The organism is Bacteroides sp. 90-K9/2 (assembly GCF_047310725.1).
Lineage (GTDB): Bacteria > Bacteroidota > Bacteroidia > Bacteroidales > Bacteroidaceae > Bacteroides > Bacteroides vicugnae.
The window spans coordinates 1-115,343 of sequence record NZ_JBCGVL010000011.1; the positions used below are offsets into that span (position 1 = coordinate 1).

66 protein-coding genes and 1 pseudogene (1 of these 67 running past the window's edge) are annotated in these 115,343 nt (G+C 43.5%); 35 read left to right on the forward strand and 32 right to left on the reverse strand.

What is annotated here, in order from left to right; translation table 11 throughout:
- Positions 1-1,481 (forward strand): annotated as a pseudogene (locus AAHJ11_RS19285) (hypothetical protein); the annotation flags it as partial.
- Between the two features lie 283 nt (positions 1,482-1,764).
- On the opposite strand, the gene AAHJ11_RS19290 reads toward AAHJ11_RS19285, so the two are convergent.
- The 4 genes from AAHJ11_RS19290 to AAHJ11_RS19305 all read right to left on the reverse strand — a co-directional run bounded on the left by AAHJ11_RS19290 (position 1,765) and on the right by AAHJ11_RS19305 (position 6,032).
- Positions 1,765-2,262 (reverse strand): GDYXXLXY domain-containing protein, encoded by a 498-nt coding sequence (locus AAHJ11_RS19290; protein ID WP_195650266.1) that lies wholly within the window; start codon positions 2,260-2,262, stop codon positions 1,765-1,767.
- On the reverse strand, positions 2,249-3,223 hold the full coding sequence (locus tag AAHJ11_RS19295) for a DUF4401 domain-containing protein (protein WP_217723083.1): 975 nt from the start codon (positions 3,221-3,223) through the stop codon (positions 2,249-2,251). Before AAHJ11_RS19295 ends, AAHJ11_RS19290 begins: the two co-directional genes overlap by 14 nt.
- Positions 3,207-4,124: a DUF2157 domain-containing protein gene (locus tag AAHJ11_RS19300; protein ID WP_217723081.1), complete on the reverse strand. Its 918-nt coding sequence runs from the start codon at positions 4,122-4,124 to the stop codon at positions 3,207-3,209. Before AAHJ11_RS19300 ends, AAHJ11_RS19295 begins: the two co-directional genes overlap by 17 nt.
- Positions 4,125-4,292: 168 nt before the next feature.
- Positions 4,293-6,032, reverse strand: a complete 1,740-nt coding sequence (locus AAHJ11_RS19305; RefSeq protein WP_217723079.1) for a thiamine pyrophosphate-dependent enzyme — start codon at positions 6,030-6,032, stop codon at positions 4,293-4,295.
- A 236-nt stretch (positions 6,033-6,268) separates the two neighbouring features.
- On the opposite strand from AAHJ11_RS19305, the gene AAHJ11_RS19310 reads away from it, so the two are divergent.
- From AAHJ11_RS19310 to AAHJ11_RS19335, 6 genes are all read left to right on the forward strand, one after another.
- A complete protein-coding gene (locus AAHJ11_RS19310; RefSeq protein ID WP_004301053.1) occupies positions 6,269-6,487 on the forward strand; it encodes a winged helix-turn-helix domain-containing protein in 219 nt (72 codons plus the stop codon).
- Positions 6,488-6,658: 171 nt separating this feature from the next.
- On the forward strand, positions 6,659-7,672 hold the full coding sequence (locus tag AAHJ11_RS19315; protein ID WP_148364624.1) for a threonine aldolase family protein: 1,014 nt from the start codon (positions 6,659-6,661) through the stop codon (positions 7,670-7,672).
- 89 nt (positions 7,673-7,761) lie between these two features.
- On the forward strand, positions 7,762-8,961 hold the full coding sequence (locus AAHJ11_RS19320; protein ID WP_217723077.1) for a BamA/TamA family outer membrane protein: 1,200 nt from the start codon (positions 7,762-7,764) through the stop codon (positions 8,959-8,961).
- A complete protein-coding gene (locus AAHJ11_RS19325) occupies positions 8,948-10,651 on the forward strand; it encodes a phosphoethanolamine transferase (protein ID WP_320974917.1) in 1,704 nt (567 codons plus the stop codon). The genes AAHJ11_RS19320 and AAHJ11_RS19325 overlap by 14 nt, the downstream gene beginning before the upstream one ends.
- 113 nt (positions 10,652-10,764) lie before the next feature.
- Positions 10,765-11,730: a DnaJ C-terminal domain-containing protein gene (locus AAHJ11_RS19330; protein ID WP_122138235.1), complete on the forward strand. Its 966-nt coding sequence runs from the start codon at positions 10,765-10,767 to the stop codon at positions 11,728-11,730.
- A gap of 14 nt (positions 11,731-11,744) precedes the next feature.
- The gene (locus AAHJ11_RS19335; RefSeq protein WP_167511769.1) at positions 11,745-12,059 is read left to right on the forward strand and encodes a chaperone modulator CbpM; all 315 of its coding nucleotides are present in this window, start codon (positions 11,745-11,747) and stop codon (positions 12,057-12,059) included.
- Between the two features lie 109 nt (positions 12,060-12,168).
- Here AAHJ11_RS19335 and AAHJ11_RS19340 read toward each other — a convergent pair whose 3' ends face one another.
- From AAHJ11_RS19340 to AAHJ11_RS19400, 13 genes are all read right to left on the reverse strand, one after another.
- The gene (locus tag AAHJ11_RS19340; RefSeq protein WP_217723073.1) at positions 12,169-12,642 is read right to left on the reverse strand and encodes a GAF domain-containing protein; all 474 of its coding nucleotides are present in this window, start codon (positions 12,640-12,642) and stop codon (positions 12,169-12,171) included.
- A gap of 7 nt (positions 12,643-12,649) precedes the next feature.
- Positions 12,650-17,710 (reverse strand): DUF4132 domain-containing protein, encoded by a 5,061-nt coding sequence (locus tag AAHJ11_RS19345; protein ID WP_320974918.1) that lies wholly within the window; start codon positions 17,708-17,710, stop codon positions 12,650-12,652.
- Between the two features lie 38 nt (positions 17,711-17,748).
- Positions 17,749-18,168 carry a hypothetical protein gene (locus tag AAHJ11_RS19350; protein ID WP_074556967.1) on the reverse strand — a complete coding sequence of 140 codons (420 nt, stop codon included), beginning with the start codon at positions 18,166-18,168 and terminating at the stop codon, positions 17,749-17,751.
- Positions 18,169-18,175: 7 nt separating this feature from the next.
- The gene (locus AAHJ11_RS19355) at positions 18,176-19,930 is read right to left on the reverse strand and encodes a rhomboid family intramembrane serine protease (protein WP_320974919.1); all 1,755 of its coding nucleotides are present in this window, start codon (positions 19,928-19,930) and stop codon (positions 18,176-18,178) included.
- Positions 19,931-20,083: 153 nt separating this feature from the next.
- Positions 20,084-21,790, reverse strand: coding sequence for an acyl-CoA dehydrogenase family protein (locus AAHJ11_RS19360; protein WP_148364630.1), 1,707 nt, complete (start codon positions 21,788-21,790; stop codon positions 20,084-20,086).
- Positions 21,791-21,796: 6 nt separating this feature from the next.
- The gene (locus AAHJ11_RS19365; RefSeq protein WP_074556922.1) at positions 21,797-22,816 is read right to left on the reverse strand and encodes an electron transfer flavoprotein subunit alpha/FixB family protein; all 1,020 of its coding nucleotides are present in this window, start codon (positions 22,814-22,816) and stop codon (positions 21,797-21,799) included.
- Positions 22,817-22,818: 2 nt separating this feature from the next.
- The gene (locus AAHJ11_RS19370) at positions 22,819-23,691 is read right to left on the reverse strand and encodes an electron transfer flavoprotein subunit beta/FixA family protein (RefSeq protein WP_074556919.1); all 873 of its coding nucleotides are present in this window, start codon (positions 23,689-23,691) and stop codon (positions 22,819-22,821) included.
- 262 nt (positions 23,692-23,953) lie between these two features.
- Positions 23,954-24,484 carry a GNAT family N-acetyltransferase gene (locus tag AAHJ11_RS19375; protein ID WP_074556917.1) on the reverse strand — a complete coding sequence of 177 codons (531 nt, stop codon included), beginning with the start codon at positions 24,482-24,484 and terminating at the stop codon, positions 23,954-23,956.
- A gap of 8 nt (positions 24,485-24,492) precedes the next feature.
- Positions 24,493-26,367 carry an alpha-L-fucosidase gene (locus tag AAHJ11_RS19380; protein ID WP_413580035.1) on the reverse strand — a complete coding sequence of 625 codons (1,875 nt, stop codon included), beginning with the start codon at positions 26,365-26,367 and terminating at the stop codon, positions 24,493-24,495.
- A 39-nt stretch (positions 26,368-26,406) separates the two neighbouring features.
- Complete coding sequence (locus tag AAHJ11_RS19385; RefSeq protein ID WP_195650277.1) at positions 26,407-27,087, reverse strand: hypothetical protein; 681 nt, start codon at positions 27,085-27,087, stop codon at positions 26,407-26,409.
- A 136-nt stretch (positions 27,088-27,223) separates the two neighbouring features.
- A complete protein-coding gene (locus AAHJ11_RS19390; RefSeq protein ID WP_074556912.1) occupies positions 27,224-30,070 on the reverse strand; it encodes a TonB-dependent receptor in 2,847 nt (948 codons plus the stop codon).
- Positions 30,071-30,081: 11 nt separating this feature from the next.
- Positions 30,082-31,395: a DUF4925 domain-containing protein gene (locus AAHJ11_RS19395; RefSeq protein ID WP_004311757.1), complete on the reverse strand. Its 1,314-nt coding sequence runs from the start codon at positions 31,393-31,395 to the stop codon at positions 30,082-30,084.
- 30 nt (positions 31,396-31,425) lie between these two features.
- Positions 31,426-32,628, reverse strand: coding sequence for a DUF4925 domain-containing protein (locus AAHJ11_RS19400; RefSeq protein WP_004311756.1), 1,203 nt, complete (start codon positions 32,626-32,628; stop codon positions 31,426-31,428).
- A 1,054-nt stretch (positions 32,629-33,682) separates the two neighbouring features.
- On the opposite strand from AAHJ11_RS19400, the gene AAHJ11_RS19405 reads away from it, so the two are divergent.
- The 6 genes from AAHJ11_RS19405 (at position 33,683) to AAHJ11_RS19430 (ending at position 39,989) form a co-directional block, all read left to right on the forward strand.
- The gene (locus AAHJ11_RS19405; protein WP_074637840.1) at positions 33,683-34,462 is read left to right on the forward strand and encodes a polyphosphate polymerase domain-containing protein; all 780 of its coding nucleotides are present in this window, start codon (positions 33,683-33,685) and stop codon (positions 34,460-34,462) included.
- 17 nt (positions 34,463-34,479) lie between these two features.
- Positions 34,480-35,154, forward strand: a complete 675-nt coding sequence (locus tag AAHJ11_RS19410) for a DUF4956 domain-containing protein (protein WP_074637827.1) — start codon at positions 34,480-34,482, stop codon at positions 35,152-35,154.
- A gap of 4 nt (positions 35,155-35,158) precedes the next feature.
- The gene (locus tag AAHJ11_RS19415; RefSeq protein ID WP_081352707.1) at positions 35,159-35,938 is read left to right on the forward strand and encodes a DUF2490 domain-containing protein; all 780 of its coding nucleotides are present in this window, start codon (positions 35,159-35,161) and stop codon (positions 35,936-35,938) included.
- Between the two features lie 18 nt (positions 35,939-35,956).
- Positions 35,957-37,951 (forward strand): carbohydrate-binding domain-containing protein, encoded by a 1,995-nt coding sequence (locus AAHJ11_RS19420; protein WP_413580037.1) that lies wholly within the window; start codon positions 35,957-35,959, stop codon positions 37,949-37,951.
- A gap of 98 nt (positions 37,952-38,049) precedes the next feature.
- Positions 38,050-39,264: a sensor histidine kinase gene (locus tag AAHJ11_RS19425; protein ID WP_148364633.1), complete on the forward strand. Its 1,215-nt coding sequence runs from the start codon at positions 38,050-38,052 to the stop codon at positions 39,262-39,264.
- Entirely contained in the window at positions 39,261-39,989 is a 729-nt protein-coding gene (locus tag AAHJ11_RS19430; RefSeq protein WP_413580039.1) for a LytR/AlgR family response regulator transcription factor, read from the forward strand. Before AAHJ11_RS19425 ends, AAHJ11_RS19430 begins: the two co-directional genes overlap by 4 nt.
- A gap of 4 nt (positions 39,990-39,993) precedes the next feature.
- On the opposite strand, the gene AAHJ11_RS19435 is transcribed toward AAHJ11_RS19430, so the two are convergent.
- From AAHJ11_RS19435 to AAHJ11_RS19445, 3 genes are all read right to left on the reverse strand, one after another.
- On the reverse strand, positions 39,994-41,178 hold the full coding sequence (locus tag AAHJ11_RS19435; protein ID WP_148364635.1) for an aminopeptidase C: 1,185 nt from the start codon (positions 41,176-41,178) through the stop codon (positions 39,994-39,996).
- 285 nt (positions 41,179-41,463) lie between these two features.
- A complete protein-coding gene (locus AAHJ11_RS19440; RefSeq protein WP_298044768.1) occupies positions 41,464-42,669 on the reverse strand; it encodes a hypothetical protein in 1,206 nt (401 codons plus the stop codon).
- Positions 42,666-43,991 carry a DUF4270 family protein gene (locus tag AAHJ11_RS19445; protein ID WP_217723061.1) on the reverse strand — a complete coding sequence of 442 codons (1,326 nt, stop codon included), beginning with the start codon at positions 43,989-43,991 and terminating at the stop codon, positions 42,666-42,668. The genes AAHJ11_RS19440 and AAHJ11_RS19445 overlap by 4 nt, the downstream gene beginning before the upstream one ends.
- A gap of 192 nt (positions 43,992-44,183) precedes the next feature.
- Here AAHJ11_RS19445 and AAHJ11_RS19450 point away from each other — a divergent pair, with 192 nt between their 5' ends.
- Both AAHJ11_RS19450 and AAHJ11_RS19455 read left to right on the forward strand, forming a co-directional pair.
- A complete protein-coding gene (locus tag AAHJ11_RS19450; RefSeq protein WP_367744712.1) occupies positions 44,184-45,242 on the forward strand; it encodes a Kelch repeat-containing protein in 1,059 nt (352 codons plus the stop codon).
- Positions 45,223-45,552: a DUF4907 domain-containing protein gene (locus AAHJ11_RS19455; RefSeq protein WP_217723059.1), complete on the forward strand. Its 330-nt coding sequence runs from the start codon at positions 45,223-45,225 to the stop codon at positions 45,550-45,552. Before AAHJ11_RS19450 ends, AAHJ11_RS19455 begins: the two co-directional genes overlap by 20 nt.
- Before the next feature lie 105 nt (positions 45,553-45,657).
- On the opposite strand, the gene AAHJ11_RS19460 is transcribed toward AAHJ11_RS19455, so the two are convergent.
- Positions 45,658-46,182 carry a hypothetical protein gene (locus AAHJ11_RS19460; protein ID WP_217723057.1) on the reverse strand — a complete coding sequence of 175 codons (525 nt, stop codon included), beginning with the start codon at positions 46,180-46,182 and terminating at the stop codon, positions 45,658-45,660.
- Between the two features lie 184 nt (positions 46,183-46,366).
- Here AAHJ11_RS19460 and AAHJ11_RS19465 point away from each other — a divergent pair, with 184 nt between their 5' ends.
- Positions 46,367-48,589: a cation:proton antiporter gene (locus AAHJ11_RS19465; protein ID WP_004311747.1), complete on the forward strand. Its 2,223-nt coding sequence runs from the start codon at positions 46,367-46,369 to the stop codon at positions 48,587-48,589.
- Entirely contained in the window at positions 48,570-49,415 is an 846-nt protein-coding gene (locus AAHJ11_RS19470) for a patatin family protein (RefSeq protein ID WP_008774817.1), read from the forward strand. The genes AAHJ11_RS19465 and AAHJ11_RS19470 overlap by 20 nt, the downstream gene beginning before the upstream one ends.
- Here the strand turns inward: AAHJ11_RS19470 and AAHJ11_RS19475 are convergent.
- On the reverse strand, positions 49,407-50,429 hold the full coding sequence (locus AAHJ11_RS19475) for a helix-turn-helix transcriptional regulator (RefSeq protein WP_117935904.1): 1,023 nt from the start codon (positions 50,427-50,429) through the stop codon (positions 49,407-49,409). The two genes, AAHJ11_RS19470 and AAHJ11_RS19475, sit on opposite strands and share 9 nt — an antisense overlap.
- A 1,446-nt stretch (positions 50,430-51,875) precedes the next feature.
- On the opposite strand from AAHJ11_RS19475, the gene AAHJ11_RS19480 reads away from it, so the two are divergent.
- The 8 genes from AAHJ11_RS19480 (at position 51,876) to AAHJ11_RS19515 (ending at position 68,232) form a co-directional block, all read left to right on the forward strand.
- Entirely contained in the window at positions 51,876-52,796 is a 921-nt protein-coding gene (locus tag AAHJ11_RS19480; RefSeq protein WP_371826262.1) for a family 43 glycosylhydrolase, read from the forward strand.
- A 49-nt stretch (positions 52,797-52,845) separates the two neighbouring features.
- Positions 52,846-55,062 (forward strand): glycoside hydrolase family 3 C-terminal domain-containing protein, encoded by a 2,217-nt coding sequence (locus tag AAHJ11_RS19485; protein ID WP_413580043.1) that lies wholly within the window; start codon positions 52,846-52,848, stop codon positions 55,060-55,062.
- A 32-nt stretch (positions 55,063-55,094) separates the two neighbouring features.
- A complete protein-coding gene (locus tag AAHJ11_RS19490) occupies positions 55,095-57,959 on the forward strand; it encodes a glycoside hydrolase family 3 C-terminal domain-containing protein (RefSeq protein WP_217721218.1) in 2,865 nt (954 codons plus the stop codon).
- A 30-nt stretch (positions 57,960-57,989) separates the two neighbouring features.
- Positions 57,990-59,705, forward strand: coding sequence for a sialate O-acetylesterase (locus AAHJ11_RS19495; protein WP_217721217.1), 1,716 nt, complete (start codon positions 57,990-57,992; stop codon positions 59,703-59,705).
- A gap of 34 nt (positions 59,706-59,739) precedes the next feature.
- Complete coding sequence (locus AAHJ11_RS19500) at positions 59,740-61,437, forward strand: family 43 glycosylhydrolase (RefSeq protein WP_148364640.1); 1,698 nt, start codon at positions 59,740-59,742, stop codon at positions 61,435-61,437.
- Positions 61,421-62,938: a hypothetical protein gene (locus tag AAHJ11_RS19505; RefSeq protein ID WP_320974925.1), complete on the forward strand. Its 1,518-nt coding sequence runs from the start codon at positions 61,421-61,423 to the stop codon at positions 62,936-62,938. The genes AAHJ11_RS19500 and AAHJ11_RS19505 overlap by 17 nt, the downstream gene beginning before the upstream one ends.
- A 64-nt stretch (positions 62,939-63,002) precedes the next feature.
- On the forward strand, positions 63,003-65,564 hold the full coding sequence (locus tag AAHJ11_RS19510; protein WP_148364643.1) for a glycoside hydrolase family 3 C-terminal domain-containing protein: 2,562 nt from the start codon (positions 63,003-63,005) through the stop codon (positions 65,562-65,564).
- An 88-nt stretch (positions 65,565-65,652) separates the two neighbouring features.
- A complete protein-coding gene (locus AAHJ11_RS19515) occupies positions 65,653-68,232 on the forward strand; it encodes a glycosyl hydrolase family 95 catalytic domain-containing protein (protein ID WP_148364644.1) in 2,580 nt (859 codons plus the stop codon).
- A 184-nt stretch (positions 68,233-68,416) separates the two neighbouring features.
- Here the strand turns inward: AAHJ11_RS19515 and AAHJ11_RS19520 are convergent, their stop codons facing one another.
- The 9 genes from AAHJ11_RS19520 to AAHJ11_RS19560 form a co-directional block, all read right to left on the reverse strand.
- Positions 68,417-72,118, reverse strand: coding sequence for a glycoside hydrolase family 2 TIM barrel-domain containing protein (locus AAHJ11_RS19520; protein WP_320974926.1), 3,702 nt, complete (start codon positions 72,116-72,118; stop codon positions 68,417-68,419).
- Positions 72,119-72,619: 501 nt separating this feature from the next.
- A complete protein-coding gene (locus AAHJ11_RS19525) occupies positions 72,620-75,325 on the reverse strand; it encodes a hypothetical protein (RefSeq protein WP_195649710.1) in 2,706 nt (901 codons plus the stop codon).
- 44 nt (positions 75,326-75,369) lie between these two features.
- Entirely contained in the window at positions 75,370-77,199 is a 1,830-nt protein-coding gene (locus AAHJ11_RS19530; RefSeq protein WP_320979115.1) for a DUF5010 domain-containing protein, read from the reverse strand.
- Positions 77,200-77,228: 29 nt separating this feature from the next.
- Positions 77,229-78,590: a glycoside hydrolase family 99-like domain-containing protein gene (locus AAHJ11_RS19535; protein ID WP_148364647.1), complete on the reverse strand. Its 1,362-nt coding sequence runs from the start codon at positions 78,588-78,590 to the stop codon at positions 77,229-77,231.
- 22 nt (positions 78,591-78,612) lie between these two features.
- Positions 78,613-80,601: a SusD/RagB family nutrient-binding outer membrane lipoprotein gene (locus AAHJ11_RS19540; protein WP_148364648.1), complete on the reverse strand. Its 1,989-nt coding sequence runs from the start codon at positions 80,599-80,601 to the stop codon at positions 78,613-78,615.
- 11 nt (positions 80,602-80,612) lie between these two features.
- Positions 80,613-83,891, reverse strand: a complete 3,279-nt coding sequence (locus tag AAHJ11_RS19545; RefSeq protein ID WP_148364649.1) for a SusC/RagA family TonB-linked outer membrane protein — start codon at positions 83,889-83,891, stop codon at positions 80,613-80,615.
- Positions 83,892-84,347: 456 nt separating this feature from the next.
- On the reverse strand, positions 84,348-86,933 hold the full coding sequence (locus AAHJ11_RS19550) for a hypothetical protein (RefSeq protein ID WP_320974927.1): 2,586 nt from the start codon (positions 86,931-86,933) through the stop codon (positions 84,348-84,350).
- 197 nt (positions 86,934-87,130) lie between these two features.
- Positions 87,131-89,392 (reverse strand): GH92 family glycosyl hydrolase, encoded by a 2,262-nt coding sequence (locus AAHJ11_RS19555; RefSeq protein ID WP_298044747.1) that lies wholly within the window; start codon positions 89,390-89,392, stop codon positions 87,131-87,133.
- A 45-nt stretch (positions 89,393-89,437) separates the two neighbouring features.
- The gene (locus AAHJ11_RS19560; RefSeq protein ID WP_148364652.1) at positions 89,438-92,680 is read right to left on the reverse strand and encodes a glycoside hydrolase family 2 protein; all 3,243 of its coding nucleotides are present in this window, start codon (positions 92,678-92,680) and stop codon (positions 89,438-89,440) included.
- A gap of 599 nt (positions 92,681-93,279) precedes the next feature.
- Here AAHJ11_RS19560 and AAHJ11_RS19565 point away from each other — a divergent pair.
- Positions 93,280-95,160 (forward strand): DUF4980 domain-containing protein, encoded by a 1,881-nt coding sequence (locus AAHJ11_RS19565; protein ID WP_008774815.1) that lies wholly within the window; start codon positions 93,280-93,282, stop codon positions 95,158-95,160.
- A gap of 189 nt (positions 95,161-95,349) precedes the next feature.
- Here AAHJ11_RS19565 and AAHJ11_RS19570 read toward each other — a convergent pair whose 3' ends face one another.
- Positions 95,350-96,222 carry an aldose 1-epimerase family protein gene (locus tag AAHJ11_RS19570; protein ID WP_148364653.1) on the reverse strand — a complete coding sequence of 291 codons (873 nt, stop codon included), beginning with the start codon at positions 96,220-96,222 and terminating at the stop codon, positions 95,350-95,352.
- Positions 96,223-96,539: 317 nt separating this feature from the next.
- Between AAHJ11_RS19570 and AAHJ11_RS19575 the strand changes: the two genes are divergently transcribed.
- The 9 genes from AAHJ11_RS19575 to AAHJ11_RS19615 form a co-directional block, all read left to right on the forward strand.
- The gene (locus tag AAHJ11_RS19575) at positions 96,540-99,653 is read left to right on the forward strand and encodes a SusC/RagA family TonB-linked outer membrane protein (protein ID WP_195649706.1); all 3,114 of its coding nucleotides are present in this window, start codon (positions 96,540-96,542) and stop codon (positions 99,651-99,653) included.
- Positions 99,654-99,680: 27 nt separating this feature from the next.
- Positions 99,681-101,393 carry a RagB/SusD family nutrient uptake outer membrane protein gene (locus AAHJ11_RS19580; protein WP_008651889.1) on the forward strand — a complete coding sequence of 571 codons (1,713 nt, stop codon included), beginning with the start codon at positions 99,681-99,683 and terminating at the stop codon, positions 101,391-101,393.
- Positions 101,394-101,419: 26 nt separating this feature from the next.
- The gene (locus AAHJ11_RS19585) at positions 101,420-102,808 is read left to right on the forward strand and encodes a DUF4960 domain-containing protein (RefSeq protein WP_320974928.1); all 1,389 of its coding nucleotides are present in this window, start codon (positions 101,420-101,422) and stop codon (positions 102,806-102,808) included.
- A gap of 17 nt (positions 102,809-102,825) precedes the next feature.
- Positions 102,826-104,394 (forward strand): glycoside hydrolase domain-containing protein, encoded by a 1,569-nt coding sequence (locus tag AAHJ11_RS19590; RefSeq protein ID WP_320979314.1) that lies wholly within the window; start codon positions 102,826-102,828, stop codon positions 104,392-104,394.
- Between the two features lie 100 nt (positions 104,395-104,494).
- Complete coding sequence (locus AAHJ11_RS19595; RefSeq protein WP_008651883.1) at positions 104,495-106,330, forward strand: DUF4980 domain-containing protein; 1,836 nt, start codon at positions 104,495-104,497, stop codon at positions 106,328-106,330.
- 296 nt (positions 106,331-106,626) lie between these two features.
- Positions 106,627-107,796 (forward strand): MFS transporter, encoded by a 1,170-nt coding sequence (locus AAHJ11_RS19600; protein WP_074556869.1) that lies wholly within the window; start codon positions 106,627-106,629, stop codon positions 107,794-107,796.
- A gap of 35 nt (positions 107,797-107,831) precedes the next feature.
- A complete protein-coding gene (locus AAHJ11_RS19605) occupies positions 107,832-108,719 on the forward strand; it encodes a carbohydrate kinase (RefSeq protein ID WP_320974930.1) in 888 nt (295 codons plus the stop codon).
- 391 nt (positions 108,720-109,110) lie between these two features.
- A complete protein-coding gene (locus AAHJ11_RS19610; protein WP_320974931.1) occupies positions 109,111-114,693 on the forward strand; it encodes a carboxypeptidase-like regulatory domain-containing protein in 5,583 nt (1,860 codons plus the stop codon).
- Positions 114,694-114,697: 4 nt separating this feature from the next.
- Positions 114,698-115,343: the beginning of a substrate-binding domain-containing protein gene (locus AAHJ11_RS19615; protein WP_320974969.1), read on the forward strand. 2,225 nt of this gene lie beyond the right edge of the window; the window shows 646 of its 2,871 coding nt (coding positions 1-646); its start codon is at positions 114,698-114,700; its stop codon lies off the right edge, out of view.

Below are 115,343 nucleotides of genomic sequence, written 5' to 3' on the forward strand. Positions count from 1 at the left end.
ATCGTTCTCCTATCTTGAGAAGACATTTGGGCGTCGTATCGGTCAGCGGGCGTAAGCGTGAAGCTATTCCTGCGGCTCATTATTATTCTATTGAAAAGACTGATTTGGAAGCTATTGGTGCTGTATTTGACGAAGCTACAAATACAATTTCCTCACCTACTAAACAAGGTACTATTGAAGTGAAAGTTAATTACTTGAAAACAGACGGTACAAAAGTTGAAGGAGGTAATGCTAAAACCTTTACTGTGAACTTTACTTATGACACGGGTGCTGATATTACTATCGCTGATGCTGTTGTTTGGAATCTGATTAAAGGTGCAGATGCCACAAATCCTTCAAATAATACGTCTAATCTTGTTGTTAACTCAACCGATGATTTATTCGCTATTTTGAACAAAGAGTTTACTGGCAAGAATAAACCTACTGTAAGATTGAAGAGCATTGGATTTGCTGCTGGAGATAAGATTTCTGTTAATGGCAATGAGTATGCTTATGAAGACGGTTCTATTAATCTTGTTGGTGCACAACCTGTTGCTATAACAGATAATAAAGGTAAAGTTACAGGATATAAGATTGCTTTCCAATTTGATCCGACTATAGTTGCAGCTGTAATGCATAATGCTGTTTTGGAAATTATTAATCCGGACTATCAACCAACATTGGGAGATGAAGTAATTAAGAAGGTAAATGTGAAAGTGGAAGTTAAGGATGCCGGTATATTTGCATTTACGCCGTTAAGTGCTTATTTCACAAGTTCTAAAACTGCTATTGCTTATGGTACTCCTGATAAAGCTAATGCAGTTGTAAATCAAGACTTGTATGCACTCTTTGATGAAATGAGTGCTGAAGATAAGGGACATATATCTTTTGATGAGAATGCTCCTAACTTTGGTACTGATGATAATCCGGAAATGGGTGAAAATTGGTTAGTTAACAAAACAAACTCTGTAATTGCAGTTCCGTTGTACAAATCAACTAAGAATGATGGTGTCTATTCAACACGTCGTATGACTATTGCATACCAGCCGTTTGGAAATAAACGTTTAGCTACAATCTCTAAAGAGTTTAACTTAACTGTAAGATCTGCAATCAAAGAAGGCTCACATCCTGATATTGCTGCTAGTAAAGCTAAAGTATTGTCAATAAAGGAATCTGAAAAATCATTCAAGATTAAACCTGCTGATTTTACTGTTAAAGATGTAAAAGACGTTGCCGTGACAATTGCTAAGGCAAGTAGAGATAGTAGAGTAACAAATGTTACTATAGAACTAAGTTCAGAGATTGCCAAATATGCTGAAATAACCGGGATAACTTCTACTCCCGTTTTGTTTGATGATGAATTAACTGTACAATTGAAAGCTACTACCGTATCCATTGCATCTAAAGTTGAAGGTTATGCCTTAGTGAAGATTACAGATACATGGGGAGCTGTTACAGAAGTTAAATGTCCGATAGTAATGAAAGCTGATGGAGCTAACTAAGTAACTATAAAAAGAAAACCCTTCTTCACCATTGTGTGAAGAATACGCCGAGAAGCAACAGATTGAAGGATTTTGCTTGTGAAAGTAAATCCTTCTATATCTGTACTTCTTAAGAAAAGGGGATGCCTCCCTAATTTCCCACAGGCATTCCTTTTTATTGCTCTTAAGGCATCTCACTTATTTGCACTAGAACCAATTTGCTAGTCCCTTATTTCCCTATAGATTAAGGAGATGTTTTGAGAATATAGAAAGCCCGGGCTTGTGAAAGTCCGGGCTTTTATGGTTATTTATCGGATTGAATACGATGAAAGTCTTTATCATACAGTCCTACAAGTAAGTTTTGTCCTTTATCATTCACTTTCAGTCCGCCATACATGGCTTTTTGATAAAGAGTATCTTGTCCTTCTTCGAAGAAGAAAGACTCGGCACCAAGATATACCCGGTTATTTACTATTTTATATTTGATAGCTAGCTCACCGCTGTTTACAGGTTCTAAATCGTTTTGCAATCGTACAAATTCTCCTATTTGATTACTATCAGTTCGAAGTACGGCATAACCGCGTGTGGCAGTTTGTTCGTCTACCAGAGCTGATGAGGCTTCCTGGTAGTTAAGTCTCATATAGTCTCCTTGCATGAGAGAGCGGGGATCGACAGGAACTAACTGTAACAAAACCAACTGTCCGTCTTTCAATATCTGCTCTTTCTTATAAACCGACCAGTTGAAATACCCTAGTAACAGTATCAGGTTTACGATAATCAATATTCGGCTATATTTTTTCATGTCTTGTTCTTTTTTGAGTGAAGAAATACCAGGCTGCAATACATGCAATTCCGATGAAGAAAAGCGTAATGGATTTGGTGAGCAGGCTCAAATTCAAATCATAATAGTATTTGGAAACGGCATAGATAAAGAGAAGAAGTGCAGCGGCACACTCTGCTCTATAACCATAATGAAAACATATTAAAATCAGTAACAAACTGCCGGATAAATAAGGAGCAAATACAGTAGGCAGACAGATGATAATACAAAGAACGTAGATACCAATCTGATTCACCGGATTGTCGACTTTCATGACTTGCATGATTTGTTGAATTATGATAAGAAGTCCTACCCATATACAAACGGACAATATGCCCGATACGAGCCAGCTATTTGTTTCCGATACCAGATAATTGATTGATAATCCTCCCAGTGAGACGATACTGGATATAAATAAACCGGCATGAAACGGTCTGTATTTAAAAAAGTAATTCCCCCTCTCTATCCACTCAAACAGCTTTACTTCGAAGATATTGATAAATAGAAATGCTCCAAGGATAGGGATTACTGCTATTTGCAGGGGATAAAACGAAGAAAAGACATAGGCAATTTCTCCAAATAAAGATATATTAAACAGAATGACTGAAAGAAAGGGGAGAATGAATCTTCTTGATAAAAAGAAAGTGAGTATACTGATTATTATAAGTATAAAGAAGAGGGCATGAATATTAGCACTCATGCTAAAGCCTGCCAATACGCATCCTGCTATATATAAAGTGATGTTCATCGCATCCAGAAAAGGCCGGACAACGACGCGGCTGATTGTTAACGTAGTAATGATTAACAAAATTCCTATAATCAGACTGGAAATCTCGGATTGAATGATTCTGGCAAGTGCCAGAAATCCCAGAAAGAAAATAGCCGTCAGGATTCCCCCGATAATGGATACGACTTGAATAGTGAGGTTATGCTTCTGTGCCATACCATTGCTTTTTTAGATGAAGAATGATGTAAATAAGTAAAGTTGTCCCGGTGATGACAATAATTCCTCCATAGAAGAATATCTGAACATCCCTAAGATCACTTTTAGATATGAATGTAGTCAATAAAATCATTAATGTGGCAAAAGGAATGATAGCGAGATAGAACAGACTCTTTTCTCTCCATCCGTACCAAAGTCCCGCTGCGAATAGAAGGACAGTAGTTATGAGAGGAACAGATAATATGGTATAATCATCACAGATGGTCGCCATTAACAGAAAGCTGGTGTGTAGAATGGTAGCCAACGAAAGAAGACTGACAAACCAACGATTGTTTCTGTTCAAATGACCTTTTGCACTCATCCATTCCGTAATAATAGTTGCCACGGCACATATCCAGGTTACTGCATTACCCAATAGAGTTATTTCCCAAGAGCCATAGCCGGCAATTTGTATATTATACAGCCATATCGTAGTACAGAGTAATCCGATGAACGTCAGCCATAACGGAGCGAAGCGGATAGCAATCGCCCAGAGAATGGTGAAAAGAGTCCATCCCAGAAAGAGATCGTAAGCATCGGCCCCTGTTTGGTAAATTTGTCCGAAGACAGCGAAAAGCGTACCTATCAGAAATGTAGCTCCGGTGAGGAGAATTTGTTTGACGAGCTTACTCCAACGGGTAAATGTAGCGAGCAGGACAGAGACTACTAATAATACTTCTACCATTCCTAATTTGGCAAATTTAGGTAGTTCATCCCAGTTATAGGCAAAAAAGAAGACGATGCCTGCCACTGTAAAGCCAACGCCCACTGCCAATAAAAAAATAGAAAGAAATTGATTCCACTGTTTTTTATCTGCATGTAGAGCTTGTCGGGATAAAGGCGAAAGGTCGGGCTTTTCCATGTGTTTTTACTTTTTGAATAATTGCAAACATAAGAAAATAAAATGATTTCCACTTCAAGATAGACTATAAAATAGACTATAAAAAGGTATGACTTACCTTATTGCGATTAGCAATAATAGTAAGTCATACTTTGGGAGAGGTATTGAAGATCCTAAAAAGAGAATAACTTAAAATACCTCCCGTATATGCTTAAAGTTAGAATTGATAGTATCAATAACTTCTTGTGAGCGACCGTTGATTAACAACTTGTACATCGACTGTGCAAAACCCACCATTTGTCCGAATTCGATTTTCGGAGGCATGGCCAGTGCATTCGGATCAGTCATGATATTGACAAGTACCGGACCATCCAGTTCGAATGCATTAAGTAAGGTAGTCAATACTTCTTCCGGATCGCTGACATTAAAGCCTGCCATTCCCATTGCTTCAGCCACTTGGGCAAAGTCCGGATTCAGCATATTTGTCTGCCAGTCCGGCAGTCCGTCCACTTCCATTTCCAACTTCACCATTCCTAGTGAGCGGTTGTTGAATACGATGATTTTGATCGGCAACTTATATTGGACAACAGTTTCCAAATCTCCTAGAGTCATAGACAGTCCGCCGTCTCCGCAAAGTGCCACTACCTGACGATCCGGATAAGCTAGTGCGGCGCCGATGGCTTGCGGCAAAGCATTTGCCATAGAACCGTGATTGAAAGAACCCAGCATGTGGCGTTTGCCTGTTGCTTGCAGATAACGCGCTCCCCACACACAAGTCATTCCCGTATCTACTGTGAACACAGCATCATCCGAACTTAGTTTGTCTATTTCGGACATCACATATTCGGGATGAATCTTATTTACATCACCTTTATCTTCCGTGTAAGCAGCCAGATCCTTCTTTACTCCTTCATATCTTTTGAGTTGTTTCAACAGGAACGAATCATCCGTCTTCGGATTCAGCATACGCAATAAACTTTGGATGCTAAGTTTAACATCACCGCAAAGTCCGATATCCACCTTTGCACGGCGTCCCAGACGTTCGGGCTTTATGTCAATCTGTGCTATCTTGATGTCATCCGGCAAGAAAGCGGAATATGGAAAGTCAGTGCCGAGCATGAGAAGCACTTCGGCTTCATGCATACTGTAATAGCCCGACGGCATTCCCAGCAATCCGGTCATACCCACTTCATACGGATTTTCATATTGCACCTCCATCTTTCCTTTGAAAGTATATACAACCGGAGCGTTCAGCTTCTCGGAAAGCGCAATCACTTCCTCGTGAGCTCCCCGGCAACCGATGCCGCAGAAAAGAGTGATGCGTGTATGTTTGTTTAACAACTCGGCTAATTGAGCCAGATCTTCTTCCGACGGACAAACTTCCGGTGGGGCAGGATAGTTGATAACCGACGAGTCGACAGCAACGGCAGAAGCCTTTGCCAAGTCACCCGGAAGCCCGATAACGGACACCCCTTTGCGGGTGACAGCCGTTTGTATGGCCGACTGGAGCATACGTGGAAATTGCTTGGGAGTAGTGGCTACTTCATTATAATAACTGCAATCGTTAAAAAGTTTGATGGTATTCGTCTCCTGAAAATATTCCGTGCCGAATTCACCGGTAGGAATTGTAGAGGCGATGGCAATTACCGGTGCGCCGGATCGGTGTGCGTCATACAAGCCGTTAATCAGATGAACATGCCCCGGTCCGCTACTTCCCGCACAGCATCCCGGACGACCGGTCAGTTGTGCTTCTGCAGCAGCGGCATATGCTCCTGTTTCTTCGTGGCGCACATGTATCCATTTTATTTGATCGTTTTTTCTGACTGCTTCGTTTACTTCATTCAGACTGTCGCCTGTTACGGCGTAGATGCGTTCAACTCCGGATTTTACCAGAGTATCTATCAGTTGTTCTGCTATTTTTTTTGCCATAGCTGTAATTGGTTTAGGATTGATTTTTATGTAATAACAGATGGCTGCAAAGAAAAGTTCTAATTTAACATATACTAATAACACCTTTGTGTCGGGACACATCACCGCTTTTATGTTAAAATTAATTCTGTAACAACCTTTTAGTAAAGACGCATAAACAATTGCAGTATCCTTTTGTTATCTTTATAGGCGAAATCTTAACCTAATGTATTAAACCTCTTAATTACTCTAGAAAAATGAACAGAAATGAAATCGGTGTGAATGCCGGTAAGGTTTGGCAACTGCTTAGTAATAATGAGAAGTGGAGCTATGGACTTTTGAAGAGAAAATCCGGGCTGAAAGATAAAGAGCTGGGTGCCGCTTTGGGCTGGTTGTCAAGAGAGAGCAAAATAGAGTTCGATCAGTGCGATGAAGAACTTTATGTATATCTCTGTGTGAATGTTTATATTGGCTAAAAGAGTTTGACACTTTAACGAGAACAGAAGAATCTCCGGAGGAATGACAGCATAATCAGCACTTCGGAGATTCTCGTTTTTTATCCTTTTTCTGCTTTATGTATCTTCCTTTCAATGGATTTCCGGAAATAATTCTGTTACTTTGCATCACGAATTAAAATGTAAGAAACAATGAGAAGTTTTGCCTCCGACAATAATTCCGGTGTGCATCCGTTGGTAATGGAAGCATTGAACCGGGCCAATATAGACCATTCTTTAGGATATGGCGATGATAAATGGACAGAAGAAGCCGTAGCGAAGATAAAGGATACCTTTACGCCCAACTGTGTCCCCTTGTTTGTATTTAACGGAACAGGTAGCAACGTGGTAGCATTGCAGTTGATGACCCGTCCGTATCATTCCATCTTTTGTGCGGAAACGGCTCATATCTATGTAGATGAATGCGGCTCTCCCGTGAAAATGACAGGTTGTCAGATTCGCCCGATCGCCACTCCTGACGGTAAACTTACCCCGGAATTGATGCAACCTTATCTACATGGTTTCGGCGACCAGCACCATTCACAACCCAGAGCCCTCTACATCTCCCAATGTACCGAACTTGGCACCATTTATACTCCCGAAGAATTGAAACGTCTGACAGACTTTGCCCATCTGAATGGCATGTATGTACACATGGACGGAGCCAGAATAGCCAACGCCTGTGCTGCTTTGAATCTTACCTTAAAAGAACTGACAGTAGATTGCGGAGTCGATATTCTTAGTTTCGGCGGAACGAAGAACGGACTGATGATGGGAGAGTGCGTGATTGTATTTAATAAAGACTTGCAATCGGAAGCCCGCTTCATCCGTAAGCAATCCGCCCAATTAGCGTCGAAGATGCGTTACCTCTCTTGCCAGTTTACAGCATATCTCACAGATAACCTCTGGCTGAAGAATGCCAGTCATGCCAATGCAATGGCTGCTATACTCTATGCTGAATTGAAGAAACTGCCCGAAGTAACTTTCACTCAAAAAGCCGAAAGTAACCAGTTATTCCTCACCATGCCCCGCCTGGTTATCGACCGGATGCTGGAGTCTTATTTCTTTTATTTCTGGAACGAAGAGAAGAATGAAATCCGTCTGGTAACTTCTTTTGATACCACAGAGGAGGATGTAGGCGAGTTTATAAGACTTTTAAAACGTTAAAAAGGAAATCCGGAACAACAAAAGCGCCTGAAACTCTGTTGTAATAAGAAGTTTGAAACTAACTTTGTCCGCAAAGTTTTCTACTTCTTATGATTATGAATACTAGACAGAACAGGCTAATCATATTCGCGATTTTGTTATTGACACAAACCCCATTGGGCGCGCAGCTGCATTCTACTAAAATTGAACTGCCGGAGGATTCTATACCTGTAACCATTGGAGATTCTGTTCCGGCGAAGCGCAGCTTCTTTAAGAAGTTTCTTGATTACTTCAATGATGCCAATAAGGAAAAAAAGGATAAAAAGTTTGATTTCAGTGTGATAGGCGGCCCTCACTATTCCAGTGATACCAAGTTCGGACTCGGACTGGTGGCAGCCGGATTATATCGCACCGATCGGATTGATTCGCTTCTTCCTCCTTCCAATGTCTCTCTTTACGGAGATGTGTCGACGGTCGGCTTCTATCTGTTGGGAGTTCGTGGAAACCATCTGTTCCCGCAAGATAAATACCGGTTGAATTACAATCTGTATTTCTATTCTTTCCCCAGCCTGTATTGGGGTCGGGGATATGACAATGGAGCGAACTCTGATAACGAAAGTGATTATAAACGTTTTCAGGCACAGGTGAAAGTCGATTTTATGTTCCGGCTGGCAAAGAACTTCTACATCGGACCGATGGCCGTATTCGATTATATCGACGGACGGAACTTTGAGAAACCGGAACTATGGGAAGGAATGGCCGCGCGAACTACCAATACCAGCCTGGGACTTTCCCTCCTTTATGATTCTCGTGACTTCCTGACCAATGCATACCATGGCTATTACTTGCGGATAGACCAAAGGTGCAGTCCGGCTTTTCTCGGCAATAAATATGCGTTTAGCAGCACAGAACTCACTACCAGCTATTATCAACCGGTATGGAAGGGCGGAGTATTGGCGGGGCAATTCCACACATTGCTTACTTATGGAGATACCCCCTGGGGCTTGATGGCAACGCTGGGAAGTTCCTACTCGATGCGTGGATATTACGAAGGACGCTATCGGGACAAGTGTGCTATGGATGCACAGATAGAACTCCGTCAACACGTTTGGAAGCGGAATGGAGTGGCAGTATGGGCAGGAACGGGAACGATTTTTCCGCGACTCTCCGAGTTCACCCCGAAACATATTCTGCCTAATTATGGTTTCGGTTATCGTTGGGAGTTTAAGAAGAGAGTAAATGTACGTTTGGATTTAGGGTTTGGCAAACACCAGACCGGATTTATTTTTAACATCAATGAAGCTTTTTAAGAATATAAAGAATTGGTTGGAGAATCAGGAACATCTGTTTTATCTGTTCCTGTTTATCTTGATAGTACCTAATATGGTACTCTGTTTTACAGAACCTTTACCATTTATGGCAAAAGTCGCCAATGTGTTGTTACCTTTCGGTTGCTATTACCTGTTGATGACTTTGTCGAGGAATTGTGGCAAGATGCTTTGGATTTTATTCCTGTTTCTGTTCTTCGGAGCCTTTCAGATCGTGCTGCTCTATTTGTTCGGCCAGTCCATTATCGCTGTCGATATGTTTTTGAATCTGGTTACCACCAATTCGAGTGAAGCCTTGGAACTGCTTGATAACCTCACACCTGCCATTATTGCCGTAATCATACTCTACGTGCCCGCTTTGATATTGGGAACCATTTCAATTGTACGCAAGCGGAAACTCACGGCAGAATTTATCCGCAGAGAACGGAAGAGAGCCTCCATAGTCTTTGGAATCTCTCTCCTTAGTCTTGTCGGAGCCTATATGCAAGACCCGGGATATGAGTTGAAGTCTGATTTATACCCGCTGAATGTATGCTACAACGTAGGTCTTGCCTTCCAGCGAACCGCTTTGACGCAGGATTATCACCGTACATCCAAGGACTTTACTTTTCATGCCCGCCCTACGCATCCGGAAGAAAAACGGGAAGTATACGTAATGGTTGTAGGAGAAACCTCCCGTGCCCTGAACTGGCAACTGTATGGTTACGAACGTGAAACAAACCCGCTTTTATCCCGGCAACCGGGTCTGATTGCTTTCCCGAAAGTACTGACAGAGTCGAATACGACACATAAAAGTGTCCCCATGCTGATGTCGGACGCTACTGCTTGCAACTACGACTCTATCTACCATCAGAAAGGAATCATCACTGCTTTCAAAGAGGCAGGTTTCCGGACAGCCTTCTTTTCCAACCAACGTTACAACCATTCGTTTATCGACTTCTTCGGAATGGAAGCCGATACGTACGATTTTATAAAAGAAGATTCTGTCAGTTCTTCCTACAATCCTTCTGACGACGAACTTCTGAAATTGGTGGAGCAGGAACTGGCGAAAGGTGCGATGAAACAATTCATCGTACTTCACACCTACGGTTCCCACTTTAACTATCGTGAACGTTATCCGTCAGAAGATGCTTTCTTTACACCCGATTATCCGGTTGATGCGGAAAGGAAATACCGGGATAATCTGATAAATGCCTACGATAACTCTATCCGTTATACAGACCGTTTCTTGTCACGGCTTATCCGCATACTGGAAAATCAGCAGACAGATGCCGCCATGCTCTACACTTCCGATCATGGAGAGGACATTTTCGACGATTCCCGTCATCTGTTCCTTCACGCTTCTCCTGTACCTTCTTATTATCAGCTTCACGTTCCGTTCCTTATCTGGATGTCTGGCAACTACCGTGAAAGCTATCCCGAACACTGGAGTACCGCCATTGGTAATAAGGATAAGAATATTTCCTCCAGCAGTTCTTTCTTCCCGACCATGGTGTCTTTAGGTGGAATAGAAACCCCTTACCGGGATGATTCGCAGGCTGTAACAGCTTCGCACTACGTCCTAAAACCGAGAGTTTATCTGAACGATCACAATGAACCCCGTCCGTTGGATGATTTGGGCATGAAGAAGCAAGACTTCCAGATGCTGGAAAAGAAGGATATTAAGTATTAGGTATAATACTTAATACTTGATACTTAATACTTATTTATTTTAATTTTTGCATCCAAAAGCGGGATTGGCGTGTTATTTGCCTTATGATGTATGAACGATTAAATTCATAAAACATGGCCTATATAGATTATTACAAGATTCTTGGAGTAGACAAAAGTGCTTCGCAGAATGATATCAAAAAGGCTTTTCGTAAGTTGGCCCGGAAATATCATCCTGACTTGAATCCTAATGACCCGAGTGCAAAGGATAAGTTTCAGGAAATCAATGAAGCCAATGAGGTACTAAGTGATCCGGAGAAACGTAAAAAGTATGACGAGTACGGAGAACATTGGAAGCATGCCGATGAATTCGAAGCACAGAAACGTGCACAGCAACAAGCCGGAGGCTTTGGCGGTGCAGGAGGTTTCGGCGGATTCGGCGGTGCGGGGCAGGGTTTCTCCGACGGTAACGGAACCTATTGGTATAGTTCCGATGGAGAGGGATTCTCCGGTGGCAATGCCAGTGGATTTTCCGATTTCTTCGAATCCATGTTCGGACATCGGGGAGGAAGAGGACAAGGCTCTGCGGGATTCCGCGGACAGGACTTTAATGCCGAACTTCATCTTTCCCTTCGTGATGCTGCTCAAACGCATAAGCAGATATTGACCGTAAATGGTAAACAGGTACGTATCACTATCCCTGCCGGTGTAGCCGACGGACAGGTTATTAAACTGAAAGGCTACGGAGCCGAGGGTGTCAACGGAGGACCTGCGGGCGACTTGTACATTACGTTCGTGATAGCTGAAGATCCGGTGTTCAAACGCTTGGGCGACGATCTGTACGTAGATGTGGAAGTAGACCTTTACTCTGCCGTATTGGGAGGCGAGAAAGTAGTCGACACGCTGGACGGTAAAGTGAAACTGAAGATAAAACCGGAAACGCAGAACGGTACGAAAGTCCGTCTGAAAGGTAAAGGATTTCCGGTTTATAAGAAGGAAGGACAATTCGGTGACTTGATTGTGACCTATTCTGTCAAGATTCCTACGAACTTGACCGACAAACAAAAAGAGTTGTTCCGTCAATTACAGAGTATGAACTAAAATGAATGAGTACTATGCAGACCGAATTAATAATTGTCAGTGAATACTGTCACAAATGTCATATTGAGCCTTCATTCATCGAAATGTTGGAAGAGGGCGGTTTGATTAACGTGCATACCGAAGGCGGCGAACATTATCTGCTTTTGTCGGAACTCCCGAACGTGGAACGTTATAGCAGAATGTACTACGACTTATCCATCAATATGGAAGGTATCGATGCCATTCATCATTTGTTGGAAAGGATGGAAGATATGAGGCACGAAATGAGTTCGCTTCGCAAACAACTTTTGCTGTATCGGGAACGGGAAATAGAAGATATGGACTGGTAAAAAAACAGAGCCTCTGTTTGATTCGAACAGAGGTTCTATTTATAGTAAACGGAGGCTCTGATTCATTCAATCAAAGCCTCCGTTTTTTCAGGACGTTTATACCGTTATTTTATAATACAATATACGTACAAATCTCTTCCAAATAGCGTGTGTCGATAGTGTCGAAGCTATCCAATGTATCACTGTCGATATCCAGCACCCCGACAACTTTGCCCTGCTTGAGGATCGGTACTACTATTTCCGATTTCGAGTCCGAACTACAGGCTATGTGTCCGGGAAACTGTTCTACATCAGGAACAATCAGTGTGCGGGCTTCTTTCCAGGCAGTTCCGCAAACTCCTCTGCCAAAGCGGATGCGAGTGCAGGCAATGGGGCCTTGAAACGGACCCAGTACGAGTTCTTCCCCTTTCACAAGGTAAAAGCCTACCCAGAAGAAACCGAAAGTCTGCTTTAAGGCTGCTGCCATATTGGCAAGATTGGCAATGAGATCCGCTTCCGTACTTACCAAAGAATGCAGTTGCGGAAGTAACTCCCGGTACTTTTCTTCCTTGCTTCCTGTGTGGATGATTAAATTTTCTGCCATCTCTTTACTATTTGATTTGGTTCAGGATGCTGGGATCTTTTATTTTATCGTCTTCTGCAAAGAAGATAATCTTAGTCAGTATCTCGGCAGTCTTCGGATCTTCATCTACGAAAGGCAGGAACAGGCGTCCGCGATTCTGTGAATGTACCGGAAGAACGGCTATCTGTGCACCACCTTCCTGATGGATCACACCGCTGCCCAGATGAATATTGTACTTACCCAGTTTGCCTTCGATGTGAGCAAAACTTCCTTTTATTGTCACGTTCTTGAAATGGAACAACGGTATCGTCAGTTCCACCAGTACGCTGCGCATCTCGATGGTAGAGTGGCTGGTTTCCGGGTCAACGCTTCCGGCATGGGCTACGCTCACTGCCAGATCTACATCTCTCATTACTTCGGAGAAGATGACAGGAGGAATCTCCGAGATTTTCATCAACTTGTAGTCTTTGCGGCTATGGAAGCAGACATATTCCAATGTCGGAGCTTCGATGTCGGCAGGGGAGAACCAGTCTGCCATGGCATAGATGGTGGCGATGATATTCTCTTTGTAATATATCTTTTGGAGACCATCCTCATAATCGGCTACCCAACGGCGTCCTTTCAGTACGGCAACCGTTTTCTGTGGTTGAATCTGATTTCCGGCATAACGGCGGGATTGAGTGGCTTCTACTTCTTCCGGAGTCGGAACGTAAAGTTCGCGGAACACCTGTTTGAAAGGTTGGCGGATTGATTTATCAAACAGGAATTTTTGGTAAGCATGCCAGTCTCCGCTTGTATACAGGTCTGTGGGGTGTGCGATGCGTAACTCGTCTTTCGGTTTTAACGGGAGGCAAACGGCATTCACTGTAACCAGCAATCCATCGGTGTAGAAGCCTGTCTGTCCGTTGCAGATGAAGACGAGATGTTTCAATAATGGCCAGATGACAGGATTCTGCATCAGCTTGCGCAATTCGTTTTCTTCAAAACGGGTGCAGTCTTCCATCGCCTGTTCCAGCATGATGCGCGAACGGGTGTACTGGTCTTTCAGCTTTTTGTGCACCGCTTTCAGTTCTTCTATATACGGATGCTTTTTCAGTTTGGCAGGCATGCTGTTGAGTTCTTTGCCGTCTTTGATTTGCTTAATCTCCGATTTGCCTTCCTCGTTGATTTGTACATACACTTCTACGCCGTCTATCTTTTTGGGAGACAGGTAGGGAAGAAGTTCTTTAATCAGTTCGGTTTCCATGCTCCAGGTCAGGCGGGTAACGTCTCCGTAACCAGAGTTGCGTGCCAGGTTTTGCAGGGCGATGTTTACCGCTTTCTTTTCGCTTTCCTGCCTTTGAGCACCGAATTCCTTGCTCTCTTTCAGGAATTTCTGCAGGTATTGATAACGAACCAGCAGTTCTTTATCCGGCTTTCGTCCCAATGGGATGAGGCCGTAGCTCATCAATAAGTCTTTGTTGCGCTTGGCTATTATTTCTTTCTTTATATCTGCCGCCTTCACTGCACCGTTGGTAGCATCGGCAAACTTACGGGCACGGGTATGGCTGTTGCTGCATGAAATATATTTAGCGGCATTGTAGACCACCTCGAAGCGTTGCTTGCCAATTGTCTTAAATGCATCTTTGAACCAGTCGATGTCAAAAGCACCTTCCTGCAGGTCATCCACGTCGATGGGGGTGTAGCGGGCGATAATCGCTTTCTTCTTGTCGTCACACGTTTCATTGGTGTGGGCGTGGAAATAATAGGCTGCACTTGTCAGTCCTTTCCAGCCTATTGCCTTTTCGGTCAGTTCAATCCATTGCGGGGCGAACATGGCGGCTTCTACCAGTCGCTCGTCGCTGATTTCGGCCTGCTTCGCCAGTTCCTTCAGCTTCTCGCTGGTGTCCGTAGGCAGGGGATGGCAAGCATGAAGCAAGCTGCTCAATACACCCCGTTTGGTGCTGCCCCAGTTGTAACTGTCACGTATGAAAGTATCTTTGCCGAATGCTTGCAGAATACGGATAAATGTTTCGGCTCCATAGACGTAGCTTAGTTCTTCTGCAAGGGAGGTGACTTGTGTCTCGGAGTCTCCGCGTTTTAATTCGATTTCAAGAATCCGGTCTACCACCTTTTGGGCGAGGGAACGGAAGAGGGAGAAGTCGATGTTTTTGATATCGGCGTATCTTTCTTTTTCCTTGTTGAAACGAACATTGTCGTTCAATACCATGGTGATTGCTTTAATCTGGCTGGGAGAGCTGGTGCGTCCTATCATTTCACGGTATACTTCCTCTGTCGGGATGATTCCCAGCATCCAGGCACGAGCAAAGTCCGTGGCATGAAGATAAGAGTCCGTTTCCTCCAATTCGGGGGTATGCTCCATGTAGTTGGTGAGCTTATAAAGCTGATAGCGCACCGTGAAGTAACGGATAAATAAATCATCACTCATGGGCTTTTGAGGCATTTCGAGCCAGAAGTTCACGAATTTGTTGTTATGTATCGGATAAACGACCTGTTTTTCTCCGTATTCCAGTTTGTCCTGGAGCCATGCATGCTTACTGGTGTACTGGCGGAAAATGTTTTTGGTATTCAGCAAAGGCAACAGTTGGAGTAGCATATTGACAGCCAGTCGTTGATAGACGGCTTCATCTTTGTACTCGTATGCCAGTGCTTCGATGATATCACTCATCTGTTCATAGTACGGCATCTTGCGGAGGTCTTTCTGCAATCCGCGGTAAGTGATGCCGGCATACATACGGTTGACAAGCGGCTCAAAAGTATTACTTGACTTCTGGGCTGCCTTGATGTCTTCTTCATCCTCTTCATCGTAGTCGTCCTTGTCTTTGGGAGCACCTGTCGATGCAAGCATGAAACTCATCATCAGCAATTTGTCATAGCTTCCTATTTCTTCTTCGTAGAAGGCTTTCCACAATTCCGGGAATCCGAGTCCGCTCAATCCTCCGTAGTTGCTCCAGTTTATCAGGACACTGTTACCTATCAGGCGTGCTTCTCCGTACCCATTCTTGAATTCTTCATTCTTGTAGGTTTCGATGTATTTGCTTAGTTTCTTGAAAACGAGTTTGGCCCTTCCGAAGCAAATGAATTCGAATGCTTTTTTAACGTTGAATCCTTTGTCCTGGGTAATTTCCGGCAGATTGACTTCAAGAGACGGATCGTACAGACCAAAACCGTTATCTTTGGTATAATGTTGTGCGACGCTCTCTTCTGTTCCATTGCCAATCAGAGATTCTATCAATACTTTTTCTTTTGCATTCGGCTTCTGAATCTCTTTGACTGTCGGAATCAATTCCTGATAGATATCTTGCAGGAATTCTACGTTGTGTATGGTCTTCATCATGTCCAATCCTGCCAGGCGGCGTTCGGCAACCTTGTCTGTTAGCAAGCGGCGGATGCTGCCGGCTAGCTGTTCTTTGGGCTGTTTCATCAGCAGATTGATGGCATGGATACGCATTTCACTATATTTGAAGCGCAGCAACTCTTCTACTTTCTGGTTCTGTTCGGGCGATAAGGTCATCTCGGACAATGCTTTATATGCTTCTTCACGCACATCTTGCGAACGGTCGCCCAATGATTGCAGTACATATTCTTCCTGTAGCGGACTGGTCGGTGGAGCTAATACGACACCGATATAGCCTGCCCGCATATAAGTATCCAGAGAGGGCAGATAGCTGCAAAGGTCGTCTTTCAATGCAGAGTTATTGGTCATCCAGGTGATATATGCCATCTTGAGAACGATTTCCGAACGGGTGAGCTCTGCGCTTTCCCAAGGGAACACATAAGGAGAATAAATCTCTTTGGCGGAGATGGACTGATAGACTTGCTTCAGATATTCATAATGGCGGGCCGCTTCTTCTTTGCTATCAAAATAGTCGTGGAGTGACGGGACATCTTTGTGTCCTCCGTACCGGCTAAGATAGAGACCGGACAGATACAACGGTAAGATAGCCGCTACCACCGACGGTTCCTTATGCCATCTTTCGAAGGCATTTTTGCTGATTCGGTGGTTCATGCCGGAATATTGTGTACAGCGCAAGAAATAAAGTAACGTCTGTACCTGATATTTAGCACCTTTCTTGATAATTTCCGGCACAAGTGTCTGAATCTCTTCCGTATTATAGAATCCGATGCTCCATAAAGCCAGATAGAGTTCGACTGTATCTTTGCTTTGAAGAGCAGCGTGTGCCTGTTTCCGGTCGTTCAGAAAACGATGGATCAGTTCTACATATTTATTGGTGATACGTTCGCTGCTGTCTTGTTCTCCAATCCCCGTACTGACTGCAATACCGCGTTTTACGGAAGCAAATCGTTCCAGACCGTTGTCGCAGATGACCGAGAAAAGATGGAGATAGCTTTCGGGACATCCTTCGTCCATCGTTTCCACGATAGCTTGACGGAGCCCTTCCTGTAATTTGGCTGCCAGAAGTAACTTTCCTTCCAGTTCCAGTAAGGGGCGGTATCCGCTCATTGCAATAGCCTGAAAATGTCCCTGATTGAGGCGGTTGGCGTTATTTTCGCTGGTTAGCACGCTGTTGAGATGCTTAATGACAGTCTGGTTGCCTTCTGCTATTTGGGCGGCCATCCAGTTCTGGCAGTTCATCGAATCCTTGTATGCTTCTATTTCTTCCGGAGTGTTTCCTCCGTTTAGTACGGCTTGATCCGTAAATCCGGTGGCGCGCAGTTTCAGAAACTGGGTCAATGCATCTATAACGTGGCCGATATGCAGAAGAGGATTTGCCGACCGTTGCGACCGGCGCGAGTATCCGTGAGTGTACGGACACCGTGCTTTGAGCTCCAGATAGGTGTGGAATAGGTGGGCGTACTCGTCTCCCAATAGATAGCGGAGTAGCTTGTTCAACTTACCGTCGAAAAGATTGGCAACGCTTTTAATCTTTTCTTCTTGGATAATATAGATGATGCAAGGCTCTAATTTATCGCTGTATGCACCATATCGGGTATCCATGTTGAAGTATTGCATGAATACATCCAACAGTGTCATTGTCTCTTTGTCTAAACTGGTTCTCTTTTTTGTTAACCTTTCAAGGTATGGAGCAATCCGTTTATTTAATGCGTCATTATAAATCAGTCTCATGATTCTTTTCGTTTTCAATGTGTTTTATAGGATAATGATTACCACAATCTTCCCGACAGCATGGCGAGCCGGATGAAGGTCAGGGTCGATTCTTCTTTAAGTTGGATGGGAGAGGATAAGTCCCCGGCTTCCGCATCATCCATGAAGATACGAAAAATCCCGTCCTCGTAGGATTGCAGGGCATTGGTGATCGCTTCGACTTCTACAGCTGGTTTGCCGTTATAATTTACTGCAAACCCTACTTTGCCGGAAGCTGTTTTATTTTCCACTTCTTCCTGTGTGAGGTATTTCAGCACTTCGCTCTGTTGCAAGCGTTCATTGTATTCGCAGACTTGCCAACTGACGATGGCTTCGATCAACCCCTGTACATTGACAGGCGGAACAGGAAAATCGATAGGAATCTTTTCGATACTGCACTTTCGTTTTCCTAACTGTTTGACTTGGATATATACTCTCATATTCTCTTTATTGGGTGATCTGAATACTTGATGTAATGGCATTCAGATCGGTTTCAGCTTCTTCGTCATAGACAAGCATGACAATGGCAAAAGATCGTTTCTTGCTCTCTTGAAAATAATGCAACACTATTTGTTTTACATCCTCTCCCGGTTCATCAGGAGCCCCGATGTGCAGGGGATTCGTGATCTTTGTCATAGGGAGTCCGTTGATGTTGACATTGCTTAGTTGGTAATCTTCTGACGGTTCCCCTTGTGTATTTCTCGGGAGAGTGAGTGATAACTCTTTCATGTGTTCAAACTCCTTCTGCGTGTCGTAGGTGAGGGCGGTAATCGTTAATTGATTCCCTCCGTTGACCAGCATGAGTAATGGAGGTTCCGCACTGTCAATTATTCCTTTTGCTCCTGTTATTTTTGTCCAGTTGGTAGGATACTGGCAACTGAATTTGGTAGCTGCATCATAATAAGACAGCCACGTATCGTCATTGCCGACAGGCGTATATGCCGTAACTTTCCTGCTGGAAAGATTGTCCGTAGCATTCACAGTGGAATGATTACTGTTCTCGTTTTCTTCTTCCAGTTCGCCATTCAGATAGGCTTCCACAATACCGCTTTCCCATTCATTACGTATCTCCGGGTAAAGAGGAGGAACGTTTTTGCACAGGATCATGAAGCTGAACAGGAATATACAGAATATACCAAGCTCCCCGATGATGGAGACAGTCCGCTGTGCATCGGGCTTCTCGAACTTGTAGCCGGCCACATATATAATTCCCAGGACAAACCCGCTTAACAACCCGCCAATATGGGCGGCATTATCAATGCCGGCTTTCATCCCGTAAACTAGATTATACCCCACAAAAATGAGGATGCTGGTTAACAATGCCTTTCGTTGTTCTTTGGCGATGCGATGAAAGAGGAGGAACGCAAGGAATATACCGTAAAGTCCGAAGATAGATCCGGAAGCTCCGGCGCTGATTGTCTCACCGTGCATATACAGGCTGAATGCAGCCGAACATAATCCGGTTAGCAGGTATGAAACGAACATACGGCGTCCTCCTATCAGTTCTTCCAATAGAAGTCCTACATACATGAAAGCATACATGTTCATCAGGAGATGGAAAGCTCCGATATGTATGAAGTTGCAAGTCACTGTGCGCCACCAGTCACCAGTGAGAGTTAGCGGTCCGAAGTCGGCTCCCCATTTCAGTAGTGACAGAGTGGAAGGGGACATAATACCCACTCCGGAAGCAATCATCACAATGAATACAAGAATGTTGATGTCTATCAGGATGGGGGTCGCTATGAATCCTTTGCGGGGAATGAAGAAAGACAGGAAGGAGTTTTTTTTCTTTTCTTCTTCTATATAAGCTTTTTCTTCTTCCGTGAGCGGTCGGTTGAACTCTTCTTCGAAATCTTCTGCTCTCCGGCTTAGCTCTTCCAGAGTGAGTGAAGTCCTTATTTCTTCCATCGCCTCCCGTAATTTCTGTATATTTTTTCTGTTCTTTCCATAATCAACAAATTGTACGGAAGAAGACTGGCTGCGAACGGATACTTCTCCGTCACTTTCCTTTTCTATAGTAAAGGTTATTACCTCTCCGTGAGAGTACATATTGAACGGGACTTCAAACCGGACTCCTTCCGGAGTCACTTCTCTGATATTCCACTCAAGTTTTTGAGAAGCTTCGAGAGCCAATATAAGGATTTCCGTGTTGGATAAACCAGGCAGATGTAGTTTGTCATTATATGAAGGTTTGAGTGCCATATTTCTATCTTTATCTAGAGTCATCAATTAAAAAATAACTTATCTCACTGACAAATGTATAGAATAATAATGGAAAATAATAGAATATGACAAATAAAAAAAGCATCCATTTCGTAAGAAAGGATGCTTTTATGAGATTTAGTCGATTATTTGTTACTTTTTGTAGAAAGCCAAATCTTCTTTGTCGAAGTTTTCGATGAAGTTTGCGTGCTTTTCCACTTCCGCTTCTGCATAGTTCAAATATACGTGTGCAGATTTGGAGAACAGTTCGGAAGCTTTGCTGGCATCTTGAATCAACAGGTGACACATGATAATGTCAGCAGCCATTTCCATCAATTTGCGGGCAGTGAAGTCAAGTAATTCCTGATCTTGTGCTTCTTTTACAGCGTTGGTGCTTGCTTCAAATTTGTCAGCCATCTTCTTCAGGCGAGACATCAGCGGTTCCATTTCCGGTGAACAAGGAATGGCCTCAAACTCGCGGATAGTAGCGATGTAAGAACCATTAGTCACGTAACGGATAGCGGCTACAGTCTGCAACTGGGTAGTTCCTTCGTAGATGCTGGTGATACGAGCGTCGCGATAGATGCGTTGGCAAGCATATTCCATCATGAATCCTGAACCACCGTGAATCTGAATGCAGTCGTAAGCGTTCTGGTTAGCATATTCAGAGTTCATCCCCTTGGCCAGCGGAGTAAAGCTGTCTGCCAGTTTGGCGTATTTCTTCTGTTCCTGACGTTCTTCCGGAGTCAGTTTGCGTTCGCGGGCGATGTCATCCAGAGCTTTGTAGATGTCTACATAGCGTGCTGTTTGATACAGCAAAGCACGTCCGGCGTCCAATTTACCTTTCATGATAGCCAGCATGTCATATACTGCCGGGAACTCGATGATCGCTTTGCCGAACTGCTTACGGTCTTTGGCATAAGCCAATCCTTCATTGTAAGCTGCCTGACTCAATCCTACGGACTGTGCGGCAATACCCAGACGGGCACCGTTCATCAAAGCCATTACATATTTAATCAAACCGAGTTTGCGGTCACCGCAAAGTTCAGCTTTTGCATTCTTGTATACCAATTCGCAAGTAGGGGAACCATGAATACCGAGTTTATTTTCGATACGGCGCACATTTACACCCCCTTGGCGTTTGTCATAGATGAACATAGACAAGCCACGACCGTCTCTTGTTCCTTCTTCCGAACGTGCCAGTACGAGGTGGATATCAGCGTCACCGTTTGTAATGAAACGTTTCACACCGTTCAGCAACCAGCATCCGTCTTTTTCGCTGTAAGTAGCTTTCAGCATAACAGATTGAAGGTCGGAACCTGCATCCGGTTCTGTCAAGTCCATGGACATTGTTTCGCCTTGGCATACACGAGGGATGAAGCGGCTGTGTTGGTCTGCATTACCGAATTCGTACAGCGTTTCGATACAGTCCTGCAAAGACCAGATATTTCCGAAACCGGCGTCGGCGGCAGCCACGATTTCCGCGCACATGGTGTACGGAGTGATCGGGAAATTCAAACCACCGAATTTGCGTGGCATGGTCATGCCGTTTAGTCCGGCTTTCACCATAGCATCCAGATTCTGTTTGGTTCCGGAAGCATATTCTACGCGACCGTTGGCACAGTGAGGACCTTCTTCGTCTACACCTTCTGCGTTAGCGGCAATGATTTCTCCTGTGATTTCTCCGGTAATCTCCAATACTTTGTCGTAAGAGTCTACAGCATCTTCGAAGTCCAGCGGAGCATAGTCGAATTCATCTTTATCTCTGTAATTGCGTTCTTTGAGTTCGCAAATACGTTTCATCATCGGATTGTTCAAGTGATACTTGAGTTCCGGTATGTCTGTATAATAATTAGCCATCTTTCCTTACTTGCTATTTTGTTTATAATACTTAATCATCTTCGGCACAACTTCTTCAATACTTCCGTTGATTACGTAATCGGCAATCGTATTGATCGGAGCGTCCGGATCGTTGTTGATGGAGATGATGATACCACTTTCCTGCATACCGGCGATATGCTGAATTTGTCCGGAGATACCGCAAGCGATGTAGAGTTTCGGACGAACGGTGACACCTGTTTGTCCGATCTGGCGATCATGGTCTGCGAAACCTGCGTCAACAGCTGCACGGCTGGCACCTACTTCTGCGTGAAGTTCTTTAGCGAGGTCGAACAGCAGGTCGAAGTTTTCTTTCGAACCTACACCGTAACCACCGGCTACGATAATCGGGGAACCTTTCAGGTTGTTCTTGGCCTTTTCTACGTGGCGTTCGATCACTTTCACTACGTAGTCTGTGTCAGCTACATATTTTTTCACGTCGTGACGGATCACTTCTCCCTGATAAGTCGGAGAGAGGATTTCTTTCTTCATCACACCTTCGCGAACGGTTGCCATCTGCGGACGGTGTTCCGGGTTCACAATCGTAGCAACGATGTTACCGCCGAATGCCGGACGGATTTGGTACAACAGGTTCTTATAAGTCTTACCTTCTTTTTTGTCTTCGTGGTCACCGATTTCAAGTGAAGTACAGTCGGCAGTCAATCCGCTGGTCAGGGCAGAAGAAACGCGCGGACCGAGGTCACGACCGATAACGGTAGCACCCATCAAACAGATTTGCGGTTGCTCTTCTTTGAAGAGGTTCACCAGGATAGCTGTGTGGGGAAGTGATGTATAAGGGTAAAGTCCTTCACCGTCGAAAACGTGAAGTTTATCTACTCCATAAGGAAGGATTTGTTTTTCAATATCTTTGAGGCCGCTGCCGGCAACTACAGCTTCGAGCTGACAGTTCAACTGGTTGGCTAACGAACGACCTTTGGTCAGAAGTTCGAGGCTAACGTCTGCAACGTTACCTTCTTCTATTTCGCAATATACAAATAAGTTATTCATGATTATCCGATGGTGTGGTTAGCTAATAGTTCAACAATCAGGTCTTCCACGTCACGGTCGCTGCCGCTGATGGTTTTGCTCTCTTTAGCCTGGAACACGATGTTCTGGATGGCTTTCACTTTGGTCGGCGAACCGGACAGACCGCATTGCGCAAGGTCACCGTTTACGTCGGCTACACTCCATTCTGGCAGATTCAGATAATCACGCTTGTCATACAAATCGGTATAATCAAGGTTGCCTTGCTGCTTTTCGGTTACAGTCTTGGCATGTTTGTATTTTTGAACCAATTTTGCATTGCGCGGACGGCAGGGAGCTGCAGAACCGTTTACGGTAATCACGATGGGCAGCGGACCTTCTACAGTTTCTACGCCACCGTCGATGTGACGTTTCACTTTGATTTTACCATCGCCCACTTCCAGAATTTCTTCTGCGTATGTGATCTGCGTCAATCCCAGTTTCTCTGCTACCTGCGGACCTACTTGCGCCGTATCACCGTCGATAGCCTGACGACCGCCGATAATAATGTCGCAATCACCGATTTTGCGGATGGCAGTAGCCAGTGCGTAAGACGTAGCCAGTGTGTCTGCACCAGCGAAAGCACGGTCGGTCAGCAAGTAACCGTTATCTGCACCACGGAAAAGTCCTTCACGAATAATGTCGGCTGCCCGTCCCGGTCCCATTGTCAGGATAGTTACGGTAGAGCCTGGATGAGCATCTTTCAGTCGAAGAGCTTGCTCGAGGGCATTCAGGTCTTCGGGATTGAAGATAGCGGGAAGTGCCGCGCGGTTAATTGTCCCGTCGGCTTTCATGGCATCTTTCCCGACGTTACGTGTGTCGGGAACTTGTTTTGCCAATACAACAATTTTCAAACTCATGCTATAAATTTTAGTATTAGTATTTCTACAAGTTAGCAGCCAGTAGTCAAGTAGTAATCTCTTGCTATCTAAACTATCCGGTTAACTATCAGCTTGCAAATTTACTCAAACACTTGGTTCTGACAAGAAATCCGAGTAAAAAATGCACAGGTTTAAGATTTTTGAGCAAAAGAGGAAGGTTTTTATAGATTTCATTCAGGGTTGGCAAGGTGTTTATGGGCAGTCTGCCGGATTGTCCGGCAGACTGTTGATGAATTCCGGATTATTTGATAAGTTCGTAATAATGTGCGTTCGTGAAATTATCATTCTTGAAAATAGCTTTTTGCATAATTCCTACTTTCGTGAATCCCACTTTCTCTAATACACGCATGGATGGGGAGTTATGCTCAAATACGACTGCGAATACACGTACTTTATCAGTGTGTTCGAAATAATAGTTGATGGCTTCTTTCAAAGCATCAGTTACGATTCCCTGATTCCAGAAAGGTTCTCCAATCCAGTAGCCTGCTTCTGCACTAAAACGTTCTACATCCGTAGCGGGTACAAAACCGATACTTCCGACTGCTTCTCCATTTACTTCAATGCAGAAATCATGAATATTTTCTTTTGCTTGTATCATAGCGAGAAAAACTTTAGCATCTTCCTGACTATAAGGATAGGGGAGACCGTCACGGCAGTTATCCCAAATATTCTTGTTATTGAGATATTTGGCTAATGATGCTGCATCTTCGGTTTGCCAGGTACGGAGAGTATAGTTTTTCTTCTGCACGATAATTCCTGTTTTCTGTACCATATCATCTATTATTTTATCCCAATTTCAGCTAACCCCATCGGTTCACCGTCATGTATCATCCGTGTTGCTTTCAACTGAATATAGCGAGCCTTGACCGGAGTAAAGTAAACCGATTGCAAAATCGGATTGCTCTTTATATTGGAAAATTCATCTTTGGCTACTACCTGATTGACCGCATTGCTGTCCATGCCTACAGAGATTTCATAAGCCGCGATCAACCCTTTATTATATTCACTTTGGTCGGGGAGATAGTGGAATGAGGTAATCGTGCGTTCTTCTCCCAAGTCAATCAATAGTGTATTTCCATTGATGAAACAGGTGGTCTGGTCGTTCTTATCCATACCTTTCTGTGCTTCCTCCACGTCTACTCCAACAAGAGTGAACGGGTAGCTTTTCAGTTCTGTAGCTTTTGCTGTGTATGTATCCGAAGTCTCTCCTGCATAATATCCTTCAATGTTATTAATACAGAGACAAGCCCGTGAATCTGTGAAGCGGATACGAATCTTATCCGTAGTGATTGTTTCGAAACGAAGGAGCCGTTTATATCCGATAGTGGTAGTCTCCTCATTGAGCTTTACAGGGATCCATTCGCCTGCCTGGTTATATTCTACAACGAATGATTTGACACGTTGTCCGAGAGGAATATATTCCTGCAACATCATACGGTTGATCTTCTCTGCTTGAGGTAAATCGAATTCGATAGTGGCTGAAATGACATCGTCATTGGTAGCCCAATAGGTATCATAATCACCGTCGGTCACAGCTTTGGCGGAGAATGTTTTTCCGCGTTCGTCCGATGCTTTGGGAGAGAGTCCGGCCAGCAGATTGTGTGCCAGTTGTTTTTGTACATTCTGGTGGAAGTTTACGGCATTGGCAGAGTCAGTAGGATGAATCAATCCGTCACGGTCTACCGGGAAGTTTAATAATAGCGTTGCGTTATGTCCTACGCTGCGGTAATATAAATCGGTCAGTTCGTCTACTGTTTTCACACGGTCGTCTTCTTCCGGATGATAAAACCATCCCGGACGGATGGAAACATCACACTCGGCAGCTACCCATTGGTTACCGTCGGCATGACCATATTGCAGTTCACGATACTTGGGATAGCCCGGATAAACTTCTCCGGCACGGAGAAAAGACCAGTTGGTGGCTCCGGCAAATCCGTGTTCGTTGCCCACCCAACGACAGCCCGGACCTCCATCCGAGAAGATAACAGCTTGTGGCTGTAACTCATCAATCATCTTGTAAGCTCGCGGATAGTTATAATAAGTTTTGCGGTCGATCGTACGGCTGTCTTTTGCTCCGCCATACCAGCCGTCTCCACCGTTGGCACCATCAAACCAGATTTCAAATACATCACCGTAGTTGGTCAGCAATTCGTTGAGTTGTTTATAGAAGTATTCTACATATTCGGGGGAACCATAATTGGCCTGATGCCTGTCCCAGGGAGAGAGATAGACTGCGAATTTAATGCCATACTTTTTGCAGGCATCGGACAGTTCGCGAACAATATCTCCTTTTCCGTCTTTGTACGGAGTGTTGCGGATACAGTACTCTGTCAGTTGCGTGGGCCACAGGCAGAATCCATCGTGATGTTTCGCTGTCAGGATCACTCCTTTCATGCCGGATTTGACAAATGTCTGTACCCATTGTTCACAGTCCAGACGGGTAGGGTTGAATGTTTTAGGATCGGAGTCTCCATATCCCCATTCGCGGTCGTTGAATGTGTTAAGTCCGAAGTGTACAAAAGCATACGTTTCCATTTTTTGCCATTCCACCTGTTTGGCTTCGGGAATGGGTAAGATAGCTTCCGGTGCTTTTACCGAATTACAGGCACTTAGTAGAAAGAGACCTGTTGCGAAGATAAGAAAGTGTTTTTTCATGGGGGTGTTTATTAGTTAATAATTGAATGTAAGAATCATCTACAATGTAATTCCAACTACAAAATAAAGTTGCTCTTCATAAGGGTTGGCTATTAGCTTTCCGAAGATGGGTAAAGAGAAGTTGGACGTTATTTTGATATCTTTTGTTGCAGATAATCCGATATTGACTACATTGAATTTGTCGGAGTACATACTTTCCCAAGGAGTGAAACCAGCTTCGATATTCATATTTACATCCTTCACGCTGAACGGGTAACTCAACTCGCAGTAACTGGACCAGGCACGTTTCCCGTTTTCCCGGTAATCGTTTCCGGCAAAGGTAGTGTACCAGCTTACTGACAATGGGAACTTTTCGCTAAGCATATAGCCGGCTCCTGCCTCGAAAGTGTGTCCGGTAGAGTGCGAACTGTAATTGAAGTATTTGAAAGGTTCTTCTTCTGTCTGGGTAAAATAGTTATTGGCGTAAAGAGTCAGTTTTTTGTATTCGTACTCTAGTGATAAATCTATTTCATTGTTCTTTTCGCGAAATTCGGTAGAGCCCCATGCGTAAACAGTCAGTCCTTTCCAGTTGAGGCCGAGTGAAGGCTGCACACTTGCATTACCGCTATCTATACCGCGCCAGATATAACTGCTTACAAAATCAGCAGTTACAAAAACTTCTTGTGCCTGTGCAAAGGCTGTACAAAACAGGATGACAATAAGTAGGATTCGTTTTTTCATTTTATCGGTTATTTCTTCTTGTTTTCGGGGGATAAAGATACACAATATATAGATAAATGATGACAGATGAGGAGAAAAAAGAAAACGGCTGTATTGAGCAGCCGTTTCTTAAGTAATTGTGAATCTTGAAAGTTAGTTAGAAAGTGACGTCCATTTTCAGCACGAAAGTACGTGGGGCGGCAACTGCCATTGGGCGGTAGCTGTATTCTTTATTCAACAGGTTGTTCACCATAAACTGGAAAGCTACTTCTTTTGTGGCTTTTACTCCGAAGCGTACGTCGACAGTAGCATAGTCTGTATTATGTTTTTTCCAGTAAGTAGCCAGTGTTTCTCCTTTTGAATAACCGAAAAGGATGCCACGTACATAATCCATCAGGTCTTTCTGCTGTTTCTCGCGTTCGTCCAACATCAGATAGTCAACTGCCAGAATTTTGCTCTTCCATGCTACATTGGCACCGACATTGATACGTTTCCACTGGAAATCTACTGTAGCTTTAAAGCTGTGCTTCGGGCGATATTTAAGATACTTACCTGTGTTCGATTTCTCTTTCATCTGAAGAGGATCGGTATAAAGCCCCTCTACTGCATTACGTTCCTGATAGTCAGCATCGCGTGGCTCCGTGTATACATATCCTAAGTTATAGAACAACTTCGTATTCTTATTGAAATTATACACGCCGTTCGTTGAAATTTCTACTCCGTAAATCTGGGCTTTCGATACATTGTGGAACTGGGCTCCGATGCCGAAACCTTTGCCATCTGTCAGCATCTGAAATGCATCGCCTATGCTATTAATCATTGTGTAATTGGCATTGTTGAACAGTCCGAACTGGAATTCAACCATGTCTTTATACTGTGTATAGAATCCTGCAACATCCACAAAACCCTGGAAATTGCCGACCTTATATCCTTGCTTAATTCCTAATTCCGCATTAAATCCTTTCTCCGGTTTGATGTCCAGATTAGGATAGACGCCAACTCCACCAATATCCTTGCGCAGGTATTTTTCATTGATAGACGGATTACGGTAACCCTGTCCGAAGCTGGCACGGATAAAACTGTAATCAGCCAGCTGATAATTTAACCCTGCACGGAAGACCGGACGGAACGGAACCTTGGTTCCGAAAATTTTGGTTTCGGCTTCACGGTGATGATTATTCACCCGATAATATTCGGCACGTACACCGGCAGACACACTCAAACGATCCCAAAAGCGCTGATCGTACTGAAGGAAAGCAGCTACATTATCACTTTTGTATACCTCATCCATTACAGCGGAGTCATAGCGGATATGTTCCAGGGTTACTCCGGTAGTGATTTGTGCACCACCTTCCCATTTCTTATTGAACTGGTAGTCGAGATAGTAATCGAAGTTCTTATCAGTCTGTGTTTTGGGAGTGTTTCGTGACGGATTGATAACATTTGATAACCACGGAATCAGATCACTCGGTAACTGTCCGTTCGCAAGTCCTCCCAAGTCACTCGGCACTCCGTTGTCCATTACCCAGGAGATCAGATCGCAATAATCGGCAGTCGTCGCATTCGGGAAAATATTGCCTAATGAGGTGAACACTCCGTTCATGGCATCTTCCAGATTACCGTTGACAAGTCCGGAACCGATACCTACCAATGCAGGATAGAGTGAACTGTAATCGCCACCGGCTATATTCTGTATCGTTTTGGCATCAGTTCCCATATTTCCCAGAATATCAGTGATGGAAGTTCCTTGGGTAGGGCGTACGATATTGTCGGCGCTGTAATAGAAACGTCCTTTAATCTTATGTGACGTACCGTTTTCCGGATTCACATAGTTGATGAACGGATCGATATGGAAATTATTCTCTTCACGTCCCATGTTGGTGAAAGGAGACGGTTTGTACACTTCCGTTGGTGAACGCCAGATGAAGAAGTCGCCGTATTGATTGGAAAGGAAATCGACATTGAAACCATAGTTCAACAGTTTCATTCCCATATCGGGCTGATGATAAGTGAGGCTCCCTCCCATACGGAAACGTTTGTTGTATCCCTGTTGGCGGTATCCTTCATCAGTGAAAAGATTGATTCCTCCGCTGACATCGAAATTACCGATACGGCGGGAATGGGAGAGGTCGAATCCTTCGTAAATAGGATTCCGTATACCGCTAAGAAGACTTCCACGCAGGATCGGTTTAACAGAATATTTATCATCTTTCCAGAAACTCTTGTCGCTCCATTGGTATTCGTCGTTTTCCGCATCACCATATACACCGATATAGGCGCTGAATCGTGTTTTCGGTGTCAGTCCCGGACGTGCGGTACGGATATTGATAATACCATTCAAAGCTGATGAGCCATATAGTACGGAAGATGCTCCTTTAATCACTTCCACCTGTTCTACGTTCTCTAAAGGAACAGTGTTCCAGTTGATTTCTCCTGTTTTCGGATTCAGTGTGCTCATTCCGTCCACAAGAATTTGGCTGCGTGCACCTACTCCGTAAGTCCATCCGCTACCTCCGCGCATAGAAGGTTGTTTGTCTACAATGTCTACACCGGGAAGTGTGCGGAGAGTGGAAGAAATATCCGTGGGTGCCTGACGGGCAATATCTCCGGATTTAACAACGTCCATGGAGACAGTGACATCACTCAACTTCTGTTCAAAGCGTCCGGCACTGACTACGACTTCTTCCAGCAGCTTGGTGCTTTCTTTCATGTAAACGTCTTTGGTGACTACTTCACGCTTGTTGATAACGATGGGCATCAAGACATCATCATAGCCAACATAGCTGAATACAAGGTCAACTCCACCTTCGGGAAGTTTGATTTCATATTCTCCGTTAATGTTAGATACTACTCCCTGATTACCATGAAGTTTGTAGGTGACGGTGGCTCCGACCAATGGCTCATTGGTCTTGGCATCATATATATGTCCTTTCAGGGTTTGGGCAAAGATGCTTCCGAAACCGGTAAGGCATAACAGGATTGTTAGGATATATAATTTCTTCATTGTTTTTTGTTTTATTTATTTGGAACAATTTCCAAACCAAATTCTATTTTTTCAGGTGATAGAAAAGCGTCTGATATACCGTTCAAAAATATAGAGATGATTCCTCCCAGTGATTGCATATCTTCTGGAAGCAGACTGACTATTAGCGGACTAAGATCTGGTAGTAATTTGGCTATGGGAGTAAAACCTTCTTTGTCTAAGTAAATAAAAGTATGTCCATCTTTTGAAATAACTTGCATCGGGATTCCGGTAGTTAACCAATTGAAAATAGCTTTGAAAGAAGTGTCATTGACATTGAGCAGGAATCCAAGTGTTTCATTTTTTAGACTTTGATTGAGCGTGGTTAGCAATTCTTTCACTTTCATAGCATCCATTTGGGATATAGCTTCAATGATAGCATTGGTTATATTGACATCCATATATTGATTGCCGCTGGATATTGAGGCAATAATATTAGCTAAGTTTAATTTTAATATTAACTTACCGTCTTTTTGGAACCAATTAGCAAATCCTTTTGGAGATGGAATATAATTACGGTTAACAATGTTAGGAGTAATCATATCCTGTGTTAATGGATTTTCTAGAAATCCAAAAATGATATCCATGTCTACTCCTGTCAATGGTTCATTTGAATAAGAAGCCGTTACATTCCCGTCCGCTCCTAAAGTAATTTCTTGTAGAACTTGTGGCAAAATATAACTTAATATGTTTTGAATAGCACTACCCCATGTTTGAGTTGTGGCTCCACTTTCTGAAGCTTCTATGTCTGCATAAAAATAGCATGATGCATTTAGTACTTGTCCGTCAACATCTTGCCATGTATATTCTTCTCCCCACATGTCTCCAACTACAATCGTTTTGATGCCATTAATAACTGTGGGTAGTTTATAAGTATTTGCCCATAATTCTGCATTGCCCATTTTGATATTGGATATATTTAATGTTAACTGTCCTTTTATTACGCGTCCTTCGTATCTAAAAGAGCTTAAAGTCTCATTTCCCATACTATTTCCTGAAAAAGAATATCCTTGCCCATCTCCAGAAAGGGGGATAGACATAATTTTTACTTCTTTTTCTCCTGGTAAAATATCATATAAGTTAATAATAGCGGTTTCTCCTGTTACAGTGCTAAAGTCTACTGATTTTCCGATCATTGTTTCACCATTATAGGTAAGAATTAGATTCGGATTGGGGTTTGATAGTTTATTTGAATAATTGGCTGTTACATCTATAGGCTCTGGTCCGTAGTGATCATTATCACAAGAAGTTAAAAATGCAGACGCTACGGCAAGGCAGCTTATTAATAGGATAGATATTTTTTTCATTGTTCTTTTATATTAGATAATTAAAATGAATTATTTCTTAGCTGTGAGGTCAATACCGATTTCCATTTTATCGAAAAGGGCTGCAACTTCAATTAAATTTGTTTCCAGCAAACTACCGATGATGCTGATGAACGGCATGAGAGTTTCTTTGTTGAAATAGATATAAGTATGTTCTTTTGTTGAGTTGATGCCCATTGGTATTCCGTCTTTCATCCATGTGAGCAGAGTTGCAAAAGTATCATCATCCAATTGAAGAATATAGGTGATTATTTCATTGTTTAAAATCATATTGATGGCACTTAACGTTAATTTTAAACGTGCCGGGTCAGATTTTAGAAGTGCTTCACTGATTCCTGCGATAAGCTGATAGTCAATTTGCTTTCCGTTGTTTTGTGCTATGAGAGACACAATGGCAGGGATATTTAGTTGTACGACAAATGCTTTGTTGCCTGTTTGATTCCAGTAGGCCAATCCTTTGGGAGATGACTCATAAGTGCGTTTGTTGATCAGACTTTTGAATTCAGCGTCAGTTTTGCCCGAATTGGCAACTTCCATAATTTCATTCATGTCTACAGGGCTCGTAGTATAGCTGGCAGTGACAATTCCATTTTTCTCAAATGTAATATCCTTCAATACATAAGGAAAAATCACATCTAATATATTAGTTGCCATTTGCTGTATTTGTAAAATCACCGGCTGGAGAGATTCTCCTCCTGCTTTTGTAGTAATATTCACGTAGCTGGCTCCGCTATTACGGATGATACTTTCTCCATCTGTTGTGTGGGAGTATGCAGGAAATGTATATGTGTTTGCAATGGAGTTGGCATAAGCCATTGTTACGTTCAGTGATAGCTGCATGTTTTTCGGAGTTATTATTCCTTCATATTTCACCGTAGCTCCTCCCATTGTGATATTGGTCCCGCTGAAAGTATAATATCCTTTCTTTTCATTCTCATAAAGTTGGATGCGACTGATAGGAGTTTCCTTTTCTCCCGGGATTATATTATTCAGCGTCAGTGTTCCCGTTTCGCTATCTTCTGTCTTGAAGCTGACAGTTTTTCCAATTAATTTCTCTCCGCTGTAGGTTAGGTCTAGCGTATATGGTTTAATATACGAGCCATATTCCTGACTAATTTCTCCTGGCCAAAATAGCTTGTCATTGTAAGTTTCTTCGCATGATGTAAAGAAAAATACTGCGCAAGCTACATAAGATAGTTTTCGTAAGTTTCTCATTTTGCTTTTTGTTTTTATTGCGTATTTAATAAAACTTTGCAAAGTTCGACTAACAATTCTTTATTGTCAAGGTCTGTTTTTTTATTTTAATGTTCTATTTTTAATCGTATGCGGTAAAAGTACCTAAAATGAAAAAATAAATGTGTTCTATTTTTAATATCGATTGTTCTTCTTTTAAGAATGGCTGTAAAAAGAGAATGAAGAGGTCTCTAAAAAAGCAAATGGTTTTCCTCCTATTTTTCACAGGTGAGAAACCGTTCATTTTTTTTCTTCTCTATTTCTGACTCTTGCGGAAAGTTTAGAATGTAATATTCATCTTTACAACTTTCAATAAATACTTCCGTAAAAAAGTGAAGAGGACTCCGCTGGAATATTACAAGAAATAAATCTATGTTTGCTTAAAATAGGGTTATACATAAAAATAGGATGTTTTATACATTTTCTTTGCTTTAATTAGAACCTATATGAGGACAGCAAATAAATAGGAGCTTAAATGTCTTTTTGGATTCTCCCAAAAGACAGTGATTTGATAGTAAATCCTTGCTGTTTGTATTTGTTTGCTACCAGATTCGAAATAAATCAATATTTTTTTTCTGATGTTATAGCTATTTGTTATATTGAAAATTAACGAAGTTAGAAGTGACATAGCTTGGAAACGACTCTTATTTCAATCAACGCCTCCTTCCTCACCGATGAACGGTAGCTTGGTCGGTGAGCAAGGAGGCGTTCCTCACCGACCAAGGATACCTTGCATTTAAAGAACGGACGTTTTCATACAATGAAAAACGGTCTGTTTACCCTTTATTTATGCATAATAAGGGGCGTGATATGCATATTCTTGCACTAGATTATGCATTTTATTTTCTATTTGATTCGATTCATAGCCACTGTTGAATAATAGAATCTTAAAAATAGAACAGAACAGTTTATTGCTGTAATACAGTCGATTCACCGATAAGAATCCCCCGTTCATTGATTTTTTTTCCTTTTTCTGCTTCTCTGTCATACATTTGTTACAGTATTGTAACACTTGCTACTCTAATCCCTTATGAATATGAACGAGGCATGTAATGTAACCACCGCACTTTCCGCTTTCTCCTCCATTTCTTTGGAAGAGATGAGTACCATCCGTTTGATGAACCGTACGGACACGAAGTATATCGTTTCGCTCTCTGCCCTGATGGACGTATTACAACGGGCGAGTAATTGTTATCGTGTGCAAGAGGTGCAGGGGGAGCGAAATATAGCTTATCACACTACCTATCTCGACACTCCCGATTACGCCATGTATCTGGCTCATCAAAACGGAAGAGTGATCCGTGAGAAGATCCGTGTAAGGACGTATGTATCTTCCGGTCTGACTTTTCTGGAAGTGAAGAATAAGAATAACAAGGGGCGGACAGATAAAAAGCGGATTCGGGTGCAAGGAGTAAACTCTTTGCGTCAGGATGGGGGAGAAGAGTTTCTTCGCAATTATGCTTGGTATGAGTTGTCCGCCTTGAAATTTCTACTGGAAAATCATTTTCATCGTATTACACTGGTGAATAAGGCAATGACAGAACGTCTGACCATCGATACTGGTGTGCATTTCCATCATCTCATAACTGGAACGGAAGCAAGATTGGAAAATCTTGCTATCATAGAACTGAAACGTGACGGGAGAACTTATTCACCCATCGGTGAAATACTGCGCGAACTGCATGTGCGGCCTTCGGGAATTAGTAAATATTGTGTGGGAACCGTACTCACAGCCGGGAACTTAAAATATAATCGGTTTAAGACCAAGTTGAGAATGGCACAGAAGATAGCAAAGAAGCAACTAATGAATATTTAATATAAAACCTGAATAATATGTTTGATGAACTAAGTGATATTACATTAATAGAAACACCATTGATGGATAGCGCAGGTTTCTTGGAATTGTTGTTGCGATTCTGCTTCAATTTACTGGTGGTATCCTGCATTATTCATCTGTTTTATTACCCTAAGAGCAAACGGCGTGATTATTACTTCACCTTTACGCTGATAAGTATCAGTATTTTCCTGATGATTTTCTTATTGGGAAGTGTCAAACTGAAAATAGGTTTTGCGCTCGGTTTATTTGCCATTTTCGGTATCATCCGTTATCGGACCGAGTCAATGCCCGTGCGTGAGATGACTTATCTTTTTGTCATCATTGCTATTTCGGTAATCAATGCCCTTGCCGTGGAAATCAGTTATGCTGAACTGGTATGTACCAACTTGCTTTTCATTGTCAGTATATGGCTTTGCGAAAGCAATCGCTGGCTGAAACATATCTCCTGTAAACTGATTCAATATGATAGAATAGAACTGATAAAACCCGAAAGGGAATTGGACTTATTACGCGATCTCCGCGAACGGACAGGACTTGACATTGTTCGTGTGGAAGTGGGACATATCGATTTTTTACGGGATACAGCCATGCTGAAAATCTATTATGAACCGCTGAAAGATGAGATAAATACGATTGATACGTTGACCCGCTTACCTAGAGAAAATGAATAAGAAAATGGAAGATAAGTCAGGCAGAGAAAGTCAGAAGAGATTCTGGGGGACAGGTAGATACCTGATTGGTTGCTTATTATTGTTGTGTATGGCAGGGAAGAGCCATGCGCAGGGAGATGACTTCGGCGTGTGGACCAGTGCGGAAGTGAAGAAAAAGATATTCTCCGGTTTCGATGCTTCTCTGGAAGGTGAATTCCGTACAAGAGACGGATTGCAGACGGTGGAACGCTGGTCGGGTTCGGCAGGTGTTTCCTATAAGATGTTTCGTTGGCTGAAAGCGTCTGCAGGATATACGTTTATTCATTATTATCATCCGATGGAGGTTACTAAAAAAGGAAACTATATCCCCGAATATTGGCAGCCGAAGCATCGTGTAAACTTGTCATTGACAGGAAAGGTGGACTGGCGCCGCTTCACGTTTTCCCTTCGTGAACGGTGGCAATATACTTATCGTCCCAGTCAGTCGGTTCCCAAATTCGATGGTGATGACGGGAGTGTGAAGAATGATGAATATATTAGCGGAAAAGGAAAAAATGTGCTTCGTTCCCGCCTTCAGGTGGAATATAACATACGTAAATGTGCTTTTACTCCTTATACTTCATGCGAACTTTCACATTCGTTGAATGAGATTGGTGCTTTTGAAAAGTTGCGATGGACATTGGGGACGGAATGGAAACTAAGTAAGAAACATGCTCTCGATTTTTATTATCTGTATCAAAATAAGGCAGACGACGATGAGGCAAACGGGCATGTGATCGGTGCAGGATATTCATTTAAGTTTTAATAGATAAAACAAGAAATTATGAAAAGGATTGTGTTGTTTTGGATACCGCTTTTATTGCTGTTGTTGGTGAACTGTACGACGGAATCATTCGATTTCGGCGATCAGGAAGGAATATTGGTCGGAGGTTCGGGAGGTGGAGGAAGCAGTCAGCCCAACCCGACGATTCCCGAGGGATCGGAAGATTTATTGGGATTTACAATCACTTTTGATGAAAGTGATAAAACGGCGTATGGAAGCATGTCGGAAACGGTTACTTCCGATGATGATTTTATAGAGAATTCCCAATTCGCCTCTGTGGTGACGATTATCTATAATGGAACGACTGCTGCGGTAAGCAATGGTGTTTCAGGAGTGGAAGTGTTTTCCAATGGGGCGCATGTCGTGGTTAATTCTACAGTCAGCGGAGTAGAATATGTGTTGAGCGGGACTACTACGAATGGCTCGTTCAAGGTATATAGCGAAAAGAAATTCAAATTATCACTGGCAGGGGTGTCTATACTCAATCCGGTAGGTGCTGCCATTAATATCCAGTCTTCCAAACGTGTGTTCGTGGTATGTGCAGACGGAACAACGAATGTGTTGACAGATGGTTCTTCTTATACGGCAACTACTGATGGAGAGGATATGAAAGCCTGCCTGTTCAGTGAGGGACAGCTTATTTTTAGTGGTGGTGGTTCGCTTACAGTTACCGGAAATTATAAACATGCCATCACAAGCGATGATTATGTGCGTTTCCGTAGCGGGTGTAATATTACGGTAGCTTCGGCCAAAAAAGACGGAATCCATACTAATGAATCTGTGATTATCGGCGGCGGAATACTGAATATATCTTCTGACGGCGATGCTATTCAGTGTGAAGAGGGAGGAATTACGATGACCGGAGGATTTGCCAAACTCTCTACAACGGACAATAAAGCGCATGGGTTGAAATCTTGTCTGGATGTGGTAATCAGTGGCGGTGCTATTCAGGCACAAGTGGCGGGAGCAGCCTCCAAAGGAATATCCTGTGATGGTAACCTGACCATCTCCGGAGGAAAGCTGACTGCATTCACTTCTCAAACCGCACTTTATGAAGACAATGATTTGAGTTCGTGTGCAGGAATTAAATGTGACGGAAATATCCTGATTACAGGAGGGGAGATCGCCATACAGAGTACAGGTGGAGCCGGTAAAGGTATCAACTGTGACGGTTCGATTACCATCAATGACGGCACGGTGAAAGTGATAACTACCGGTACGCAGTGTGTGTATGGCAAGCTCGACTCGTCGGCAAAAGGAATCAAAGCGGACGGTGCGTTGACAATCAATGGAGGAACGGTGCTTGTGAAGGCTACCGGTGGGAAAGGCAGTGAAGGTATCGAGAGTAAAAGTGTGTTGACTGTCAATGAGGGTACGGTTGCCGCCCTTTGTTACGATGACTGTATGAATGCAAGCAACAGCATTGTTCTTAATGGTGGCAATATTTATTGTTATAGTTCCGGAAATGACGGCATTGATTCTAATGGTACGCTGACCATTACGGGGGGAGTGATCGTATCTTCGGGTACTACTTCTCCCGAAGACGGATTCGATTGCGATCAGAATACCTTTAAGATTACCGGGGGGATTGTTCTGGGTATTGGAGGAGGAACAAGTACACCTACATCAAGTGTATGTACGCAACGCAGTGTGATCTATGGTGGTTCGGGAAGTAACGGAGAAATACTGAATATCCAGTCAGCCGACGGAACCAATGTACTGACTTATCAGATTCCCCGTGCTTATTCTCAAATGACGGTATTGTTCAGCAGTCCGAATCTGACTTCGGGCGGTAGTTATATCATCTCAAAAGGAGGGGCGGTTTCCGGTGGTTCCGAGTTCTTCGGATTATATACGGGAGCCACTTATTCCGGTGGCACACAGGCAGCAACGTTTACCGCCAGTTCGATGGTGACACAAGTTGGCAGCACTTCCGGCGGTGGCCAGCCCGGTGGTGGAGGCGGCGGACATGGCCCTGGCGGATGGGGATGGTAAACAGCAGTTTACCGTCGAAATCCGTCCTTTGGTCGATTCTATTTGTGATAAAGCAGGTTCGGTTTTATCTTTGTTTCGATAATCAGAAGCAATAAGGCATGAAAAGACTACGTAAACAACACATGCTGGAGCAGAGTATTTACGGAGCTATCTGGATCGTAATATTTCTTCTTCCGCTGATAGGCGGATACTTTGCCATGAGTGGAGGACTTGAGCGGGAGGAAACCCGTATGATAATCCGCGAATCATGGTTGAGTATCCTTCCTTTTTTCGTGCTTTTCCTGTTGAACAATTATGGCTTGGTTCCCTATTTCCTTTTTAAGAAAAGGTATTGGCAGTATACTGTTTCGTTGATTTTTGTAATAGGAATGATTTGTTGGCTTTCTCCGTCTCCTTCTGCCAATCATTTCCCAAAAGATTTCAAGCGAGGAGAGTTGCCTCTTCGTATGAAGGAGAACCGGAGAGATCAGATTATTAAGATGAGAGAAAAAGCGAGGAAGGAAGGGGATGTACATTGGAATGAGTCCAATCCCGAACAACATCCTAGGGGAATGGGAGCTCCAAATGGTCCCGGAGGATTTCCAAAACCGACTCCTTTTCCTTATCCTCCTTTTGTGCTCCGCTATCTTATTCATTTCATCATTGCCTTTTTGATGGTAGGATTCAATATCGCCATCAAACTTTTCTTTAAATCTTTCCGTGATGAAGAAATGCTGGAGGAGCTGGAACATCAACGCTTGCAATCGGAACTGCAATATTTGAAGTATCAGATTAATCCTCATTTTTTCATGAATACACTTAATAATATTCATGCCTTGGTGGATATTGATACGGGGAAAGCGAAAAGTTCGATTGTGGAACTCTCTAAACTGATGCGTTATGTACTCTACGAAGCGAGTAATAAAACAATTCTGCTTTCACGTGAGGTTCAGTTTCTTAAGAATTACATTGCCCTGATGAGTTTGCGTTATACCAACAAAGTTTCTATTAAGATGGATTTTCCGGCCGAAGTGCCCGAAGTGCAGATTCCCCCTTTACTTTTTGTCTCTTTTGTGGAAAACGCCTTTAAGCATGGAGTCAGTTACCGTAGCGAGTCTTTTATTCATGTCTTGATGCAGTTGGATGAGGGCAACCGGCTTTCATTCCGTTGTTCCAACAGCAATAATGGTTCGGCTGACGAACAGCATCATGGCATCGGACTCGAAAATATCCGTAAGCGGTTGAGGCTTTTATTTGGCAATGATTATACGCTTTCCATTACCGAAGAGGAACATAAATTTGATGTCTTACTTATTATACCTTTATTAGAATGAAATGTATAGCAATAGATGATGAGCCGTTAGCATTGATGCAGTTGTCGGATTACATATCCCAAGTACCTTTTTTGTCTTTGGTAAAGTCATGTCAGGATGCGTTCGAGGCAATGAAGATATTGTCCGAAGAGGAGGTTGATCTGATTTTTGTGGATATTAATATGCCCGATTTGAACGGACTGGATTTCATACGTTCTTTGGTGAACCGTCCGTTGGTGATTTTCACTACTGCTTATTCTGAATATGCGGTAGAGGGCTTCAAACTGGATGCCGTGGATTATCTGCTGAAACCGTTTGAGTTCCAGGATTTATTGAAAGCGGCGGATAAAGCCCGCAGACAATTTGAATATCGTTTGTTGGAGCAACAGGGTGAAATAGGGAATGCTTCGCAGATAAAAGGAGATTCGTTATTCGTGAAGAGCGATTATAGAGTGGTCCGCATCGATGTGAAGAATATCCGCTATATTGAGGGGATGAGTGAGTATGTGCGTATCTTTGTGGAAGGAGAGGACAAGCCGGTAATAACGCTTGCCAGCCTCCAGAAAATGGAAGAACGGCTTCCCACGCATTTCATGCGGGTCCACCGTTCTTATATTGTCAATCTTCGCAAGATTACCGAAGTTTCCCGTCTTCGTATTATTTTTGATAAGAATACTTATATTCCTGTCAGCGATAATTATAAGGAGAAATTTACGGAATACATTGGGAAATTAAGCCTTTCTTAAATAATTATTTAATTCCCAGTTTCTTGGCAATTTCTTTAGGAAGTGCGTCTTTATGCACCAGGATATTCATTGTCTTGTAGGCAACGAATGCTTTGGATGCATACCAGATACCATTATATTTGCCTGATTTACCCCAAGAGTTTTTCACCATGAAGTATTCTTTTCCGTTCTGGTCTTTAGCGATACCGTAGATTACCATTCCGTGGTCGTCTGTTGTTTCCCAGTTGTCAAAAGCAACTTGGCGCATTTCCTGGGTAATGTCCTTTTCAGGGAAAGGTTTGGTGAATAGTTCTCTGCGTTTGTCGGCAGCAGTCAGTCCTGTCCAACGTGCCATGTCCGAACCGGACAGTTCGGATTCTTTGGCTGCATCCGGCATTACGGCGATACCGTCACGTGAGAATCCTTGTTCGCTGACATCGCTACCCCATGCAAAGGTATAGCCTTTCTTTACAGCATTGTCCATAACAGCCATCAGCTCTTCGATAGGCAGGTTGTAAGACAGGCCATTGCGCCAGTTATCCTGAATTTCGATGGCGAATTGAGAATAGAACGGATGGTGTGTATAAGAAGTCAGTGATACATAGTCGTTATAGTTCAATCCCAGTGATTCGGCAAAAGTCTTTGGAGTATATTCTTTGCCTTTGTAGGTGAACTTTTCCGGACATGCTCCCAGGTAAGTGTCATAAATGGCGCTTAGTCCGTTTTTCCATACCGGAGTCAGTTTGCTCAACTTACCTTTTGCAATCGCATTGATGTAACCGGAAGCAACAGCATCCAGTTCGTTATGTACCGGCAGCGTATCACCGTACATAATACCCGGCATCACTTCTTGCGGAACGATACCATAATTTTTGATACAGTACATTACATCATAAAAACTTCCGCCCGGTGAGAAAGAACTGTCACCATGGTAACGTACATAGTTTACTCCGCGGTCTTGCATTGTTTTGTGTACAACAAACATTTCAGACAGGTCGTACTCACCTTTACCTAAACGAAGTAGTTCTGATTCAACAAATCCGAGAGTTGAGAAACTCCAGCAAGTACTCGAACGATTTTGGTTCTTGATAGAAGTTATCGGATTTTCTTTCACTGTCGTGAAAACAAAACCTTCTTCAGGTTTTGCATCTTGTGCCATAACACTTAGGCTGAATAGGCCTAAAGCAGCAATAAGGATTGTCTTTTTCATTCCTATGAAATTAATATTAAATGTTTTGGCTACAAATATAGGAAAGTTTCACCACAGAGTACGCAGAGGACACAGAGTTTTTTTATTATACATTGTTCGTTCTGTCATTCTGCGTCTGTCGAACGTGCTCTTCTCTACGTATATATCAGGAGAGTAGATGCTTCGACTACGTTCAGACTATACCTTGATAAGAATATCTGAAGATGTTTTGAGCGGAGATAATGGCAGATCGATTTATTTCTTAAGAAAAAACTCTGTGTCCTCTGCGTACTCTGTGGTGAGTCTTTATTGTATCTTGGCGCGGTAAGTTCGTTCGGAGAAAGTAATATTCAGGAACAGGGAAAAGCTATTTTCTTTCTGCATACCATTAGGTATTTTCATCTGACCTTTATATTTCAATCCGAGGGAGAGGACATTATTATTGCGTAATCCGAAGTTAAGTCCGGTGCTGACATAATATTCGGTTGCCTTTTTCTTTTGAATGACAATATAGGAATTGTTGATACCTGTTCCCAATAGGATGCTGACCGGATTGCGATAGACATTGCCCAATGTATATCTTCCACCGGCTGATAACCGGTGTTGATTCTCAAAACTGACGTTAGATTGGGAAGATTGCATCCGGCTCCAGTCCACATATTTGTAGTCGATGGTTGCCATCCATCGCAAAGTGTTGTAGGAAGCTCCTATCCCTAAGAATTGAGGAAGACATTGGCGATAGCGTTTCAGGCTTCTTTCAATATCACCCCCTCCCGAACTGCTACTAACGTATAAGTTATTATCTTGCTTAAAATCCTGCGAGTAACCATATACGGCACCGGCAACGAAAGAACGTTCGCGGTCTATAGCCCATTTATACTGTACACCAAAATCCGCATAAAAAGTATGTTTGTAGGAACTGGTTTCTTCTGTGGCAGTACCTTGCGTCTCCGTTTGTGTGATAGTCCCCGTCACATAAGAGAGATTGGTGCCGACAGAAAATCCTTTGCCGAAAAGGTAAGCCGTACTGATACCCATCTTGGAAAGCCCTCCTTCACCCTGAAAGAGAGAAGAGATGGTACCTCCATTGGTGCCTGCCACCTCTTCATCCAGCGTGATGGCATATCCTACACTGCTGACGGGAGCCATGAAAATAGCTCCATACCAGCGTGGAATAATCCGGCAGCCGATACTTAGGTTATTCAGATTTCCGGTGACGGAACGGTTGCTTGCTCCTCGTTGCGAATAAATCTGGTATGCTCCCATGATACCGGCATCGATCTGGAAGCGTTGTTCGGTCAACTCTGTGAGTGAAGCCGGATTGGCACTGTTCAGGAAATTATTTCCTCGCAATGCAATGCCTGCGCCGCCCAATCCGGCATATTGCCCGCCTTCTCCGGTTGAAAGCTCTCCCAGTCCGAACATGGAAGTAGGGGAGTTCGTTGTATTTTGTGCAATGATTATAGAGACAGGAGTATAGAATGCCAGAAGGCAAAACAAAATCTTTTTCATTGTTGATAAGTTTTGTAAAGTATGATAAGTTTGGTATTCTTTTTATTGGCAGTATGTTCCCCGTCGCCGAAGATAACGCCTTGGAGAGTGGTATAGAACAAGTTGTCCGGAAGAAATAATTGTAGTTTCTGACGGTCATATCCGGTAGTTCCCAGATTTGTTTGCAGGAAAGAGGTGATGTCAAAGGAGTAATAAGTCTCCTCATAAGACATCTCATCGACTATCAGGTTCCCGCTTTGTACGGAACTCCCGGTGAGGTCGGTGATTACACTTTGCGTCACATTTTCATTGTTGGCGGTGTAGAGAGCCAGGCTTTTGGGCAACGGGTACATGCCGTCATAAGTTCCTTTCACCGGATATAGCTGTAACGTTGCGCTCTCGATGGTCACAAGCTCTCCTTTCTCGCAGAGATTATTTAAATGTGGGAAGTCGATGGTGACATACATGCCGGTCATTCCCTGCAAATAAGCCTGATGCTCGCTTTTTCCGGAAGAGTATTCATTACCGTCTCCACTTTGCAGGTTGGCTATCGGGGTGTTTGAGCGGTCCTGTTCTATTTTGTTGTAAGTTAAGGTGCTGCTTGTGTTGAAAACCAATGTTTTTTCGTTCAGTGTTTCCGTAATCTGGTGATAGTAGACTGTGATGCACATACTGGAGTCGTTGACTTGAAATCCGCTGATACAAGCGTCATTTGCATCGGGTATGAAAGCAATTCCCTTGAAATAATCATGGAAGAAATTCTGGGATTGTACCCATCGGCCATCATTTAGCATCAAGTTGAACCATTCTTCTCCCCATGCATCCGGCAATCGTATTTCCAGTTCCTCGCTCGGTGAGCCCGGAGTAGGACGAAAGTCGAAAGATGCCAGTGGAGTTTCGTTGTAGTAGGCAGTAGTAGTGTTGTATAGGTACCCTCTATCGTCCAGTTCTATATTCTTTGTCAGTTCATGCAGATAAATGCGTTGGTTTTTTAGTGTATCTCCCAGATAATTGCCCGAAGAATACAGGCGTATGGTGATCGAATCGAACTCATACTGGATGTTTTCATCAAAAGAATAGGAAGGTACTTCATACTCTGCATAAAAAGAGGCGGTAATTTTCCCCCATAAGTTGTCGTCACGATATCCTATCTGACAAACCGTATCTCCCGAAGTGGCTACGGAGTCGCTTAATACTGTACTAAGTAATACCGTACAGGTGTCCATCTGTGCGTTGAGAAATGAACTTTGTACCCATTTCGCTCCTATGGACGATGAATCGTCTACACAAGCAAAAAAAGAAAGAGAGATAAAGAATGAAAAAAGTTGTATGATTGACTTCATGTAGTAAAAATGAAATTGGTTTTGTAGCGGCAAAAGAAGAGGTTTTCAACAGTCCTCCAAAAAACTATCGACTAAATCTTTGTATTTGTCGACCTGAATTTTGTTGGTAGATAGAATGTCTTTATTTGTCGATAGTTTTTTTATGCGTGCCCGTTGCCGCCTACATTTGCGGTTGTAATCAACGACATATTTATGAATACGAAAATGAATAAATTACTTTGCATGATGGTGGTGCTGCTTTCATTGGCGGCATGTACGGATGATACTGAATATACGGCAGGTGTGTGGTATCGCCGTTCTGATTTTGATGGTGTGGCGCGTACGGACGCAGCTGGTTTTACGATTGGTAATGTAGGGTACCTCTGCACCGGATACCGGGGGAGTACCAAAGACCGTTTGAAAGATTGCTGGGCGTATGACATTGAGACTAATTCGTGGACACAGTGTACATCAATGCCCGATGCGGCTCCTGCCCGGAATGCGGCTACAGGTTTTGCAGTAGGTACCAAAGGATATATTGCTACCGGTTACGATGCGACGAAAAAGGATTATCTGAATGATTGCTGGCAGTATGATCCTGCCACGAATTCATGGAAGGAGATGGCTTCTATCCCGGATGGAACTGATGGAACTAATATCTATGGTAAACGGTATTATGCGCTTTCTTTCGGCATTGGTCAGTATGGGTATTTGGGTACAGGTTACAACGATAATTATCAAAAGGACTTTTGGAAGTTCGACCCGTCGGTGGGAGATAAAGGAGAGTGGACAGCCATGAGTGGATTTGGCGGGCAGAAGAGAATGGGCGGTATGGCTTTCGTCATAGATGATATCGCTTATATCTGTGGTGGTGAGAATAACGGTTCGGATGTGACGGATTTCTGGTGTTTTAATCCGGCAACGGGTACTTGGAAAGAATTGCGCGAACTTTACGATAAGAGTGATGATGATTATGACGACGATTACACTTCTATCGTCCGTTCTTATGCTTGTGCTTTCGTGATCGACGGTAAAGGATATATTGCTGTGGGGCAGACTGCAGGTGGTAGTTATCGTTCCAATTATTGGATTTACGACCCTCTTACAGACCTATGGAATGGAGAAGATTTGACAAATTTCGAAGGAAGTACACGTTCGAAAGCCGTATGCTTTTCTACCGGAAAACGAGGAATTATAGCTACGGGAGGGGCTTCTACTTATTATTACGATGATACTTGGGAGTTGAAACCTTATGAATATGAAGAGAAATAAAAAAACAATAGGTATTAGTTGCTTTGTCTTGCTGCTTTTAGTGGGAATCATATATGGGTATATGCATCCGATAAATATATATCGGCTGGAAGTAACTCAAGTTGAAGGTAGTGGATATGGTTATAAAATTTATGAGAGAGGGCGTTTGATAATTGTTCAGCCTTTTATCCCGGTTGTATCCGGGAAAAGGTCTTTTCAATCAGTACAGGATGCCCAATGTATCGGAAACTTAGTGCTGGAACGGATTAAAGCCGGAAATGATTTTGCTATATCAAAGGCCGATCTGGATAACTTGGGAATTGTGTATTAATGCCATCTTGTTGGCACAGTCATGCCACCCTATTGGCACGACTGTGCCAACGCGGTGGCATTGTTGTGCCAATACGATGGCACAAGATAAAGCGTTAAGTGCGAATTATTTCTTTTCTCCTTTGGGTGCTACTACATAATCTTCTTTGATAAACTCATCATACACACGCTTCGGATGGTCGAACGGTGCAATCCCATTCCTTTGTTCATTGAAGTTTTCCCGGCGGAATTGTTTCAGTTTCAGGTTATCTTCTGCATATTCCCTCAATTTCTTATGCTCATTTCCATAAAGCGAACTTTCAGTCACGTCAGAATTGAGCAGATTTTCTTTGGGAGTAATTGTTGGTAGGAGCACTTGTTCCAACAGACCACGATAGGCACCGTTATATTCGCACCATACGATATCGTTGGTTACAAATATACGATAGGAGTACTTAGACCAGGCAGTTTTGATTTCAATAGATGTAGCATAAATTTCAATGGTAGCTTCTGAACCATACGCTTGGTCACGGATCACAACGGTCGTCCGACCGCTAAGTTCTTCCTTCACGGAAGTTTGCCATTTATCAGAGTGTAAGATTTCTTCGATAATTTCCGGCAAATTTTCTTTAATCTCAAACTGTATTCTCATGGTGCTTGCCTGCGGGCAGGACTTTTTTGATTTTTTCCTCCTTAAACAATTAAGCTAGCCTAAAGTTACATAGATTAAAGCAAAAAAACAAGATTTTGTTTGAGAATTTATTCTTTTTGCCAAACTATCTGCCTTTTTCGTTTGTTTTTATAATAAATATGCACAAATCGTAAAAATAGAGTTTATGCGGAATAGGGCCCGGAAGAATTATGTCATTTATGTATTGATGTTGCTCCTGTTTGGAGGGTTGATTTATGTCGCTATTGAAGAGGGTGACCGGTTTTCGCACTATGCGATAAATGCGCATAACGTGGCACAGGGAGACCCTTTCAGCCTATTTCTTCAGTTTATACAGGACAATATTCATCATCCGCTCTCTACCTTATTGATTCAGATTATAGCTGTATTGGTGATGGTGCGTCTTTTTGGCTATTTATTTAGCCTGATCGGGCAACCGGGAGTGATTGGTGAGATTGTTGCCGGTATCGTGTTGGGACCTTCCGTGCTCGGCTTTTTCTTTCCGGATGCTTTTCATTTTCTTTTTCCGGCTCACTCGCTTACCAATCTTGAATTATTGAGTCAGGTGGGACTGATACTTTTCATGTTTGTCATCGGTATGGAGCTGGATTTCAGTGTGCTGAAAAATAAGATCAATGAAACGCTGGTGATTAGTCATGCCGGAATTTTGGTTCCTTTCTTTCTGGGTATTTTGTCTTCTTACTGGGTGTATGAAGAATATGCCGCCGACCAGACTCCATTCCTTCCATTTGCTCTGTTTATAGGTATTTCTATGAGTATCACCGCCTTTCCGGTATTGGCGCGTATCATTCAGGAACGGAATATGACTAAGACTCCTTTAGGCACGCTGACTATTGCTTCCGCGGCCAATGACGATGTGACGGCCTGGTGTCTGTTGGCGGTAGTTATCGCTATCTCCAAAGCGGGAAGTTTTGCCAGTGCACTATATTCAGTTGGACTGGCAGTTGTGTATATTGCAGTCATGTTTTTGGTCGTTCGTCCATTTTTGAAGAAGGTAGGAGAGGTATATGCCAATCGGGAAGTTATTAATAAAACATTTGTAGCATTTATTCTGCTCATTCTTATTATTTCCTCCTGTCTGACGGAGATTATCGGTATTCATGCCCTGTTCGGAGCTTTTATGGCAGGGGTGGTGATGCCGTCCAATTTGGGTTTCCGGAAGGTGATGATGGAAAAAGTGGAAGATATATCTTTAGTCTTCTTTTTACCTTTATTCTTTGCTTTCACCGGGTTACGTACGGAAATCGGTTTGATAAACAGTCCGGAGTTGTGGATGGTATGTCTGCTGTTGGTGACGGTTGCTGTTGCCGGCAAACTGGGTGGGTGTGCCATCGCTGCCCGTCTGGTGGGTGAATCGTGGAAGGATAGTTTGACGATAGGGACATTGATGAATACACGGGGATTGATGGAGCTTGTCGCTTTGAATATCGGTTATGAAATGGGAGTTCTTCCCCCGTCTATATTCGTAATTTTGGTCATTATGGCGTTAGTTACGACCTTTATGACTACTCCTTTGCTTCATTTGGTGGAACATATTTTCGTACGTCGCGAAGAAAAGTTATCTTTGAAGCATAAATTGATATTTTGTTTCGGACGTCCGGAATCCGGGCGTGTATTGCTTTCCATTTATAGTTTGTTATTTGGGAAGCAGTTGAGGAAAAATCATTTGATTGCGGCACACTATACGGTAGGCACGGATTTGAATCCGTTGAATGCCGAGCATTATGCCAGCGAGAGTTTTGCTTTGCTCAATCAACAGGCAGTGAAATTGAATATTCAGGTGGATAACCATTATCGGGTGACGGACAAACTTGTACAGGAAATCATTCATTTTGTCCGTAAAGAACATCCTGATATGCTGCTTTTGGGAGCCGGAAGCCATTACCGTACGGATATGCCGGGGACTCCGGGGGCTATTTTATGGTTAACGCTTTTCCGGGATAAGATTGATGATATTATGGAGCAGGTGAAGTGTCCGGTAGCTGTATTTGTCAATCGTCAGTATCGGGAAGGCGCAATGGTTAGTTTCGTACTTGGTGGAATGATTGATGCATTTCTTTTTTCGTATCTGGAGAAGATGTTGCAGAACGGGCATTCGATACGTCTTTTCCTCTTTGATACGGACGATGAGGAGTTTCGCGGATGTATTGATGATTTGCAGGCACGTTATCCGGGACAAATGATTATAGTATGGTTTGAAGGAGTTGAAGATTTAGTGACTAAAGAGAAAGACGGACTATTGATAATGAGTCATCTTTCTTATACGAAATTATCCGAGGATGAGGCTGTGATACGAGAATTGTCATCTCTGCTGGTGATCCGCCGGAATAAGAATGCGGGAGATAAAAATGAAGGACTTGAAAATTGACGAATCTACGGGATTAGTGTTGGAAGGCGGGGGAATGCGTGGAGTATTTACCTGCGGTGTACTTGATTACTTTATGGATCATGATATCCGGTTTCCCTATACGATAGGAGTGTCTGCCGGTGCGTGCAACGGATTGTCGTATGCATCGCGGCAACGGGGACGTGCCAAATACAGCAATATTGACCTGTTGGAGAAGTACAACTATATCGGTCTGAAACATTTGCTCAAAAAGCGTAATATTTTGGATTTCGATCTATTGTTCAAAGAATTTCCCGAACACATTCTTCCTTATGATTATGAAACATATTTTGCTTCACCGGAACGTTTCGTGATGGTGACTACTAATTGCATTACGGGAGAAGCCAATTATTTCGAAGAGAAAAAAGACAGTAGCAGGGTGATCGATATTGTTCGTGCATCCAGCAGTCTCCCTTTTGTGTGTCCTATCACTTATGTAGACGAGGTTCCTATGCTCGATGGAGGAATTGTAGATTCCATCCCTCTGCAAAGAGCTATTGCGGATGGCTGTAAGAGAAATGTCGTGGTACTTACCCGTAACCGGGGATATCGGAAAGATTCGAAAGACATTCGTATCCCTTCGTTTGTATACCGGAAATATCCGAAGTTGCGTGAAGCGTTAAGTTGCCGGTGCGCTGTTTATAATGAACAGCTGGAAATGGTGGAACGTATGGAAGATGAAGGGAAGATTGTCGTTATCCGTCCTTTGAAACCTGTAGCTGTAGACCGTATAGAAAAAGATGTGCAAAAGCTGACAGAGTTTTATCAGGAAGGGTACGAATGTGCGAAAGCTTTATTTTCACTTTGACTTAGTATATTGCTTGGCAGCCTTTTCCAATTTCCGACTCATTAATTCTACCAATGTTTTAGGATAAAGAATTTCTATTCCGTCGACATATCCGAAGAATACCCGTTCTAACTCGTGGTTGATTACGACTTCAATTTCCAGTATGACGCTTCCGTCAGGTAGCCTTTCCACCAGTTGTTGACTGCGATGTATAGGCTTGGTTATGATGTAAGGTGCTTCGGCTGCCGCTACTTTGAAGCCAACTTTCTCCGCTACGCTTCCGGAGTTTTTGGTGACACCTACCAGGTCGTCGAAGAACGTATTCGGATCGAAGAATGTATTTTTGATATAGTGTTCTTGTGGCAGAACTTCCAATGATTGTATTCTGTCCAAAGCTAAATTCTGCAATATTCGTCCGTTTCCTCTGACCCCATAAACGAACCATCGGTTGCGATATTCTTTTAATAGATAAGGATAGAAAATAAAGCTGTTTGCCGAACGTGCTTTGAACGAACGATATTTGAGTTGTATCGGGTGCTCGTTGACAATCGCATGATAGATGGTGTCCAGATAATCCAGTCCTTTCAACGATTCATTCTTTTCAAAGTCAATGACAGGAGTGGTTTTCATCCGGGCAGAAGCAACATGGTCTTCCAGGCGATTGATAATCTCGCTCATTTCCGTGAAATAGGAGAAACCTTTAAATTGTCGCAGCACTTCCACTGCTTCCGACATCATTTTCAGGTCTTGTTCGTTCAGTGGGGTTTGTGTGATACTGTATTCCGGATCTTCATATTTATAGTATTTATTCTCGTACACCACAATCGGAGCATTATAGCCTAACTTCTCGCTACGCATCATCTGTATGTCCATTTGTACCGTCCGTTTGCTTATCCCTTTATCAATGCCTTCATATTCATAAAGAGCATCTGAACAGGCGTCTACCAAGTCTTCCAATGTCCAGCGTCGATACGGATTACGCAGACAGTTGTCAATCGTTTTATAACGGATTAGAGCATTTCTATTTGCTGGCATAAGTAGAAGAATAAAGATTTGCTTCAAAAGTAGAAAAATAAATTCAGGAAAACAAAAAGGTTACAGGGCTTTATTTCCATAATATTTTCCTAATTAGGTATCTATTTCTACTACTTTATCTTTTTTTTTCTCGATTAATTCGATTTTAAGTCATTATTAATTCACTTTTGTGGAATTTATTAAGGGATGCCTCTTTACTTTGCTGAAAATAGTTTTAAGGACTTAATGGTATAACATGAAAAACAAAGAAATAACATGGTAAAAAGGTTGAATTGGTTATTGGTCTATTTATTGTTTTCAATAGGGATAATGGCACAGTCCGGCGGCAGGAAACAGTATAATTCTTACAAAGGATTGGTTATGGCTGGTTATCAGGGGTGGTTCAACACCCCTGGTGACGGTTCCGGCCGTGGATGGCATCATTACAATGGTCGTGAAGGATTTCGTCCGGGATCGTGTTCCGTAGATCTTTGGCCGGAGGTATCGGAGTATAAGAAGCTCTATAAAACGGATTTTACTTTTGCGGATGGTAAGTCTGCATCCGTCTTTTCTTCTTATGACAAATCGACTGTCAATGTTCATTTCAGATGGATGAAAGAGTATGGACTGGATGGAGTGTTCATGCAGCGTTTTATCGCAGAAATCCGGAATGAAAGCGGATTGCAGCATTTTAATAAAGTATTGAACTCGGCAATGAAAGCTGCTAATAAATATGAACGGGCTATTTGTGTAATGTATGACTTGAGCGGGATGCAGCCTGGAGAAGAAAAACTGCTGCTCAAAGACATTGCGGAAATTGCGCAACGCCATTCTTTAAAAAATCATGCGAAAAACCCTTCTTATCTGTATCACAATGGCAAACCGTTGGTAACAGTATGGGGTGTGGGATTTAATGATAATCGCCGTTATGGATTGAAAGAAGCTGCACATATTATCGACGGCTTAAAATCACAGGGATTTAGTGTGATGCTTGGAGTACCTACCCAATGGCGGGAGCTGAAAGGGGATACGGAATCAGATCCCAGGTTGCATGAGCTTATCAGAAAATGCGATATTGTGATGCCTTGGTTCGTGGGACGTTACAATGAAACCACTTATCCGAAATATCAGAAGTTGGTGGAAGAAGATATCCAGTGGGCGAAAAAGAATCAGGTTGATTATGTACCGTTGGTTTTTCCGGGTTTCTCCTGGGGGAATATGAAAGGTAAAGATCATAATTCATTTATCCCCCGCAATAAAGGCTCTTTTCTTTGGAAACAGATGATGGGAGCTATCCGGGCGGGTGCCGAAATGATTTATGTAGCTATGTTTGACGAAATTGATGAGGGGACGGCTATCTTTAAATGTGCAAAGGAAGTTCCGACAGGGAAAAGTACATTCGTTCCTATCGAGGAGGGAGTGGAAAGTGACCATTATCTGAAACTGGTTGGTGAAGCCGCTAAGGTTCTGCGCAAAGAAAAGGCGATAGCTTTTAATACCAGTCTGAATCCGGCAACTCCGAATCCTTTCATCCGGCATATGTACACAGCAGACCCTTCGGCTCATGTTTGGGAAGACGGACGTCTGTACGTATATGCTTCCCATGATATTGCACCTCCGCGAGGTTGTGATTTGATGGATCGTTATCATGTGTTTTCAACCGATGATATGGTGACCTGGACGGATCATGGAGAGATATTAAGCTCCGATCAGGTGCCATGGGGACGCAAAGAAGGAGGATTTATGTGGGCTCCGGATTGTGCTTATAAAAACGGTACTTACTATTTTTATTTTCCTCATCCCAGTGAAACAGACTGGAACGACAGTTGGAAGATCGGAGTGGCTACCAGCAATAAACCGGCGGAAGGATTCAAAGTGCAGGGATATGTTGAAGGGATGGATCCGATGATTGACCCTTGTGTCTTTGTAGATGACGACGGGCAGGCGTATATTTATAATGGCGGTGGCGGCACCTGTAAAGGAGGTAAGTTGAAAGATAATATGATGGAGCTGGATGGTCCGATGCAACTCATGAAAGGACTGGAAGATTTCCATGAGGCAGCTTGGATTCACAAATATGATGGAAAGTATTATCTCTCTTATTCCGACAATCATGATGAAAACTGGAACGATGGAGTGAAGGGGGACAACCGGATGCGCTATGCGATCAGTGACTCTCCGTTGGGACCTTGGGAATCGAAAGGTATTTATATGGAACCGACTGACAGCTATACCAATCATGGATCTATTGTCAAGTTCAAAGGACAATGGTATGCCTTTTACCATAACAGTGCGTTGTCCGGACACGACTGGCTTCGTTCTATCTGTGTAGATAAACTGTATTACAATCCTGATGGTACGATAAAGTTAGTAAGGCAAACCAAATAAGTGATTGCCCCTTTTAAATTTTATTTCTGCAATTAATAAATCTGATAGTATGAAGTTGAATAAAATAGTCTGTTTAGCCGTTTTATGCAGTGTAGGTAGTCGGATGACGGCACAGGAAACGTATCCGTTCCGCAATCCGCAACTCTCTGTTGAACAGCGTGTCGACGATCTGGTTTCCCGTTTGACTTTGGAAGAAAAGGTGAAACAGATGTTGAATAGCACTCCTCCCATTGACCGTTTGGGTATTCCTGCTTATAACTGGTGGAACGAATGTCTGCATGGTATCGGTCGTACCAAATATCATGTCACCGTATTCCCACAAGCCATCGGCATGGCTGCTGCCTGGAATGATGCATTGATTAAAGAAGTTGCTTCCTCCATCGCTGACGAGGGTCGGGCTATCTATAACGATGCGCAGCGTAAAGAGGATTATAGCCAATATCACGCATTAACTTACTGGACTCCTAATATAAATATATTCCGTGATCCTCGCTGGGGACGCGGACAGGAAACCTATGGTGAAGATCCTTTTCTGACTTCTAAAATTGGAGAATCCTTTGTGTTGGGATTGCAAGGAGACAATCCCCGTTATTTAAAAGCCTCGGCTTGTGCCAAACACTATGCCGTGCATAGCGGGCCGGAGAAAAACCGTCATAGCTTCAACTCGGATGTAAGTACTTATGATTTGTGGGACACTTATCTGCCGGCTTTCCGTACATTGGTTGTTGATGCCAAGGTATCCGGCGTGATGTGTGCATACAATGCTTTTCAGGGGCAGCCTTGTTGCGGCAATGATTTGTTGATGCAATCTATTTTGCGTGATAAATGGAATTTTAAAGGATATGTCACTTCTGATTGTGGCGCTATCGATGATATATTCAATCACCATAAGACCCATCCGGACGCAGCAACGGCAGCAGCCGATGCCGTATTTCATGGAACCGACTTGGATTGTGGACAAAGTGCTTATCTGGCATTGGTCAAAGCGGTAAAAGACGGAATTATCACAGAAAAACAAATTGATGTATCTGTCAAACGTCTGTTTGAGATTCGTTTCCGCTTGGGATTGTTTGACCCGGTGGAAGAAGTGGATTATGCACGTATTTCTGTTTCTATTCTGGAATGTAGAAAACATCAGGATTTAGCCAAACAACTGGCACGTGAGTCAATGGTATTACTAAAGAACGACCAATTATTACCACTTCAAAAGAATAAACTGAAAAAGGTGGTAGTAATGGGACCGAACGCAGACTGCAGGGAATCGTTACTTGGAAACTATAATGGACAGCCTTCCCGTATGCTGACTCCTTTGCAGGCCATTCGTGAACGTTTGAATGGTTGGGCAGAAGTCATATATATAGAAGGTGTAGATCATGTAGATGCTGTTCCCGAAAATCAATTGAAAGAATACATGAGACAGTCCAAGGAAGCAGATGTCGCCATTTTTGTCGGCGGTATCAGCCCGAGACTGGAAGGTGAAGAAATGCCGGTCAGCAAAGATGGATTTGATGGCGGCGACCGTACGACAATTGCTTTACCGGCAGTTCAAACTCAAGTGATGAAAGCATTGGCTGCAGAGCATATTCCGACGGTTTTTGTGATGATGACAGGCAGCGCATTGGCTATTCCCTGGGAAGCCAAGAATGTTCCGGCTATACTGAATGCCTGGTATGGCGGACAATATGGAGGAGAAGCTATTGCTGATGTATTGTTGGGAGATTACAATCCTTCAGGAAAGCTTCCGGTCACTTTTTATGCACAGGATAGTGATTTGCCCGACTTCGAATCGTATGATATGCAGGGACGTACCTATCGCTATTTTAACGGAAAAGCTCTTTATCCTTTTGGCTATGGATTGAGCTATACGGATTTTACTTATTCTTCACTGAACCTGCCTAAAGTCTGTCACACCACAGACAAGGAAGTGCAGGTAACTGTAACGGTGAAGAATACCGGACGGTTGGAAGGCGAAGAAGTAGTTCAGCTTTATATATCCCATCCTGATAAAAAGATATTGGTTCCGTTGACCGCATTGAAAGGTTTTAAACGGGTGCACTTACGGTCTGGTGAAGCACAACGCCTGACATTTTCCCTGTCTCCGGAAGACTTGTCTTGTGTGGATGAAAATGGCATCCGGAAGGTCCTGCCGGGAACAGTAAGAATACAGGTTGGCGGTTCTTCACCTGTGCCGACGCTGGCTACTCCTTTGAAACTGGTAGAAAGTACATTGAAAATGATTGGAAATACACATATAATAGATAAATGAGATTCTGATAATATTAGAAAAACGAATATAACATGAAAAACAAAATGAAATGGATGTTGGCAATAGGATTATTGTCATGTTCGATGGCAATGGCGCAGCAACAAAGTGATATACTGTCGGTATCGGCTTCTGCCAATGCGGACAATGCTGCTTTAGCTTTTGATAAAAATGTAAAGACGATGTGGACATTACCTTCGCAGGCACTAAAGACCGAGCAATGGCTGATGTTTACCATCCAGCAACCGGGTGATGTTTGCGAACTGGATCTTCAGATGCAGGGAGTCAACAAAAATGAACTGAAAGAGGTATTGGATATCTTTGTCACTTATGACCCGATGAATCTGGGAACTCCCGTAAACTACCGGATAGAAGGCAATGACAAACAGATGAAAGTGAAATTCACTCCTAAATATGGTGCTCATGTCAAGTTGAATTTCAAGCCGGGAAAGCTGGATAAACCTTTCTCTCTAAAGGAGATTTCAGTATTGGTAGCAGAGAAGGTACTGACAGATAGTAAAGGGAAAGTGACTGACCGTCGTTATATGGATGCATCGCTTCCGGTAGAAGAACGGGTGGAAAGTCTGCTGGCAGTGATGACACCCGAAGATAAAATGGAATTGATTCGTGAAGGATGGGGGATTCCCGGTATTCCTCATTTATATGTACCGCCTATCACAAAAGTGGAAGCCGTACATGGTTTCTCGTATGGAAGCGGAGCGACTATTTTTCCGCAGGCTTTAGCAATGGGAGCCACCTGGAACCGGAAGCTGACGGAAGAAGTGGCGATGGTAATCGGAGACGAAACGGTAGCTGCCAATACAAAGCAGGCATGGTCACCGGTGCTGGACGTTGCGCAGGATGCACGTTGGGGACGTTGTGAAGAGACTTTTGGAGAAGACCCGGTATTGGTATCACAAATAGGTGGTGCATGGATCAAAGGATATCAGTCCAGAGGATTATTTACCACTCCCAAGCATTTTGGCGGACATGGTGCTCCATTGGGTGGGCGTGACTCGCATGACATCGGTTTGTCTGAACGTGAAATGCGTGAAGTTCACCTGGTGCCGTTCCGTCATGCTATCCGAAACTATGACTGTCAGTCTTTGATGATGGCTTACTCCGATTATATGGGTATTCCGGTTGCCAAGAGTATGGAACTGCTGCAACAGATTTTACGGCAGGAATGGGGCTTCAACGGATTTATTGTCAGTGACTGTGGTGCTATAGGTAATCTGACTGCCCGTAAACATTATACGGCACAAGACAAGATTGAAGCTGCTAACCAGGCATTGGCTGCCGGTATTGCAACTAATTGCGGTGATACTTATAATAATAAAGAAGTGATTCAGGCCGCCAAAGACGGCCGCATCAACATGGAAAATCTGGACAACGTATGTCGTACCATGCTTTCTACCATGTTCCGTAATGAACTCTTTGAAAAGAATCCCTGCAAACCGTTGGACTGGAAGAAGATTTATCCGGGATGGAACTCTGACAGCCATAAAGAGATGGCACGTCAGGCAGCCCGTGAATCTATCGTAATGTTGGAGAATAAAGAGAACCTTCTGCCTTTGACCAAGAACCTGCGTACAATAGCTGTACTGGGTCCCGGAGCAGACGATCTCCAACCGGGTGATTACACTCCGAAATTACTACCCGGACAGTTGAAGTCCGTATTGACAGGCATTAAAGAGGCTGTTGGTAAGCAAACGAAAGTTCTTTATGAACAGGGTTGTGACTTTACAAATCCAGATGAAACGAATATTCCCAAAGCAGTAAAAGCAGCTTCTCAATCCGATGTTGTAGTAATGGTATTGGGGGATTGTTCTACCAGCGAAGCCACCAATGATGTTCGCAAGACATGCGGCGAGAATAATGACTGGGCCACTCTGATTCTGCCGGGTAAACAACAGGAATTGCTGGAAGCGGTTTGTGCGACAGGTAAACCGGTGATTCTGATTCTTCAGGCAGGACGTCCTTATGATATTCTGAAAGCATCGGAAATGTGTAAAGCTATTCTCGTAAACTGGTTACCGGGACAGGAAGGCGGCCCGGCAATGGCAGATGTACTGTTTGGTGATTATAATCCCGGCGGTCGCTTGCCGATGACTTTTCCGCGTCACGTAGGACAACTTCCTTTATATTATAATTTCAAAACATCGGGGCGTCGTTACGAATATGTAGATATGGAATATTATCCTCTTTACCGTTTCGGATTCGGTCTTAGCTATACCTCTTTTGAATATTCGGATTTGAAGATACAGGAAAAACCGAATGGAAATGTGACGGTTCAGGCTACAGTGAAGAATACAGGAAGCCGTGCCGGTGATGAAGTAGTACAATTGTATGTGACGGATATGTATGCCAGCGTCAAGACCCGTGTTATGGAGTTAAAGGATTTCGACCGTATTTATTTGCAACCGGGAGAATCGAAAACCGTCTCTTTTGAACTGACACCATACGACATTTCATTGCTCAATGACCACATGGACAGAGTAGTGGAAAAAGGAGAATTCAAAATATGTGTCGGTGGCATGAGTCCTGACTATGTGGCCAAGAATGAGATTAAACATAGTGTGGGTTACAGCGATAAGAAAAAAGGGGTGACCGGTATGCTTAACTATACGCACGAATTCGGTGCCGACTTTATCCTTTCTATATCCAAAGTGGAAGAGAATCTGACGAAGAATCAAAAGACTGTATGGGTCAGCGTGAAAAACAATGGCACGCTGATGGATATTGGCAAGGTGGAAATGTTTGTTGACGGCAAAAAAGCAGGGGATGCCATTCATTATGAACTGGGAGCCGGAGAAGAAAAACTGATTCCGTTCAAACTGGATAAAGACAACAAGCAACCTGTTGCTTTTACTACTAAATATAAGATGGTGGTTCTGTAGAGCCATCACCTTCATCTAATTCCTGATAAAATGAAACAATTACTTTTGGTTTCGTGCTTGCTGTCACTGTCCGCTATCTTGGGATTGCCGGAAGTGAAAGCAGATGTAAGGATGCCTTTGATTTTCGGCAACCACATGGTTTTGCAGCAAGATACCCGGATTACGATTTGGGGATGGGCTGATGCCGGAGAAAACATTGAAGTACTCTTTGCCGGACAAAAAGTGAGAACCACTGCCAATGCCGACGGGACATGGCAGGTAAAATTGAAGCCGGTAAAAACGAAGAAAAAAGGAGAGACGCTGACTATTACCGGAAAAAATAAACTGGTTTATTCGGATGTACTGGTAGGTGATGTATGGGTTGCTTCCGGACAATCAAATATGGAGTGGGGGATCAAGGTCAGAAAAGAATATGCTGATGATATAGCTCATTCGGAAGATTCATTGTTACGTTTATTCTTTGTTCCTAAAAATACATCGCTACAGCCATTGTCGGAGATTGAAATTCCTCAAGGAACAGCCAGTCCCGAACGGGCTGCCAGGTGGGTGCTTTGTACTCCGGAGATGCTGGCAAAAATAAATGGGCAGGGTTTCTCTGCTACTGCCTATTACTTTGCACGTGATATGCGCGTTGCAAACGGACGTCCGTTAGGAGTGATACAGTCCGCCTGGGGTGGTACACGTGCAGAAGCTTGGACAAGCCTTTCCGGGCTAAAGCAGGAGCCAGCATTGGCTCATTATGTAGCTGCTTACGAGAAAAATGTGAAAGATAATCCGGAAATACTGGCTACTTATCCGCAAAAGCAGAAAGAGTTTGATACAGCAGTCAGAGAATGGGATCAAACAATAGGTAAAGAGTGGAATCAGGCACAGAAAGAATGGGCGGTAGCCGTACGGGCTGCACAAGCCGATGGGAAACCAGCGCCCGCCAAACCGGAACCCAGAGTACCTCGTCCACCCAATCCACGTAAACCGGACGGTGGAAATAACGGCCCGGCTAATCTGTTTAACGCCATGATTTCTCCTTTAATTCCGTTAAGTATCAAAGGTGTAATCTGGTATCAGGGTGAATTTAATTCCGGTGGCTCGGCAAAAGAATATGCGACACTTTTTTCCCGGATGATTACAGATTGGAGGGAGAAATGGGGAATAGGAGATTTTCCTTTTGTATATGTACAGCTTCCTAATTTTGAGCCTGTAGATCAGGAGCCTTCTGTTGAGGGGAACGGTTGGCGTTGGGTGCGCGAAGGTCAGTTGAAAGCACTGAGCCTGCCTAATACTGCGATGGCGGTAACGATTGATGTTGGCGACCCGTTCGATTTGCATCCGGTTGATAAATATGATGTAGGACATCGGTTAGCTCTTGTTGCCCGTAAATTGGCATATGGAGAGAAAGTTGTTGGTATGGGACCTCTTTATAAGAAAATGTCAGTGAAGGGCAATAAAATTATTTTGGAGTTTACCAATCAGGGTAAGAAGTTGATGATAGGGACTTCTCCCTATATCCCTGAAGGAGAACAGGCTCGTCCAAAGCCGACAAAGCTCACGGGATTTGGCATTGCCGGGACCGACCGTAAATTTGTTTGGGCGGATGCCGTCATAGAAGGTAATAAGGTCATTGTATCGAGTCCTGAAGTTGCCGAACCCGTAGCTGTACGCTACGGATTTTCCAATAGCCCGCGTTGTAATCTGTATAATGAGGAAGGGTTGCCGGCATCGCCTTTTCGTACAGATCACTGGGAATGACACAAATACCGGAATAAATAAAAAGAAAAACACCATGAAGAGATCTACTCATCTATTAATTGCAAGCGTATTGGCAGGATGTATCACTTCCTGTTCATCAGGAAAGCGAATCGCCCAACATCGGATAGTAACTAATCCGATGAATCTGAACTACCGGTTTCAACCGAAAGACGAATCGCGTCGGGAAGCTGCTGATCCGGTATTGGAGTATTTTAAAGGCTATTATTATTTATTTGCGTCCAAGTCCGGTGGATATTGGCGCTCTGAAGATCTGGCCGACTGGGAATATGTTCCTTGTACGACTATCCCCACATTGGAAGATTATGCTCCTACCATTCTTCCAATAGGAGATACGCTCTATTTTACTACTTCCAGTGGGAAAACACAGATTTTCAAAAATGCCCATCCGGAAAAAGATACTTGGGAGGCTGTAGATACCAAACTGACCTACCGGCTTCACGACCCGGCTTTCTATAGTGATGAGGACGGTAAGGTGTATATGTATTGGGGGTGTTCGGATAAGGACCCGATTATGGGGGTGGAAGTAGATCCGAAAGACGGTTTTCGTGCGTTGGGTGAAGCCAAAGCACTGATCGCGCATCATGGAGACAAGTATGGCTGGGAAGTTCCCGGAAAGAATAATGAAGAACCGCGTCAGGGATGGAACGAAGGACCTTGTATGCTGAAATATGAAGGACGTTACTATTTGCAATATGCGGCTCCGGGTACTCAATATCGTATCTATGGCGATGGAATCTATGTAGGAGATACTCCTTTGGGGCCTTTTGAATATGTGGAAGACAATCCGTTCTCATTTAAACCGGGAGGCTTTATCGGTGGGGCAGGACACGGACATACTTTTCGGGATAAGTATGGAAACTACTGGCACGTAGCTTCCATGATCATTTCCGTTCGTCATATGTTTGAACGGCGGTTGGGACTTTTCCCGGTTGCTGTATCCAGTCGCAACGGTATATATGCTCACACAGTCTGGTCGGATTATCCTTTCTATATTCCTAACCGGAAAGTTGATTTTGATAAAACAGATTTGAGTATGGGATGGAATCTGCTTTCATACCGGAAACCGGTACAGGCTTCTTCGTCTCTTGCCGGCTATGAACCGGGCAATGCAAATGATGAACAGATTGAAACATGGTGGGCTGCTCAAACCGGAAAAAAGGGCGAATGGTTGCAGGTTGATTTGGAGACTCCAATGTTGGTAAATAGTATACACGTGAATTTTGCCGATCATCACTTCAAGGTTTTCGCACCACACCCTCCCGTTGTTTATCAATTTTTTATCGAAGGTTCGGCAGATGGGAAAAAATGGATGAATTTGTTTGATGAAACAGAGAATGGAAAAGATGAGCCTCATCGCCTGTTTACGTTGGATAAACCCGTGAAGGTCCGTTATTTGAGAATTTGTAACGCTAAAGAGATGGATGGGTGCTTCTCTTTATCCGGTTTCCGTGTATTTGGTAAAGGAGAAGGTGCTGCTCCTTCTAAGGTGACAGGCTTCCGGGCAATCCGGGATTCGGAGGATAAACGAATGTACCGTTTCACTTGGGATGCACAAGAAGGGGCTACCGGATACGTGTTACGGTGGGGAACACAGAAAGATAAGTTAACGCACGCAGTGACGGTATTTGACAATCAATATGAAGCCCGTTACTTTAACAGAGACTCGGAATATTATTTCTCGATAACGGCATTTAATGAGAATGGTAATTAGTGAAATGAAAGGTCGTTCTTCATGGAAAAAAGGTTCTGGGATAGCTCCGGAACTGACAGCTCCCCAACCCGGCAAATGGGAAAAAGTAAAGATTAAAATCCCTTCTGCAATCAATGTCAATGACTGGGGAAGAGGTAGCAAGGTTGGAGCAGGGACACCACGACCGTATACACCGAGTTCGGTCTATTTCCCTAGCTATCCGGAACATTGGGTATATATCCGCATGGGATGGTTGTGTCGTAACTTTCGTATTCCTGCCTCTCATGGCCTGAAACAGGAAGACCTTCCCAAAGATTTGAATAAACCGTTGATTGTAGGCGAATCCGGGGCTACTTATTACGGGCGTCCCCATCGACTATATCCTTTTTCCGGAGAAAGAGCTTACCAATCTTATGAGGGGCGTAGTGAAACCCTGGCCATTGATGTGTATCAGAATGTAAAACAGATGGCTATCCCTTATCTTTCCTATTATTCTCCCTCCGAAGTCTGTTGGTTCGGATTGGAACACATGAATTTGGGATACCATGATTTTAGTCGTCTGCCGAATTTATCAGATGGTATATTTGCCGGTAAAGCCTATGAAGAAGGAAAGCCGGGGTATCAATACGAACGCATCCCTCCTTATGTGACGACTTTCAACCCGGGATTGGATCCTTTACTTCCTTTATATAAACCTTTGCCCATGTTCAATGCACTGAAAGCCGCACTCAAAGGCAGTGAATGGACTACATTCGAAGAAGTAAAACATCCGGTGAAACCGGAATATCCTTCTCCTGTTTATCCTGTTGCCTGTCTGATTGGACAGCCTCGTCCGGATTTAATGGATTTCATAACCAAAGCCGGTTTGGGGTTAACAGACCAGCCGAAAAAAGCAAACTTATGGATCATAGATGCCGAATCGGTGACAGCCGAAGATTTGCAGCGCATACAACCAGCTTTGAAAAAATGGAAAAAGAAAGGGGGAATGGTACTGGCATTGAGCATCGGACAGAAATTGAGTGATGACTTCTGTCACTGGTTGCCGGAGAAAGTAAAACTGACCGACCGCAGAGCTACGGCTTTAGAGATGAACAGAAATACTTCCTGGGGAAATTATTTTGAACTCCCCGATTTGTATTTTAGTGAGATGGAGGGTGACCGCTACATCTTAAAACAGGGATTATCCGGAGCATTGACCGAAAAGGGGAATATCGTATTAAAAGCCTCCCGTACAGACTGGAGCTTGTTCAATACGTCTCCCGAACATTGGAAGTGTGCGCAGGTCGTATTATGTGAAGCATTGCAGAAACCCGGGGGAGCAGCTTTAGTGACTTATCCTCTACAAGAGAATGTAAATCTGGTGTTGTCTGTGATTGACTATCGTTTACAGACGAAAGAAACGAATGTCTCCTGGAATTCCATGATGCGTGTAATGGGAATTGCAACATACGGAGCCGACTTCAATTCTCATGATGTAAAGAACAAGAAACATGGTTTGTTGATGGACGGCCCTGTAGATTAGAAAGTGGGAAAGTGATTCCGGAGCAAGTGCTACGAACAATTATAAAAGAAAATATGATAGAAAAATGGTGATAATGAACAGGTATAAAAAGATTTTGTTGGCAGGTACTTTATCTGTGATGTCTTGCTCATTGATACATGCGCAAGAGTTGTATAAGAATGAAAACGCTCCTGTGCACGAACGGGTGGCAGATTTACTTTCCCGCCTGACAGTGGAGGAAAAGATTAGTTTGCTGCGTGCTACTTCTCCCGGTATTCCTCGTTTGGGCATTGATAAATACTATCATGGCAATGAGGCATTGCATGGAGTAGTCCGTCCGGGACGTTTCACTGTATTTCCGCAAGCTATCGGACTGGCAGCTACCTGGAACCCTGAGTTACAAAAACGGGTGGCTACTGTGATTTCGGATGAGGCGCGTGCCCGTTGGAATGAACTCGATCAGGGGAGAGAGCAAAAAGAGCAGTTTAGTGATGTACTGACCTTTTGGTCACCTACGGTGAATATGGCACGTGATCCCCGTTGGGGACGTACCCCGGAAACGTATGGGGAAGATCCTTTTCTAAGCGGAGTGATGGGAACGGCTTTTGTGAAAGGCTTGCAAGGAGATGATCCGCGTTATTTGAAGATTGTTTCCACTCCCAAGCATTTTGCTGCCAATAACGAAGAACATAACCGTTTTGTCTGTAATCCGCAAATCTCGGAAAAGCAACTGCGCGAATATTATTTCCCGGCTTTCGAAATGTGTGTGAAGGAAGGAAAGGCAGCTTCTATCATGGCTGCTTACAATGCGTTGAACGATGTGCCTTGTACACTAAATGCCTGGCTGCTGAAAAAAGTGTTGCGTCAGGACTGGGGATTTCAGGGATATGTCGTTTCCGATTGTGGGGGACCTTCTTTATTGGTAAACGCCCATAAGTATGTAAAGACGAAAGAGGCGGCTGCCACTCTATCCATTCAGGCTGGATTGGATTTGGAATGTGGAGATGATGTCTATGACGAATATCTGTTGAATGCTTACAAACAATACATGGTATCGGATGCCGATATCGATTCGGCTGCCTGCCATGTGTTGACAGCGCGTATGAAACTGGGACTTTTTGATGGAACTGAACGAAATCCGTATACCAGAATCTCTCCGTCGGTGATTGGCTCGAAAGAGCATCAACAGATTGCTTTGGATGCAGCCCGGGAGTGCATTGTTTTATTGAAGAATAAGAATAATATACTTCCATTGAATGTTAATAAGGTGAAGTCAATAGCCGTGGTAGGTATCAATGCCGGTAAATGTGAGTTTGGTGATTATAGCGGTGCGCCGGTAGTAGATCCGGTTTCCATTTTGCAAGGTATAAAAGACAGGGCAAGCGATCAAGTGAAAGTAGTGTATGCACCCTGGAAATCTGCTGCCGACGGCTTGGAACTGATTCAAGGAGAAAACTTTCCGGAAGGATTGAAAGCAGAATATTTTGAAAACACTGCATTGGAGGGTACGCCTAAAGTACGTAAAGAAGGTTGGATTAATTTTGAGCCTGCCAATCAGGCGCCCGATCCTTTTCTTCCTAAATCTCCGCTTTCCGTTCGTTGGACGGGAAAGTTGAGACCGACTATCTCCGGTCGTTATACTTTTAGTTTTACTTCCGACGATGGTTGTCGTTTGAGTATTGACAACCAGTTGTTGATTGACGCCTGGTCGGCTCATGCGGTATCTACAGACTCTGCTTCCATCTATCTTGAAGCGGGGAAAGATTATCAGTTAAAAGCGGAATACTATGATAACCGGGATTATGCTATCGCAAAATTACAATGGAAAGTGCCGCAGGTAGGAAAAGCGACCCGTCTCGATTTGTATGGGGAGGCCGGAAAAGCAGTCCGCGAATGTGAAACGGTCGTTGCTGTGATGGGAATCAATAAGTCAATAGAACGTGAAGGACAGGACCGGTACGATATTCAGCTTCCGGCAGACCAAAGAGAGTTCTTGCAGGAAATCTATAAAGTAAATCCGAATATAATCGTTGTATTGGTAGCAGGAAGCTCACTGGCTGTCAACTGGATGAACGAACATATTCCTGCCATCGTAAATGCCTGGTATCCGGGTGAACAGGGAGGAACAGCCGTTGCCGACGTATTATTTGGTGACTACAATCCAGCCGGGCGTTTGCCGCTCACTTATTATAAATCTCTGGATGAATTGCCTGCTTTCGATGATTACGATATAACCAAAGGGCGTACTTACAAATATTTTAAAGGAGACGTTCTTTATCCTTTTGGTTACGGACTTAGTTATTCTTCTTTCAAATACAGCGATTTGAAAGTAAAAGACGGTGCAAATACCGTCAGCGTTTCTTTCCGCTTGAAGAATACCGGCAAGAGGAAAGGGGATGAAGTGGCACAGGTTTATGTGCGGATTCCGGAAACCGGAGGTGTCGTTCCGATTAAAGAGTTGAAAGGTTTCCGGCGTATTCCTTTAAAATCAGGAGAGAGCCGTGTGGTGGAAATCGAACTCGATAAAGAGCAACTTCGTTATTGGGATGCAAGATTGGGACAATTCATCGTTCCCCAAGGTGCGTTCGACATTATGGTCGGTGCTTCCTCTAAAGATATTCGTCTGCAAACTGTCATTAATTTATAGATTGTATCATAGTTGTTGAGGCTGTGTAAAGGGTAATCGATGTATTAACTGTACCTTTTACACAGCCCGACTTTTAATTTATTGTATTATGAAAAACAAGTATTTGCGGTGTATAAACGCACTATTCTTATGCTGCCTGATGGCGGAAACAACAATGGCTGCCCGTTTCCAACAGCCACCCCTGAAAGCTACTTACAACAAACCCGCAAAAGTGTGGGAAAGCGAAGCATTGCCTATCGGTAACGGTTATATGGGCGCTATGATCTTCGGAGGTGTGGAAGTAGATGTTATTCAGACAAATGAACATACTTTGTGGTCAGGAGGTCCTGGCGAAGATCCGTCTTATAACGGAGGGCATTTGGGAACCCCGGAAACGAATAAAAGTTATCTTCATAAAACCCGTGTGCTGTTACAGCAGAAGATGAATGATTTTACTGCAAATCATTCCGCTTATATTGACGCAGACGGAAAATTGATTACCCATAATTATGAGGGGGATGGTAACGGTACGGAACTACGAAACCTCATAGATAAACTGGCGGGAACTAAAGAGCATTTCGGCTCTTTTCAAACATTGAGCAATATCATTGTAGAGGTTGTAAATCCGGCTACCTCCGAACCTGCCTATTCTGACTATACTCGGACGCTGGATATCGACAATGCCATTCATCGGGTAACTTATAAAGAGGGAGGAATAACCTTCAAACGGGAGTATTTTATGAGTTATCCGGACAATATCATGGTGATGCGTCTGACATCGGATTCGAAGAAAGGAAAGATTTCACGTATGATATCTTTGGAGTCATTGCATACCGACAAGGTCATCCGGGCTTTGAACAATACGATTACCCTGACAGGATATCCTACTCCGATGAGTGGTGACAAGCGTGTAGGAGATCATTGGAAGAATGGATTGAAATACGCCCAGCAACTATTAGTGAAACATACAGGCGGAAAGATTACGGTAGTAGACGGGAAGAAATTGAAGATAGAAGATGCCAAAGAAATCATCGTATTGATGTCGGCTGCAACGAACTATGTGCAATGCATGGACGATTCTTATCATTATTTCTCTGGAGAAGAACCGCTGGATAAAGTGAAGGCTACGCTGAAAAAGGCGACCAATAAAAAATACACCACTTTATTGGCTACCCACGAGAAAGATTACCATTCGTTGTATGACAGAATGAAACTGAATCTGGGCAATCCGCCGGGAATACCCGTTACAACTACGGACAGCCTGTTGAAGGGCATGGATGCCCATACCAACTCGGAATCCGAAAATCAATACTTGGAAATGTTGTATTTCCAATTTGGTCGTTATCTATTGATTTCTTCTTCAAGAGAAGGTTCTCTGCCTGCCAATTTGCAAGGTGTGTGGGGAGAAAGACTTTCCAATCCCTGGAATTCCGACTATCACACCAATATCAATGTGCAGATGAATTATTGGCCTACGCAGCCTACTAATCTATCCCGTTGCCACCTGCCTATGGTAGAATATGTAAAGAGCCTCGTACCACGCGGAAAATATACGGCACAACAATATTATTGCAAGCCCGATGGCGGAAATGTACGTGGATGGGTGACGCATCATGAAAATAATATTTGGGGTAATACGGCTCCGGCCAAGAAAGACACTCCCCATCATTTTCCGGCAGGAGCTATTTGGATGTGCCAGGATATTTGGGAATATTACCAGTTTAATCTCGACAAGGACTTTTTAGAAGCGTATTATGATGTCATGCTCCAAGCGGCTCTTTTCTGGGTGGATAACCTTTGGACGGATGAGCGGGACGGTACTTTGGTGGCAAACCCCTCACATTCTCCCGAGCATGGTGAGTTTTCATTAGGTTGCTCCACCTCACAAGCTATGATAGCAGAGATGTTCGATATGATGATAAAAGCCAGCAAGGTGTTAGGTAAGGATAAAGAACCGGAGATTGCAGAAATAGAGACTGCAATGAACAAACTTTCCGGTCCGAATATAGGATTGGGCGGACAATTGATGGAGTGGAAGGACGAAGTGACGAAAGACGTTACCGGAGACGGTGGGCACAGACATACGAACCATCTTTTCTGGCTGCATCCGGGCTCGCAGATTGTGATCGGAAGGAGCGAAGAAGATGATAAATATGCAAATGCCATGAAAGTGACATTGAATACCCGTGGAGACGAGGGCACAGGCTGGAGTAAAGCGTGGAAACTAAATTTCTGGGCCCGTTTGCATGATGGTAACCGTTCTCATGCATTATTGCGGAGTGCAATGAAACTGACTGTTCCCCAAGGCCGTTTCGGTGGTGTATATACCAACCTTTTTGACGCGCATCCGCCTTTCCAGATTGATGGAAACTTTGGTTGTACAGCCGGGATTGCGGAAATGTTGATGCAGAGTCAGGGAGGATATATCGAGTTGCTTCCCGCTTTGCCCGATGTATGGAAAGACGGTGCGTTCAAAGGGATGAAAGCCAGGGGAAACTTTGAAGTGGATGTAACCTGGAAAGAAGGGAAAATCACTTCGATTGAAATACTTTCTAATGCAGGTGCAGAGTGTATGCTTAAATATCCGGATGCAAAGAGTCTGAAAGTTTCCGGTGCTAAGGTAAGAGTACTCGCTGACGACCGGATTGCTTTTGATACTGTTAAAGGTAAGAGATATACGATCAGATGAATATTGCACAATGCGATATTCGTTTTACAACGATTATTTCCTTTCTGAAATAAAAAAGAGAGGACGAAAGTCCGAAAGACTTTAAAACGAAAACTCCCCCTCACGGCAAAGTAAGAGGGAGTTTATTCATTCAAAACCTTTCGGACATTTGTCCTCTCTTTTATTTCTGTTTTCTACCTTATTCCTATTTGTTGGTAGTCAGGCAATTAATCATATTCACTACTAACTTACCAGCTACCGGATCTGTCGTTGCCTTTTCCGTACACATGGTAGAGATCATTGCTTCTCCCTTTCCGTCAGCTATTTGTAACATCGTCAGTCCACGCATAGATTCTATTCGTTCGATGCGGTCTTCCGGTTTTCCACCATCAATGTAAGCATGAATTTTCATCTGTCCTGCCAGTTCCGTCACGTTCTTGTGGCGATGGACTTTCAGAGTAGCGGTACATGCTTGCGGAATTTCCCGTTTATTGTTGTTGAAATAGCGTAATTCCAATACATCGATGTCATTGAACACCGGAGCATCATTGCGTTCCATAATTACGATATCGCCTTCTGTCGGGATAATCCAGCCCGTGATATATTCAGGATATATAGCTTTGACGGCTTCCTTACTGTTGAGGAAGAGTAGCTTTCCACCTTTTGACTGATAAGCACGGATCAGCTCCTTTTCTTCGTCAGTGCAGGCTGTCAGACCGGAGATAACGCAAAGGTCAGCTTTCAGTTTGCTGTTGAGCAATTCTTTTATGGAAGAAATCGGTTGATAATTGATGTTCAGGAAGTCAAATACCATTTTCGTGTTATCTTTATCCAATAATACAATCTTTTTGTTTGGGTCTACCTGACCTACATTCCACTCTTTATTAGTGAGCAACAACTCATATTCATTGGCAGAAATTGGCAGACCGTTCTCTGTGAGTTTTAATACCAGTTTGGCTTTTGTCTTGTCGGCAGGCAGATTGGCCGGCAACTGAATATCAGGTTCGGCATAGTATCGCGCATAATGTTTCACAGCCGGAATCTTTTCACTGCCGCTTGCCAGGCACTTTCCGCTTTCATCTTGTATTTCCCAGCGAAGCAGGGACGGTTGCAGATCCGTACCGTCTTCACGGTCATTGACCACATAGATGCGTGTAGGCAGTTTCTCACCTGCGTACAAGTTGCGTCCCCACAATTCTGCACTAACCAATACAGGTTGTAAAGCCCGTTTCAAAGCATAGTAGGTGGGGTACGGTTCAATGTTCTGATAATCGTATGTCTGACGGAACCATGTCATCAATGCAAAGTGCATAATACCCGAAGCCTGGTCGTTGGAGCGACGAAGCGTTTCGGCCAGTTCACCCGTGATGAATGCTTGTACTTTCAGGAAGGAAGCTGGGTCTGCCCAGTCATAAGATTCATAACCGATCAGTGTATAAGGATTTTGGTGGATGAGCTGATAGGAGCGGGTAGGATGCCCCGTTTCATTATTGGGATAACCTGTAGACATCTCCTGACTGATAAGCGGACGGTCGGTTACCTTGAACTGTTTTTGGAATTCTCCATTGAAGAAACGGAAAACCGAGTAGTCATACCAATTGTAATAACCGTGCATATCGTCAATGTCGCCATCATCGATGCTGCTCATAAAGTCAGCACCGAATTTCTTATCCTTGCCTTTGGCCTGATAGTTGGAGTCGAAGCAGATAGGACGGGTAGGGTCGATGCGACGCATCTCTTTCACTACATCCGAAATAATACGGTATTTCTCTTTGGCACGTTCCAGATTGCTGTCATTGTCGTAGAACTTCATTTCATTGTTCACTGTCCAGAAGAGCAGTGAAGGGTGATTGCGATATTTTTTCAGCAATCCTAAAAACTCGTTACGCCATATTTCAATCAGACGCTGGTCTGGAATTGGAGTGGAATGAATCATCAACCACGACCATGTGCCTTCGAATGAAACACCGATACCGTTACGGTCGGCAGCTGTCATCCAGCGTTTGTTCCACGGAGTGGTGTGTGTACGGGTTACGTCGATGTTTCCGGCTTTCATCAGTTGCATGAAAGTATTGGCCAGATTTTCATCATTAGGTGCCAGTGCGAAAGGAATGTGGTTTCCGCCGCGCAACCAGTATTTATTACCGTTCAGGTAGAAAAGTCCGTCTTTCACCTCAAAAGTACGGAATCCGGAAGTTTCTGTCAGACAGTCCAGTTCTGTTCCTTTATCTGCTACCAGGCGGAATTTGAAATCGTACAGGTTGGGATGCTGCGGTGTCCATAAGCGAGGTTTCAAATCGCTGATCGTATAGGTTTCCATGCGCTCTTCATCTGCATTGAGATTCAGTTTCCGTATGGATAATCCCGAATAGAGTACAGCACCGGTTTCTTTGTCGATGATATCCGTATAAAGGTCGAACTGTTTCTTTTTACTACCATGGTTCTTTAGGGTTACATCGAAGGTAGCGCCATTCAGGGTCGGTTTGATAAAGACATCTTCCACTTTTGCGGGGTCGGTAATCGTCAGCTTTACCGGTTGCCAGATTCCGGCAGGTTCGTCACCATAAAAACCATGAGGAATTTCTTTCAGCAGAGCATCTTTGTTCACTTCCACTTTGGCATCTTCCTGCTCACTTTCACGTACGGAAGAATAGAAGAAATCGATGGCATTTGCCGATTCCGATGCGCTTCCATCCATTTTGCGTGTCACTTTTACGGTAATCAGGTTCTTACCGGGTTTCAGCAAATGGCTGCCGTCTACCTGAATTTCACCGAACATGCCGAGATGTGAAGTGGCTAATGTTCCGTTGATATAGATTTCGGCAATTTTGGAGACCGCGTCGAAGGTCAGTGTCATATTTTTGCCTTCCACATTGGCAGGCAGTTCCAGCCATTGACGGTACCAGGCATATTTCACCCGGCGATAATCGAATGTATAGTTTTCACAGCGGTCGGTTTCCTGTTGGTAGTAGGTGTCCGACACACCTTTGGGTTGTGCACCGGTAGGAGAGGGCATCGTTTCGCCATGCAGCCAGATACGGATTGGTGTCCAGAAGTTAGGAACGGACATGATGTGCCAGTCCTGGTCGTTCGTTTGTACCGAAACAGCCTTATCCTTGTTGTCCAGTTGATAGTCGGGCATAAAGAGCCAGTTGCCATCCAGCGTGATGTCTGTGCGGCTGCCGGTGAGCGCTGCCAGTTTGGCGGAAGTATAGGAAGCCCGTTCCTGGCGGCGTTTGTTTTCTTTCTCCGCAGGAGTGGCCTTCTTTTGATATTCTGCCACTTTCACGTTTTTCAGTGCATTGTCTGCCATCGGAGTAACGGTGAGGTCATCAAATTCAGTTTCTATCCATCCTCCACCCAGAGCAACTTCACCTGATGGTACCAGGTCGGCATTCTTGTCTACAAGATCAATATGTGGTTGTTTCTCGTCGTTGAGGAATATGCGGATACGGTTGCCGCAAACTTCTACTTTTACACGATACCACTCTCCCGGTACAGGATGGAAACCTAACGGGCGGACTCCCATAAATTCGTCCGTACCCATATATCCGGTGCGCATCAGGTAAAGATCATCTTGCAGTCCGCCTTTGATACCTACCACATAACGGTCGAAACGGTTGTAATTGCGGAAGCTCGCCCATATCTGCACCTGTTCGGCATTTTTAGGGGCACGGGCTTTGAAAGAAAAGGAGTAGTTTTTCCATTCGGGATGACCGAATACGGCATAAGCGCCTTTCGAACGGAATACATTGTCGGCAATACTGCATGTTCCCCGACCCACCACTTTCAATGTTTCTCCGGCATTGGAGAAGTCGTTTGTCCATGTAGCATTGCTTTGTGCTTGTCCGTTCATGCAGAGGACGCTGCACGCACAAGCCAGAAATACTTTGCTGATTCTATTCATGATATTACAAGTTAATAATAATTTTGGTATAAAAGTACGGTTCGACAATAAATATTAGAATGAAGTACCGCTTAATGTACACTTAATATGTGCTTAATTGTCTTTGCTCTTGTTTTTCGTTGATTAATTTTGTATCTTTATAGGTTTCTCTTTCTTTTTAAATTGCTGTTCACCTTATAAAGTGACAAATAGCACTTTATAAGGTGACATTTGTCTTACTATAAGATGACTATGGTCCCGTTGCAATATGACAACTATGCCGTTGCATAAACTCCTCTAGTTTTATGCATAGAAAATCCTAAATCTATGCACAGAAAAAACTAAATCTCTGCATTGAAAAACTAAATGTTGCAATGAATTTGACATAAATGCCATGTGAAAAATAAAAAGAACCATGCCAAAAAACGAAGATTACAAGCTTACGATTTAGTGGCATGGCTATTTATAGATTAGTTTTTGTTCAATATCATAACGATACTCTATTATGAATAGGTTCCGGAATTATCCTTCGATGATTCTGAAGAACATATTCTGACTGGAGTAGTCGCTGATAAAGGTAAACTTGAATTGGAAGTTAGTAGTGGTCGGAACAATTTTCAATGTGAAAGATTGTTCTTCGCTGTTTACGTCCAATGTGCTACTCGTTTCATTTCCTTGTGGCTCTAAAACCAAAGAATAGTTTTGTTTGCAGAAATATTTCTTGCAATAGTCAGTCATCACAATCTTGTTTCCGGCAGAGTCATATTTCAGCAATACAGGCAACTTGGTACCAGTAAGACCGGTCGGACCGCCATATACGTCCCAAGAACAACCATTCGTCCAGAAAGCATGATTCTTAAAATAGTTCCCCAAGTAGTATTTCTTGCCTACTTCCAAGTCTGCCATTTTTGTCTTCGTGTCATCACCGGTGATTTCAGAAACTTTAATTTCATAGTCTTTGCTTACAACTCCTGTTGCATTCGGTTGTTTATCACTACCCATGTAAATTGTATGCTCTCCCGGTTGGCGTACAGGGTCTTTGATGTACCACTGTTCATTACCTTCGGATTTCACCTCTCCCTTTCCGGCATTGAATGTCCACGAGAACTTGAGGCCGTTGTCAGCTTCATTCATTTCATTGATCTTCTTGTCATTGAAATTAAGCTGGAATAACTGCATGTGCGGGCTGTTACGAACCAGTGTGAGTGTGTAATTGGCAGCATCCCATATTACATTATTGGCATCCCATCTTTCTTTTACTTTTGTATTCTGATCGTTTTTGTTCAACGTGATGGTGAATTCTGCATCGGCAGGTTTGAAGTTATATAACGTTTTGCGCAGATCCACATTAGTAAAGTGATAACCTTCCGTTTCATCATATACACCCGGAATTGTATATCTTTCGCCCAAACGTATGGACGGTGTTTCATTGTTGATACCAGCCTTACCGTAAATCATGATATTCAATTCAGGTTTCTTTGTCGGAGCTTCTACTACGTACTTCGAAGTTACATTACCTATATACAATCCCACTTCTTTTTCATTGAGTGTGAAAGCTGCTTTGTCTGTCCCCTCGTCATTCATAGCGAACAGGTTAGCACCATCTATACCTTCAGTTTGAGGACCTACCAATAGATAATTAGCCTTTTGAGCCGCATCATAGTAAAGACATACTTCACCATTAGCCAACTCGGTTTCTTGTGTAATCGTTGCGAGATTTGTAGTCATAGGGATTGTTTCCCAGCTGCCACCGTTAAGTTGAGTACCCAGTTTCCATGCTTTAGATGCAGTAACACCCATATTTTCCAATGTGGTTTGAGCATTGTGCACTTTGATGACTTTGGTACCTTTATAAAGACTTTCGATATTGCTCAACAGTTCTGTTACACCTGTCAGTCCAATACCATTTTTAGCAGTCGATTCATCTTGTGAGTAAATCAATACTTCTTTAGAGAATTCTTCTTCGGCAACAGTATAAGTCACTTTCACTTTACCTGATTTGTTGGCAGCTTTAGCGGTTAACACACCTTTATCTGTTACTTCGAATGTGTTATTTGGGTTCTCTGTCAACTCATAAGTTGTTTCAATAGCCAATTCACCGAATCCCAGTTCGTCTACAAACTTCACTTCTCCGCTTTCGCCGAATCCCCAGCCTATTGTTTTAGCAAGGTCGAGACTTTCGGTGCTGATGAATTTCAGAGATTCCGAGTCCTGATAAAGCGTACGTGTTTCACGATAAGCAAACAGACCGTTGCTGGCGCTGTAAGAAGTCGGTTTCACTACGAAATAATTGGAACTGGTAGTGGTCTTGTCCAATGTGATTTCCAACACTGCACCGTAGTATGGGGCTGTCATGTTGCTTGGAGTCAGTTCTACGGTCAGGAGGCCGTTTTCGTCCAGTTTCTTATTGGTATTTACCAACAGTTGAGGCACTTCCGCACGTGTCAGTTTCAATTCGTGGATATCCGCGCACTGGAAGTCTGCTTCGGACAAGTCGATGTCTTTAGGCAGAATCTTGAACTTGGCGGTAGCTGTATGGGCAGTAACCACTTTACCTAGTTTGTTAGTATAGCTGGCTGCTTCCAGGAACTCGTCTTCCTCAAAAACAAATTGTTTTTGGAAGAGGATAGAGCTGATACCGCTGAAACCACCGCCCTGTACGGGGAGGATATAGTTTTCACCGTAGATATAGACAGAGAGCGTCTTATTCTCTTTGTTCTCTGCCAGAATCGGAGTGTCTTTATCAGCTGTGATGGTGGTTTGCACCAGTCCTTCTGTTTTTTGGATGTAGATGTAACCGTTACTCTTGTCGTAGTATAACTGGTCTTTATCTGTTCCGGGGATTTCCTGTTCAGTGCCGAATGTCAACACCTTGTACCAGCCTGCACCTTTGTCTTTGGTGTATCTCCATGTACCTTCTTCCACCTTGAACTGGTAGAAAGGAGTCGCTTTATTGGAAGCCTGTACATATAATTCGTCTCCGTTGCTTAATACAATTGTGTATTGTGATTGGTCTTCACTGGGATACCAGCTCTGTACTGTCAGATTGGCGTTCAATGCAGCCTCAATCTTTTCTTTGAATCTATCCATGTCAGATTCAACCGTGCTGATACGGTTGTTCAGTCCTTCAATATCCGAGTCGTAATCCTTACAGGAAACAACTCCTGTTCCTAATGAAAACAACAGTGCTCCATAGAGAAAACTGTTTAATACTCTTTTGTTCATCATAGGTAAATTTTTAGTTTGATAAATATTTCATTTTTCTTGTTTCTTTATTTCTCTGCGATAATCTCTGCATAATTCAGGCTGATGTCACCTTCGGTCACTATCAGGTTGAAGTCGGCATATCCACGTGCATCGCGAGAATAAACTGCTATTTCGACTTCTTTCCATGTACTGCCTGTTGCGGGGAGGCTTACGCTTTTTGTCATTGTATCGCCAATCTGGCAACATACGCTGGCAGCACCATTGCTGGAATAGCGGAAATGGATAGTTGATTTTCCGGTTCTGAAAGGGAGTTCTTTCCATTTCAGTGTGTTCAGACCACCGGAAGTGAGGTTGGTATGCCAACCACCATTATACTTCGTGTCGTTGCAATATTTTACTACTCCCTGTTCGGGAGCATTGTTCATTTCCACTTCCGTCAGAGATGTTTCTATCTTGCTGCCGGAAACAGTGCCTTGGTAACAGTAGTCACAAGCTTCAGCTTCCAGTTTCTGTCTGGTCGGGAAAGGATGATTGCTATACTTACGGAGCAGGTTGATGCGCTGGTTGGGATAATCGTAATAGATCTTGTCCGAACTACGCCACCATGCAGCGTTTTCTGCAAGGTCGGTAAATCCTTCAAGGAATACCAGATCAGGCTTCTTGGATAGGAAAGATTCCATCATCTTGGTTGCATAACGGCCGTGGTCGGCATCTATAAATTGCCAGTTCGGACGAGCTAGATCACCTTGTACGAATCCCGGACATCCGCTGCCTACGCTGAAACCTTTGAAGTTGTAAGCGGAAATATAGGTGTTGTAGAGCAAGTTTTCGTTATATACGTCCTCTGCCATATCCATTGTAGGAACGGCAAACCAGTTGTGAATACCATCCAGATAGGGGCAGTCCACCAGTGAGTAGTCCCGGTCAGTCCATTCGCGTTGGATGATGAGGAACGGACGTACGCCAAATGTGGTGTTGAAGTCGTCGCTGATACACTTCAGAATATAACTCAACTTTCCATGATAGGCATCTGATTTCGTTTCGTCAAGTCCGGTCGTACTTTTGTACTTTACCGGGTCTTTCTTCATCAGTTCGCTAAGATAACTGTCCTGTAGGAATCCATTGGGGTTCCAGAATAGGATGACAGGGCGTCCGTCTATCTCAAACCAATAGTCACGCGGAACATTTTCGAACGATGGTTTCAGGTTGGCATCCCAGATGTAGTAATATATCTCTTTGCGGAAATCGTTGTTTGCACCTTTCATATCTTCTTTCTCAGGGTCGAGGAAGAGTAGCGGATAGTGTGAACCCTCTACGCGGCTACCATTTTTGAACGGTTTGTTGTCGTATCCGTATCCTTTATGTGCATTGCGTGCAGCCGACCATGAGGCAGGGGTATCATCAAAGATAGCGATCTTGAATTCATGTTCCACACCTTTGCGTTTGATAGCTGCCATCAAGTCATGGAGTTTGTCGGGGCGACCGTGGTCTATATCAGGATTTGCTTCACCACGACAGTTCATGGCAACATAATCCTGACCACTGTAAGCGATTTCTTCTACGAAGTTGTCCCACCAGTCGGCTTCGGTAATTGGACCGGGATATGCTTTGTCATCTTGTGCTTCGGGATAAGCAGAAGCTACGTAACGGCAGAATAATGAACGGTTGTGCATAGTAGAAACGTCAGTGAACGGCTTGTCCATCTTTTGGCGCAAGTTGCCTTCGAATCCAGCCAATGTACCTATTTTATAGGAACGTACAATTTCTTGTTCCGTTCCCTGTCCACCTTCAGAGCCGGGACCGTCGGGCCCGTCATTCGGATTGTCATCAGAGCATGTCCAGCAGAAAGCCCCCAAACCTAGCAGACATATGTATTTCCAATATTTATTTCTCATATTCTTTTTATCATTAAAGAGTTAACATTTTAGTTCTTCTTGAATTGCTGGCGGGTGATTTCCAGATATGTTCTTCCATATCCGTTGCCATAATTTTCTACTGTCGGCTCGATGAATGAGTCGAAATTATATTTGTTGTAAGAGTCAACCAGAATCAGACGGTTGCGTCCGGCATTCATCTTGGCTACGTTACACATGGTACGATATGTGGCAGGGTCTTTTTTTACAATCGGTGAGTTACCGATAGAACCGCGACCATCCTGCACCAGCTTGTTCCAAGCCGGACCAACAGTAGGAACGAACTCCATGCTTCCGTCGCCAAATGCTGGTAATGCAGTCTCACGGTTGTACTTCCAGTTCTGGTCTATCATTTGCGGATACATATAAGAGCGGCTCATTTCCGACTGGTCGTACATATTACGGCTGGCTACAGCGTCTACGCAGCCTTCCATGTAAAAGTATTGGTAACGCATCTGGTTGCACCATACATCGGCACTTTCCACCATGATGTAGATGTCGTAGCCGGTAGCTTCTTTCACAGCTTTCCGGATGCCATCGTACATGGCTTTGGATTCTTGTGCATAGATTTCACCAGTCTTATTTTTAATGTAAACCACCGGACGCGTGCCACCGATTTTGTAGTAGCGGTCGTCAGAGAAGTAACAGCCGATTTTGCTGAAGAAGTTGTTCAGCAGTTGTTGGCGGGTGTATGTGATACCATCATATACCTTTCCGGCTGCAGTCTCGATACAATTGGTTGAAGATAGTGTAGGAGGCAGGTCGACGATGTTGTTCCAGTTAACACTAACCACAATTTTCATCGTTTTCAAGTCGACGAAGTCTATACCCGGTTGTCCCATGTGTGGCATCGGAAGGCGTTTGCCGCCTCTGCCAGAGCGTCCCAACATCAAGGTGATGAACAGAGAGTCACCTTGATTAATTTCGGTACCGGGTCCTTTACCCAAATCTGCTCCTGCTTCGGGCAGAATGATAAAGTCTGCCCCAGCTTCGATGCAATCGTCCACGTGTTGTTGTATCATTGGAATCATACGGTAACTTTGACTTCCTGCATCCGGCTGTAAATAGCCGTCTTTTTGTGATTCGGGCATTACTTGCGGTGTCAGGTTATTATAGTCATTCTTTGCACTCAATTCCTTATCGGTCAGCGTCAGAAGCTCCCAGCGGGTGAAGTTGGGATCACCGTTCGGCCTGGTGGTAATATCATTCCCTTTGTAGTAGAAAATGCCAACCTGATAATCTTCGGTGACAGGAATTTCCGGAATTTCGTAGTTCAAGAAGTAGTCATCGATGTTCGGACCCTCTTCTTTGTTGCATCCCGCAAGAAGTAATAAAGCGGCAGAGCACCCCGTAATGTATTTCATTAGTTTCATAACTGTCTTTCTTTTTATTTTATTATTTATTATCTTCTATGCGTACAAACTTGATACTTGCCGCTAAGCGTTCTTCTCCTTGTAGGGAAGCATACTCGGGATAGTCTTCCAATACGTTTTCGACAAATTCTTCAATGGTGTCTCCATACCAATGAGCTACCATTTCGTTATTATACATTAACTGACCGCCTTTCCAACGTTCGTATAGACCTTCTTGATTGTATGGTCCGCCGATACCCAATGGAGTAAAGAAATTATCATTATAGTTTCCGTCGGAACGAGGTACCAGTGAAGTGGATTGTAGCATACGGCAGGCTTCCCGGTAATAGTTCATGTTCCAGTTACGTTCGTCTGTAGGATATTGCAAACGTTCGGGAACCGGATCGAATTGATTGGCCCCGTAGGTCCCGTAATTGTTCGGAGTTCCGTTATAGAAAATAGGAGGATATTTCATCACACGTGTTCTGCGTTCCAGTGTCCAACCGGCAAATCCGTTGAAGTAGTCGGCGATGTAACGTTGTTTCCATACTTGTTCCAGATTGTTTTTATAACCGCCTTTTCCGTTGATATCGGCTTTGTAGAAGGCACGGTAGTCACGACATCCCAGTCCGTTGGTGTTCCATTTGACTCCGTTACGTTCTATGTATTCGGAGATTCCGGCAGTAACACTATATTCGTTCATGGAAGCAGTAATACCGTTGTAGTAATATTGTTCAGCACTCTGCGGCAATGCAACATTCACACCCCATTCATCTTTACGTAATTGGATTTCGGCAAGCATGAAGTTTACGTCCGCCCATGTCAACAGTTTCACCATAGCATCCTGTTTGATGAAATCGCGCTGAATCAGAGCATATGTGTAGCCTTCAATACTTACGGAAGCGGTTGAATAAAGGCTCTGAAGGTTGTTGTTGTGTTCATCCTTGCCGACAATCCATCCACTCGGTGTTTGTTTCAGCTCGAAGCGGGGTAGGAAAGGTATTCTGTATGAAACTTGTACGTATTTCTGTTCTGCTTCCGACCATAGGGAGTCTCTTACTACGGCACGGTAATCACCCGTTTCATTGATACGGGATGTTTGCGCATATCTGCTCAAACGGGGATCTTTGTAAGAGCGCATATAACAGAAGAAGTATTCGTTCATTGCCGGGTAAGTCAGCCCGCCTATTTCTGTCTCCAGCTTGGTGCCCAGATCGAATTCTTTCAGGATACGGTTGTAATATAAGGAAACGTCGGCATTGGGGTCAGTACCATAGCGTCCTGCTGCATTGTCATTGTTGGAGCTGAATAAGTAGTTGCGGTTGGTTTCGTTCAACGCTTTTTCAATTTGCTCACGTGCCATAGAGATAGCTTCAGGGCTTTTTTTCATGTTCATCATGCGGATAGCCACGTCCAGACGCAAGGAGTTGGCAAATTTACGCCATTTTTCAATGTCACTGTCACCACTGGCAGAAGGATAGAAAGGATCTTTCAGCATTTTGGGTCCGTTCGGGTCGAAAGTTTCTACTGCTTGATCCAGCCAACGGAGGATTTGCATATATGCTTCAGCTTCACTGTTATAGTAATATACGTTTCCATAAGTCTCTTTACAAGCTGCGTCCATAGGTATCGGTCCCCAAGTGCCTGTCAGTACGGAGTAGAGGTAGGCTTTCCAGGTAATCAGTATTGCCCAATAATTTCTATCGGTGTCCTGAGCGTATTTATCTTCCATAATAGCTACATCACCCAATACTTTCTTATAGAAGTTATAGAATCTGTCACCTACATTGTCTGAACTTTGCGGGCTGGTCCAGGAAACCACGTAGCGTGCCATATAGGCGTAATAGTTATAATTCATTTCGGATAATACGTCCAGAGACTTGTAGATAGTGCCTGGAAATATTTTCTGAATATCAATCTCATCCAGATATAGTTTGTTGGGGTTCTGGTTAGTTGCGTCGAAACTATCTACGCAAGATGTTGCCAATCCCAACAGAGCTGCGGTACATAATGTATATAAATACTTTTTCATTGTCATCGCTGTTAAAAAGTTATTTTAAAATCGAAACCGTAACTGGAAGTCGGTAAGTTGAAACCTCGTTCCAAACCTTGTTGGATTCCCATGGAAGAAGTTGCTTCCGGATCTATCCCCTTAGGTGTTTTCTGGTGGAGAATAGCTACATTTCTGCCTACGGCTGAAATTCTCATAGATTGTATGAAACCTATCTTTCTTAACCAATTCTTAGGAATATTATATCCTAAGGAAATCTCTTTCAGTTTTACATAAGAGGCGTCATACAGGTACAGCTCACCGTTTTTGCCACTATCATTAGTCCAATAGTCTATTGGTTTAATCCATGCCTGGCAAGGCTGTCCCGCTAGTCCCGGTACGGAACTGTCATAAACGGCTCCGGGGATATTCATGCCTTTCGGGCGGGAAGCATCCATATAAATGTTGTTTTTGCCGGAAGGTACATATTTTGAATCCAGAATACCGAGATAGCCCGTCTGGTCACCTTCGTTGAGAATCATATCAGCAAATAAATGTTCTGTACGTCCGCCCAGTGACATGATAGATTGTGCATTTCGGGAAGATTGGAAGGCAGTCTCCGACCATACGTGTCCACCCATACGAATGTCGAGCATGGCAGAAAAAGACAAGTCTTTCCAACGGAGAGAAGTACGGATACTACCCGTCCATTTCGGTTCTACGCTGGCGAGGAATTTGGCTTCACCTGACAGGGGACGACCGTTGGCTCCCACCAATACTTGTCCTTCATCATTGGTTTTCCATGGCTCACGGCAATAAAGACTTACCAACGGCTCACCTTTCACGATACGTAATTCTACACTGTTTTGAACGGTAGTCAGTGTCATGTAGTCCATTCCGTTTGCCAGTGAAACTACTTCTGAGTTGTTTTTCGCCCAGTTGATGTCTACTTTCCATTCCCAATCTTTATTTCTAAAAGGAACGACTCCCAATGTCACTTCATATCCCCAGTTCTTTACTTCACCGGCATTGAACAAGGCTTCTCCATATCCGCTTACACCGTTGATGGTGGAAGTCAAAATTTGGTTTTTGGTATTCTTATTATAATAAGTGAAACTAAAGGAAGCGCGGTCTTGCAGGAAGCGCAGATCTAATCCCGTTTCGAATGAAGTGGTACTTTCCGGTTTCAATGTGTTGGTTTTCCGTTTGTTTTCACTTTCGAACCACGCCATGTCCCCCAGATAAGAAGTGTTATAACTGAATCCATTTAGCAACTGGTCGAAACCGGTATCATTACCTACTTTGGCATAAGAACCACGGAACTTGGCATACGATAGCCAATCTTTTGGAATGCTTTTTACCAACTCCGTCAGTACGAAACTGACGCCGTAGGAGGAATAGAAATAAGAACGGTTGTCAGAAGGTAAGGCAGATGACCAGTCGTTACGTCCGGTAACATCCAGATAAATGAAATCTTTATAACCTACACTGACTGTTCCATAGATTGCTTGCTTTTTCTTTGCATTATATTCCGGCCATGATTTGATAGTGGCGCCATTATTGGTAAGAGAAATAAAGTCGGAGGTAGCCAATGTTCCGACTTCCGAGTTTTGTTTCTTAAACAGGAAATCCTGCGAATTGGCACCCACGCTGGCGGATATATTGAAGTCTTTCCAGGTCTTGTTGTAAGAAAGCATAGCCTCATAAGTATAGTTACGAGCTTTCTCTGTGAACTCTTTGTAAAATCCGTCGGCATCCCCCGGAGTGTACATATTGCGGAATTCATACCCCTCTTTCATATTCAGGTCGAGAGCGGCCTTCAAACGCAGCTTCAGATCTTTGGTCAGTTTGTAGTTTACTGTTACATCGGCCAGTAACCATTCTTTCTTGTCTTGGTTGGAAAGCTCGTTCAGCATCCATACCGGACTTTTAAATTGAAGGGCGGTCGGTTTTCCGTTTTCATCTTTCCAAGGATACATTTCCTGTATGGAAAGGTCACGGGGCATATCCATCAGTGTATAGATAGGGTTACGGTCTGAATTGTTACGATAAGAGCGGTTGTTGACATGCTCATGTGTATAGCGTCCATTCAGATCGACATCCAATGACTTTGTCAACTTCACATTGGAACGTACATTGAATGCGTTACGGGTAAGTTTGTTCAACCCTTCCAGTACGTCGTCGCTTCGCAGGTTGGTAAAGCCGATACGGGTAGAGACATGTTCGGTGGCCCGTTCTATAGAAACACTGTTTGTCCAGGAGTAAGCAGTCTGGTACATAGAGGTTGTATTTTCCGGAGTAGGAACATAGGCTTTGAGTTCTCCGTTGCGTCCTACTACCTGAAAGCCTAACATAGGCATACCCCATGAACGGGAATTATCGTAACCTTCCATTCGTTGGATGCCATAAGGCATATTTGGATCATAAGGAACCTTTACGTCACCATTGAATGAGTTGGCTTTGTTATTTTCAAAACGGTTGATGTGCCCACCGCCATAGATATTCTGATAGATAGGGTATTGTGAAAATTCTGTGAATTGTACATTTGTAGAGTACGTAATCCCCAGACCACTTTTTTGACCGGCTTTTTTGGTCGTAATCAATATAGCACCATTAGCGGCATCCGAACCGTAGAGTGCGGATGCGTTGGCCCCTTTCAAAACTACGATATTTTCAATGTCGTCGGGATTGATACTGTTAGCAGGGTTACCGTAATCGATTTCACCACCAGTCACATCATTTATAATAGGTACACCGTCGATTACGTAGAGTGGTTGGTTGTTGCCGGAAATGGAATTGGCACCACGGATACGTACTGTGGCTGAACCGGCAGCACCATTTGATATCACTTGCAGACCAGCTACTTTACCAGCCAGCATATTTACAAATCCGGCATCCCGGTTTTCGGTCATGCCTTCTATGTCCATTTTCTGGAAGGCGGTAGACAGAGATTTTTCATCGCGACGTAAGTCCATAGCTGTTACTACTGTCTGTTCCAACATTACAGCATCTTCATCCAACGTCACATTCAATACATTCTTTCCTTTTACTATATTGAATGATTTGGTTTTAAAACCAATATAGGAGAATTTCAATACAGCACCGTTTTCAGGAACTTGAATAGAATACTTGCCATCAAGATCGGTTATTACACCTTTTGTTCCGCCCACTATCACTACATTGGCACCGATAATAGGCTCACCTTGTGTGTCGGTCACTGTTCCTTTTACTGTCCGGTTTTGTGCTTGCACTACCGAAACGCTGAACAGCATTAAAATAAAAATGAGACTTCTTTCATAGCATCTCATGTACTGAGAAAATCGTTGTTTCATGTTTTTCATGAATTTATTTATGAATAATCACTAAATTAAGAATTAATCGGATGAGAGAGCCTGAATTCGTTTTAAGGTTCGTCATTCGAATCAGATTAAGGTGTTCTTTCTTCTTTCATAATAATATTATATTTTTTAAGATTAATTTTCAGCAAAAGAACTATAAGACGATAAAAAAAGAGGGGTGTTCGCGATTAATTGGGAATTAAAAAACAATTAAATGTGAATTAAGTCTTTTTTTTCTTATAATCATTCACAAATAGGTGCTGTTTTTCTTGGTATTGGATGAAAACAATGTAACGGGCTATAAAATATTACTGGAATTATTCGCGTTTGTAATAAAGAAAGTATAGAATCTCCCCCTCTTTCCTCCATCTTGATATGTATCGGTGGTTTAAGGAGAGGGGGAGGTTTGTTTTATAGAATAATTAATTAAGAAGCAATTGTCGGCCGGACTTATAAGTCGGCAAATGGGATTTTGTAGCTTTCACCCATCGAGTCGTGATATTCTTTGCAGAAACGATCATATAGGTTTCGAGCTATACCTTTTTTCCCTTGTGCGGCCAGTACTGTACATTTAGCAGCCAGAGCCTCCTCATTGAGCGGGTCATGCAGGAACATGATGTCGGCAAGCCGGATAATCATATCCTGATGATTCCGGCTGATTTCAATATCCAGCAAATTTTTTAATAAGTCAATAGAATGACTGGAATAGGCATCTTTAAAATCGTCCAGCCAATCAACAATGGTATTGGGTAATAAAGGACCATATAGCAATAACTCTAAAATTTTATTGAGCAATTCTTCACTTTTCACTTGTTCGAATTGTTTGGTACATGCAAGTAATGTGTGGTAATCGCAAAAAACATTTGTTCCCCATTTTATACGCAAGAAATTGTTTTCTATCATTACTTCCATATCTCCGATACTTTCCAACAATACCCGTAGCTTGCGCAGATTTACATTACGGTTATTGCGGGCGGCTGTTTCTTCTTTTTCCGGCCATAGTATTTCCGTTGTTTTGGAAGTTAGGATGCCTTGGGCATTTTTTTCTGTATAAAGTATCAGCAGAATAAGCAAGTGTTTCAAACGGGGGGTAAAATTGGATGTGATGTCATTTCCATTTTTATCGCGTACATTGAAACAGCCCAACAAAGAAATAGATGCACGGCTACGGTCATAATAATTGATCGTTTTTGTGAAAACGGATTCCGTGTCTTGTATTCTTTCTTTTTTCGGTATGATTCTGGATTCAGACATTCCTGGTTGTTTGAGGCTGTCTTCAGTTGTTGCAGTAGGAGTTTCTTCTATAATCCTCCCGACTGCAGATGCTTTTTTCTTTTTACTGCTGTATTTGAAACGGTAGAATACTAAACCGACCAATGCAAGTAGCAGTAAGACTCCGGCGGTATAGAAATGCCATCGGCTGTTAGCGCTTTCTTCAACTGTTGACTGCCGGATATCCATTTCATTTACGAGAGGCATATTGATGGCGTAAATAGCCACATCATGTGTGTGGTTACTTAGTATTTTATCTAATACTAAGAATAACTTTCCATGTGACGGAGAAGTATAAAGACTGAAGTCACAATCCTGATAAGTTGATTCGTTATAAATGGGCTTGGAAACTTCCGTATAGACGGAATCTTTCATTGAAATCTTCCATAACACACCTCCTTTATTTGTCGAAACAGCATAAAAGGAACTATCCGATGGCTCGAAATACATGGAAGAGGCCATTATCGTACCATCTTCTTTGGGATTATTTTGTTGCCAGACTATACGTGACTGCTTATTTTTCAGATTGATGGAGCATAATCCCCAATAATAATGGCTACTCAACTCTTGTTTGCCATACTTGTTCCCTCTACCGCCGAAGATATATAATTCATCGCCCACTAGAGCCATAGCTGCCGAATAACGGGGGTAGAGGGGACGTTCGTATTCTATTTGTTCCACTTTGTTAGTACCGGATTTCATCCGGTAAAGATCGTTGCGGTATTGGTAGAAACCATAACCTCCGAAAAAGTAGAAACAAGAGTCTGCCGGATTAAAAGTTTTGGCATGATTATAATTGGTGGCTTCTTCTGTGTTGCGTATCTCATTACTCCATTTTTCTGTGTCAAATGAGAAACTGGAAATTATGCCTTTCTTGGGATAATAAGACACAAGCTTATTGCTTAAAGTATCATATAAGAGATGATTGGGGAATTCTACAGCCGGATAGCCTCCACGCACTATCACTTCGTTCTGCAAAACTCCATTCTCGTCTAAGATTTCGATTGATTGGGATTTGACTAAATAAAATAAGGCCTCACGGGCATTGAAGGCCACGTTCAGTTTTCCCGGAATTTTAGCCTGATGAACAAGTTTCCATTCGATATGATTGTCTATTAACCATAAGGGATGGACAGCACGTGCCACAGCTCTTTCTATTTCATCATAACAGACATTATCATTATGCTTCCACAACTTCCATTCACGTATCTGTTTTCCATCTTGTATGATGGTTATATTTCTAAGATTTATTGGAGCTACATCTGCCAGATAGTTTTGCATTTGTCCGAATAAAGCGGTAACACTTTTCACTCCTTGTAAGGGAGCCATAGCTGATATTTTCTTGTTATCGTAATCTATTTCTATGACATTATCCTTCAAACGCAAGTGCAAAGAAACATCCAGCCATTTTTCTCGTTCTATGGGGCTGTTAATGTTGATGATGCCTTCATTGAGAACCAACGCTGGAAAATGTCTTTCTTCACCTGCGACAAATGAAAAACGGATATATTGATTGGTGTTTGTATGCAGATGGAGAATAGAGCCGAAGTCATGCTCATTGACACGTACATACATTTGAAAAGAAATCGTGAAATCGTTTTTTATAGAGAAAGGTTGGTTATCATCCAAGTACAAGGTTGTTCTCTCAATTCCAGCTACTGCATGGGATTTGAGAGAAAGTCCATAATCATACAAAGAAGATGCGTCCACTTTACCTACCATGCAAAGCAGGACGAAGAGCAAAATTTGTAGTTGATATTTCATAGTACTTTATTTATAGTGCAAAAATACAAAAAACTGTATGATATCCCCAAGAATCAGAATTTATTTATAAGGCAATACTTTCAAACTACCGTTTGTTATTACGATCATACGTTTAATGAAATATGAAGATGTCCCAAAATAGAATGTAGGAAATGAAAATTCTATTTTGCGACATCTTCATATAAATCGGGCAGTACTTATTTGGCTTCTGCTGAAGGAGGAACGGCATTGTCTTCGCTGCCCCATGCTTTATTAGGTTTATTGCCCATTGTCAGTACTAATTTACCTCCGTTTTTCAAATCGTCATGGCTGAACCAGGGTTTTTCCCATTTTTGACCGTTCAGTGTAGCCGATTGGATGTACTTATTTTCGTCGGAAGCATTCTGGGCTTCGATTTCAAATACGGAACCGTTGCTGAGTATTATTTTTGTATTTGTGAAAAGTGGACTTCCGATATTGTAGATTGGTAAGCCCGGAGTGACAGGATAAAAACCCAATGAAGAGAAAACAACAAATGAAGTCATACCTCCGCCATCTTCGTCCCCAGGTATTCCCATGAGGTCATTACGGAACCATGTTTTCAGCATCTGACGGATACGCTTCTGCGTTTTCCAGGGTTGACCTGCATAATTGTAGAGATAAGGTATGTGTAATGATGGCTCATTTGCCATAGAAAACTGCCCGACATTACCCGTGTGGTCAGGTAGTTTTGAATAGAATTCATATTTACTGCGTCCCAGCGGTTCACTGAAAGTACGGTCGAGATTGGAGATGAACTGCTCTTTTCCTCCCATTAGGTTGATGAGGTCGGCCACATTGTGAGGTACATCCCAACGGTAAACCCAACCATTGTTCTCTCCATAATATTCGCGGGCGCCCATACCACCGGAATAACGGTAATCGAACGGTGTAATCCACTTGCCTTCCTTATCTTTCGGGTGGAAGAAACCGGTCTCTTTATTGAAGATATTCCGATAGTTGTAGGAGCATTGCAGATAGTGGGCGGCTTCGTCTTTCTTACCCAATAATTCTGCGATACGAGAAAGACACCATTGGTCGTAGCTGGTTCCTAATGTGACAGCGACAGGTTGACGCTTTTCGAAAGGGTGTACATTCGGATCTGTTTCCTTTTCATCCGGGCGAAGGGCGGGGATATATCCGTTTTCGCGGTAGAAGTTGTCCAACCATCCGGCAGCGGCTCCCGACCAGGGCGCAAGAGTTTTTTCTTCCATTCCTTTCCGGCACGCTTCATAGGCTTTCACCGCATTTATGTTCAGTCCTTTAGCCAGAGCGTCGGCTATGGTGGCAACGGCATGATTGGAGTTCATGCGGCGTGAGTCACCTGTAACTTCAGGGAAGGTAGGCATCCACATTGTTCCCATCTGTTCCGCCATTAACAGGAAAGAAGCAATGATGTCTTCTTCTTTTTTGGTGTCGATCAATATACGAAGTGGATGTGCCGCACGGTATGTGTCCCAAATCCAGTCATCGTTATAGAAAGGCGTACCGTTGTCATCATGTACCTTGCCGTCAAAAGCACTAAAGTAACGGCCACCGGCTTCACTCATGCAGATAGGGCGCTCGAAAGTACGGTAGAATGAAGAGTATAATACAGTCTTGTCATCTTCTGTTCCTCCTTCCACTTTGATACGTCCTAGAGTTTCGTTCCAGATTTGGCGTCCTGCTTTTGCCAGGTTTTTTATATTGTAGTCTTTCAGTTCATTACGCATATTCTTTTCTGCTTGTTCTTCACTGATGAAAGATATGCCGTAACGAAGACTGACTGTTGTTGTACCATCGGCAAAACGCCATGCTGCACAAGCATTGATGCCTTCCGCATTGTCTTTGCTGGCTTCGATGACTCCGTCTTTTAAGATGCCAGTGCTTACCGGTTTTTCCTGTGGTTCGATATATACGTACACATTGGTGTTGGCACTTAATTGCTGATGGCCGCTGATAAAGTTTTCGCCTACATGAATCGAACCATTACGGGAGTTTATAATGATATAGGCAGGTTTGTCTGCCTCAAATGTGATCCGGTAGAGAGCCGACTGATGGGAAAGGGCATATTCTGCTTTCATGCTGTTGTCGTTCAGGTCTACTTGATACGAGTAAGGCGTGATATGTTCGTTATCGTAGTTGTAGGTTATGATCGGACGAAGCTCTTTTCCCTGATAAGGACTAAGGTTGAACGCGGAACGTTCCCGGTGATTGGTGACAATCAACGGCAGGCCGTTTAACAATTCGGTGGTATAATCCGCACGTTCGGGATAGACACGAAGCATACTGTTTGGTAATTGAATGGTCGGAAACGTGGGAATTAGCAGATGGCTGATATTCCCTATGTATGGATTGACATAGTCGACCGGTGTCCGGTTAGTGGTTTGTGATTGCTCTCTATTACATCCGCTTAACATTGCAGCAACTGTGATCGTAGCAAAGAAATGTAAGATTCTCATGGTACTTTTATTTTTAATCGTTTTTAATCCTCTTTTATCTTCATTTTATCTGGCTTCCGGGTTTGTGAAGGCAGCTTTCAAAGTCGGAAGAAAATCCTTCTTGTTATCGCATTTAAAGAAACCGCTGAAATCATTCCGGTCCCCGTCTCCTATTTTAATAACCAGTTTATTCCATCCTTGCAATAGAGGGATTTCTTTATAGATTACCTCGTTACGTCCGTCGTGAGATATGCTTGTATAGGGGGTGTCATTAATGAATAATTCACGAGTTTTTGCTTTTAACATCAGAGAGAGTTTTGGCATATTAGGCTCTATCAGCAGGTCATCCAGAGGGCGCGGGCTGAATACGTAGAATTCCAGTGTCCATCCGTTATCTTTCTTTACGAATTTTTCTTTGGTTGCTACGGGGAAGTTTATCTGTTCATCACGCAGGAAGAATACTTCATTAATATTGGTTTCTGGCTTCTGATAGCTTATTCCTGCATTTTTTAAGATCATACTTAATGTGTTGTATCCTTTTTCTGAATTGGCGAATTCGGTCAATGTACTTAAATAAAAGGAGGAAGCACCTTGCTGGTATTTAACAAATACCGGAGTAGCGGACGTACATTCGTATTCACTGCGGATTGTTCCGGCAGTTTTGATTTCCTCCGGACGCTTGTTCCATTTGCGCCAGTCAGTCTTACAAGCGTTCAACAAGATATCCCCTTCTTCTACGAATGTGCCTTTTAATGAATAATTGGAAGCATCCGCTTTTTGAAGTTCGCAGAAATAGAAATCAGAATTGTTAAGTCCTTGCATCCATGCTTTCTGCACAGGTAGGAAAGAGGAACGTTTCAGTGGTTCCAGTGCGACAGGAAGTGGTAGAATATCATTGTATCTGCCTACTGTTTCCGGTGTAATTCCCCAAATCCATAAATCTGCACCTTTGGCGAGTTGTTTCTGTATTTCCTTTTGGGTAGTGTCATCTAACACTTGGCTGCCATCTATGATGTAAAGCAGTGAGGAGGGAGTGGTGATTTTAGAAGCGAATGCTACTCCTTGTGCATTTAACAGGTGTTTTACTTTGCTTTCTGGATTGCCGATAAATACTACCTCCTTATAATTTTTGTCCGGATTGGTAGTTTTGTGAGCTTTATATTGCTCTTTGTCGATGATGGCATAAGGAGACCATGCTGGTGCGCCCGGAGCATTGGCAGCACGTAAGGCACTATACATCGGCCATTCTTGATAGAGTGGCAAGGTGGGATCATAGCCAGGATTGAATGTAGTGCAATAAGGTCCCACACGTTCTGGTTGTACACCCGGAATCCCCTCTTTGTACTCACCGAAAAATACACCATCTTCTCTAACATCAGGTGCTTTGGTAATGTCTTTTTTACCGAGTGGGAGTGGTTTCAACGCATACCATGCCATATTGAAAACCGTACTGTATGAAGCCCCCATCCGGCGTTGGTTGGCTATTAGGTTGTAACATTCGTTAGCTAACCCTTCCATACGTCCTTCTTGTGATTCGTAGGCACGTTCTCCGTTATATTTGGATACTTGCTCAGGTGTGCCGTAATATGCCATACTGTGTTCACCGATTCCCCAAGGCTTTCCGATATTAATCCAGTTTTTCATGGAGTTGATGTCTCCGTAATGTCCTACGGTCACGGGTAATATACCATTACCGTCGTCTTCACCGTCAGATGAAATCCAAGGACGGGTAGGGTCGTACAGACGTACAATGTCACGCCATTCTTTCCATGCTTTTTGTTGGGCGGGGATTAATTCGGGACGGTTATATACATGCAGGATAACAGGTTTATTTTCATTGCTGATACTCCAACCGAAAACGGATGCATGATTGCGGTCACGCAGGACGAAACGCTTTAAATGTTCTTTCGATGCTTCCCAGAAGTGATCTGAATCTAGTTTCGGACCGCCGTCGCTAGCCCAGTTAGCGGTCTCATTCAGTACGCAGATTCCCATTTCATCCGCCATATCCATATAAAAACGAGGATAAACCTGTGCGTGCGGACGAACTGCGTTGCCGTTCATGCCTTTAATAGCGGTAAACCATGCCCATGCGTAGCGGCGTGTCATTTGCGGGATACCCATGAAGTGCCAGGAGTCTCCGTGTAGAGCATAAGGTTTGCCATTGAGGTATTGTGTGGTTCCCTGTAATGTCCATTCACGCCAACCAAAACGTTCGTATTTCGTGTCGATAGTTTGTTTCTTGTCCTTGATAGAAAGTAACAAGGCATACAGATTCGGTTGTTCGGGAGTCCAATATTGTAGTATATTCTCATTGACAGGTACTTGCAGTGTTATTATCTGTGATGCATTAGCTGCAATTGAAACTTTGCGTGGTGCGACCTGTAATGCTTCCGTACCCAGTGTCCATGCGGGAACGGGAGCGGAGTTTATGTCCGTTCCGGCGTAATTTATCCATTCTCTGACATTGCCTTGCAGTTGTATGTCAGCTTTCCGGTTGGTTTTGTTTTGTATGGTTACTTCGATTTCTAATGTATTCTTGGCAACCAATGGTTTCACATATACATCTTCTATATGTATTTGGGGTAAAGCTAACAGATATACATCTTGCCAGATACCGTTGATGTGATATCCCCACATAGAGCCTCCTGGGATAATACGGCGGCCGATAGTTGAATTATCTTCAAATAAGGATTGGCTGCGCACGCCTACAAGCACCTCTATTGTTTCACCGGGAGTGACTTTATCCGTGATGTCGAAGCTAAATGGCAGAAATAAATCGAAATTTTCACCTATTTTTTCCTTATTGACATAGACTTCTGAATATCCTGCGACGGCTTCAAAGTAAAGTTTGATTTGCCGGCCTGTCCAGTTGGAAGGAATTGTTATATTTTTTTTCATCCATGCCATTTTCACTTGTTCCCATTCTTTCGGATAAGACGGATAGTTACGGTGGTCGGGACCTTCGAGATCACGATAACCAAAAGCGTTGATATTCCATGGAGAAGGTATTTTGATGCGTGTCTTACTCCAGTTACTACCATCTTTCGGGAGTGGTAATTCGGGAGCTGCTCCTTTACCTTGTTTATAGTCTTTCGGTAAAGCAATGGGTTGGAAATCCCAATAGCCATTTAAACAAATTTCTTGGCGATGCTCTTTCTCGGTTTTATTCACCAAACCTTCACTGGGAGCGAAAGGATAGGGATAGAGTAATTTTTGACTGTTAGTCGCCGTTTGTGCATTTGTCTGTACGGGCTGTAAGGTAAAACTTGCCAGCAAACTGCACAATAGGATTAGATTTTTTTTCATATTTGTACATTAATAGTTTTTCTGATATTATTAGTTAACGGCAAAGTAAAAGGAAAAGTATTAAAAAGGAGGAATGAAATGGCTTAATCTGGGATTAAAAAGTGATTAATTGCATAAAAATATTTGTTTTTCCTTTAAGTAAAGGAGAAAAAAGACTTTTAATCATCTTTTGTAGGCTTGGATAATATTATGAATAAGGATGATTTTGTTTTACGCTTGACAGCTTATTTTTCAGGTGATTGATAAGAATCCCTATAGTCAAAGTTTGTACGACAGTGGAAGAAGATGGAAAGTTCGCCCTTTCTTTTGATGGAGGGATACAGTTGGACCATTGTCACAACTACAGGGAACTGGACTGTTTATGATGATTTTATAGTATCAAACATACAATTATCAGTCGGTATTCATATGATGAAAATTCATATACTCGGTCCTATGAATATTGATTGTTTTGAATTCTGGTAGAAAAATAGTAAGGTGATGTATCAAAATTGATACCCTTTGAAACAAAGTTTATAGACGAAGGTGAATATACCCCCTATCTTTGCCTTCATCTATTTTGATTAAAAGCTTGTGTAAATCAGGAATACTTTGTTGCCATGAAAACAACCCCTTGGATAAAACTATGTAAAGGTGCGGCACTTGCATTAGCAGTCTCTTACGGACTGACTTATTGCCATACAACTAAAAGCAAGTTGACTTTGGAACAGAAAGGTGATAGCCTGACTGTCATTCACATCACCTATCCGGCTAATTATATATTGCTTCCTATAGAAGAGGAAGCAATGGAAAGTCAGGTTCTTCTGGATACAGGAGAGGCTACAGATACCGATATGGATATTCGTCTGGCACAGACAAAAGTGGACTATTTTGTTCCGCTTGCCTTACCTGCCGGAGCAAAGACTGCTACCGTACGTGTGCGTAATAAATCAAAGGATGCACTTTGCTGGAAAGAAATCAAACTATCTGATACATTTGATACAGCCAATACAGATAAGTTTCGTCCAGTTTATCACCATACTCCTCTGTATGGTTGGATGAATGATGCCAACGGGTTGGTCTATAAAGATGGAGAATATCATTTGTACTTTCAATACAACCCTTACGGTTCCAAATGGGGAAATATGCATTGGGGACATTCCGTCAGCAGAGATCTTGTGCATTGGGAACACTTGCCTCCGGCTATTGCCCGTGATACATTGGGACATATCTTTTCCGGCAGTTCTGTTGTTGATAAGGAGAATGTGGCTGGCTATGGAGCGGGGAGTATTCTGGCTTTTTATACTTCTGCCAGTGACAAAAACGGGCAGATCCAATGTCTTGCTTTTAGCAAAGATAACGGACGGACATTTACTAAATACGAGAAGAATCCCATCCTTTGTCCTTCTGACGGTTTGAAAGATTTCCGCGATCCGAAAGTTTTCCGGTATGAACCGGAAGATAAGTGGGTTATGATTGTTTCTGCCGATAAGGAAATGCGTTTTTATGACTCGAAGAATCTGAAAGACTGGAATTATATGAGCAGTTTCGGAGAAGGGTACGGAGTGCAACCTTGTCAGTTTGAATGTCCGGATATGGTGGAACTTCCGATAGATGGAGACATAAATCGGAAGAAATGGGCGTTGATAGTAAACGTGAATCCGGGATGCTATTTCGGAGGGAGTGCAACCCAGTACTTTACAGGAAACTTTGACGGAACGAAATTTATTTGTGACAATCAGCCAAATGTCACGAAATGGCTGGATTGGGGAAAGGATCATTATGCTACGGTCTGTTTTTCGAACACAAGTGATCGGACGGTTGCCATACCTTGGATGAGTAACTGGCAATATTGCAATATTGTTCCGACAAAGCAATTTCGTAGTGCCAATGCTTTACCGCGTGAGTTGGGACTTTATACACAAGACGGTGAGCTTTATCTTTCAGCGGCTCCGGTGGCAGAGACGAAAACTTTGCGGAAAGAAAACAAGGAGATTCCTTCTTTCACCGTATCCAATGATTATCATATTGATTCTCTACTGACTGATAATAACGGAGCTTATGAATTAGCATTGGAGATTACTACCGGCAAAGCGGAGATTATGGGCTTCAGTCTCTTTAATGATAAAGGTGAAAAGGTAGATATCTATTTCAATCTTCCTGAAAAAAGACTGGTAATGGACCGGACGAAAAGTGGTATCGTAGATTTCGGAAAGAATAGCGTCCCTCATGAAATAGAAGCTCATGACCGTAGAAAGACGACTTCGATCAATTATATCGATGATTTCGCATTAGCTACCTGGGCGCCGATAAAAAAAGAAAATAAATACGCTTTGGATATCTTTATTGATAAGTGTTCTGTAGAAATATTCCTGAATGGAGGAAAAATAGCAATGACGAATCTGGTTTTTCCATCGGAACCATACAACCGTATGTGTTTTTATAGTAAAGGAGGAACGTTCAATGTTGATTCATTCAATGCGTATCGATTAGGTTTATAATATAAGGTAGAGGTTTACACAATAGATATTTTCATAGATTCAGTAAGAGCAATGGGTATTAGTTGCTTAAAGGTTCATAGGTTAGATTTATAAGTTAGGTTTTGTAGATTAGAATTAGGTGTTGGTAGCTGTCAGATGTGAAATCCGGCAGCTACTTTTTATTTGCTGGGTCTTGTTGGCTATTGTCGATTATTCTTCGATTTCAATTGTATATCCCCCTTGGAATATCTCATCCGGTTGCAGGTGCTGTATCCAGTCTTTATCTTTATATTCCCCTGTATAATGTGCGCGGTCGCAACGTCCATACCAAGGCTCGATGCAGACAAAAGGAGCATTCTTTGCAGGTGGCGACCAAAGGCCGACTACCGGAGCATTGAAGTGTAAACTTAAATAAGCCCGTTTCTCCTTATTAAATAAGGTGACTTTGCGAACCTGGCCGTTTTCCAAGATCAAAGCATCTTTATCAAAAGTATGAGTATCCAATGGTAACAATCCGTCTGCCAACTCTAAGGAATACTCAACAGAAGGATCAGCGCATCCCTTTTCAGAAATAAGAATATACTTCAAACCATCTTTCCTGTCGAATCCGAAGAACCCTCTTTCTAAACTGTTCGCATCAAACTCCGGCCAGTAGAAAGCAGGATGTGCCCCAATCTGAAAATACATTTCTTTGTCGCCGGTATTCTTTACTTTCCATATCACCTCAATTTGTTTTCCTTGAATGCGATAACCTATTTCCAGACAGAATGGAAACGGATATTTTTGCAAAGTCTCTTCATTGCTGATAAGGCGGTAATGTACTTCATTTTCTTTTTCGGAAACAAGCGTAAATTCCATGTCGCGGGCAAATCCATGTTGGGTAAGTGTATAAGGAATCCCTTCATTGCGATATTCATTTTCCCATACGCTTCCGACAATAGGGAATAGGACAGGAGAGTGACGTTTCCAAAAAGCAGGATCCGCTTGCCACAGGTATTCTTTTCCATTGGCGAAGATGCTGCAAAGTTCCGCTCCATGCGGAGATACTTGAATGGTAAGTTGTTCGTTGGAGATTGTTTTCATATCGTTCAATTTTCAGTTGGTTACAATCGGTAACTGACTTTTTTTATTAATCGTTTTAATTATAACTACTTTTTAAAAGCTTATATCACTACGCAAAGGTAATATTTTCCCACTGACAAGAGAATATCTTCTCCATAATTCTTGTGATGAGAAAAATAATGTATAAAACCCTATAAAATAGCGTTCTATGCAACAAATGTTACAGCCTTTGAAACATTTTTTTCAGTCGATTGACGTAAATCAACCGTAATTTGCATTATCGATAAAGATAAAATTCGTACTTTTAATTTAATAACATCAAACTAATGCTTAGTATTATGAAGAACAAAAAACTTCTTTGCAGCGTTTGTTTCCTGTTTACTTTCATGTCAGTCCTTTGGGGACAAAACATAACGGTGAAGGGAAACGTTACTTCTAAAACGGATGGACAGCCGGTCATCGGTGCCTCTGTTGTTGAAGCTTCAGCTACTACTAATGGAACAATTACTGATTTAGATGGTAATTTCACCCTTTCGGTTCCGGCTAACTCTACTTTAAAGATTACGTATATTGGTTATAAACCGGTGACCGTAAAATCGGCTACAATCGTTAATGTACTATTGGAAGAAGACACTCAAATGGTAGATGAAGTGGTCGTAACAGGCTATACTACCCAGCGAAAAGCAGACTTGACCGGTGCTGTTTCCGTAGTAAAAGTAGATGAAATCCAGAAACAAGGTGAAAATAATCCGGTAAAAGCCCTTCAAGGACGTGTTCCCGGCATGAACATTACTGCTGATGGTAATCCGAGCGGATCGGCTACCGTACGTATTCGTGGTATTGGTACGTTGAACAACAACGACCCGCTTTATATCATCGACGGTGTTCCTACCAAAGCTGGTATGCACGAATTGAATGGCAATGATATTGAATCCATTCAAGTGCTGAAAGATGCAGCTTCGGCCTCTATCTATGGTTCTCGTGCTGCAAATGGTGTTATCATCATTACTACCAAACAAGGCAAAAAAGGACAGATCAAAGTAAACTTTGATGCTTCGGTTTCTGCTTCCATGTACCAAAGCAAGATGGATGTGCTCAATACGGAACAGTACGGACGTGCCATGTGGCAGGCCTATGTAAACGATGGCGAGAATCCGAATGGTAATGCCTTGGGATATAACTACAACTGGGGATATAACGCCGATGGAAATCCGGTATTATATGGTATGAGTCTTTCCAAATATCTGGATTCGAAGAATACGATGCCTGTGGCAGATACTGACTGGTTTGATGAAATCACCCGTACAGGTGTTATCCAGCAATACAATCTGTCTGTCAGCAACGGTTCGGAAAAAGGTTCTTCCTTCTTCTCATTGGGCTACTATAAAAACTTGGGCGTTATTAAAGATACGGACTTCGACCGTTTCTCGGCCCGTATGAACAGCGATTATAAATTAATTGATGATATATTGACTATCGGTCAGCATTTCACATTAAACCGTACTTCGGAAGTGCAAGCTCCTGGCGGAATTATCGAAACTGCTTTGGATATTCCTTCCGCCATTCCCGTTTATGCTTCGGATGGTTCATGGGGAGGACCGGTAGGAGGATGGCCGGACCGTCGTAATCCTCGTGCCGTACTCGAATACAATAAAGACAATCGATACACGTACTGGCGTATGTTCGGTGATGCTTATGTGAATCTAAGCCTTTTCAAAGGATTGAATGTACGGTCTACTTTCGGTCTGGACTATGCTAACAAACAAGCCCGTTACTTCACTTATCCTTATCAGGAAGGAACACAGACCAACAACGGCAAGAGCGCAGTAGAAGCCAAACAGGAACACTGGACCAAATGGATGTGGAATGCCATTGCCACTTATCAGTTGGAGATAGGCAAACATCGTGGAGACGTGATGGCAGGTATGGAGTTGAACCGTGAAGATGATAGCCATTTCTCCGGATATAAAGAAGACTTCTCTATCCTTACCCCGGATTATATGTGGCCCGATGCAGGTAGTGGTACGGCACAGGCTTACGGTGCCGGTGAAGGTTATTCACTTGTCTCTTTCTTTGGTAAAATGAACTATTCTTATGCTGACAGATATCTGCTTTCATTGACTATTCGTCGTGACGGTTCTTCCCGCTTCGGTAAAAATCATCGTTACGCCACTTTCCCTTCCGTATCTTTGGGATGGCGCATCACGCAGGAAAACTTTATGAAAGAGTTGACTTGGCTGGACGATTTGAAACTGCGTGCTTCATGGGGACAGACCGGTAATCAGGAAATCTCCAACCTTGCCCGTTACACGATTTACGCGCCTAACTATGGTACAACAGATTCCTTCGGAGGTCAGAGCTACGGTACGGCATACGATATTACCGGTTCCAATGGAGGCAGCACTCTACCTTCCGGATTCAAACGTAACCAGATCGGAAATGATAATATCAAGTGGGAGACAACCACACAGACCAATGTCGGTATCGACTTCAGCCTGTTCAAACAATCCCTCTATGGTTCATTGGAATACTATTATAAGAAAACAACCGACATCCTGACCGAAATGGCCGGTGTAGGAGTATTGGGAGAAGGTGGCAGCCGTTGGATTAATTCGGGTGCGATGAAAAACCAAGGCTTTGAATTCAATCTGGGTTATCGTAACAAGACTGCTTTCGGACTGACTTACGACCTGAACGGAAACATCTCCACCTACCGGAATGAAATTCTTGAATTACCGGAGACGGTGGCTGCTAATGGAAAGTTTGGTGGTAATGGAGTAAAGAGTGTAGTCGGACATACTTACAATGCACAAGTGGGTTACATTGCCGATGGTATTTTCAAATCACAGGAAGAAGTTGACAATCATGCTACCCAGGAAGGAGCAGCTGTCGGCCGTATTCGCTATCGTGATATCGACCACAACGGTGTGATTGATGAAAAAGACCAGGAATGGATTTACGATCCTACTCCTTCTTTCAGCTACGGCTTGAATATCTATCTGGAATATAAGAACTTCGATCTGACTATGTTCTGGCAAGGCGTGCAGGGAGTGGATATTATTAGTGACGTGAAGAAGAAAAGCGATTTCTGGAGTGCAGCCAATGTCGGCTTCCTGAACAAAGGAACCCGTTTGCTCAATGCCTGGTCGCCTACCAATCCGAATTCCAATATCCCGGCATTGACTCGTAGCGATACAAACAATGAACAGCGCGTCTCCACTTATTTTGTAGAAAACGGTTCTTTCCTGAAACTGCGCAATATCCAATTAGGATATACAGTTCCGGCAGTCATCTCCAAGAAGTTGAGAATGGAACGCTTGCGTTTCTATTGCAGTGCACAAAACCTGCTGACTATCAAAAGTAAGGACTTTACAGGAGAAGATCCGGAGAATCCGAACTTCTCTTATCCGATCCCTGTGAATATCACATTCGGACTTAACATCGGATTTTAATTCACCTCATTTATAAAACGAACGATTATGAAAAAGATATTATATATAGCAACCATCGGATTTACCTTGCTGACAAGCAGTTGTGACGATTTCTTGGATCGTCAGGTTCCGCAGGGCATTGTGACCGGAGATCAGATCGCTTCTCCCGAATACGTGGACAACCTCGTGATTTCAGCCTACGCCATTTGGGCGACAGGTGACGATATCAACTCTTCTTTCTCTCTTTGGAATTATGATGTACGTTCCGACGATTGTTATAAAGGTGGTTCCGGAACAGAAGACGGTGGTGTGTTCAACGCACTGGAGATTTCCAAAGGTATCAACACTACAGACTGGAACATCAACGATATATGGAAAAGACTGTATCAATGCATCACTCGTGCCAACACAGCCTTACAGTCACTCGACCTGATGGATGAAAAAACTTATCCGCTGAAGAATCAGCGCATTGCTGAAATGAGATTCCTGCGCGGTCATGCTCACTTTATGTTGAAGCAACTGTTCAAGAAGATCGTTATCGTGAACGATGAAAACATGGACCCGGATGCTTACAACGAGCTTTCGAATACCACTTATACCAATAATGAACAATGGCAAAAGATAGCAGATGACTTCCAGTTTGCTTACGACAATCTGCCGGAGATACAAATGGAAAAAGGACGTCCTACCCAGGCTGCCGCTGCCGCTTATCTGGCAAAGACCTACCTGTATAAGGCTTACCGTCAAGACGGAGTGAACAACAACCTTACCGGCATCAACGAAGAAGACTTGAAACAGGTGGTGAAATATACCGATCCCCTTATCATGGCCAAAGCCGGTTACGGACTGGAAACTGATTATAGCATGAACTTCCTGCCGCAATACGAAAATGGTTCAGAATCTGTATGGGCCATTCAGTATTCTATCAACGACGGAACCTACAACGGTAACCTGAACTGGGGAATGGGATTGACAACTCCGCAGATACTCGGTTGCTGTGATTTCCACAAGCCGAGCCAGAATCTGGTGAATGCTTTCAAAACTGATTCGCAGGGAAAACCGCTGTTCAGCACTTATGATAATGAGAACTACGAGGTTACGTCAGACAATGTAGACCCCCGTTTATTCCACACGGTAGGTATGCCGGGCTTCCCTTATAAATACAACGAAGGCTACATGATTCAGAAGAATGATGACTGGAGCCGTAGCAAGGGACTTTACGGATATTATGTTTCTCTCAAAGAGAATGTAGACCCGGATTGTGACTGTTTGAAGAAAGGTTCTTATTGGGCAAGTTCTCTGAACCATATTGTCATCCGTTATGCAGACGTATTGCTGATGCGTGCCGAAGCCTTGATACAGTTGAACGATGGACGTATCGCTGACGCTATCTCACTTATCAATGATGTACGCAGCCGTGCAGCCGGAAGTACCATGCTGATTTTCAATTACAAAGAAGAGTACGGAGTAAACTTCAAAGTAACCCCTTATGAACTGAAAGCCTATGCACAGGACGAAGCAATGAAAATGCTGAAATGGGAACGTCGTGTAGAGTTCGGAATGGAAAGCTCACGTTTCTTCGACCTCGTAAGATGGGGAGAAGCCAAAGACGTCATCAATGCTTATTATGTAACCGAAGCATCCCGTTGCTCTGTCTACAAGAATGCAGGTTTCACAGAAAATAAGAACGAATACCTCCCTGTTCCATTCGAACAGATCAGTGCTAGTAACGGAAATTATACACAGAATTTCGGTTGGTAACCATCAATCTTAAAACAAAGAATAACATGAAATCAATCATAAAACAACTTTATACAATCCTGTTGGTGACTGTAGCATGCCTGACAGCCACGGGATGTAGTGATGACTTCAAGTCCAATCTTCGTCTGGACGGAGACGTATGGGTGAACGCTATCAAGCTGGATGCATATGCGGGGACGATCGATTATCAGAATAAAACAATCGTAGTAGGAGTTCCTTACGATTATGACGTAACCCGGATGGCAGTTACAGAAATGAATCTTTCCGAAGGAGCCACGGCCAGCATCGCTATCGGTGAGACCATCGACTTTTCTCTTCCCGTATCTTTGACAGTGAAGAATGGTGATGTACAAATGAGCTACACGATTACCGTGAAGAGAGATGAGGCGAAGATTCTGACCTTCAAGCTGAATGATACTTATGTGGGTAAAATAGACCAGTTATCCAAAACGATATCTGTGGTTGTGCCGCTGACGGTGGACATCACCCAGTTGAAAGCTACATTTGCCGTATCAGATGGAGCCACTGTGACTCCGGCATCCGGAAGTATCCAGGACTTTACAAATCCTGTTACCTATACGGCAACTTACCGTTCGGCAGTTACTCCTTATGTAGTGACAGTCACTCAAGGAAATGTGATTCCGACTGCCTTTGTCGGTACAGCTTCTTCCGTGAGCCAGCTGACAAGTCCTGAAGAAAAAGCCGCTGCCCAATGGATGATGGATAATATATCAATGTCCGAATATATCTCGTTCAAAGATATAGTAGATGGAAAAGTTGATTTAGGTAAATATACTGCAATCTGGTGGCACTTCCATGGAGACAATGCTAATGAAAATCTTCCTTTACCGGATGATGCAAAAGCAGCCGTAGAGAAGTTTAAAGTCTACTACCAAAACGGTGGTAACCTGTTGCTGACCCGCTATGCTACTTTCTATATCGCCAACCTTGGCATTGCAAAAGACGGGCGCATACCAAACAACTGTTGGGGAGGAAATGAAGACTCACCCGAAATAGTGCCTAATCCCTGGAGCTTCCCGATTACCGGCAATGAATCTCATCCGTTGTTCCAGGATTTAAGATGGAAAGATGGAGACAAATCAACAGTATATACCTGTGAGGCTGGTTATGCGATGACTAATAGTACAGCACAATGGCATATCGGAACAGACTGGGGAGGTTATGCCGACTTGAACGAATGGCGCAACTTGACAGGAGGAATCGATCTGGCACGTGGAGGTGATGGTGCGGTAGTCATTGCCGAATTCGAGCCGCGCTCCAATAGTGGACGTACGATCTGCATCGGTTCCGGTTGTTACGACTGGTATGGTAAAGGAGTAGACGCTTCTGCCGACTACTACCACTACAACGTAGAGCAAATGACTCTGAATGCAATCAACTACTTATGTAAATAAAAGAATAAGCGATAATTATGAAAAATATGATCTTACATATAGCATTAACCACGCTGTTGGCCTCAATGACCGCCTGCAGTGATGAGATGGATCCCGTATTGACCCAGAAAGACTGGGATGGTACAGCCACTTATTTCCAATCGACCGACGAACATGGCTTCTCCATGTATTACAAACCGCAGGTAGGCTTTATCGGTGACCCGATGCCATTTTATGATCCGGTTGCCAAGGATTTTAAAGTGATGTATCTGCAAGATTACCGTCCGAACCCTGAAGCTACTTACCACCCCATTTTCGGGGTGGCAACCAAAGACGGTGCCACTTATGAATCCCTTGGCGAACTGATTCCCTGCGGAGCCCGCGATGAACAGGATGCGGCAATCGGTACAGGAGGTACAATCTACAATCCGGCTGATAAACTCTATTACACATTCTATACCGGCAATAAGTTCAAACCCTCTTCCGACCAGAATGCACAAGTCGTGATGGTAGCTACTTCGCCTGACTTCAAAACATGGACTAAAAACCGTACTTTTTACCTGAAAGGAGATACTTACGGCTATGATAAGAATGACTTCCGCGACCCGTTCCTGTTTCAGACCGAAGACGGTGTTTATCACATGTTGATCGCTACCCGTAAAAACGGAAAAGGGCACATTGCCGAATTTACCTCTACCGACTTGAAAGAGTGGGAATCTGCCAGAACATTTATGACCATGATGTGGGATCGTTTCTACGAATGTCCGGACGTATTCAAGATGGGAGACTGGTGGTATTTGATTTACTCCGAACAGGCTTCTTTTATGCGCAAAGTGCAATACTTCAAAGGCAGAACGCTGGAAGAGTTAAAGGCAACTACTGCCAATGACGCCGGAATATGGCCGGACAGTCGCGAAGGTATGCTGGACAGTCGTGCATTCTACGCAGGCAAGACCGCTTCCGACGGAACGAACCGTTACATCTGGGGCTGGTGTCCCACACGTGCCGGCAATGATAACGGAAACGTAGGTGAGGTAGAACCCGAATGGGCAGGCAATCTGGTGGCACAACGCTTGATTCAGCACGAAGACGGTACGTTGACGCTCGGAGTTCCCGATGCAATCGACCGTAAATACACTTCTGCCCAAGAAGTGAAAGTAATGGCTAAAGAAGGAAATGTAACAGAAAGCGGTAAGACATATACGTTGGCCGAAGGTGCTTCTGTCATTTTCAACCGACTGAAAGTACATAACAAGATTTCCTTTACCGTAAAGGCATCCTCGAATACAGATCGTTTTGGAATCTCTTTCGTTCGTGGAACGGACTCCAAATCATGGTACAGTATCCATGTCAACGCTGATGAAGGCAAAGCTAACTTCGAGAAAGACGGCGATGATGCCAAATATCTGTTTGATAACAAATTCAACATCCCGGCCGATAACGAATACCGTGTGACAATTTACAGTGACCAGTCGGTTTGTGTGACTTACATCAACGACCAGTTATCTTTCACAAACCGTATCTACCAGATGCAGAAGAATCCATGGTCACTCTGCTGTTATAAAGGTGAAATCACCGTATCAAACATTCAGGTGAGCACATATTAATAGAAAAGTAACATCTTTTACAGTGTTTGAAACAAAAGTGACAGGCGCTTCATTCCGGAGCGCCTATCTTTGCACTGTAACAACCTTAATACCATAAAGCATGAATTTAAAACTCTCTTCCAAACAAATTCAAACCTTCGCGGTTTTACTTTGCATGATTGTGATGAATATCTCCCTATCTGCTCGCGCGGATAACTCTCCTCTATTAATAAAAGATTTAGGAGAAGGACATTGCCTTGTACGTGTCAACACTAATCAGAAATATCTGTTGTTGCCCGTAGAAGATGCATCTCCCGACGTGCGTATCCGCATGATTGTCGATAATAAGGAAGTGGATAACTTTGATGTCCGCCTGGCCATCCATAAAGTCGATTACTTTGTCCCGGTAGACCTTTCGGCTTATTCCGGCAAACAAATCTCTTTCAAGTTTAAAATGAATTCGAACGATCCGATTCGTGTCAACCTTTCACCGGATAACACGGCTTGTTGCAAGGAAATGAAGTTGTCCGACACGTTCGACACCAGTAATCGAGAAAAGTTCCGTCCCACCTACCACTTCTCACCTCTCTACGGATGGATGAACGACCCCAACGGAATGGTATATAAAGACGGAGAATACCACCTGTTCTATCAATACAACCCATACGGTTCCAAATGGGGCAATATGAACTGGGGACATGCCATCAGCAAAGACCTCATCAACTGGGAACATCGTCCCGTAGCCATTGCGCCGGATGCATTCGGAACCATCTTCAGTGGTTCGGCTGTGGTAGATTCCAAAAACACTGCTGGCTTCGGTGCTGGCGCCATCATCGCTATTTATACCCAAAATGGCGACCGCCAAGTGCAGAGTATCGCTTACAGCACCGACAACGGACGCTCTTTTACTAAATATGAAAACAATCCCGTACTAGTATCCGAAGCACGCGACTTCCGCGACCCGAAAGTCTTCTGGTATGAAGGCACTCAACGCTGGATTATGACATTGGCAGTAGGGCAGGAGATGCAATTCTTCTCTTCTCCCAACCTGAAAGACTGGACATTCGAAAGTAGCTTCGGCAAAGGACAGGGTGCTCACGGAAACGTTTGGGAGTGTCCCGACTTGTTCGAACTTCCGGTAGAGGGAACGAATGAAAAGAAATGGGTATTACTTTGCAGCTTGGGCGACGGTCCTTTCGGTGACTCGGCCACTCAATACTTTGTCGGAACGTTCAACGGAAAAGAATTTGTAAACGAATCACCCTCCAAAACCAAATGGATGGACTGGGGAAAAGACCATTATGCCACTGTAACTTGGAGTGATGCTCCCGACAACCGTCGCATCGCTATCGCATGGATGAGCAACTGGCAATATGCAAACGATGTTCCTACCTCTCAATACCGTAGCCCGAACTCTGTTCCTCGCGATTTGAGCCTGTTCACCGTAGATGGCGAGACTTATCTTCAGTCTGCTCCTTCTCCCGAACTGCTGAAACTGCGTGACATCTCCAAGAAACGCTCGTTTAAAGTGAACGGAACACGTACCATCAAAGACATGATTGCCGGCAATGAGGGGGCATACGAAATAGAACTGACTATCGAAAATCAACATGCGGATGTAATCGGCTTCCGTCTCTACAATGACAAAGGCGAAGAAGTGGATATGCAATATGACATGAAAGAAAAGAAATTCTCGATGGACCGCCGCAAGAGCGGAGATGTAGGTTTCAATGAGAACTTCCCAATGTTGACCTGGACGACCATTGAAAGTGGAAAAGACGAATTGAAACTCCGTCTCTTTGTCGATAAATCCAGTGTGGAAGCCTTTGGTGATGGCGGACGTTTTGTGATGACTAATCAGGTATTCCCGTCGGAACCTTACACTCATATCGACTTTTACAGTAAAGGAGGAGCGTATAAAGTAGAATCGTTTGTGATCTATAAGTTGAAGAAATAAGCTCATTCTTCTTACTCTATGCGCTCTTTTCTCGTTTCTTTAGAGTAGAATACTTCTTTCCTTATGGAAGAGTACGTCTGTCCTAGTGGAAGAGTTCTACTAAAGTGCGGAGACACTTTCTTCAAAGCCACGGTTCTGTTAGTTCGTCACGGCCGTGGTAACCCAACAAGACCGTAGCTTTAAAGTAACAAGGAACGGGAGATACATCAACTATATAAAGGACTGATGCATACATTGCCATAGGGTTATGTGCTCCGCCCTATGGAAACAGAATTCATCATATAAAAGATAAAATAATGGAAAACAGTAAAAACTCTTCCCTCTCCAAACTAATCCCGGTGATGCTTTGCTTCTTCGCCATGGGATTCGTTGACCTGGTAGGCATTGCCTCCAATTACGTAAAGGCAGATCTTGGTCTGTCGGACTCACAGGCGAATATCTTTCCATCACTGGTATTCTTCTGGTTCCTGATTTTCTCCGTACCCACCGGCATGCTGATGAGCCGCATTGGTCAGAAGAAAACCGTATTGCTTAGTTTGATTGTGACTTTCGCTTCTCTGTTGCTACCCGTTTTCGGCGACAGCTATATGCTGATGCTGATTTCCTTCTCCCTCCTGGGCATTGGAAATGCGTTGATGCAGACTTCTCTGAATCCGTTACTTTCCAATATCGTGCGTGGCGACCGCCTGGCGAGTAGTCTGACTTTCGGCCAGTTTGTGAAGGCCATTGCTTCTTTTCTGGCACCTTACATCGCCATGTGGGGAGCGACACAGGCCATTCCGACTTTCGATCTAGGCTGGCGCATCCTGTTCCCTATTTATATGATTGTAGCTGTCATTGCTATTCTTCTGCTCAATGTCACACAGATTGAAGAGGAAAAAGAAGAGGGCAAACCGTCTACTTTCGGACAATGTATCGCCCTGCTTGGCAAACCGTTTATTCTGCTTTGTTTCATTGGCATCATGTGTCATGTCGGCATTGACGTAGGTACGAATACTACCGCCCCGAAGATTTTGATGGAGCGCATCGGCATGGGATTGGATGATGCTGCTTTTGCAACCAGTCTTTATTTTATTTTCCGTACGGCAGGTTGCTTTCTGGGTTCTTTCATCTTGCGTAAGATGTCTCCGAAATCTTTCTTCGGCATTAGTGTGGTGATGATGTTGATTGCCATGATCGGTTTGTTTATCTTCCATGAAAAGGCAATTATCTATGCTTGCATCGCTTTGATTGGTTTCGGCAACTCCAATGTATTTTCCGTCATCTTCTCGCAGGCATTGCTTTATCTGCCGGGTAAGAAAAACGAAGTTTCCGGCTTGATGATTATGGGACTTTTCGGCGGGACGGTGTTTCCGTTGGCAATGGGAGTGGCTTCGGATACTTCCATGGGACAGAATGGTGCTATCGCCGTAATGACGGTGGGCGTGCTTTATCTTTTGTATTATACGTTCCGTATCAGAAAATAATTTTATAACTTTGGAAACAATAAAACCTGTATATCATGAATAATATAATTGTAGGAATGGGCGAAGCACTTTGGGATGTGTTGCCCGAAGGAAAGAAAATCGGTGGTGCTCCGGCAAACTTTGCCTATCATGTATCACAGTTTGGTTTTGACAGTCGTGTAGTGAGTGCCGTAGGCAGGGATGAACTGGGAGAAGAAATTCTGAAAGTATTCAACGAGAAGAAGTTGAAGATGCAGATTGAACAGGTAGACTATCCTACCGGTACGGTGCAGGTGACGCTCGATGACGAGGGCGTGCCTTGTTACGAAATCAAAGAGGGCGTGGCGTGGGATAACATTCCCTTTACGGATGATTTGAAACGTCTGGCCTTGAGCACACGTGCTGTTTGCTTCGGTTCGCTGGCTCAACGTAATGACGTGAGCCGTGCCACTATCAATCGCTTTCTGGATACGATGCCCGATATAGATGGACAGCTCAAGATATTTGATATCAATCTCCGCCAGGATTTCTACTCTAAAGAGGTATTGCGTGAATCGTTCCGCCGCTGCAACGTCCTGAAGATAAACGACGAAGAACTGGTGACTATCAGCCGTATGTTTGGTTATCCCGGTATCGACTTGCAGGATAAATGCTGGATTCTGTTGGCAAAATACAACCTGAAGATGCTGATTCTCACTTGTGGAATCAATGGCAGCTATGTGTTCACTCCGGGCGTTGTCTCTTTCCAGGAGACGCCCAAAGTACCGGTTGCCGACACAGTGGGTGCAGGCGATTCTTTTACGGCTGCTTTCTGTGCTTCCATTCTCAATGGAAAACCGGTGCCCGAAGCGCATAAACTGGCTGTCGAGGTTTCTGCTTATGTCTGCACACAGAGCGGTGCGATGCCCGAACTTCCGCAGGTTTTGAAAGATAGACTGATGTAATTCTTTTATTGATAGTAAGCATAGAGGTATATTTCATTTCGTGGGGGTGTACCTCTTGTTTTTTGTACGTACGAAAGATACAGGCATAAAAAAAGGAGCAACGCCTTGCTCCAACCTTTGTTAACCTTAAATCTAATACTATGAAAAACACATTGCAAAGATACGGACTTCTGTCAACTTTGCAAATAATCCAAATAAAAAGAGATGTTTTATAACATCAATTAAGTGTTTGTATCACGCTTTATACGTTTGTTAATGGTTTCCTGGGTAAGTATGGGGACTATTTTTACTTTTTTTCAGAGGATAAGATTGCGAATAATCGGGTGATTTATAGCATACTCACAGTTTTATTTTCTATTTTTGTTCTCAATCTATCTATTTATCGAATACCATGAACACAATGCTATGCCAGCTAAAGAGCCTGTTGTTATTGGGAGTCCTGCTTTTTGCCAATGGAGCATTCGGACAACCGATGCTCTGGGACGATGCCTCTTCCGAAACGATCGTTTTCGAACTGACCAACAAAGAGGCCTTGAAACTTCTCAAAGGCAAACTCCGACAGAAACAGTGGAAAAAAATACAGCAGACTCCTTTTGCCCGTTTCACGGACACTTGGAACAACCCTCCGGTCAAAGGGCATTTTCTGCTGGCTGATGTAGAGCGGAACGAAGTTCATTACCGTTATGCTCCGGTGATTCCTTTTCATGTTTTCCTTTTCAAGGAGTATGGTGTACTTACCTTGCAGGTGGTTGATGCCGGGGGAACAATCAGGAAAGATGCCAAAGTGCGGGTAGGCAGCAAGGCTGTTTATTACGATGAAGACAGTCAGACGTATACTGACGATAACTGGTCCCAGAAAGAACAGCACATTTTGACGGTTGAAGTGGATAAGTTTCGTGCGGTATTCGATTTGAGGAAACACCTTGTACCACCCTGGTATAAAAATGATTATGACCGGCAAGATGCACCGGAGTTTTATAGTTACCTGATTACTGACAAGAATAAATACAGACCGGGCGAAACTGTCCGTTTCAAGTCTTATGCTCTCTCCGAACATAAACGCCCTTTGAAACAGGAACTTTCATTGTGGATGCGTGTCGGTTCTTCCTGGCGTGACTATAAGAAGATAATGTCCGTCGTCCCTTACCATCCGGGAGGCTTCGCCGGAGAATTCCTGTTGGCGGATTCATTGAACCTGAAGCTCGATCAGAGATATACTGTACAGCTTCGGGATAAGCGGGGACGCATCGTAGCCTCCACCAATTTCAAATATGAAGACTACGAACTGAACGGAAACAAGTTGTTGGTGAAGCTAGCTTCGAATGTGCAATATACACCGCAGAGTAACCGCATGGATATCAGTGCAACGGATGCCAACGGACTTCCTTTGCGGGAGGTGAATGTAGAAGTGACTGTGGGCAGACAGCAGGTGCTGAAGTCGTATGCGCAGATACTTTCTTTGCCCGATACACTGATGTCCGTGCAAGCGGAACTGGATGCTTCCGGGAAAGCCTCGGTAGATATTCCTGCTCGGATATTCGGAGCTTCCGATTGCTTCTATGCAGTGAATGTAGTTTTGCTTACGGCAGACAATAACCGTTTGGAGCAGCAGAGCAAAGCGACTTTCTACTATTCGTGCTATGATATGCAGTGCACTACGCAGGCGGATACCATTTGCTTTTCATTCTTCGACTTGGGAGTGGAGCGTCCTGTGGCAGCCGAACTGACCTATGGTGAAAAGAAAGAAGTGAAGAAAGTGCGTTTGCCCTATCGCGAACCGTTCAATCAGGCAGTGACGGACTATCGTTTCAAAATACCGGAAACAGGATATGAAACGACGATTGCTTCCGCCGCACTTGACTCCAAACTGGAACTGAATGGCGGCATAGAAAAAGATTCGTTCTGTGTCTCCCTTTCCAATCCTTTGCAGCTGGAGCTTTCCTGGTATGTGTATCAAGGCAACCGCCTGTTGCAGAAAGGTTCGGGAAAAGAGATGGAACACAAATCCGGAGAGATCGATCCCTCTTCCGTCTATTACGTAGAAGTATTTTATTTCATGGGGAATAAGGAATGTATGTTGAAACGCTCGTACACTTCACCCTCCGAACGGCTGGTGATTGAATCTGATTTGCCGGAACGAGTGTATCCCGGTCAGAAAGTGAAAACAAAACTGAACGTGACCAATATACAAGGGCGTCCGGTATCCAACGTCGATCTGACAGCTTTTGCGGTCAACACGCAGCTGGATTATCACGTACCTGATTTACCCTATTACGGGAGTGCACCCCGTCCACGCGAGCAACGTGCTTCCTACTCAATGAAGCAAAAAGAGTATCTGCATACGGCCACATTGGATTATCAGCATTGGAACCAGTTGCTTCATTTGGATAAGTTGCCTTATTATCAGTTTGCTTATCCTGCGGGAAAGCTGTTCCGTCAGACGGTTGACACACCGGATGGAACCACCCAGTTTGCTCCTTATGTGATGCTGAACGGACGAGCGGTGAATATCTATGTGATTGAGCAGAACGATGTTCCCTGCTATTTTTCGTGGACGGAACAGCCCAAGCAGTATTCTTTTCCTGTATTGCATCCTTCGGGAAAGCAGAAGATAACGTTGCGAATGCACGACAGGGCTTTCATCATTGATTCTCTGGCTTTCGACCGGGGCAAGAAAACGATTTTGAGTTTCGATATGAATCAGTTGCCGCAAGGAGTGGAAGTAGTCTGGTTGCGGCAGAAGAAAGGGAAATATGATGAGTATAAATTTACTTCGGAAGAGAAGAAGCGTTATGAACGGTATCTTTGCCGTCTTCCGGTGATGGATGGGGCGGTATATACTTCGCTCGAACATAATGGAAAGCAGTTTCCGGTTTCACTCATGGAGCTGTCGCGCTACAAGAAAAAGATATTGGCAGGTCCTGTGGAGCCGGGACCTTGGAAATATATGAATGGTGTGTTGTATCGACATGAGGGAGGTTTCTCTTATGAATTCGAGGGCAATGTGGTTTATAAATATAAGGATGAGGAACTGTGTCCGGCTTATTTGAATTTTTCGTCTGTGGCAAAGATTCCGACTTTGAATGATTACCACTTATCACCGGAAAGATTCTGTAGTCTGGTGGCAGAACTTCGCAAGGGGAAGAGTTGGCATCCTACCCGGATTTATTTCTCCCTACCGGATAAGACGCTGAATTTCCGGCTTCCGGAAGAAAAAGATTCTACCGGAGTGGCTAATTTGCTCTTTAAAGACTGCACTACCGGAGAACTGGTTTATCCGGATACCTTGGTGCAGATGAACAGGATATACTCCAAATTTCCTGCCGGAACGTATGATGCGATTTTACTTTATAACAATGGAAAGTATCTGAAACAGGATGCTCTGAAGATACAATCATATACCTATCTGGATGTAGATATGGAGTCTCTGCCTCTACATGAACGTGATTCGTTGTCATCTGGGTGGCTCTTGCTGGGAAGAGGAATTGGCAGGATCGGTACAAACTTTCTTGGTCACAGGGAAATGAGAATCAGGCAGTATGTACGCAATTATGGCGGTAAAGTCTCCGGTTATGTGACGGATGCTACCGGAGAGCCTTTAATCGGGTGTAGCGTGGTGGTGAAAGGAACGACGGAGGGAACGATCACCGACATGGACGGATATTTTGAAATGGATTGTGACAGGGGAGGGGAGCAGCTCTTGTTTAGCTATGTCGGCTTTAAACAGCAGGAGATGAGAGCAACTCCCGGAGCCAATCTGTTGGTTACTTTGGAAGAAAATAGTCAGACGCTGGAGGAAGTGGTCGTTGTAGGATACGGCACGCGTTCAAGATATTCGTTGACGGGATCCGTTGCCGGACTAATGACTGGTTCTTCTTCTGCTGCTGCAACCGCACCTTTGGAGAAATTGGAGGAGCAGGATCGGGAAGCGAAAGAAGAAGCGGATACCGAACAGTTGTATAATGAACTTATGCAATTGAACGGCTTGCGTCGGAATTTTTCGGATGTGGCTTTCTGGCAACCTCGTTTGTTTACGGATAAAACCGGAACGGTACAGTTTGAAACAACTTTCCCCGATAACGTGACGAAATGGGAGACTGTCGTTTATGGTATGAACCGTCGTTTGCAGACGGGTACTTTCCGACGTTCCGTCCGCTCTTACAAACCGTTGATGGCGGAGTTGAAAACTCCCCGTTTCTTGGTGGAGGGGGATCAGAGTACGGTGGTCGGGACTATCCGCAATTATCTGGATGGGCAGCACATAGCCGGAAAAACACAGTTCTGCGTCGGAACGGATACATTGAAACGGCAGGAAGTGGGTCTCACGGAGGGATTTCATGAAACAGTGCCGATGCAGGCAGCACATGCCGATAGCGTGACCATCAGCTATCTTTTCACTCGCGATGATGGGTATCAGGATGGAGAGGAATATACGATTCCGATACTACCACAGGGAACTGAATTGGCACAGGGCACATTGGGGATTCTGTCCGATGCAAAGACGGTCAAAGTGCAATCCGGCGAGGATGAAGAAGTGATAGTGAGTATCACCGATAATCAGTTGGATATCTATAAAGAATCGGTGAATTATCTGACAGGATACAAATATTTGTGCAATGAGCAGCTGGCATCCAAGTTGATCGGTCTGCTGGCTTACCAACAGTATATGCAGAGTAAGGGGGAAAAGGTGAAAGTAGACAAAGCGATCCGATCTATTATCCATCGACTGACGAATCATCAGAACAAACATCAGTTATGGTCGTGGTGGGGGAACTCTGAAAATACTTCTTTCTGGATGTCTGCGCATATCCTGCGGGCTTTGAAGATGGCGCAAGATGCAGGTTATCCTGTGGAGTTGAATCTGAATGGTTTGAAAGTGGAGTATGCTCATACGCGTCCTTATCGAGGAATGAAACTGGAAGATATAGAAATACTTCATGCTCTTCATGAGTGGAAAGTGGAGGCGGATTATTCTTCGGCAGTCAGATTATTGGAACCTTTCGTCCGGCAACTGGAACAGAAAGAAGACTCATTGGCTGGCAGAAACAAGTATTATCGTCCTCTTTCCTACCTGAAAGAGAAACTGCTTCTCTGGGAAATCAAGCAACAGGTGGATTCGGTGAATGTGGGTGATAGTGTACGTCCTTATCTGAAAAAGGATCTGCTCGGAGGTGTTTACTGTGACGACGGACGGCGTACTTATTATTGGGAGGGAAATCAGCTGATAAATACATTGATAGCCTACCGGATTATTAAAAATGACTCTTCTCTGTGGAAGTTGAAAGAAAATATGCAGTTGTATATTCTGCGGACTAAGGAGCGCGGATGGAATACGTACCAGGCTTCTTCGGCTGTGGCAACTGTTCTGACCGATTTGCTGGCAGATTCCGGAGGGATGTCAGGAATATCGGTATCTGTGAGCGGTAAGGATCACCAACGGATTACGGATTTTCCTTACCATACCCGGCTGACAGCAGGCGACAGTCTGCTTATTTCAAAAACGGGAAAAGAGCCTTTATTGTATAGTGTCTATTCAATGAAGCGTGTGATGGATGCTCGTCAGAGTGATGCTTTCAAGGTGGAGGCGACTTTGGACGAAGATTCTTTGGTGGCGGGTGTACCTGTTACATTGACAGTTACCTTGCAGGTGAAACAGGAGGGTGCGCAATACGTGATGCTTGAAGTTCCTGTTCCGGCAGGTTGTAGTTATGCCTCAAAACCTGTTAATTTCTCCCGTTCTGAAGTGTATCGTGAGTATTTTAAAGAGAAAACTGTTATCTTTAGCGAAAAATTACCGGTAGGTACTTATCAGTTTACGGTTCCTTTGCTTCCACGTTTTACTGGAAAATACACACTGAACCCTGTGAAAGTGGAACTGATGTATTTCCCGGTGGTGAATGCAAATAATGCGGGGAGAGAAATTTGGATTACAGAAAGAAATACAAAAGATATACGAAAGAAAGAGAATGATTGAAGCGATGAAATATACGAAGTGGATAACAGTCTTGTTTTGTCTTTTGGGCTTGGCGGCCTGTCGGCAGGATGCGCCTCGTTTCCGTATTGGGGTGGCCCAATGCAGCGATGACTCTTGGCGGCACAAGATGAATGATGAGATTCTTCGTGAAGCGATGTTTTATGATGGAGTATCGGTTGAAATCCGCTCGGCGGCGGATGATAACCGTAAGCAGGCGGAAGATGTTCATTATTTTATAGATAAAGGAGTTGATTTACTGATAATTTCCGCCAATGAAGCGGCTCCCATGACTCCAATTGTGGAGGAGGCCTATCAGAAAGGAATACCCGTCATTCTTGTAGACCGGAAGATACTTTCTGATAAATATACTGCCTATATCGGTGCCGATAATTATGAAATAGGTCGTGCGGTAGGAAATTATATCGCATCAAGTCTGAAAGGGAAAGGGAATGTAGTGGAGCTTACCGGACTGGGTGGTTCCACCCCTGCCATGGAACGCCATCAGGGATTTATGGCCGCTATCAGCAATTATCCGGATATCAAACTGATTGATAAAGCGGATGCTGCTTGGGAACGTGAACCGGCAGAAGTGGAAATGGATAGTATGCTTCGCTGTCATCCGAAGATTGATGCGGTGTATGCACATAACG

What these genes read in the sequence shown, in the direction of transcription:
- AAHJ11_RS19410 (WP_074637827.1), top strand. Translation starts at nt 34,480, where the DNA reads ATGTTTGATGAACTAAGTGATATTACATTAATAGAAACACCATTGATG.
- AAHJ11_RS19430 (WP_413580039.1), top strand. Translation starts at nt 39,261, where the DNA reads ATGAAATGTATAGCAATAGATGATGAGCCGTTAGCATTGATGCAGTTG.
- AAHJ11_RS19565 (WP_008774815.1), top strand. Translation starts at nt 93,280, where the DNA reads ATGAAAACAACCCCTTGGATAAAACTATGTAAAGGTGCGGCACTTGCA.
- AAHJ11_RS19595 (WP_008651883.1), top strand. Translation starts at nt 104,495, where the DNA reads ATGAATTTAAAACTCTCTTCCAAACAAATTCAAACCTTCGCGGTTTTA.
- AAHJ11_RS19385 (WP_195650277.1), bottom strand. Translation starts at nt 27,087, where the DNA reads ATGAAAAAACGAATCCTACTTATTGTCATCCTGTTTTGTACAGCCTTT.
- AAHJ11_RS19405 (WP_074637840.1), top strand. Translation starts at nt 33,683, where the DNA reads ATGAACGAGGCATGTAATGTAACCACCGCACTTTCCGCTTTCTCCTCC.
- AAHJ11_RS19330 (WP_122138235.1), top strand. Translation starts at nt 10,765, where the DNA reads ATGGCCTATATAGATTATTACAAGATTCTTGGAGTAGACAAAAGTGCT.
- AAHJ11_RS19510 (WP_148364643.1), top strand. Translation starts at nt 63,003, where the DNA reads ATGGTGATAATGAACAGGTATAAAAAGATTTTGTTGGCAGGTACTTTA.
- AAHJ11_RS19400 (WP_004311756.1), bottom strand. Translation starts at nt 32,628, where the DNA reads ATGAGAAACTTACGAAAACTATCTTATGTAGCTTGCGCAGTATTTTTC.
- AAHJ11_RS19550 (WP_320974927.1), bottom strand. Translation starts at nt 86,933, where the DNA reads ATGAAATATCAACTACAAATTTTGCTCTTCGTCCTGCTTTGCATGGTA.
- AAHJ11_RS19390 (WP_074556912.1), bottom strand. Translation starts at nt 30,070, where the DNA reads ATGAAGAAATTATATATCCTAACAATCCTGTTATGCCTTACCGGTTTC.
- AAHJ11_RS19355 (WP_320974919.1), bottom strand. Translation starts at nt 19,930, where the DNA reads ATGGCACTCAAACCTTCATATAATGACAAACTACATCTGCCTGGTTTA.
- AAHJ11_RS19360 (WP_148364630.1), bottom strand. Translation starts at nt 21,790, where the DNA reads ATGGCTAATTATTATACAGACATACCGGAACTCAAGTATCACTTGAAC.
- AAHJ11_RS19605 (WP_320974930.1), top strand. Translation starts at nt 107,832, where the DNA reads ATGAATAATATAATTGTAGGAATGGGCGAAGCACTTTGGGATGTGTTG.
- AAHJ11_RS19560 (WP_148364652.1), bottom strand. Translation starts at nt 92,680, where the DNA reads ATGAAAAAAAATCTAATCCTATTGTGCAGTTTGCTGGCAAGTTTTACC.
- AAHJ11_RS19300 (WP_217723081.1), bottom strand. Translation starts at nt 4,124, where the DNA reads ATGGAAAAGCCCGACCTTTCGCCTTTATCCCGACAAGCTCTACATGCA.
- AAHJ11_RS19350 (WP_074556967.1), bottom strand. Translation starts at nt 18,168, where the DNA reads ATGAGAGTATATATCCAAGTCAAACAGTTAGGAAAACGAAAGTGCAGT.
- AAHJ11_RS19570 (WP_148364653.1), bottom strand. Translation starts at nt 96,222, where the DNA reads ATGAAAACAATCTCCAACGAACAACTTACCATTCAAGTATCTCCGCAT.
- AAHJ11_RS19535 (WP_148364647.1), bottom strand. Translation starts at nt 78,590, where the DNA reads ATGAAACTAATGAAATACATTACGGGGTGCTCTGCCGCTTTATTACTT.
- AAHJ11_RS19440 (WP_298044768.1), bottom strand. Translation starts at nt 42,669, where the DNA reads ATGAAAAAGATTTTGTTTTGCCTTCTGGCATTCTATACTCCTGTCTCT.
- AAHJ11_RS19525 (WP_195649710.1), bottom strand. Translation starts at nt 75,325, where the DNA reads ATGATGAACAAAAGAGTATTAAACAGTTTTCTCTATGGAGCACTGTTG.
- AAHJ11_RS19505 (WP_320974925.1), top strand. Translation starts at nt 61,421, where the DNA reads ATGAGAATGGTAATTAGTGAAATGAAAGGTCGTTCTTCATGGAAAAAA.
- AAHJ11_RS19520 (WP_320974926.1), bottom strand. Translation starts at nt 72,118, where the DNA reads ATGAATAGAATCAGCAAAGTATTTCTGGCTTGTGCGTGCAGCGTCCTC.
- AAHJ11_RS19530 (WP_320979115.1), bottom strand. Translation starts at nt 77,199, where the DNA reads ATGAGAAATAAATATTGGAAATACATATGTCTGCTAGGTTTGGGGGCT.
- AAHJ11_RS19445 (WP_217723061.1), bottom strand. Translation starts at nt 43,991, where the DNA reads ATGAAGTCAATCATACAACTTTTTTCATTCTTTATCTCTCTTTCTTTT.
- AAHJ11_RS19555 (WP_298044747.1), bottom strand. Translation starts at nt 89,392, where the DNA reads ATGAGAATCTTACATTTCTTTGCTACGATCACAGTTGCTGCAATGTTA.
- AAHJ11_RS19380 (WP_413580035.1), bottom strand. Translation starts at nt 26,367, where the DNA reads ATGAAAAAACACTTTCTTATCTTCGCAACAGGTCTCTTTCTACTAAGT.
- AAHJ11_RS19470 (WP_008774817.1), top strand. Translation starts at nt 48,570, where the DNA reads ATGAAGGACTTGAAAATTGACGAATCTACGGGATTAGTGTTGGAAGGC.
- AAHJ11_RS19600 (WP_074556869.1), top strand. Translation starts at nt 106,627, where the DNA reads ATGGAAAACAGTAAAAACTCTTCCCTCTCCAAACTAATCCCGGTGATG.
- AAHJ11_RS19590 (WP_320979314.1), top strand. Translation starts at nt 102,826, where the DNA reads ATGAAAAATATGATCTTACATATAGCATTAACCACGCTGTTGGCCTCA.
- AAHJ11_RS19450 (WP_367744712.1), top strand. Translation starts at nt 44,184, where the DNA reads ATGAATACGAAAATGAATAAATTACTTTGCATGATGGTGGTGCTGCTT.
- AAHJ11_RS19455 (WP_217723059.1), top strand. Translation starts at nt 45,223, where the DNA reads ATGAATATGAAGAGAAATAAAAAAACAATAGGTATTAGTTGCTTTGTC.
- AAHJ11_RS19335 (WP_167511769.1), top strand. Translation starts at nt 11,745, where the DNA reads ATGCAGACCGAATTAATAATTGTCAGTGAATACTGTCACAAATGTCAT.
- AAHJ11_RS19395 (WP_004311757.1), bottom strand. Translation starts at nt 31,395, where the DNA reads ATGAAAAAAATATCTATCCTATTAATAAGCTGCCTTGCCGTAGCGTCT.
- AAHJ11_RS19540 (WP_148364648.1), bottom strand. Translation starts at nt 80,601, where the DNA reads ATGAAAAAGTATTTATATACATTATGTACCGCAGCTCTGTTGGGATTG.
- AAHJ11_RS19460 (WP_217723057.1), bottom strand. Translation starts at nt 46,182, where the DNA reads ATGAGAATACAGTTTGAGATTAAAGAAAATTTGCCGGAAATTATCGAA.
- AAHJ11_RS19435 (WP_148364635.1), bottom strand. Translation starts at nt 41,178, where the DNA reads ATGAAAAAGACAATCCTTATTGCTGCTTTAGGCCTATTCAGCCTAAGT.
- AAHJ11_RS19370 (WP_074556919.1), bottom strand. Translation starts at nt 23,691, where the DNA reads ATGAGTTTGAAAATTGTTGTATTGGCAAAACAAGTTCCCGACACACGT.
- AAHJ11_RS19415 (WP_081352707.1), top strand. Translation starts at nt 35,159, where the DNA reads ATGGAAGATAAGTCAGGCAGAGAAAGTCAGAAGAGATTCTGGGGGACA.
- AAHJ11_RS19345 (WP_320974918.1), bottom strand. Translation starts at nt 17,710, where the DNA reads ATGAGACTGATTTATAATGACGCATTAAATAAACGGATTGCTCCATAC.
- AAHJ11_RS19310 (WP_004301053.1), top strand. Translation starts at nt 6,269, where the DNA reads ATGAACAGAAATGAAATCGGTGTGAATGCCGGTAAGGTTTGGCAACTG.
- AAHJ11_RS19475 (WP_117935904.1), bottom strand. Translation starts at nt 50,429, where the DNA reads ATGCCAGCAAATAGAAATGCTCTAATCCGTTATAAAACGATTGACAAC.
- AAHJ11_RS19515 (WP_148364644.1), top strand. Translation starts at nt 65,653, where the DNA reads ATGAAAAACAAGTATTTGCGGTGTATAAACGCACTATTCTTATGCTGC.
- AAHJ11_RS19485 (WP_413580043.1), top strand. Translation starts at nt 52,846, where the DNA reads ATGAAGTTGAATAAAATAGTCTGTTTAGCCGTTTTATGCAGTGTAGGT.
- AAHJ11_RS19290 (WP_195650266.1), bottom strand. Translation starts at nt 2,262, where the DNA reads ATGAAAAAATATAGCCGAATATTGATTATCGTAAACCTGATACTGTTA.
- AAHJ11_RS19365 (WP_074556922.1), bottom strand. Translation starts at nt 22,816, where the DNA reads ATGAATAACTTATTTGTATATTGCGAAATAGAAGAAGGTAACGTTGCA.
- AAHJ11_RS19580 (WP_008651889.1), top strand. Translation starts at nt 99,681, where the DNA reads ATGAAAAAGATATTATATATAGCAACCATCGGATTTACCTTGCTGACA.
- AAHJ11_RS19340 (WP_217723073.1), bottom strand. Translation starts at nt 12,642, where the DNA reads ATGGCAGAAAATTTAATCATCCACACAGGAAGCAAGGAAGAAAAGTAC.
- AAHJ11_RS19545 (WP_148364649.1), bottom strand. Translation starts at nt 83,891, where the DNA reads ATGAAACAACGATTTTCTCAGTACATGAGATGCTATGAAAGAAGTCTC.
- AAHJ11_RS19610 (WP_320974931.1), top strand. Translation starts at nt 109,111, where the DNA reads ATGAACACAATGCTATGCCAGCTAAAGAGCCTGTTGTTATTGGGAGTC.
- AAHJ11_RS19295 (WP_217723083.1), bottom strand. Translation starts at nt 3,223, where the DNA reads ATGGCACAGAAGCATAACCTCACTATTCAAGTCGTATCCATTATCGGG.
- AAHJ11_RS19465 (WP_004311747.1), top strand. Translation starts at nt 46,367, where the DNA reads ATGCGGAATAGGGCCCGGAAGAATTATGTCATTTATGTATTGATGTTG.
- AAHJ11_RS19585 (WP_320974928.1), top strand. Translation starts at nt 101,420, where the DNA reads ATGAAATCAATCATAAAACAACTTTATACAATCCTGTTGGTGACTGTA.
- AAHJ11_RS19420 (WP_413580037.1), top strand. Translation starts at nt 35,957, where the DNA reads ATGAAAAGGATTGTGTTGTTTTGGATACCGCTTTTATTGCTGTTGTTG.
- AAHJ11_RS19315 (WP_148364624.1), top strand. Translation starts at nt 6,659, where the DNA reads ATGAGAAGTTTTGCCTCCGACAATAATTCCGGTGTGCATCCGTTGGTA.
- AAHJ11_RS19325 (WP_320974917.1), top strand. Translation starts at nt 8,948, where the DNA reads ATGAAGCTTTTTAAGAATATAAAGAATTGGTTGGAGAATCAGGAACAT.
- AAHJ11_RS19490 (WP_217721218.1), top strand. Translation starts at nt 55,095, where the DNA reads ATGAAAAACAAAATGAAATGGATGTTGGCAATAGGATTATTGTCATGT.
- AAHJ11_RS19575 (WP_195649706.1), top strand. Translation starts at nt 96,540, where the DNA reads ATGAAGAACAAAAAACTTCTTTGCAGCGTTTGTTTCCTGTTTACTTTC.
- AAHJ11_RS19320 (WP_217723077.1), top strand. Translation starts at nt 7,762, where the DNA reads ATGATTATGAATACTAGACAGAACAGGCTAATCATATTCGCGATTTTG.
- AAHJ11_RS19500 (WP_148364640.1), top strand. Translation starts at nt 59,740, where the DNA reads ATGAAGAGATCTACTCATCTATTAATTGCAAGCGTATTGGCAGGATGT.
- AAHJ11_RS19375 (WP_074556917.1), bottom strand. Translation starts at nt 24,484, where the DNA reads ATGGTACAGAAAACAGGAATTATCGTGCAGAAGAAAAACTATACTCTC.
- AAHJ11_RS19425 (WP_148364633.1), top strand. Translation starts at nt 38,050, where the DNA reads ATGAAAAGACTACGTAAACAACACATGCTGGAGCAGAGTATTTACGGA.
- AAHJ11_RS19495 (WP_217721217.1), top strand. Translation starts at nt 57,990, where the DNA reads ATGAAACAATTACTTTTGGTTTCGTGCTTGCTGTCACTGTCCGCTATC.
- AAHJ11_RS19305 (WP_217723079.1), bottom strand. Translation starts at nt 6,032, where the DNA reads ATGGCAAAAAAAATAGCAGAACAACTGATAGATACTCTGGTAAAATCC.